101 protein-coding genes and 1 riboswitch (2 of these 102 cut by a window edge) are annotated in these 115343 nt (G+C 50.4%); of the genes, 52 read left to right on the top strand and 49 right to left on the bottom strand.

Annotated elements, in window-relative coordinates; translation table 11 throughout:
* The 5 genes from rapA to araB all read right to left on the bottom strand — a co-directional run.
* A protein-coding gene (rapA, locus tag K0335_RS10815) for an RNA polymerase-associated protein RapA (protein WP_001117011.1) crosses the window boundary here: on the bottom strand, positions 1–412 show its beginning. Its footprint begins 2495 nt before the window's first position; only the first 412 of its 2907 coding nucleotides appear in the window; the start codon lies at positions 410–412; its stop codon lies off the left edge, out of view.
* A 163-nt stretch (positions 413–575) separates the two neighbouring features.
* A complete protein-coding gene (polB, locus tag K0335_RS10810) occupies positions 576–2927 on the bottom strand; it encodes a DNA polymerase II (RefSeq protein ID WP_104919959.1) in 2352 nt (783 codons plus the stop codon).
* Positions 2928–3001: 74 nt separating this feature from the next.
* Positions 3002–3697 (bottom strand): L-ribulose-5-phosphate 4-epimerase, encoded by a 696-nt coding sequence (gene araD / locus K0335_RS10805; RefSeq protein WP_104919960.1) that lies wholly within the window; start codon positions 3695–3697, stop codon positions 3002–3004.
* Positions 3698–3799: 102 nt separating this feature from the next.
* A complete protein-coding gene (gene araA / locus K0335_RS10800) occupies positions 3800–5302 on the bottom strand; it encodes an L-arabinose isomerase (RefSeq protein WP_104919961.1) in 1503 nt (500 codons plus the stop codon).
* Between the two features lie 10 nt (positions 5303–5312).
* Positions 5313–7013: a ribulokinase gene (gene araB, locus K0335_RS10795; RefSeq protein WP_104919962.1), complete on the bottom strand. Its 1701-nt coding sequence runs from the start codon at positions 7011–7013 to the stop codon at positions 5313–5315.
* A gap of 337 nt (positions 7014–7350) precedes the next feature.
* On the opposite strand from araB, the gene araC reads away from it, so the two are divergent.
* From araC to K0335_RS10760, 7 genes are all read left to right on the top strand, one after another.
* On the top strand, positions 7351–8196 hold the full coding sequence (gene araC / locus K0335_RS10790; RefSeq protein ID WP_219393818.1) for an arabinose operon transcriptional regulator AraC: 846 nt from the start codon (positions 7351–7353) through the stop codon (positions 8194–8196).
* A gap of 221 nt (positions 8197–8417) precedes the next feature.
* Positions 8418–9650 carry a ribokinase gene (rbsK, locus tag K0335_RS10785; RefSeq protein WP_000285498.1) on the top strand — a complete coding sequence of 411 codons (1233 nt, stop codon included), beginning with the start codon at positions 8418–8420 and terminating at the stop codon, positions 9648–9650.
* A 25-nt stretch (positions 9651–9675) separates the two neighbouring features.
* Positions 9676–10599, top strand: coding sequence for a dihydrodipicolinate synthase family protein (locus K0335_RS10780; protein ID WP_000848329.1), 924 nt, complete (start codon positions 9676–9678; stop codon positions 10597–10599).
* A gap of 54 nt (positions 10600–10653) precedes the next feature.
* On the top strand, positions 10654–11607 hold the full coding sequence (locus K0335_RS10775; protein WP_000831651.1) for a tripartite tricarboxylate transporter substrate binding protein: 954 nt from the start codon (positions 10654–10656) through the stop codon (positions 11605–11607).
* Between the two features lie 48 nt (positions 11608–11655).
* The gene (locus K0335_RS10770; protein WP_001220300.1) at positions 11656–12093 is read left to right on the top strand and encodes a tripartite tricarboxylate transporter TctB family protein; all 438 of its coding nucleotides are present in this window, start codon (positions 11656–11658) and stop codon (positions 12091–12093) included.
* A gap of 9 nt (positions 12094–12102) precedes the next feature.
* Positions 12103–13590: a tripartite tricarboxylate transporter permease gene (locus K0335_RS10765; protein ID WP_104919963.1), complete on the top strand. Its 1488-nt coding sequence runs from the start codon at positions 12103–12105 to the stop codon at positions 13588–13590.
* A 183-nt stretch (positions 13591–13773) separates the two neighbouring features.
* The gene (locus tag K0335_RS10760; RefSeq protein WP_001148362.1) at positions 13774–14538 is read left to right on the top strand and encodes a DedA family protein; all 765 of its coding nucleotides are present in this window, start codon (positions 13774–13776) and stop codon (positions 14536–14538) included.
* 80 nt (positions 14539–14618) lie between these two features.
* Here the strand turns inward: K0335_RS10760 and thiQ are convergent, their stop codons facing one another.
* The 4 genes from thiQ to sgrR all read right to left on the bottom strand — a co-directional run bounded on the left by thiQ (position 14619) and on the right by sgrR (position 19689).
* Positions 14619–15317, bottom strand: coding sequence for a thiamine ABC transporter ATP-binding protein ThiQ (thiQ, locus tag K0335_RS10755; RefSeq protein ID WP_000916293.1), 699 nt, complete (start codon positions 15315–15317; stop codon positions 14619–14621).
* On the bottom strand, positions 15301–16911 hold the full coding sequence (thiP, locus tag K0335_RS10750; RefSeq protein WP_046082475.1) for a thiamine/thiamine pyrophosphate ABC transporter permease ThiP: 1611 nt from the start codon (positions 16909–16911) through the stop codon (positions 15301–15303). The genes thiQ and thiP overlap by 17 nt, the downstream gene beginning before the upstream one ends.
* The gene (gene thiB / locus K0335_RS10745) at positions 16887–17870 is read right to left on the bottom strand and encodes a thiamine ABC transporter substrate binding subunit (RefSeq protein WP_046076777.1); all 984 of its coding nucleotides are present in this window, start codon (positions 17868–17870) and stop codon (positions 16887–16889) included. Before thiB ends, thiP begins: the two co-directional genes overlap by 25 nt.
* Positions 17871–17900: 30 nt before the next feature.
* Positions 17901–18000: riboswitch (TPP riboswitch) on the bottom strand.
* A gap of 33 nt (positions 18001–18033) precedes the next feature.
* A complete protein-coding gene (gene sgrR / locus K0335_RS10740) occupies positions 18034–19689 on the bottom strand; it encodes a DNA-binding transcriptional regulator SgrR (protein ID WP_219393817.1) in 1656 nt (551 codons plus the stop codon).
* Positions 19690–19777: 88 nt separating this feature from the next.
* Between sgrR and sgrT the strand changes: the two genes are divergently transcribed.
* Positions 19778–19903, top strand: a complete 126-nt coding sequence (gene sgrT, locus K0335_RS10735; protein WP_000553887.1) for a glucose uptake inhibitor SgrT — start codon at positions 19778–19780, stop codon at positions 19901–19903.
* 105 nt (positions 19904–20008) lie between these two features.
* Positions 20009–21187 (top strand): MFS transporter, encoded by a 1179-nt coding sequence (locus K0335_RS10730; protein WP_000262118.1) that lies wholly within the window; start codon positions 20009–20011, stop codon positions 21185–21187.
* Between the two features lie 60 nt (positions 21188–21247).
* Here K0335_RS10730 and K0335_RS10725 read toward each other — a convergent pair whose 3' ends face one another.
* Positions 21248–22558, bottom strand: a complete 1311-nt coding sequence (locus K0335_RS10725; protein WP_104919965.1) for an MFS transporter — start codon at positions 22556–22558, stop codon at positions 21248–21250.
* Between the two features lie 231 nt (positions 22559–22789).
* On the opposite strand from K0335_RS10725, the gene K0335_RS10720 reads away from it, so the two are divergent.
* The gene (locus tag K0335_RS10720; RefSeq protein WP_001050010.1) at positions 22790–23686 is read left to right on the top strand and encodes a LysR family transcriptional regulator; all 897 of its coding nucleotides are present in this window, start codon (positions 22790–22792) and stop codon (positions 23684–23686) included.
* A gap of 36 nt (positions 23687–23722) precedes the next feature.
* Here K0335_RS10720 and aroD read toward each other — a convergent pair whose 3' ends face one another.
* The 9 genes from aroD to leuL form a co-directional block, all read right to left on the bottom strand.
* On the bottom strand, positions 23723–24478 hold the full coding sequence (gene aroD, locus K0335_RS10715; protein WP_000180227.1) for a type I 3-dehydroquinate dehydratase: 756 nt from the start codon (positions 24476–24478) through the stop codon (positions 23723–23725).
* Positions 24479–24507: 29 nt separating this feature from the next.
* The gene (locus K0335_RS10710) at positions 24508–25719 is read right to left on the bottom strand and encodes an MFS transporter (RefSeq protein WP_000792607.1); all 1212 of its coding nucleotides are present in this window, start codon (positions 25717–25719) and stop codon (positions 24508–24510) included.
* A 10-nt stretch (positions 25720–25729) separates the two neighbouring features.
* Positions 25730–26593, bottom strand: a complete 864-nt coding sequence (locus tag K0335_RS10705) for a shikimate dehydrogenase (RefSeq protein WP_046076773.1) — start codon at positions 26591–26593, stop codon at positions 25730–25732.
* 18 nt (positions 26594–26611) lie between these two features.
* Entirely contained in the window at positions 26612–28624 is a 2013-nt protein-coding gene (locus K0335_RS10700; protein ID WP_219393816.1) for an FAD-dependent oxidoreductase, read from the bottom strand.
* A gap of 265 nt (positions 28625–28889) precedes the next feature.
* Positions 28890–29495: a 3-isopropylmalate dehydratase small subunit gene (gene leuD, locus K0335_RS10695; RefSeq protein WP_104919966.1), complete on the bottom strand. Its 606-nt coding sequence runs from the start codon at positions 29493–29495 to the stop codon at positions 28890–28892.
* Between the two features lie 10 nt (positions 29496–29505).
* A complete protein-coding gene (gene leuC, locus K0335_RS10690; protein ID WP_104919967.1) occupies positions 29506–30906 on the bottom strand; it encodes a 3-isopropylmalate dehydratase large subunit in 1401 nt (466 codons plus the stop codon).
* 2 nt (positions 30907–30908) lie between these two features.
* Positions 30909–32000 (bottom strand): 3-isopropylmalate dehydrogenase, encoded by a 1092-nt coding sequence (gene leuB / locus K0335_RS10685; RefSeq protein WP_219393815.1) that lies wholly within the window; start codon positions 31998–32000, stop codon positions 30909–30911.
* Complete coding sequence (gene leuA / locus K0335_RS10680) at positions 32000–33571, bottom strand: 2-isopropylmalate synthase (RefSeq protein ID WP_000082807.1); 1572 nt, start codon at positions 33569–33571, stop codon at positions 32000–32002. The genes leuB and leuA overlap by 1 nt, the downstream gene beginning before the upstream one ends.
* 89 nt (positions 33572–33660) lie before the next feature.
* The gene (gene leuL / locus K0335_RS10675) at positions 33661–33747 is read right to left on the bottom strand and encodes a leu operon leader peptide (protein WP_012599863.1); all 87 of its coding nucleotides are present in this window, start codon (positions 33745–33747) and stop codon (positions 33661–33663) included.
* A 657-nt stretch (positions 33748–34404) separates the two neighbouring features.
* Here leuL and leuO point away from each other — a divergent pair.
* The 23 genes from leuO to mutT all read left to right on the top strand — a co-directional run bounded on the left by leuO (position 34405) and on the right by mutT (position 61470).
* Positions 34405–35349 (top strand): transcriptional regulator LeuO, encoded by a 945-nt coding sequence (gene leuO, locus K0335_RS10670; RefSeq protein ID WP_001115404.1) that lies wholly within the window; start codon positions 34405–34407, stop codon positions 35347–35349.
* 316 nt (positions 35350–35665) lie between these two features.
* Entirely contained in the window at positions 35666–37390 is a 1725-nt protein-coding gene (gene ilvI, locus K0335_RS10665; protein ID WP_000425680.1) for an acetolactate synthase 3 large subunit, read from the top strand.
* A 2-nt stretch (positions 37391–37392) separates the two neighbouring features.
* The gene (gene ilvN / locus K0335_RS10660; protein WP_001353460.1) at positions 37393–37884 is read left to right on the top strand and encodes an acetolactate synthase small subunit; all 492 of its coding nucleotides are present in this window, start codon (positions 37393–37395) and stop codon (positions 37882–37884) included.
* A 180-nt stretch (positions 37885–38064) separates the two neighbouring features.
* Positions 38065–39069 (top strand): catabolite repressor/activator, encoded by a 1005-nt coding sequence (cra, locus tag K0335_RS10655; protein ID WP_000762414.1) that lies wholly within the window; start codon positions 38065–38067, stop codon positions 39067–39069.
* Positions 39070–39662: 593 nt separating this feature from the next.
* On the top strand, positions 39663–40121 hold the full coding sequence (gene mraZ / locus K0335_RS10650) for a division/cell wall cluster transcriptional repressor MraZ (RefSeq protein ID WP_000488287.1): 459 nt from the start codon (positions 39663–39665) through the stop codon (positions 40119–40121).
* A gap of 1 nt (position 40122) precedes the next feature.
* Complete coding sequence (gene rsmH, locus K0335_RS10645; RefSeq protein ID WP_000970479.1) at positions 40123–41064, top strand: 16S rRNA (cytosine(1402)-N(4))-methyltransferase RsmH; 942 nt, start codon at positions 40123–40125, stop codon at positions 41062–41064.
* Positions 41061–41426, top strand: coding sequence for a cell division protein FtsL (gene ftsL / locus K0335_RS10640; RefSeq protein WP_063121445.1), 366 nt, complete (start codon positions 41061–41063; stop codon positions 41424–41426). The genes rsmH and ftsL overlap by 4 nt, the downstream gene beginning before the upstream one ends.
* 15 nt (positions 41427–41441) lie before the next feature.
* Positions 41442–43208 carry a peptidoglycan glycosyltransferase FtsI gene (ftsI, locus tag K0335_RS10635; protein ID WP_000642222.1) on the top strand — a complete coding sequence of 589 codons (1767 nt, stop codon included), beginning with the start codon at positions 41442–41444 and terminating at the stop codon, positions 43206–43208.
* A complete protein-coding gene (gene murE / locus K0335_RS10630; protein WP_104919970.1) occupies positions 43195–44682 on the top strand; it encodes a UDP-N-acetylmuramoyl-L-alanyl-D-glutamate--2,6-diaminopimelate ligase in 1488 nt (495 codons plus the stop codon). Before ftsI ends, murE begins: the two co-directional genes overlap by 14 nt.
* The gene (gene murF / locus K0335_RS10625) at positions 44679–46037 is read left to right on the top strand and encodes a UDP-N-acetylmuramoyl-tripeptide--D-alanyl-D-alanine ligase (protein ID WP_104919971.1); all 1359 of its coding nucleotides are present in this window, start codon (positions 44679–44681) and stop codon (positions 46035–46037) included. Before murE ends, murF begins: the two co-directional genes overlap by 4 nt.
* On the top strand, positions 46031–47113 hold the full coding sequence (mraY, locus tag K0335_RS10620; RefSeq protein ID WP_000964122.1) for a phospho-N-acetylmuramoyl-pentapeptide-transferase: 1083 nt from the start codon (positions 46031–46033) through the stop codon (positions 47111–47113). Before murF ends, mraY begins: the two co-directional genes overlap by 7 nt.
* A 2-nt stretch (positions 47114–47115) precedes the next feature.
* Positions 47116–48432 carry a UDP-N-acetylmuramoyl-L-alanine--D-glutamate ligase gene (murD, locus tag K0335_RS10615; protein ID WP_000796452.1) on the top strand — a complete coding sequence of 439 codons (1317 nt, stop codon included), beginning with the start codon at positions 47116–47118 and terminating at the stop codon, positions 48430–48432.
* Entirely contained in the window at positions 48432–49676 is a 1245-nt protein-coding gene (gene ftsW / locus K0335_RS10610) for a cell division protein FtsW (RefSeq protein WP_002431685.1), read from the top strand. The genes murD and ftsW overlap by 1 nt, the downstream gene beginning before the upstream one ends.
* A complete protein-coding gene (gene murG, locus K0335_RS10605) occupies positions 49673–50740 on the top strand; it encodes an undecaprenyldiphospho-muramoylpentapeptide beta-N-acetylglucosaminyltransferase (RefSeq protein WP_104919972.1) in 1068 nt (355 codons plus the stop codon). Before ftsW ends, murG begins: the two co-directional genes overlap by 4 nt.
* Before the next feature lie 53 nt (positions 50741–50793).
* Positions 50794–52269 carry a UDP-N-acetylmuramate--L-alanine ligase gene (gene murC / locus K0335_RS10600; protein ID WP_001096084.1) on the top strand — a complete coding sequence of 492 codons (1476 nt, stop codon included), beginning with the start codon at positions 50794–50796 and terminating at the stop codon, positions 52267–52269.
* Entirely contained in the window at positions 52262–53182 is a 921-nt protein-coding gene (locus tag K0335_RS10595; protein ID WP_000130078.1) for a D-alanine--D-alanine ligase, read from the top strand. The genes murC and K0335_RS10595 overlap by 8 nt, the downstream gene beginning before the upstream one ends.
* A 1-nt stretch (position 53183) precedes the next feature.
* A complete protein-coding gene (ftsQ, locus tag K0335_RS10590; protein WP_000075730.1) occupies positions 53184–54014 on the top strand; it encodes a cell division protein FtsQ in 831 nt (276 codons plus the stop codon).
* The gene (ftsA, locus tag K0335_RS10585) at positions 54011–55273 is read left to right on the top strand and encodes a cell division protein FtsA (RefSeq protein ID WP_000588466.1); all 1263 of its coding nucleotides are present in this window, start codon (positions 54011–54013) and stop codon (positions 55271–55273) included. The genes ftsQ and ftsA overlap by 4 nt, the downstream gene beginning before the upstream one ends.
* 61 nt (positions 55274–55334) lie before the next feature.
* The gene (gene ftsZ, locus K0335_RS10580) at positions 55335–56486 is read left to right on the top strand and encodes a cell division protein FtsZ (protein ID WP_104919973.1); all 1152 of its coding nucleotides are present in this window, start codon (positions 55335–55337) and stop codon (positions 56484–56486) included.
* 100 nt (positions 56487–56586) lie between these two features.
* Positions 56587–57504, top strand: a complete 918-nt coding sequence (gene lpxC, locus K0335_RS10575; RefSeq protein ID WP_000595473.1) for a UDP-3-O-acyl-N-acetylglucosamine deacetylase — start codon at positions 56587–56589, stop codon at positions 57502–57504.
* A 231-nt stretch (positions 57505–57735) separates the two neighbouring features.
* Positions 57736–58242, top strand: a complete 507-nt coding sequence (gene secM, locus K0335_RS10570) for a secA translation cis-regulator SecM (protein WP_104919974.1) — start codon at positions 57736–57738, stop codon at positions 58240–58242.
* A 61-nt stretch (positions 58243–58303) separates the two neighbouring features.
* Complete coding sequence (secA, locus tag K0335_RS10565) at positions 58304–61009, top strand: preprotein translocase subunit SecA (protein WP_000905746.1); 2706 nt, start codon at positions 58304–58306, stop codon at positions 61007–61009.
* Positions 61010–61071: 62 nt separating this feature from the next.
* The gene (gene mutT, locus K0335_RS10560; protein ID WP_104919975.1) at positions 61072–61470 is read left to right on the top strand and encodes an 8-oxo-dGTP diphosphatase MutT; all 399 of its coding nucleotides are present in this window, start codon (positions 61072–61074) and stop codon (positions 61468–61470) included.
* 95 nt (positions 61471–61565) lie between these two features.
* On the opposite strand, the gene yacG is transcribed toward mutT, so the two are convergent.
* From yacG to coaE, 3 genes are read right to left on the bottom strand one after another with little or no spacing between them, the layout of a single operon-like run.
* Positions 61566–61760, bottom strand: coding sequence for a DNA gyrase inhibitor YacG (yacG, locus tag K0335_RS10555; RefSeq protein WP_000005041.1), 195 nt, complete (start codon positions 61758–61760; stop codon positions 61566–61568).
* 9 nt (positions 61761–61769) lie between these two features.
* Positions 61770–62513, bottom strand: a complete 744-nt coding sequence (zapD, locus tag K0335_RS10550; RefSeq protein ID WP_000557448.1) for a cell division protein ZapD — start codon at positions 62511–62513, stop codon at positions 61770–61772.
* A complete protein-coding gene (gene coaE / locus K0335_RS10545; protein ID WP_104919976.1) occupies positions 62513–63133 on the bottom strand; it encodes a dephospho-CoA kinase in 621 nt (206 codons plus the stop codon). The genes zapD and coaE overlap by 1 nt, the downstream gene beginning before the upstream one ends.
* Before the next feature lie 225 nt (positions 63134–63358).
* Here coaE and guaC point away from each other — a divergent pair, with 225 nt between their 5' ends.
* Positions 63359–64402: a GMP reductase gene (guaC, locus tag K0335_RS10540; protein WP_001217353.1), complete on the top strand. Its 1044-nt coding sequence runs from the start codon at positions 63359–63361 to the stop codon at positions 64400–64402.
* 34 nt (positions 64403–64436) lie between these two features.
* On the opposite strand, the gene hofC is transcribed toward guaC, so the two are convergent.
* The 4 genes from hofC to nadC form a co-directional block, all read right to left on the bottom strand.
* On the bottom strand, positions 64437–65639 hold the full coding sequence (hofC, locus tag K0335_RS10535; protein WP_000201911.1) for a protein transport protein HofC: 1203 nt from the start codon (positions 65637–65639) through the stop codon (positions 64437–64439).
* The gene (gene gspE / locus K0335_RS10530; RefSeq protein ID WP_001057870.1) at positions 65629–67014 is read right to left on the bottom strand and encodes a type II secretion system protein GspE; all 1386 of its coding nucleotides are present in this window, start codon (positions 67012–67014) and stop codon (positions 65629–65631) included. Before gspE ends, hofC begins: the two co-directional genes overlap by 11 nt.
* 9 nt (positions 67015–67023) lie before the next feature.
* The gene (gene ppdD, locus K0335_RS10525; protein WP_104919977.1) at positions 67024–67461 is read right to left on the bottom strand and encodes a prepilin peptidase-dependent pilin; all 438 of its coding nucleotides are present in this window, start codon (positions 67459–67461) and stop codon (positions 67024–67026) included.
* 213 nt (positions 67462–67674) lie between these two features.
* The gene (gene nadC / locus K0335_RS10520; RefSeq protein WP_001135144.1) at positions 67675–68568 is read right to left on the bottom strand and encodes a carboxylating nicotinate-nucleotide diphosphorylase; all 894 of its coding nucleotides are present in this window, start codon (positions 68566–68568) and stop codon (positions 67675–67677) included.
* 87 nt (positions 68569–68655) lie between these two features.
* Here nadC and ampD point away from each other — a divergent pair, with 87 nt between their 5' ends.
* Together ampD and ampE are read left to right on the top strand one after the other, a co-directional pair.
* On the top strand, positions 68656–69207 hold the full coding sequence (gene ampD / locus K0335_RS10515; RefSeq protein WP_000923695.1) for a 1,6-anhydro-N-acetylmuramyl-L-alanine amidase AmpD: 552 nt from the start codon (positions 68656–68658) through the stop codon (positions 69205–69207).
* Positions 69204–70058: a beta-lactamase regulator AmpE gene (gene ampE, locus K0335_RS10510; protein WP_000171974.1), complete on the top strand. Its 855-nt coding sequence runs from the start codon at positions 69204–69206 to the stop codon at positions 70056–70058. The genes ampD and ampE overlap by 4 nt, the downstream gene beginning before the upstream one ends.
* Positions 70059–70097: 39 nt before the next feature.
* Here the strand turns inward: ampE and aroP are convergent, their stop codons facing one another.
* Complete coding sequence (aroP, locus tag K0335_RS10505) at positions 70098–71471, bottom strand: aromatic amino acid transporter AroP (RefSeq protein ID WP_000969915.1); 1374 nt, start codon at positions 71469–71471, stop codon at positions 70098–70100.
* A gap of 589 nt (positions 71472–72060) precedes the next feature.
* On the opposite strand from aroP, the gene pdhR reads away from it, so the two are divergent.
* The 4 genes from pdhR to lpdA all read left to right on the top strand — a co-directional run bounded on the left by pdhR (position 72061) and on the right by lpdA (position 79188).
* Entirely contained in the window at positions 72061–72825 is a 765-nt protein-coding gene (gene pdhR, locus K0335_RS10500; protein WP_000331776.1) for a pyruvate dehydrogenase complex transcriptional repressor PdhR, read from the top strand.
* A gap of 160 nt (positions 72826–72985) precedes the next feature.
* Positions 72986–75649 (top strand): pyruvate dehydrogenase (acetyl-transferring), homodimeric type, encoded by a 2664-nt coding sequence (gene aceE / locus K0335_RS10495; protein WP_000003821.1) that lies wholly within the window; start codon positions 72986–72988, stop codon positions 75647–75649.
* A 14-nt stretch (positions 75650–75663) separates the two neighbouring features.
* Positions 75664–77556, top strand: coding sequence for a pyruvate dehydrogenase complex dihydrolipoyllysine-residue acetyltransferase (aceF, locus tag K0335_RS10490; RefSeq protein WP_000963518.1), 1893 nt, complete (start codon positions 75664–75666; stop codon positions 77554–77556).
* 207 nt (positions 77557–77763) lie between these two features.
* A complete protein-coding gene (lpdA, locus tag K0335_RS10485) occupies positions 77764–79188 on the top strand; it encodes a dihydrolipoyl dehydrogenase (RefSeq protein ID WP_000102485.1) in 1425 nt (474 codons plus the stop codon).
* A gap of 70 nt (positions 79189–79258) precedes the next feature.
* Here lpdA and K0335_RS10480 read toward each other — a convergent pair whose 3' ends face one another.
* On the bottom strand, positions 79259–81115 hold the full coding sequence (locus K0335_RS10480; protein ID WP_160193847.1) for a DUF3300 domain-containing protein: 1857 nt from the start codon (positions 81113–81115) through the stop codon (positions 79259–79261).
* A gap of 354 nt (positions 81116–81469) precedes the next feature.
* On the opposite strand from K0335_RS10480, the gene acnB reads away from it, so the two are divergent.
* Entirely contained in the window at positions 81470–84067 is a 2598-nt protein-coding gene (acnB, locus tag K0335_RS10475) for a bifunctional aconitate hydratase 2/2-methylisocitrate dehydratase (RefSeq protein ID WP_012599867.1), read from the top strand.
* 196 nt (positions 84068–84263) lie between these two features.
* Entirely contained in the window at positions 84264–84626 is a 363-nt protein-coding gene (gene yacL, locus K0335_RS10470) for a protein YacL (RefSeq protein ID WP_219393814.1), read from the top strand.
* Between the two features lie 37 nt (positions 84627–84663).
* Here yacL and speD read toward each other — a convergent pair whose 3' ends face one another.
* From speD to K0335_RS10455, 3 genes are all read right to left on the bottom strand, one after another.
* A complete protein-coding gene (speD, locus tag K0335_RS10465; protein ID WP_000734288.1) occupies positions 84664–85458 on the bottom strand; it encodes an adenosylmethionine decarboxylase in 795 nt (264 codons plus the stop codon).
* Between the two features lie 15 nt (positions 85459–85473).
* Complete coding sequence (speE, locus tag K0335_RS10460; RefSeq protein ID WP_046081948.1) at positions 85474–86340, bottom strand: polyamine aminopropyltransferase; 867 nt, start codon at positions 86338–86340, stop codon at positions 85474–85476.
* A gap of 105 nt (positions 86341–86445) precedes the next feature.
* Positions 86446–86793 (bottom strand): YacC family pilotin-like protein, encoded by a 348-nt coding sequence (locus K0335_RS10455; protein ID WP_001295568.1) that lies wholly within the window; start codon positions 86791–86793, stop codon positions 86446–86448.
* Between the two features lie 164 nt (positions 86794–86957).
* On the opposite strand from K0335_RS10455, the gene cueO reads away from it, so the two are divergent.
* Complete coding sequence (cueO, locus tag K0335_RS10450) at positions 86958–88508, top strand: multicopper oxidase CueO (protein ID WP_001189665.1); 1551 nt, start codon at positions 86958–86960, stop codon at positions 88506–88508.
* Between the two features lie 46 nt (positions 88509–88554).
* Here cueO and gcd read toward each other — a convergent pair whose 3' ends face one another.
* The gene (gcd, locus tag K0335_RS10445) at positions 88555–90945 is read right to left on the bottom strand and encodes a quinoprotein glucose dehydrogenase (RefSeq protein ID WP_104919979.1); all 2391 of its coding nucleotides are present in this window, start codon (positions 90943–90945) and stop codon (positions 88555–88557) included.
* Positions 90946–91150: 205 nt separating this feature from the next.
* Here gcd and hpt point away from each other — a divergent pair, with 205 nt between their 5' ends.
* Positions 91151–91687, top strand: a complete 537-nt coding sequence (gene hpt, locus K0335_RS10440) for a hypoxanthine phosphoribosyltransferase (protein WP_000683336.1) — start codon at positions 91151–91153, stop codon at positions 91685–91687.
* A gap of 40 nt (positions 91688–91727) precedes the next feature.
* Here hpt and can read toward each other — a convergent pair whose 3' ends face one another.
* Positions 91728–92390: a carbonate dehydratase gene (gene can / locus K0335_RS10435; RefSeq protein ID WP_000651599.1), complete on the bottom strand. Its 663-nt coding sequence runs from the start codon at positions 92388–92390 to the stop codon at positions 91728–91730.
* A 108-nt stretch (positions 92391–92498) separates the two neighbouring features.
* Between can and K0335_RS10430 the strand changes: the two genes are divergently transcribed.
* The 4 genes from K0335_RS10430 (at position 92499) to K0335_RS10415 (ending at position 96020) form a co-directional block, all read left to right on the top strand.
* Complete coding sequence (locus K0335_RS10430) at positions 92499–93425, top strand: ABC transporter ATP-binding protein (protein WP_000150637.1); 927 nt, start codon at positions 92499–92501, stop codon at positions 93423–93425.
* Entirely contained in the window at positions 93422–94192 is a 771-nt protein-coding gene (locus tag K0335_RS10425) for an ABC transporter permease (protein ID WP_000972203.1), read from the top strand. The genes K0335_RS10430 and K0335_RS10425 overlap by 4 nt, the downstream gene beginning before the upstream one ends.
* A gap of 104 nt (positions 94193–94296) precedes the next feature.
* Positions 94297–94737, top strand: a complete 441-nt coding sequence (locus K0335_RS10420) for a PTS sugar transporter subunit IIA (protein ID WP_000901979.1) — start codon at positions 94297–94299, stop codon at positions 94735–94737.
* 56 nt (positions 94738–94793) lie between these two features.
* Positions 94794–96020, top strand: coding sequence for a polysaccharide deacetylase family protein (locus tag K0335_RS10415; protein ID WP_104919980.1), 1227 nt, complete (start codon positions 94794–94796; stop codon positions 96018–96020).
* 3 nt (positions 96021–96023) lie between these two features.
* Here the strand turns inward: K0335_RS10415 and panD are convergent, their stop codons facing one another.
* Positions 96024–96404 (bottom strand): aspartate 1-decarboxylase, encoded by a 381-nt coding sequence (gene panD, locus K0335_RS10410; protein WP_000621515.1) that lies wholly within the window; start codon positions 96402–96404, stop codon positions 96024–96026.
* A 273-nt stretch (positions 96405–96677) separates the two neighbouring features.
* Between panD and K0335_RS10405 the strand changes: the two genes are divergently transcribed.
* Both K0335_RS10405 and K0335_RS22480 read left to right on the top strand, forming a co-directional pair.
* Positions 96678–97622 (top strand): Rpn family recombination-promoting nuclease/putative transposase, encoded by a 945-nt coding sequence (locus K0335_RS10405; protein WP_104919981.1) that lies wholly within the window; start codon positions 96678–96680, stop codon positions 97620–97622.
* 68 nt (positions 97623–97690) lie between these two features.
* Positions 97691–97906, top strand: coding sequence for a hypothetical protein (locus tag K0335_RS22480; RefSeq protein WP_000351998.1), 216 nt, complete (start codon positions 97691–97693; stop codon positions 97904–97906).
* Positions 97907–97987: 81 nt separating this feature from the next.
* Here K0335_RS22480 and panC read toward each other — a convergent pair whose 3' ends face one another.
* From panC to thpR, 15 genes are all read right to left on the bottom strand, one after another.
* Complete coding sequence (gene panC / locus K0335_RS10400; RefSeq protein ID WP_000905377.1) at positions 97988–98839, bottom strand: pantoate--beta-alanine ligase; 852 nt, start codon at positions 98837–98839, stop codon at positions 97988–97990.
* Between the two features lie 11 nt (positions 98840–98850).
* Complete coding sequence (panB, locus tag K0335_RS10395) at positions 98851–99645, bottom strand: 3-methyl-2-oxobutanoate hydroxymethyltransferase (protein ID WP_000805466.1); 795 nt, start codon at positions 99643–99645, stop codon at positions 98851–98853.
* A 131-nt stretch (positions 99646–99776) separates the two neighbouring features.
* The gene (locus tag K0335_RS10390; RefSeq protein ID WP_104919982.1) at positions 99777–100883 is read right to left on the bottom strand and encodes a fimbrial protein; all 1107 of its coding nucleotides are present in this window, start codon (positions 100881–100883) and stop codon (positions 99777–99779) included.
* A gap of 11 nt (positions 100884–100894) precedes the next feature.
* Complete coding sequence (locus K0335_RS10385; RefSeq protein ID WP_104918240.1) at positions 100895–101485, bottom strand: fimbrial-like protein; 591 nt, start codon at positions 101483–101485, stop codon at positions 100895–100897.
* Between the two features lie 20 nt (positions 101486–101505).
* On the bottom strand, positions 101506–102099 hold the full coding sequence (locus K0335_RS10380; protein ID WP_046076752.1) for a fimbrial protein: 594 nt from the start codon (positions 102097–102099) through the stop codon (positions 101506–101508).
* 14 nt (positions 102100–102113) lie between these two features.
* Positions 102114–102668 carry a fimbrial protein gene (locus K0335_RS10375; protein ID WP_104920514.1) on the bottom strand — a complete coding sequence of 185 codons (555 nt, stop codon included), beginning with the start codon at positions 102666–102668 and terminating at the stop codon, positions 102114–102116.
* A 13-nt stretch (positions 102669–102681) separates the two neighbouring features.
* A complete protein-coding gene (locus tag K0335_RS10370) occupies positions 102682–105282 on the bottom strand; it encodes an outer membrane usher protein (protein WP_160193852.1) in 2601 nt (866 codons plus the stop codon).
* A gap of 41 nt (positions 105283–105323) precedes the next feature.
* On the bottom strand, positions 105324–106082 hold the full coding sequence (locus K0335_RS10365) for a fimbrial chaperone (RefSeq protein ID WP_219393813.1): 759 nt from the start codon (positions 106080–106082) through the stop codon (positions 105324–105326).
* Positions 106083–106130: 48 nt separating this feature from the next.
* Positions 106131–106724: a fimbrial protein gene (locus K0335_RS10360; protein ID WP_104918244.1), complete on the bottom strand. Its 594-nt coding sequence runs from the start codon at positions 106722–106724 to the stop codon at positions 106131–106133.
* A 348-nt stretch (positions 106725–107072) separates the two neighbouring features.
* Positions 107073–107552 carry a 2-amino-4-hydroxy-6-hydroxymethyldihydropteridine diphosphokinase gene (gene folK / locus K0335_RS10355; protein ID WP_104920512.1) on the bottom strand — a complete coding sequence of 160 codons (480 nt, stop codon included), beginning with the start codon at positions 107550–107552 and terminating at the stop codon, positions 107073–107075.
* A complete protein-coding gene (pcnB, locus tag K0335_RS10350; RefSeq protein ID WP_206748349.1) occupies positions 107549–108946 on the bottom strand; it encodes a polynucleotide adenylyltransferase PcnB in 1398 nt (465 codons plus the stop codon). The genes folK and pcnB overlap by 4 nt, the downstream gene beginning before the upstream one ends.
* A gap of 59 nt (positions 108947–109005) precedes the next feature.
* Positions 109006–109902 carry a tRNA glutamyl-Q(34) synthetase GluQRS gene (gene gluQRS / locus K0335_RS10345; protein WP_176912999.1) on the bottom strand — a complete coding sequence of 299 codons (897 nt, stop codon included), beginning with the start codon at positions 109900–109902 and terminating at the stop codon, positions 109006–109008.
* 65 nt (positions 109903–109967) lie between these two features.
* Positions 109968–110423 (bottom strand): RNA polymerase-binding protein DksA, encoded by a 456-nt coding sequence (dksA, locus tag K0335_RS10340; RefSeq protein WP_001155227.1) that lies wholly within the window; start codon positions 110421–110423, stop codon positions 109968–109970.
* Between the two features lie 178 nt (positions 110424–110601).
* Entirely contained in the window at positions 110602–111306 is a 705-nt protein-coding gene (sfsA, locus tag K0335_RS10335; RefSeq protein ID WP_104920510.1) for a DNA/RNA nuclease SfsA, read from the bottom strand.
* A gap of 14 nt (positions 111307–111320) precedes the next feature.
* A complete protein-coding gene (gene thpR / locus K0335_RS10330; RefSeq protein WP_104920509.1) occupies positions 111321–111851 on the bottom strand; it encodes an RNA 2',3'-cyclic phosphodiesterase in 531 nt (176 codons plus the stop codon).
* A 73-nt stretch (positions 111852–111924) separates the two neighbouring features.
* On the opposite strand from thpR, the gene hrpB reads away from it, so the two are divergent.
* Both hrpB and mrcB read left to right on the top strand, forming a co-directional pair.
* A complete protein-coding gene (gene hrpB / locus K0335_RS10325; RefSeq protein ID WP_104920508.1) occupies positions 111925–114354 on the top strand; it encodes an ATP-dependent helicase HrpB in 2430 nt (809 codons plus the stop codon).
* 93 nt (positions 114355–114447) lie between these two features.
* Positions 114448–115343 carry the beginning of a bifunctional glycosyl transferase/transpeptidase gene (gene mrcB, locus K0335_RS10320; RefSeq protein ID WP_046082496.1) on the top strand. It continues 1639 nt past the right edge of the window, so 896 of the gene's 2535 nt are visible here — the first part of the coding sequence; its start codon is at positions 114448–114450; its stop codon lies off the right edge, out of view.

Below are 115343 nucleotides of genomic sequence, written 5' to 3'. Positions count from 1 at the left end.
CGCTGGAATATTTACGTGCGCGATAACGCAGCGCAAAGCGGTCCATACGGTCAATCTGCCCGGCAAACAGACGGTCCTGCGGTTTGCTGAACACCAGTTTGCTATCAAGGAAAACTTCACGCAGGGCTACGCCGGACTCTTCAGTATCCAGGCGAGTACCGATATAGGTCAGCAAGCCATTTTCTTCTTTTACTTCTTCGACTTGCATCTGCCAACCGTCGTGGCTGGTAATGGTATCACCAGGGTTGAACATCACGCGGGTCACGGGGGAATCACTGCGTGCGTACAGACGGTTTTCACCAGTAGATGGGAAAAGTAAAGTGACAGTTCGCGCATCCACCGCGACAACGGTTCCAAGTCCCAATTCGCTTTCTGTATCGCTGATCCAGCGTTGACCAAGTGTAAAAGGCATATGTGTTCGGCTCTATATCTTTAATTGCAGGCAATAACTACCCGCTACCTTGCTTATGAGGTAGTGGCGTTATTCAGGTCCAGGAATGGAAAGGGCGCTATGGTACTGGATGGCAAAGCATTCGTCACGCATCAAAATGGTATCTGGCGAACTCTTTTTTTGCTCAAAATAGCCCAAGTTGCCCGGTCATAAGTGTAGCAAAATTATCCTCAATAAAAGGGAGTATTCCCTCCGCCACCGGTTGCAGCTGGCGGGTCAGATAGTGTTCGTAATCCAGTGGTGAACGTTGGTAGTCCAGCGGCTCCGGGCCGTTGGTGGTCCATACATACTTAATGGTGCCGCGGTTCTGATATTGCAAGGGGCGACCACGCTTTTGGTTTTCTTCATCGGCAAGGCGTGCGGCGCGTACATGAGGCGGCACATTACGCTGATATTCGCTCAGTGGACGGCGAAGGCGTTTACGGTAAACCAGCCGTGCATCCAGTTCGCCTGCCATCAGTTTGTCGATGGTTTCGCGAACGTATTCCTGATATGGCTCGTTGCGGAAGATACGTAGATATAGCTCCTGCTGAAACTGCTGGGCCAGCGGTGTCCAGTCGGTGCGTACGGTTTCCAGCCCTTTAAACACCATCCGTTGTTTATCGCCTTCCTGAATCAGCCCGGCATAGCGCTTTTTGCTGCCCGTATCGGCTCCACGAATGGTTGGCATCAGAAAACGGCAGAAATGGGTTTCATACTCCAATTCCAGTGCGCTAGTCAGCCGTTGCTGTTGCAACGTTTCTGCCCACCAGGCGTTAACGTGCTGCACCAGTGCACGACCGATTTTCGCCGCTTCTTCTTCCGAATGTGCGCCTTTCAGCCAGACAAACGTTGAGTCGGTATCGCCGTAGATCACGTCGTAGCCCTGCGCTTCAATCAACGCTTTGGTTTGCCGCATGATCTGATGACCTCGCATGGTGATCGACGATGCCAGGCGCGGATCGAAGAAGCGACAGGCGGTAGTACCGAGCACGCCATAAAAGGCATTCATGATGATCTTCAGCGCCTGTGACAGCGGTTTATTGCCCTGGCGTTTGGCTTCATCGCGCCCGTGCCAGATGTTAGTCACAATCTCCGGCAGGCAATGTTTCTCCCGCGAGAACCAGGCATCGAGAAAACCTTCGGTGCTGTGCTCTGGATCAGGTTGCGCCATGCCTTCAACCAGCCCGACGGGATCAATCAGATAGGTGCGGATGATCGAGGGGTACAGGCTTTTGTAGTCCAGCACCAGTACCGAATCATAAAGCCCAGGCCGCGAATCCATCACATAGCCGCCAGGGCTGGCGTGCGGCGGCACTTCGCCGAGATTAGGCGCGACATAACCAGCGCGATGCATTCGCGGAAAATAGAGATGACCAAACGCTGCCACCGACCCCCCGTGCCGATCTACCGGCAGGCCGTTAACCGTTGCTCGTTCGAGTAAAAACGGCATGATTTCAGTTTTGTGGAAGATCTGCGTCACCAGCTCGCAATCTTTCAGGTTATAAGTCGCCAGCGCAGGTTTATCTTTGGCGAAACGGCGGTCAATTTCGTCCATTCGATCCCACGGGTTATCGATAGATTTTCCTTCGCCTAATAGCTCCTGAGCGACAGTTTCCAGCGAGAATGAAGAGAAATTCCAGAACGCGGATTTCAGCGCCTCGATACCGTCGATAATTAGCCGCCCTTTGGCCTGGGCAAAAAAGATGCCGTTTTTAAAGCCGTGCTCGCGCCACTCCAGCTCACTGTTATCGCGCCCCAGCCGCAGTGGAATACGATAACGCTCGGCATGTTTTTGCAGCATTCGTAGATCGAATTGCACCACGTTCCAACCGATGATCACATCAGGATCGTAGTTGGCAAACCAGGCGTTAAGTTTTTCCAGTAGCTGCGGGCGACTGGCGACGTATTCCAGTTCAAAATCGAGCGCGGAGGCGTCGCCATTCTCTGGCCCCAGCATATAAACGATGCGCTGCCCGCAACCTTCCAGGCCGATGCAGTACAGCTCACCGTGACGAGTGGTTTCAATATCAATAGAAACCCACCTGAGCGGCGGACGATAGTCGGGATGCGGTTTCAGACGGGCATTAACGATAGCGCCATTGCGCATATCACCCTCGACCCACACCGGAGAGGTGATAAACCGCTCCATCAGATAGCGTTCTGGCGGGCGCACATCGGCCTCGTAGACGGTAACGCCACCTTCACGCAGGCGCTTTTCGTAATTCATTAACTGGCGATGGGCGCGACAGTAAAGGCCATACACCGGCTGGCGATGAAAATCCTTTAACGCCAGCGGCGTCAGGCGAAAGCCTTGTTCACCCTGCAAAATATGCTGGGCGCGGGGAACCTGATCGGCGGGAATAAACGCCACGGACTCTTGCGGTGCAAGCATAACCTGTAACGGCCCGTTGTCCGTCGCTAACCAGAAAGAGACCTCTGTCCCTTGCGGGGTGTCCCGCCAGTGTCGGGTTAAGATAAAACCTGCCTGCGCCACGCTGAAATTCCATCAAAAAACCAGGCTTGATTATAGCCTGGTTTCGTTTGATTGGCTGTGGTTTTATACAGTCATTACTGCCCGTAATATGCCTTCGCACCATGCTTACGCAGATAGTGTTTATCCAGCAATGTTTGCTGCATATCCGGTAACTGCGGAGCAAGCTGGCGGCAGAAAATCCCCATATAAGCGACTTCTTCCAGCACGATGGCGTTATGCACTGCGTCTTCAGCGTTTTTACCCCATGCAAACGGGCCGTGAGAATGGACCAGAACGCCAGGCATTTGCGCTGCGTCGATACCCTGTTTTTCGAAAGTTTCAACGATGACGTTACCGGTTTCCCACTCATATTCGCCGTTGATTTCTGCGTCGGTCATTTTACGGGTACAGGGAATGGCGCCGTAGAAATAGTCGGCGTGGGTGGTGCCGGTTGCCGGGATTGACTGACCCGCCTGCGCCCAGATGGTGGCGTGGCGCGAGTGTGTATGCACAATGCCGCCAATGGACGGGAATGCCTGATAGAGCAATCGGTGAGTTGGCGTATCGGAGGAGGGCTTTTTCGTTCCTTCAACCACTTCACCGGTTGCGATGCTGACCACGACCATATCGTCGGCGGTCATGATGCTGTAATCGACGCCAGAAGGTTTGATCACCAAGACGCCGCGCTCGCGATTAACAGCGCTGACGTTGCCCCATGTGAGCGTGACCAGGTTGTGTTTTGGCAGTGCCAGGTTGGCTTCTAAAACCTGACGTTTGAGATCTTCTAACATGTTGACTCCTTCGTGCCGGATGCGCTTTGCTTATCCGGCCTACAAAATCGGAACGTGTAGGCCAGACAAGACGCGTCAGCGTCGCATCAGGGATGCGGCTACTTAGCGACGAAATCCGTAATACACTTCGTTCCAGCGCAGTGCATCTTTAAACGCTGGCAGGCGGGTGTCGTTATCAATCACCGTGATTTCAATGTCGTGCATCTCGGCAAACTGGCGCATATCGTTGAGGTTCAGCGCATGGCTGAAGACGGTATGATGTGCGCCACCGGCAAGGATCCACGCTTCGGAAGCGGTTGGCAGATCCGGTTGTGCTTTCCACAGCGCATTCGCCACTGGCAGTTTCGGCAAGGAGTGCGGAGTTTTCACCGTGTCGATGCAGTTAACCAGCAGGCGATAACGATCGCCGAGATCAATCAGGCTGGCGACAATGGCCGGACCGGTTTGGGTGTTGAAGATTAGGCGGGCCGGGTCGTCTTTACCACCAATACCGAGGTGCTGAACATCGAGGATCGGTTTCTCTTCCACAGCGATCGACGGGCAGACTTCAAGCATGTGGGAGCCGAGCACCAGGTCATTACCTTTCTCGAAGTGGTAGGTGTAGTCCTCCATAAAGGAGGTGCCGCCTTGCAAACCGGTTGACATCACCTTCATGATGCGAAGCAGGGCGGCGGTTTTCCAGTCGCCTTCGCCCGCAAAGCCGTAGCCCTGCTGCATCAGACGCTGCACGGCCAGGCCAGGAAGCTGTTTCAGACCGTGTAAATCTTCAAAGGTCGTGGTGAACGCATGGAAGCCACCTTGTTCCAGGAAACGCTTCATCCCCAGCTCAATACGCGCCGCTTCCAGCACATTCTGCCGTTTCTCGCCGTGGATTTGAGTGGCAGGCGTCATGGTGTAGCTGCTTTCGTACTCATCGACCAGCGCGTTAACATCGCCATCGCTGATGGAGTTCACCACCTGCACCAGATCGCCAACCGCCCAGGTATTGACGGAGAAACCGAACTTGATCTGTGCGGCAACTTTATCGCCGTCAGTGACCGCCACTTCACGCATGTTATCGCCAAAGCGGCAAACTTTCAGATGACGGGTATCTTGTTTAGATACCGCCTGACGCATCCAGGAGCCGATACGCTCATGTGCTTGTTTATCCTGCCAGTGACCGGTAACGACGGCATGTTGCTGACGCATACGCGCGCCAATGAAGCCGAACTCGCGACCGCCATGTGCAGTCTGGTTCAGGTTCATAAAGTCCATATCGATACTGTCCCACGGCAGCGCCGCGTTGAACTGGGTGTGGAATTGCAGCAACGGTTTGTTGAGCATGGTCAGGCCGTTGATCCACATTTTTGCCGGGGAGAAGGTGTGCAGCCACACCACCAGACCTGCACAACGATCGTCGTAATTGGCGTCGCGGCAAATTGCGGTGATTTCGTCCGGCGTAGTGCCCAGCGGTTTCAGCACCAGTTTGCAGGGCAGTTTCGCTTCCGTATTCAGCGCATTAACGACGTGCTCGGCATGTTGGGTGACCTGATGCAGGGTTTCCGGGCCATACAGATGCTGGCTACCAATGACAAACCACACTTCATAATTATCAAAAATCGTCATCGTCGAGTCCTTATAGAGTCGGAACGGCCTGGTCAGCCAGTGCCGGGGCGGAAGTTGGAAGATAATGTTGTTCGGCGCTCATCGCCCATTGTTGATAGCGGCGATAAAGCTGTTCAAAGCGTTGTGCCTGTTCGCTGCGTGGTTGCAGAGTTTTCTCTACCGCACTGGCCATTTTTTGCTGTGCTGATGGGATGTCTGCGTGCACTTTCGCGGCGACGGCAGCAAAAATCGCCGCACCGAGCGCGCAACACTGATCAGAGGCGACAATTTGTAGCGGGCGATTCAGCACGTCGCAGCAGGCCTGCATAATGACCTGGTTTTTCCGCGCGATGCCGCCCAGCGCCATCACGTTATTGACGGCGATCCCCTGATCGGTGAAGCACTCCATAATTGCGCGTGCGCCAAAGGCGGTAGCGGCAATTAAACCGCCGAACAGTAGCGGAGCGTCGGTAGCGAGGTTCAGGTCGGTAATCACCCCTTTCAGGCGTTGGTTAGCGTTTGGCGTGCGACGGCCGTTAAACCAGTCGAGTACTACCGGCAGGTGATCCAGAGACGGATTTTTGGCCCATGCTTCGGTCAGCGCCGGGAGCAGTTGTTTCTGGCTGGCTTTGATTTGCTCTTTCAGTTCTGGATGCTGGGCGGCAAGCTGTTCCAGCGGCCAGCCAAGAACGCGACCAAACCAGGCGTAGATATCACCAAACGCCGATTGGCCTGCTTCCAGACCGATAAATCCAGGAACCACGCTGCCATCAACCTGACCGCAAATGCCTTTAACTGCACGCTCGCCAACACTCTGTTTGTCGGCAATCAGAATGTCGCAGGTGGAAGTACCGATAACTTTTACCAGCGCGTTAGGTTGTGCGCCCGCACCGACTGCGCCCATATGGCAGTCAAACGCGCCGCCGGAAATCACTATGCTTTCAGGCAGGCCGAGACGCTGCGCCCATTCCGGGCATAAAGTGCCAACCGGAATATCGGCAGTCCAGGTGTCAGTGAACAGCGGGGAAGGCAAATGGCGATTGAGGATTGGGTCCAGTTCGTCAAAGAAACTGGCTGGCGGCAGGCCGCCCCAGCTTTCGTGCCACAGCGATTTATGCCCGGCGCTACAGCGTCCGCGGCGAATATCCTGCGGGCGTGTGGTACCGGAAAGCAGGGCGGGTACCCAGTCGCACAGTTCAATCCACGATGCGGCAGATTGCGCCACGGCGCTATCCTGGCGAGTCACATGCAGGATTTTTGCCCAGAACCATTCGCTGGAATAAATACCGCCAATATAGCGGGAGTAGTCAACTTTGCCCGGTGTATGACACAAGCGGGTGATCTCTTCCGCTTCTTCAACCGCCGTGTGGTCTTTCCACAAAACGAACATCGCGTTCGGGTTTTCGGCAAACTCCGGGCGCAGCGCCAGTACGTTACCGTCTGCATCAATCGGTGCGGGCGTTGAGCCGGTTGTGTCTACGCCAATCCCGACCACGGTTGCGCGCTGTTCGGCACTAAGCGCTGCCAGCACGGTTTTCAGCGCCGCTTCCATTGACTCAATGTAGTCACGCGGATGATGACGGAACTGGTTATTCGGGGCATCACAAAATTGCCCTTTCTGCCAACGGGGATACCACTCTACGCTGGTTGCGATCTCTTCACCGGTGGCGCAGTCCACCGCCAAAGCTCGCACAGAATCACTGCCAAAATCGAGGCCAATCGCAATTGCCATTGTCTCACTCCATGCCAAAAAACGGGTATGGAGAAACAGTAGATATCGGTGCAAAAAACCGTCAGGCAGGATCCGCTAATCTTATGGACTAAAATGCTATGGCATCACAAAGTGTGACGCTGAGCAAAGTTCCTGTGTGGACAAGATGGCTGTACTTATAGACACTTCTGTTACACGTTTTCGTTATCGCTGCGGGCGCGTTTGTGAGCCAGTGCTTTTTACCTGCGGGTTTGCCGGGCTGATGGTCAGACGAGTGATTCCAGTCGAAGCTTAAATGCACATGTTTGTCTTGATATGGACAATTTGTTTCTTCTCTCCGTACCGGGAGTTATGAAATATGGCTGAACCACAAAACGATCCACTGCTGCCAGGTTACTCTTTTAATGCCCATCTGGTTGCTGGATTAACACCGATTGAGGCAAATGGTTATCTCGATTTTTATATCGACAGGCCGTTGGGCATGAAAGGATATATCCTCAATCTCACGTTGCGTGGCGAAGGGATAATCAATAATAGAGATCAGCAATTTATTTGCCGACCGGGCGATATTCTACTTTTCCCACCTGGAGAAATTCATCACTACGGACGCCATCCGGGAGCCTGTGAATGGTATCACCAGTGGGTCTATTTTCGCCCCCGCGCGTACTGGCAGGAGTGGCTAAACTGGCCGACGATATTTGCCCATACCGGCTTTTATCGCCCGGAAGAAGCGCACCAGCCGCACTTTAACGAACTGTTTGGACAGATTATCAGTGCCGGGCAAGGGGAAGGGCGTTACTCGGAGCTGCTGGCGATTAATCTGCTGGAGCAACTGCTATTACGACGCATGGCAGCCATTAATGAATCTTTGCATCCACCGATGGATAACCGGGTACGTGACGCCTGCCAGTATATTAGCGACCATCTGGCAGATAGCCATTTTGATATTGCCAGTGTGGCTAAGCACGTTTGTCTTTCGCCATCGCGTCTTTCACATCTGTTTCGCCAGCAATTAGGGATCAGCGTATTAAGCTGGCGTGAAGATCAGCGTATCAGTCAGGCGAAACTGTTGCTTAGCACGACACGTATGCCTATAGCTACTGTGGGACGTAATGTTGGCTTTGACGATCAGCTTTATTTTTCCAGAGTATTTAAAAAATGTACTGGTGCAAGCCCGAGCGAGTTTAGAGCAGGATGTGAATAATAAGAAAGAAGGAGACCTCCTTCTTTCATCACCCGACGTTATTTATATATATTTCGCATAATAAATTTTCTTTTATTTATCAACCAAATATTAATTATTTTTAGGTGAATCGTTTCGCCTGAATAATATTTTTGTTTGTTTTTGTTTGTCTGTTTTTTTCTTGATAAAACTCCCGTTAACAATTTGTTTTTTAGTGATAATAAAATCAAAAAGGAAGACTTATGTATCGGGATACCCGTCGTGAACATATTGTCCGGCTACTTCGCAACAAGGAGGAGTGCACTGTCAGCGATTTAGCTCATTATTTTTCCGTTACCAAAGAGACTATTCGGACAGATTTAGCATGGTTGCAAAAGCGTGGCATGGTTATTCGCCATCATGGTGGCGTCTCATTAAAAAAACATTTAATGCAAAACGCGCTTTCGCAACAAGAGTATGTCGATATGAGTTTGCTTATCAAGCAACAACAGCAGGGAATTGGCTTTTTAACCTCCCTTGATGATAAAGGACACCGAATGGCAGGAAAAGTGTGTGTGTTAGGATCATTTAACGTCGATATCGTGGCGAAAGTGTATCGTTTTCCGCATGAAGGTGAAACGTTGGTGGCCAAAGAAACCACCATGGGGCCGGGAGGGAAAGGTGCGAATCAGGCACTTGCTGCTCATCGGGCTGGGGCGCAAATACACTTCGCCTGTAAGATTGGTCGCGACCAGTTTAATCATTTTGCCCGCAATCATATTGAATCGATTGGTATTGGCTCATTTACTTTTTACGAATCTGAACGATCTACCACGGGTTGTGCAGTTATTTATGTAAATAATGAAGGTGAAAACATGATTGCCATGTCTCCAGGGGCTAATCATGAATTAAGTGATAACGATATTATTCAACTTTCTCACTTTATTGCTGAATCCAATGTCTTCATTGTGCAGATGGAGAATAATCTTGCCGCCACTCACCTGGCATTAAAATGTGCCAAACAAATGCAGGTGACAACGATTTTAAATCCTGCGCCGTGGTCCATTGATGTTGCCACACTATTACCTTATGTTGATATTGTGACACCCAATGAAACTGAAGCATCGGCGATGTCAGGTATGGTAATTAATGATATTTCTGATGCTATGAAGGCGGCGAAGCATATTCATAATGCCGGGCAGTGCTCAGTAATTATCACGATGGGAAAACAAGGCGCATTAATTTATGACGGGCAACAATGTGCGCATATTCCGGCATTTTCGGCAGTCGCTGTAGATACAACAGGTGCGGGGGATGCGTTTAATGGCGCGCTCGCCGCCGCACTGGCGAAGGGTGAATCACTTGTTAAAGCTGCCTGGTATGCCAGCGCTTTCGCTTCGCTGGCAGTAGAAAAAGAAGGGGCAGCCAATATGCCAGATATCTCTCTGGTGGATGCCAGAATTCAGCAGCAGAACGTCGCCATTCAAACTTTCTGATGTTTCACTGAACGAAGGATGAAATATGAAAACAATTGAAGGGATTATTCCGGTAATGCTAACGCCTTTTACGGCGGATAATAAAATTGATTACTCTGGTCTTAAACGGCTAATTGACTGGTATATCGAAAACGGTGCCGACGCGTTATTTGCCGTGTGTCAGTCCAGTGAAATGCAGTATTTAACCTTAGAAGAGCGCGTGGAACTGGCGAGCTTTGTGGTTGAATATAGCCAACAACGAATACCTGTTATCGCTTCTGGTCATATTTCTGATGATGTGCAATTGCAAATTCAGGAACTTAATGCAATGGCAGCAACGGGTATTGATGCGCTGGTGTTAGTGACTAACCATCTCGACCCACATAACGAAGGCACTGCGGTATTCCGTCGCACACTTGATACGCTTTTGGCGTCACTACCAGAAAGCATGGCACTGGGCCTGTATGAATGCCCGGCCCCGTATCGCCGCTTATTAACCGATGAGGAACTGCTTTACTGCGCACAAAGCGGGCGTTTTCAAATCTTAAAAGATGTCAGTTGTGATCTGCCTACAGTGACGCGCCGGGTGCAATTAACCCAGCAGACGCCAATGACGATTGTTAATGCCAATGCTGCCATTGCCTGGGAGGCGATGCTTGCAGGTTCGAAAGGTTTTTGTGGCGTCTTTACCAACTTTCATCCTGACTTGTATCACTGGCTTTGGCTTGAAGGAAAACAACACCCTGAAGAGGCAAAACAACTCGCCTGGTTTTTATCGCTGAGTGCCGTCAGTGAAAATATTGGCTATCCGAAAAATGCCAAAATATTTCATCAGCAGCGAGGAACATTTGACTGTGTTCACTGCCGGGTAACGGCTGACGATGTGCTGAAAAAATATTGGGGGCTGGAGGTGGTGCTAAAACAAATTGCTGATGCCGCAGATTTCCAGCGTCAACAACTCAAATATTAATATCCGACAGCACTTGCTGTTATTAAAAAATAATTAAGACAGGAGTCTACAAATATGAAACGTACCCTGATGAGTTGTGCCGTTGCTTCACTGCTGGTTTCAGGTTCCGCGCTGGCTGCATGGCCAGAAAAACCAATCCAAATCATTGTGCCCTGGGGCGCGGGAGGAAATACCGATACTGTTGCACGCCTGGTGGCAGAAGGGCTGCAAAAAGAGTTGAAAGTGAATGTCAACGTGGTGAATCGCACGGGAGGTGCTGGGGTGGTTGGCCATGATGCCATTGCGAAAGCTAAAGCGGATGGCTATACCCTGGGAATTGCGACGGTAGAAATCACCATGATGCACCATCAGGGGATGACGGCGTTAACGTATCAGAACTACACGCCAATTACACGGCTGGCAGTGAATCTGGGAGGCGTACAAGTCGCAGCAAATTCGCAGTTCGAAAATATCGTCCAGATGACCGACTACATCAAGGCGAATCCAGGTAAGTTAAAAGCATCGGGTAGCGGGTTAAATTCCGGCTGGCATCTGAACTTGATAGGTATGCTCGACAGTATGGGGCTTCCGCCTTCTGCCGTGACCTGGGTGCCTTCTGAAGGTTCCAGTTCTGCACTGATGGAACTGGTTTCCGGTGGTATAGATTTTACAACGTCATCACCGGGCGAAGCGAAAAGTATGGTCGATGCCAAAATGGTACGTAATTTAGCGACCATGGCAGAAAAATCGGCAGGGCTTTATAAAGATCTTCCAGTATTCCAACAAGCAACTGGCTATAAATATCATTTGGCGACATGGAATGCCTTAGTGGTTCCGGCGGGTACTCCTGAAGAGGTCTCACAAAAATTAACTGCCGCTATGCAGGCAGTGTTTGCGCAGGGGAAATTACAAGAATTCGCTACCAAACAGGGTTTTGAAGTTTACCCGCTGTATGGCAAAGAGATGACGACATTTATGGCAGATGAAGATGCCAGATACGGAAAATTAATAACCAAAATCAAAGGTTAATCAGACAGGGTGGTGAATATATCGCCGCCCAATTACAGGGATAGCATTATGCGCATAATACCGGTAACGCCGTTATTTCTGCTGATTTTTGCCATGTTTATTTTTGGCTGGAGCATAACGCAATATGGAGGCATATCGCAGTATGGCGCTGGATTTATGCCTTGCATCATCAGTGGATTGTTGTTGTTTTTAGCGGCTATTGATGTAGCGATAGATATTAAACACCGGCACCGTAACAAAGTTTCTTTAACGCTTGATGAAGTGAAAGCACTTTTACTGGTTATTACAGTGGTACTGCTGTTTGTATTATTGTTAGATATTCTCGGTTTTGTAATTTGCTCATTTTTGTTGCTTTTTATTTTAATGAAAATACGAGGTGTCAGACTTTTGCATTCCGTTATCGTTTCGATATCGGCATCTCTTATTATCTGGTTTATTTTTGCCAGAGTGTTGTTGGTCGCCTTTCCTGAAGGAATCTTGTTTTAAGGATGCAATATGGATATTTTGATTCAGGCACTAACGTATATTAATTTGAATGCCATTCTGGCCATTATTGCTGCTACGGCCTTTGGGTTATTTGTGGGGGCCATTCCAGGATTGACCGCAACGATGGCGGTTGCGCTAATGGTACCTTTTACCTTCTTTCTTGATCCGATTCCCGCTCTGGCATTAATGATTGCCGTTGGTGCGTCATCCATTTATGCCGGAGATATCCCCGGCGCACTTTTGCGTATACCAGGGACACCTGCTTCGGCGGCTTATGTTGCTGATTCAAATGAACTGGTAAAGCAAGGTAAGGTGAATCGCGTATTGGGACTTGGGCTGGTGAGTTCGGTCATTGGTGGCGTGATTGGATCACTTATTTTGATGTTGGCTGCGCCTGTACTGGCGAAATTTGCCCTTAAATTTAGTTCTTATGAATACACATGGCTTTCTCTTTTAGGCTTAACCTGCGCGACTCTGGTTGTGGGTAATCAACCACTGAAAGGCATGGTGACCTTATGTTTGGGATTATTACTGGCGTGTATCGGTTATGATCAAATATCCGGGGTCCCACGTTTTACGTTTGGGCAAATCAGCCTGTTACAAGGGGTGAACTTTATTCCGGCGATGATCGGTCTGTTCGCAATATCCGGCGCAATTGAATATTATCGTGACAAAATTAGCCAGGTAAGTGGTGCTGTGCCACAAACGCAAACGGGGATTAATTTATTCAAGGGAATGAGGCAGGTGATTTGGTCACGAAAATTAAATCTTGGTCGAAGTAGTATTATCGGTACGCTTATCGGAGCATTACCCGGCGCTGGAGCGGATATTGCTGCGTGGATAAGTTACGCCATTTCAAAAAAATTCTCTCGCCAGCAGGAGTTATATGGGCATGGATCTGAGGAGGCAATTGTTGATTCCTCGAGCAGTAACAACGCCAGTCTGGCGGGGAGTTGGATCCCTTCATTAGTTTTTGGTATTCCGGGCGATTCTGCCGCTGCAATTATCATCGGCGTGCTCTATATGAAGGATATGAATCCAGGGCCGACATTATTTCTGTTCCAGGCAGATAAACTCTATGCCGTATTTATCTTGTTTCTGATCGCCAATATTGCATTACTACCGTTAGCCACAATTGCTGTCAGTTTTATCAAACGCATCATCTGGATTGATAAAGCGATTCTGTACCCGATTATTCTGATTTTCAGTATTGTCGGTGCATTTGCTATCGATAACTCGGGTGCCTCTGTCGTTGTCATGTTGGTCATGGGGGTTCTTGGATACTGGTTACAACGTAAGGAATACCCGGTTTCGCCCATTATTTTGGGGATGATTCTTGGGCCAATGTTGGAAAAAAACTTATTATCTTCAATGATTAAGTCTAATGGCGAATGGCTGGCGTTTGTTGAGCGCCCGGTATCTATGGCACTGGCTGCCTGTTTCTTTTTGGTTGTCGCGTTGCAAGGACGCAATATCTACCGTTCATTTAGCCGTTAATCCGCTGTTTTCAGACCATCCATGTTGTGGATGGTCTGCCTTCCCCTAAGTAAAATCCTGCGTGACTGCTAAATTTATACTCTAAATGATTCGCGTTGCAGGAGTATATTCATACAAAGAATAGATTGACCTGAATACCACCACTTCGCACAATCCACGACGAATTCATCAACCGGGCGCATTATGCAAGCATTGCTGGAACACTTTATTACTCAATCGACCGCGTATTCTCTGATGGCTGTTGTGCTGGTGGCTTTTCTGGAGTCGCTGGCGCTGGTCGGTCTGATTCTGCCAGGTACGGTACTGATGGCAGGACTGGGGGCACTGATTGGCAGCGGCGAGTTGAATTTTTGGTATGCCTGGCTGGCCGGTATTGTCGGTTGCCTGCTGGGGGACTGGATCTCCTTCTGGCTGGGCTGGCGTTTTAAAAAGCCGTTGCATCGCTGGTCTTTTATGAAGAAGAACAAAGCGTTGCTCGATAAGACCGAACATGCGCTACATCAGCACAGCATGTTTACCATTCTGGTCGGACGTTTTGTCGGGCCGACGCGTCCGCTGGTACCGATGGTGGCAGGGATGCTGGATCTGCCAGTGCGTAAGTTTCTTTTACCGAATATTGTAGGTTGCCTGTTGTGGCCGCCGTTTTACTTCCTGCCGGGGATTCTGGCGGGCGCGGCGATCGATATTCCTGCCGGAATGCAGAGTGGCGAGTTTAAATGGTTGCTGCTGGCAACAGCGGTGTTTTTGTGGGTTGGTGGCTGGCTGTGCTGGCGGTCATGGCGCAGTGGTAAAGCGACTGACCGTTTAAGTCATTATTTGTCGCGCGGTCGTTTGTTGTGGCTGACGCCGTTGATTTCTGCCATCGGCGTGGTAGCGCTGGTGGTGTTAATTCGCCACCCGTTGATGCCGGTGTATATCGATATTTTGCGTAAAGTGGTTGGGGTTTAGGCCTGCATGGCAGTGTAACTGTTTGATATTTAAATTTTTATTGTCGGATGCGGCATTCACACCGCATCCGATATGACAGATTAACCTTTAATCCCCAATAGTGCCGAAGCACTCGCCTTACCGCTCAACAACTCATCGGTCATACCCTGCCAGGCGATGCGCCCGTCGGCGACCACCACCGAGCGTGTGGCGATCCGGGCAGCATCTTCCACACTGTGCGACACCATCAATAGCGTCATTTTTTGCTGCTGGCAGCTCGTGCTCACCAGCGTCAGCATCTCCTGACGTAACGCCGGATCGAGCGCAGAGAACGGTTCATCGAGCAATAAAATCGGCTGTTCGCGTACCAGACAACGCGCTAACGCCACGCGTTGTCGCTGACCGCCGGAAAGCTCGCCCGGTAACCGCGCCATTAAATTATCAATCCCCATCTGACGGGCAATAGCGTGCATTTTCTCCTGCTGCGCCGCGTTCAGTTTCAAGCCCGGATTTAGCCCCAGCCCGATGTTCTGCGCGACCGTCAGGTGGCTGAACAGGTTGTTTTCCTGAAACAGCATCGACACCGGACGGCGTGACGGCGGCGTCGTGGTGTGATCAACGCCGTCGATAGTCAGCGAACCGCTGGCTGGCGTCAGAAAACCGGCGATCAAATTCAGCAGGGTACTTTTACCCGCGCCGCTTGGCCCGAGGATCGCCACCTGCTCGCCGCGTTCCACCGTTAAGCTAAAACGCATCGGCAAATGGTGATAAAGCCAGGTGATATCAGTCAGTTTTAACATTTCGCCCCGGTAGTTTTTCAATCACGGTAAACAGCAGAAAACAGAGCAGCAGCAGAATTAACGCGGTGACCGCGCCGTCCTGGCTGCGATAGGAGCCAATTTGCTGGTAGAGATAAAACGGTAGGGTTCGGAAATCATCGTTACCGAACAACGCCACCACGCCAAAATCACCAATCGACAGTACACAGGCAAAGGCCAGCGCCTGCGCCAGTGGGCGTTTCAGGGCGCGCAGCTCCACTACTTTTAATCGTGACCAGCCTTCAATGCCCAGCGACTGACACAACATACTGTAACGCGCGGTGATATCGCGCATCGGGTTTTCCAGCACTTTCAGCGCATAAGGGATGGCCATTAACGCATTGGTGAAAATCACGATGCCGTCAGCAGATTGTGGCAGGCCGATGGTGTTGTTGAGCAGTAAAAAGAAGCCCGTTGCCAGCACAATCCCCGGCATAGCGAGGATCAACATGCCGCTCATCTCCAGCGCCTGGCCCGCCAGCATTTTTTGCCGTGCCCGCAATTCGCGACTGCTCCATAGCAGCATCATGGTCAGCACCACGCACAATACGCCTGCCGCCAGCGCAATACGCAACGAGGTCCACAGCGCCTGCCACAGCACCGGTTGTGCCAGCACTTCTGGCAACTGGCGATTTACCCCATCGACAATCACCGCCAGTAACGGTGGCAGCAACAGCAGCAGCGCCAGCACAATTAACACCGTGTCGCAAATGCGGCTATGCAGACGGTCGTCCGGGTCGTGCCAGCCTTGCAGCAGCGTGGTGCCGGGCGCAATGGCTTTACTTAGTCGCTGACTCAACAGCACCAGCCCAAGGCAACATATCATCTGGATCAGCGCCAGCATCGCCGCGCGGGCAGGATCGTAGTCGTAACTCAGCGCCTGATAAATAGCCAGCTCGATAGTGGTCGCCTGCGGACCACCGCCCAGCGACAGCACGGTGGCGAAGCTGGCGAAACAGAGCATAAAGATCAGCGCAGCAACCGGCGGGATTTGGCGCCGTAACCACGGCCATTCAACGAAGCGGAAAAAATGCCAGCCGCGCATGCCAAGCTGGGCAGCAAGCTGACGCTGTTCGCCGGGAATGTTTTCCAGTGCCTGGAGCAATAAGCGGCTCGCCATCGGCAGATTAAAAAATACGTGCGCCAGCAAAATGCCTTGCAGGCCGTAGGGCGAAAAGGTCCACTCCAGACCAAGTGATTGCCAGAGCGAGGCCAGCCAACCCTGGCGACCATAGACGCTAAGAATGCCGAAAACAGCAACCAGCACCGGGAGGATCAGGGTCATTGCGCACAGACGCAACAGCGCCAGCCGTCCCGGAAAGCGCCTGCGGTAGAGGGCGCGGGCGAGGAATATTGCCGGTACGACAGAGATCAGCGCCGAGAGAAACGCCTGCCAGAAGGAAAAGCGCACCACATGCCACAGGTAGCTGTCCTGCCAGATTGCCATCCAGTCACCCTGCGGCGCGTTCCACCACAGGGCGAGAAACGCCGCCAGTGCGACCGCCACCACAAGCGTAGCGGCGCTTACACCTGGAATTAACCAGCCGGGAATTAACGGCTGACGGCGCGTTGCCATTCGCTAATCCATGCCTGACGTTGTGCCGCCACTTCGGCTGGCGTGAACTCTAGCGTGGTTGCTGGTTTGGTCAGTTGTTCAAACCCGGCAGGCAGCGTGACGTTTGCCACCGGATACATCCAGTTGCCGGTTGGGATCGCATTCTGAAAAGCCGGAGAAACCATAAACTGGAGGAATTTCTGCGCCAGCTCCGGCTGCTTGCTGGCAGCGGTGCGGGCAGCAACTTCCACTTGCAGATAGTGACCTTCGCTGAAATTCGCGGCGGCGTAGTTATCTTTCTTCTCTTCGAGAATGTGATAAGCCGGAGAGGTGGTGTAACTCAGTACCAGATCGCTTTCGCCTTTTAAAAACAGGCCGTAGGCTTCGCTCCAGCCTTTGGTGACCGTGACCGTTTTCTTCGCCAGCTTCTGCCAGGCTTGTGGGGCGTCATCGCCATAGACTTTTTGCATCCACAACAACAGGCCCAGGCCCGGCGTACTGGTACGCGGATCCTGATAAATCACCCGCCAGTTCTGATCGCTTTCAACCAGCTCTTTCAGGCTTTGCGGCGGATTTTTCAGTTTGTTCTTGTCATAGACGAAGGCGAAGTAGCCGTAATCAAATGGGACAAAAGTGTCATTATTCCAGCCACCGGGAACGTTAACGGCATCCGCTGCCACACCGCTTTTAGCAAACAGCCCGGTTTTGCTGGCGGCGTCTAACAGATTGTTATCCAGCCCCAGCACCACATCGGCTTTACTGTTTTTGCCTTCCATCCGCAGACGGTTGAGAAGCGAAACGCCATCTTCCAGCGCCACCAGTTTGAGTTCGCAATTACAGTCGGCTTCAAAGGCTTTTTTCACCACCGGACCTGGCCCCCAGTCGGCGGCGAAGGAATCGTAGGTATAAACAGTCAGAACGGGTTTAGCGAAAACAGGTGCTGTACAGAGCAACAGCAGGGGAAGATATTTTTTTAACACTTTGCACCTCAAAGAAGAGTGGCAAAGGACTTGAGAAGGAGCCTCAAATCCCTTCGCCGGCGTTATCCGGATCAGGTTCGACGGGTATTTTCTCAGCGCACGCGGCAGCGTGGCACCCCGTTGAGAACGGCGTTAGTGTAGTGATTTTGTTATCAACCAGCAATCATGGATCCGGCGGCGCAAACCACGCGGATTTAAAATCGAACCAGCCGAGGGTGTTCATACGCAGGCCGCGCATACTGCGCTGCCCCTGAATGATAAGCCAGTGGTGGATGAGCGGCACCATTGCTTTACTGGCGACCAGTTGCTGGCACCAGTTCGCCAGGTTCATTTCGCCATTGCGCCAGCGGGCGGCGTCGGCTTGCCAGTCGATCGGAATACAGTGTTGTAGCAGCGGCACTTCGCACAAATGCGCGAACAGCGAAAAATCCAGCGGCAGCGTAAAGTTGGCGCTGTTAAGCCAGATGTCGCTTTCGATCTCTCCTTCGTGCCACTGATCGTAGCTGATCTCTTTGATTTCCAGCGTGACCTGGTGACTTGCCAGAATCTGCTGCATGATCCTGGCAATCACCCGATGCTCACTATGATCCTGATAAAAGGTCAGGGTGAGACTTTCCAGTCCGGCAGGTTTTTCGCTCTGTAGGATATGGGCATGGTGCCAGCGCGGCAGCAGACCGTAGGCCGGAAACCACAGTTGCTGGTACTGCTCTTCGGCAAAATAGACCAGGTTGGTGGGGGAGAGAACATAGCTTACCCAGTCTCTTACCGCCTGATTCGCCCCACGATGGGTGCGGCTGTCGAACAGTAAATAATAGCAACCTTCCTCCTGGCGGCTTTCAATCTCTTTTTCCTCGCCCTGAGGCCCTTCAAGCATCAGTCCACAGGCTGGCTCGTCGGCACTTTCCGGCAGAACCCAGACGTTTACTTCGTCGATTAATGCGCGATAACCGAAGAAGTTATCGAATGCCTGAATTTTCAGTTGATTGCTGCTGTTGCGGAGCACCGCATACGGACCGGTGCCGATGGGATGGCTGGCAAAGTTACTGAGGGTTTCCCATTCGCGCGGCAGGATCATCGCCGGAACTTGCCCCAGCAGTAACGGCAACCAGCGGTCTGGCTGCGTGAGATGGATGTCCAGCGTCCAGGGCGTCGGCGACACAATTTCAGCAATATGCGAATAGAGCGGCAGCGTATTGATCCGTTTCAAAGAGGCTATCACGTCGTCCATTTCCAGTTCACGACCATGATGAAAATGGACTCCTGGACGTAAAAAGAAGCGCCAGTGAAGCGGTGAAATTTGCTGCCAGTGGTGGGCGATGTCCGCCTCCAGTTCCCCATTTTCCTCATTTACGCGCGTTAGCGAACTGAAAATTTGCCGGGCAATATGCGTTTCGGAACGGCGCAATGCGCTGCCGGGCAGCAGATTACGCAACGGACGATAGTAGAGCACGCGCAGGATATGTCGCCCCTGGCGGAAGCTACGCCCCAGATGAGAAACCAGCATTTTCCGCACAGCTGCTTTGTCGCCAACCAACTGCACCAGTTGGTCTATATGGTCCTGCTCAAGTAAATCTTCCGCACGTTGTTGCTGGAGCGCCAGCCCGGTATAGAGGAATGTCAGGCGTGAACGCTTACCGCGACCGACTTCCGCTTCCCACGTCAACCAGCCTCGCTCCTGCATGGTATTCAGGAGCGTGCGCATATGGCGACGGGAACAGTTGAGCAACTCCGCCAGTTCGTTCAGCGTGGTCTCCTGAGATTTACCGTCGCAGCATTGCCACAAACGGATGAACTGCTGTTGCAAACGAGAGGAAGGCATAAAAGGGGAACTCCTGGGGAAAATCCAGCAATTTAATAATCCCTATATTAGGCCAATAATCACTGTCGATGAAGCGAGGAGGTGGGATATGCATCAGTTTTATCAGCGGTATTTTACCGCAACTGAAAAGTTGTCCTGGTTATATTGGTTAAGCGCCTCCCGGCGTTTAGCAATGCTGGAAGAACTGATGCAGTGGGAGTTGAGTGCTCCGTAACTGAATTGCCGACATCATGTGTGACTGAGTATTGGTGTAAAATCACCCGCCAGCAGATAATACCTGCTGGCTTTTTTTATTCTCGCCGCGCTAAAAAGGAAACTTATGGTCTGGATTATGACGATGGCTCGCCGTATGAATGGTGTCTACGCGGCTTTTATGCTGGTCGCCTTTATGATGGGAGTCGCAGGGGCGCTACAGGCTCCTACATTGAGTTTATTTCTCAGTCGTGAGGTTGGCGCCCAGCCATTCTGGGTCGGACTCTTTTATACGGTGAATGCTATCGCCGGGATTGGCGTAAGTCTGTGGCTGGCAAAGCGTTCTGACAGCCAGGGCGACAGGCGTAAACTGATCATGTTTTGCTGCCTGATGGCGATTGGCAATGCGCTACTGTTTGCATTTAATCGTCATTATCTGACATTGATCACCTGTGGTGTGTTTCTGGCCTCACTGGCTAATACAGCAATGCCACAGCTGTTTGCCCTGGCGCGGGAATATGCGGATAACTCTGCGCGTGAAGTCGTGATGTTTAGCTCAGTTATGCGTGCGCAGCTTTCTCTGGCATGGGTTATCGGTCCACCGCTGGCTTTTATGCTGGCGTTGAATTACGGCTTCACGGTGATGTTTTCGATTGCTGCCGGGATATTCGTCATCAGCCTGATATTGATTGCGTTTATGCTTCCGTCTGTAACCCGGGTGGAGTTGCCGCCAGAAAATGCTCCAGCAATACAAGGTGGCTGGCAGGATAATAATGTTCGGATGTTGTTTGTTGCCTCAACGCTAATGTGGACCTGCAACACGATGTACATTATTGATATGCCATTGTGGATCAGCAGCGATCTTGGATTACCTGACAAACTGGCGGGTCTACTGATGGGCACGGCAGCAGGGTTGGAAATCCCGGCAATGATTCTGGCGGGTTACTTTGTAAAACATTTTGGCAAACGGCGCATGATGCTCGTGGCAGTAGCCGCTGGTGTGCTGTTTTATATCGGGCTAATTTTCTTTCATAGTCGTATGGCGCTGATCACACTACAGCTGTTTAACGCAGTGTTTATCGGCATTGTTGCAGGTATTGGGATGCTATGGTTTCAGGATTTGATGCCAGGCAGAGCGGGATCAGCTACAACATTATTTACTAATAGCATTTCTACCGGGGTGATTCTGGCAGGTGTTATTCAGGGAGCAATAGCGCAAAGTTGGGGGCATTTTGCAGTCTATTGGGCAATTGCTGCCATTTCGATCGTGACGTTATTTTTAACCGCGAAGGTAAAAGACATTTGATGAATGTAGGATGAGTATAAAAAGGGGGAGAAAATGCTTCCCCCTTTTATCGTATACCGATTATTTCAGGACAATACGCTTAATGTCGCCAATGATAAAGACATAAGCAATGACGCCGATTAATGCTGTCACCCCGATATAGATCAACGCATAAAAGAAATTACCGCTTAACGAGATAATAAAACCGATAATCAGCGGGGTAATAATTGATGCGAGATTAGCACAGAAATTAAAAATCCCCCCGGTAAGTCCCGCCATATTATCTGGGGCGATATCAGAAATTAAGGTCCAGCCGAGCCCTACCATTCCCTGGCCAAAAAAAGCAATCGACATAATAACAATAACCGTGGTGTTATCATTAACCCAGTTGGCTGCAATAATACAGCTTGATAACAGTAATCCAGAAATAATTGGCAGTTTCCGACTGATATTTACCGAACCTGTTTTATTTAACAGACGATCAGATATCCAGCCGCCAAAAATAATACCAATCGCCGCAGCAAGAAACGGCCAGGTAGCAAAGAATCCAACATGGAGCCACGACATCTGGCGCTCGTTTGCCAGATAAGTAGGGAACCAGGTCAGAAAGAAAACCAGTGTAGTATTCCCGGCAAATTGCCCAAGACTGGCCCCGATAATTTGCCGACAGGAGAGAAGTCTTTCGGCATCATTCCAGTTAAACGGAATATTACTGTTAGCTACGGTGTTATTGTTTACGCCAATGTACGCCAGTTCTTCTTTATTTGCTGATTTTGATTCATGTGGCTCATGATAAAAACGCCACCATACGAAGGTAAACAGAATACCTATCGCACCGGTAGCAAAAAATAATATTCGCCAACCATAATGTTCCAGCACAAAAAACAACAAAGGAGAAAACGCGGCAAGGCCAATATATTCTCCAACGGTGTAAGTTGCCGTTGCCCGTGCTCGTTCATGTTGTGGAAACCATTTGCTCACCACCCGACTGTTTACCGGAAAACAAGGCGCTTCGCTAATACCTAAACCTAATCGCAGAAGTAATAATGATTTTAACCCAAGAGCAAAGCTTTGCAGAAGAGTGAATGTTGACCAGAAAAAAATTGAAAGTGCGTAGGTTAATTTATTCCCAAAACGGTCTAAAAATATGCCACCTGGAATTTGTGCCAGGGCATAGGTCCAGGCAAAAGCAGAGAAAACAATGCCCATCATTGCTGGATCTATTGCCAGTTCCCTGGTGAGTTGCGGAGCGACTATCCCCAGAATGGTGCGATCAAGGTAATTGATCATCGTACCAATGGATAATAGCAATAATATGACAATTCGAGCTCGACTTCTTTTTTGTACCATAGGTGGTGATGCCAGACCATCCTGGGAAGTTTGTGTCCTCATGGAAATATCCTTTAAAAGTTTAAAATATTTTTGCATGTATCTTTACAGGCAAAAATACTCTTTCTTCTTATTCATGAGATTTATGTTTTAGTATGCTTTGTTACAGATAAAAATTATCAGTCGAGAATAATTGATATGACTCCAGAAAATGACGTTTAGTCCGCAGCAATATTAAACGCTATGGTATATTGGCTACAGTGATTTTATTCTTATATTATACGGTCAAAAATAATGAATCTAAAGCAACTTTATTATTTTAAGCGTCTTGCTGAAACAGAACATTACACTGAAGCAGCATCCGCACTTTGTATTACTCAACCCGCCCTAAGCCACGCAATCTCTGAACTGGAGAAAGAGTTAGGTGTGGCACTCTTTGCCCGCCGTGGGCGTAACATTCAGATCACGCCAAACGGTAAACGTTTTTTACCCTATGTTGAAGATGCTCTGACGTCATTAGAGAATGGTCGTATGACGTTACAAAAAAGTTGCGATAAAAACAAAGAAAATATTCGTATTGCCTTTATTTATACCATGGGGGAATATGTCGTCCCACAGTTAATCAATAAATTCTCATTATCACCTGCATATTCAGATGTGACATTTTCTTTTACCCAGGGAACATCGTTAACGTTATTACAGGATTTAAAAGCAGGAAAAACGGATTTAGCAATATGTTCTTATATTGCCGATGAGCCTGATATTAATTTTATTCCTGTTATTCAACAGGAATTGGTTGTGGTTACCGCCAGGGAACACCCACTCGCCAGTTTATATAAAAATGAGGTCGATTTAGGCGAGACGATCCATTATCCCTATGTATATTTTTCTGAAAACAGCGGCTTACGTCCATTTATTGATAACGTATTTATGCAGCAAAAACTGGTGCCAGATATTGCCTGCTATGTGGAAGAAGATACAGCAATGGCGGGTCTGGTGAGTATCAATTACGGTATTGCTATTATGCCAAGAATTACTGCTCTCTCTTATTACCCTGTACATATTTTGAACATTAAAAATGCGATTCCTCCACGTTATATCTACCTGGCGACTATGAAAGATCGTGTGCTCTCCCCGGCATTACAGACATTTAAAGATGTCATCATCAACGATTGCCAGAGTTTTCGGTAATAATGCGCCCGGCATTAAATTCCGGGCGCAAAGTCATCAGGAAAGAATATCCATTACTTCACGCAACTGAGCAATGGCCATCTGCCCAGGCGCTGAAGCCTGGCCCACCGTACCAAATGTCATTGCAGAACCAAACAGGCGACCCGTAACCCGGCTGACGCCACCGATTTTACCCATCGACATGGTGATCAACGGTTGAGTGGCGTATTTCTCTTTCATCGTCAGTGTCGCCGAAAGCAGCGTCAATACGTCTTGCGGACTTTGTGGCATGACTGCGATTTTGGGCAGGTCGGCTCCCAGATCCTGCATGCGGCGCAGGCGATAAATAATATCTTCTTGTGCAGGTGTTTTATGGAAATCATGATTACTCATGATCACCTTAACCCCTGCGGCATGGGCGTCATTCACCAGAGCACGAACTTTGTTTTCATCGTTGAATAATTCAACGTCAATCAGGTCAGTAAGACCGCTTAATGCCGCCTGGCGATTCAGCTCAAAATAGGCGTCGTCACTGATTTCTGTTTCGCCGCCTTCTTTTTTACTGCGAAAAGTAAACAGCAGCGCGGTTTCGGCAAGCAGTTGGCGAATTTCCCCCAGTGCCTGTAAAACTTTCGCTACGTTATGCACTTCTGCGAAGTGATCGACCCGCCATTCGATGATATCTGCTCCACAACTGGCCAACGCACGGGCATTGTTTTGCAACTCGTCGAGTGATTTACCCAGCAGCGGCACGCAAATCAGCGTTTCGCCTTCCCGAAAAGTGATGTTTTTAACCGTTACTGCATTCGTCATAGTGTTATCCATTTTTTGTCAGTAAATCTTCAGGCGGCAGCCGGAACGCGGGCTGTTTTTTGCGCGGCACGTGCCTGAAATTGACGATAACCGATATAAAGGGCTATCACAAAGCCGATGACGGCGATTAAGAGATCGAACCACATGATGCTGGCAATGCTAATTTTTGACAGTTTCGCCGTGATCAATGGGATCGTGAAACTGGCAAGACTACCCGCAGTGTAAAAGATCCCCGTCGCTTTGCCTTTACCGTTTGGTAAGCTCATCGCCATGATCGTGGCACCAAGTTGCAGGACACCACCGGCTGCCGCAAAACCAATGACAAAGGCGAATCCGGTGACAACCATCGGCGTCGGGAACAGGCAGACGATCAACAACGCCACCATCGACAAAGTAGTGTAGATGATCATTGCGATAGCTGAACTCATCACATCTTTGACAAACGCCGCAGTGACGAACACGCAGGTCAGTGATCCTACGGTATAAATGCTCAGCAATTTAATGGCAGAAGCGTATGGGATCCCGGCAACAAACTGGCCATACTGCGCTAACCACTGGCTGACCAGATAAAAAGTCGCCATGCCGATATAGCCATATAAAGTAAAGATCAGCATATCCATGGTATTGGCGTTTGTCTGAGGTGCAGTAACTGTTGCGGTTTTTGCGACAGTTTCTTTTTTTGCCCGATGATCCGGGAAGGGCATTTTCACCAGATAGATGCCGCTAATCACAAATAGCCCGGCTGCGATGAGGAATGACCAGCCAAACCACAAGTTTGCCCAAATCAGGAAGCTGATAATAAACGGCAACAGGAACTGCCCGGCAGAAACAAATGCTTTGATCAGCACATTCGCACGACTGGCAGAATTAGGGAAAGATTCCATTAACGCCGGATAAGTACCGGAATCGAGGAAACTGTTCGCCAGGCCCGCCAGAATACCGAAGACATAGGCGGCATAGATATTTTTGGTCAGCAAAATCCCGACTAAAAACAGCAGATAACTGAGAATGCCGAGATAAATAAACGGCTTACGACCAAAGCGATCAGAGAGGAAGCCGGTTAATAGTGTTGCCAGCTTACCAATCCCCAGCGAGGAGATCACAATAGAAACACCTGCGGCATCGGTGCTCCATTGTTGCTGCAAATGCGCCATGTTGAGGGTGATTAACAGCACCCCCATGCCGTGAAGCATATAGTTGAGATAAAGCCCCGCCGCAGTTGGGACGTATTTATTTTTCATTACGCCGACCTTAGAACAGAATGCTTTTAATATAATCAACGGGCATTTCTTTACCCGTCCAGATTTCAAAAGCTGCAGCACCTTGCCAGAGCATCATTCCCAGGCCGTTAATAGTGCGACAACCGCTGTTCTCTGCGACTTCCAACAGATGGGTTTTGCGTGGGTTGTACACCACATCAGAGACGATCAGATCCGGGCGCAGGAAACTGGCATCGGGCAGCAACATTTGCCCTTCGAACGGCTTCATACCTACGCCAGTGGCATTGGTGAGCAGCACACTGCTGTCGATCTCTGCACGCAACTTGTCATGATCGTCGAGGTCAAACAGATGGATCTCGCAGTCGGTGTCGTTGCGGATCTTCGCCACAGTTTGCTCGGCATTCGGGAAAAATTTATCCCGTTTGTTGAAGATAGAAATTTCTTTCACGCCGTCCAGTGCTGCCTGTACGCAAATTGCGGTGGCAGCTCCTCCTGCACCCAGGACAGTCATTTTTTTGCCGATAACATCAATATTGGCTTCTTTCAGCGCACGCATATAGCCCGTGCCATCGGTGATGTGGCCAGTTAATATGCCGTCATCGTTAACGACAGTGTTGACCGCACCAACCAGTTGCGCAGCCGGAGAGAGGTTGTCCAGATACTGACAAATCTCGGTTTTATTTGGCATTGAGACATTAAAGCCGCGCAGTTTCAGGGCCCGGAATCCCTGAACAACATCTTTCAGTTCCTGGTTATCGACTTCAAAAGCAAGGTAAACATAGTCCAGCCCCAGATGTGCAAAGGCTTCATTGTGCATTGTTGGAGACATGCTATGACGAATAGGTGTCGCAATAAGCCCAATCAGTTCAGTATGCCCGGTAATACGTTCTGCCATGATAACGTCCTCAAGTTGTTAGAAATGAAATTCTTTTCCCAGGGCACCCATATCTTCCAGGGTATCCAGTACGCTGCGGCCTTCCCGCACACCATCAATAATCCGGCGCGCCATTACACTATCGCCTATATTCATCATTTTGATGTTGTTTTCTCTGGCCCAGCGGTCGATGTCGTCAAATCCGGCCCGATTGGCTCGCATCCCTAAACAGATAAAGCCGTAATCAAAGGGGATATCGAAGGTGCTTTGTGCGTTTTTAACGGTGAAATGATCAGCGGAAACAGCCATTAGCTGTGTTTGCATATGCTGCTCTACGCGATGTTCTTCCAGCAGATTTAACATGGCGTTTTTGGTGATGATATCGAGGTCACGTGCCGGGGCGTCCAGCATCTCAATAAGTGTTACGTTCGCGCCACGGGTAGCAAAATATTCGACCACGTCCAGACCTACAGCACCGCCGCCAACAACGGCGATACGCTTGCCTTGCGTCTTCGTAAATCGGTCGAGATTGTTGATCATGCCGGTAATGGAAAATACGTTACCGTCTGCGAGATCAATGTGTTCCTGTAAACTGTCGATAGGCGGTAACAGAGGAACCGAACCGGTGGCGTTAACAATTAAGTCAGGATGCAATGCGGCCACACTGGTGACATCCGCACGTTTACCGACCTGTAACATCAGGTTGTTGAGTGACGCGAGGCGGTTTTTCATAAACAGTGGAAAGTCAGCAATACGTGTTTTTTCCGGCAGACGGGATATTTCGCAGGAAAGACCACCGAGGTGTGTTTTCTCTTCCAGAAGCCAGGTCATGCAACCGACTTCAGCTGCTGTACAGGCGGCTTCCATTCCCGCCGTACCGCCGCCAATAACAACCACGTTGGTAGTACGAGTAACGTTACGCAGCTTGTAGGCGTCGCCATGGATAATATCCGGGTTAATAGAACAACGCAGAGGGCGCGAGCGGGCAATACGGTGATCGGCACAACCGATATTGCAGGAGATGCATTTACGCATCAGCCGTTCATTGCCACTTTGTACTTTTTGTACCCACTCCGGTTCAGCAATCAGCCCACGACCAATGGCGATAAGGTCTGCATCACCGCTGGCCACAATATCTTCAGCCACTTTGGGAGAACGAATATTACCCGCGATAACGGTAGGTTTATGGAATTTGTCACGCACGGCACGAGAAAGGTAGCGCTTCCAGCCATCTTCCAGTGACATCTGGTCGATTTGCAGATTCAGGCTGTCATTTTGCGCTGCCGATACGTTGATGATATCCACTTTATCCTGACAGAGTTCAAGAATACGCAGTGAGTCCTCCAGCGTGTTGCCACCTGCGAGGAAATCATCGGCACTGATACGTAAGCTGACAGGGAAGCTTGGGCCTACGCTGGCGCGTACTTTATCAACCACCAGGGTTAAAAAGCGGGCTCGGTTTTCCAGGCTGCCACCAAATTCATCGTCACGTTTATTAAAGAGCGGCGATAAAAACTGGCTGATTAAATAGGAGTGACCACCGTGGATCTCCACACAATCAAAATTAGCGCGACGCACACGTTCAGCGGCTTCACCAAATTTATCTATTGCGTGATAGATCTCCTCATGAGTCATCGGGCGCGGCGTGTTGCCGTTTTTCTTCGATGGCGTACTGGAGGAGGAGAGCGGCGTTTCACCATTCAGACGATAGGCATAAGCGGAAGCACCAGCGTGATTTAATTGTATGGCGACACACGCGCCGTGGCGGTGCAGGGTTTCGGTAAGTTTAAACAGACCGGGGATATATTGATCGTTATCGATACGTAATTGCGTGGTGCCGTTGGAGGCAAAAGGGAAATCGATGCAGATATTCTCAATGGTAATCAGGCCCGTGCCACCACGCGCACGAAGTTCATAGTAATCAAGCTGCTCTTGCGATACTTCACCGTTCAGACTCGCCAGATTAGTGCCCATTGGCGGCATGATTATCCGGTTTTTGATGGTCATTCCGTTGATGGTCAGCGGGCTAAACAGATGGGGGTAGTGGCTCATGTCATCTCTCCACTGGATGCCCAGGGACAGACATACGCCTGCAGTGGGTCCAAAGTTAATATTTCACTGCAGGCAAGATAACGAGGCGGTTGCCAGAAAAATAATGCTTTTTTTTGTCGGGAGTTATAGGAAAATTCTATGGGATTAACTAAATATTCACGGTGAGTTTTGAATAATTTAAAGAGTTGCGTGATTTGTTTACTTATTCGTACGCCAGGATACATAAACGCGGGGAAAGGCCCGGTCATACGACCGGGCAAGGGGATTAATTCATAAACGCAGGTTGTTTTGCTTCATAAGACGCAATAGCGCCGTCGTGCTGCAGGGTCAGGCCGATGCTGTCCAGGCCATTCATCATGCAGTGGCGGCGGAAGGCATCAATGGTAAAGCGATAAGTTTTCTCTCCCGCTTTCACCTCTTGCGCTTCCAGGTCTACGTCGAAATGAATCCCCGGATTAGCTTTCACCAGCGCAAACAACTCATCTACTTCTGCATCACTTAATTTCACCGGCAGCAGCTGGTTGTTAAAGCTATTGCCGTAGAAGATGTCAGCAAAACTCGGCGCAATCACCACTTTAAAACCGTAGTCTGTCAATGCCCACGGCGCGTGCTCACGCGAGGAACCGCAGCCGAAGTTTTCTCGTGCCAGCAAAATGGAAGCGCCCTGATATTGCGGGAAGTTCAGTACGAAGTCCGGGTTTGGCTGTTGGCCTTTTTCATCCAGAAAACGCCAGTCATTAAACAGATGCGCGCCAAAACCTGTACGCGTCACTTTCTGCAAAAACTGTTTCGGGATGATTGCGTCAGTATCGACATTGGCGGCATCCAGCGGAACCACCAGGCCTGTGTGTTTGATAAATTTCTCTGCCATGGTGTGCTCCTTATTTAATGTTGCGAATGTCGGCGAAATGTCCGGTCACAGCAGCGGCTGCAGCCATTGCCGGGCTGACCAGATGCGTGCGCCCGCCGCGCCCCTGGCGGCCTTCAAAGTTACGGTTGCTGGTGGAGGCACAACGCTCGCCCGGATTCAGGCGGTCGTTATTCATCGCCAGACACATTGAGCAACCGGGCAAGCGCCATTCAAAACCGGCTTCAATAAAGATTTTGTCCAGACCTTCCGCTTCTGCCTGGGCTTTTACCGGACCAGAGCCGGGAACTACTAGCGCCTGTACGCCAGGTGCGACTTTCCGCCCTTTGGCGATTTCTGCCGCTGCGCGTAAATCTTCAATGCGCGAGTTGGTGCAGGAACCGATAAACACTTTGTCGATAGCCACTTCGGTCAGCGGAATACCCGGTTTCAGCCCCATATAGGCCAGCGCTTTTTCTGCCGACGCGCGTTCAACCGGATCGGCAAACGAAGCCGGATCGGGAATGTTATCGCTCACGGAAATCACCTGACCGGGATTAGTTCCCCATGTTACCTGCGGGGCGATCTCTTCTGCTTGCAGAGTGACAACGGTATCGAAAGTTGCGCCTTCGTCGGTTTGCAGAGTTTTCCAGTAGGCAACGGCGTCGTCGAAATCTTTGCCTTTCGGCGCATGCAGACGGCCTTTGACATAGTTAAAGGTGGTTTCGTCCGGTGCAACCAGACCGGCTTTCGCGCCCATTTCGATTGCCATATTGCACAGGGTCATGCGACCTTCCATGCTTAAATCACGGATTGCTTCGCCGCAAAACTCCACCACATGTCCGGTGCCGCCTGCGCTGCCGGTTTTACCGATGATCGCCAGCACGATATCTTTCGCGGTAATGCCCGGCGCAGCTTTGCCCTGGACTTCAATTTTCATAGTCTTCGCACGGCCCTGTTTCAGGGTTTGCGTTGCCAGTACGTGTTCAACTTCAGAAGTGCCGATACCAAAGGCCAGTGCGCCAAACGCGCCGTGGGTGGCGGTATGTGAGTCGCCGCAGACAATGGTCATTCCTGGTAAGGTGACGCCCTGTTCCGGCCCCATTACGTGGACGATCCCCTGATACGGGTGATTCAGGTCATACAGTTCGACGCCAAACTCTTTGCAGTTTTTGATCAGTTCCTGCATCTGGATGCGCGCCATTTCACCGCAGGCATTAATGTCTTTAGTCTGAGTCGAGACGTTGTGATCCATGGTGGCGAAGGTTTTGCCCGGCTGACGTACCGGGCGACCGTGGGCGCGCAGACCATCGAACGCCTGCGGTGAGGTCACTTCATGCACCAGATGGCGGTCGATATATAACAGCGGGGTTTCATTTTCGGCTTCATACACTACGTGAGCGTCGAATAATTTTTCGTATAACGTCTTAGCCATGATTACACCCCTTCTGCCACATAGCGGGCAATGATATCGCCCATTTCATCGGTACTAACGGCGGCAGCGCCACGGGCTAAATCCCCGGTGCGAATACCTTCTTCTAACGCGCGGTTAATGGCGCGTTCAATGGCGGAAGCCGCATCATCGGCATCCAGGCTGTAACGCAGCAGCAGCGCCAGCGACAGAATTTGTGCAATCGGGTTGGCGATGTTTTTGCCTGCGATATCGGGTGCCGAGCCGCCCGCCGGTTCATACAGACCAAAACCTTGCTCGTTCAGGCTGGCGGAAGGCAACATGCCCATGGAGCCTGTGATCATCGCACACTCATCAGACAGAATGTCGCCAAACAAGTTGGAGCACAGCAGAACGTCAAACTGTGATGGATCTTTAATCAACTGCATGGTGGCGTTGTCGATGTACATATGCGCCAGTTCGATGTCCGGATATTCCGTGGCGATCTCGTTAACAATCTCCCGCCATAAAATAGAGGATTGCAGCACATTGGCTTTGTCGATTGAGGTGACTTTTCGACGGCGCTTGCGGGCAGATTCAAACGCGATACGGGCAATGCGCTCGATCTCAAAACGGTGATACACCTCGGTATCAAACGCTTTTTCATATTGTCCACTACCTTCGCGGCCTTTTGGTTGACCGAAATAGATGCCGCCGGTCAGTTCGCGCACACACAGGATGTCGAAGTCGTTAGCGGCAATGTCAGCACGCAGCGGACAGAATGCTTCCAGCCCCTGATACAGTTTTGCCGGACGCAGGTTGCTGAATAATTTGAAGTGCTTACGCAAAGGCAACAGCGCGCCGCGTTCTGGTTGCTGGTCTGGCGGCAAATGTTCCCATTTCGGGCCGCCCACCGAGCCAAACAGCACGGCATCGGCTTGCTCACAACCTTCAACCGTCGCAGGCGGCAGCGGCTGCCCGTGGTTATCAATGGCTGCGCCGCCTACATCGTAATGGCTGGTGGTGATACGCATCGCAAAGCGGTTACGCACGGCATCCAGCACTTTCAGTGCCTGGATCATCACTTCCGGCCCGATCCCATCTCCGGGTAAAACGGCAATATGGTAATTCTTCGACATCACACGGTTTCCTTGTTGTTTTCGTTGTGTTGAGCTTTGCGTTGCAACTCTTTTTCGACTTCTGCGGCGCGCCAGATATTGTTCAGTACGTGCACCATGGCTTTGGCGGAGGACTCGACAATATCGGTGGCCAGGCCGACGCCGTGGAAGCGGCGACCGTTGTAGTTGGCGACAATATCCACCTGACCCAGCGCATCTTTACCGTGACCTTTGGCCGTCAGGCTGTATTTCACCAGTTCGACGTTATAGTCAGTGATGCGATTAATCGCCTGATAGACGGCATCAACCGGACCATTACCGTTGGCAGCTTCCGCTTTAACTTCCTCGCCACAGGCCAGTTTGACGGCGGCAGTGGCAATATCGTTAGAACCAGACTGCACGCTGAAGTAATCCAGACGGAAATGCTCCGGCTCTTCTTGCTGCTTACCGATGAAGGCCAGCGCCTCCAGATCGTAATCAAACACCTGACCTTTTTTGTCCGCCAGCTTCAGGAAGGCATCGTACAAATTGTCTAAATTATATTCACTTTCTTTATACCCCATCTCATCCATGCGGTGTTTTACTGCCGCACGTCCCGAACGAGAGGTCAGATTCAGCTGGATTTGGTTCAGACCAATAGATTCTGGTGTCATGATTTCGTAGTTTTCGCGGTTTTTCAGCACGCCATCCTGGTGGATACCGGAGGAGTGTGCGAATGCGCCGCTGCCAACAATGGCTTTGTTTGCCGGGATCGGCATATTACAAATCTGGCTAACTAACTGGCTGGTGCGCCATATTTCCTGGTGATTAATGGCGGTATGAACGTTGAGAATATCCTTACGAACTTTGATCGCCATGATTACTTCTTCCAGCGAACAGTTACCGGCTCGCTCGCCGATCCCATTCATTGCACCTTCCACCTGGCGTGCTCCGGCATGTACCGCCGCCAGTGAGTTGCCAACTGCCAGGCCTAAATCGTCGTGGGTATGTACGGAGATAATGGCTTTGTCGATGTTAGGCACGCGTTCATACAGGCCGCTGATGATTCCGGCGAACTCAAACGGCATGGTGTAGCCCACGGTGTCAGGAATGTTGATGGTGGTGGCACCGGCGTTAATCGCCGCTTCAACCACGCGCGCCAGATCGGCAATGGGTGTACGCCCGGCGTCTTCGCAAGAAAATTCAACATCATCGGTGTAATTACGTGCGCGTTTCACCATATAGATAGCGCGTTCGATCACTTCGTCCAGCGTGCTACGCAGCTTGGTGGCAATGTGCATTGGTGAAGTGGCAATAAAGGTATGGATACGGAAGGCTTCGGCAACTTTCAGAGATTCAGCTGCCACGTCGATATCCTTTTCCACGCAGCGAGCTAACGCACATACGCGGCTGTTTTTGACCTGGCGGGCGATTGTCTGCACCGATTCAAAATCGCCCGGCGAAGAGACGGGGAAACCGACTTCCATCACGTCAACACCCATACGCTCAAGGGCCAGCGCAATTTGCAGTTTTTCTTTCGCACTCAGGCTTGCCTGTAACGCCTGTTCACCGTCGCGCAATGTGGTATCGAAAATAATAACTTGCTGGCTCATCATTTATTCCTTGTCTCTTAGAGCGCCTCGCTTCGGGCATAAAAAAACCCGCGCAATGGCGCGGGTTTTTTGTTTGACTGAGTGCTGACTTAATTCTGAATGCCGCTCACCAGTCTACCGCGCAAAGAAGATGCGTTTAGTAGTAGTAGACCGTTAAAACGAACGATGTGAGTCATTAAGTCAGCTCCAGGCGAATGCGATATGCTTTTAGTGGTACTGGATAGCCAGGCTGATGTCAACCCCAGCCATTAGAAAGCTCGCTGTTTTCAAGGTCGAATACAGCACCTGATTTAGCTAAATGTGCTGATATTTTTGCATAATGCAAAATTAATACATAGGTCAGATGGCCAGTTTTTATTATTTGACATATCTAAGAATATTTCTTCGCATTTTCTCACTAAAAAGACACAGAGATAGATAACGTAAGTGAATAATTCAGGGCCCTGATTTCGTTGTATTTATCGGTTTGCTGAATCACTTCAGTGTCATTAATTGTTAATTAATGATAAATTAATGTTAACCATTAACAGAAAAGTACTATAAACATTTAATTAAACCACTAATTATCATTCACCCGGTGCATGATTGTTTATTTGCATGGCTTATGATTAGATCAAATACGTAATTCAAACTTTATGATTTGGACAATTGTGATAGGGATCAACCAGCACTGGCGTGGGTTTTTTCTTTATCTAAGCCCATACCTTTATGTTTTCCTAATTTTCGTGTTTGCCCTTTTTCTTATTTTATATGCATGGTAAATCATATTTTCCGAGATTATTTCTCAGCATTCCGGCAAGAAAAGGGAGCTAAGCGTGACAGTGGAGTTTAATATGCCAGAGGTAAAATTTGATCAGCCAAGTCTTTCTGAGATAGGCAGACCACAGCTTCGCATGGTCGATCTGAATCTGTTAACCGTTTTTGATGCGGTGATGCAAGAGCAAAATATCACACGTGCCGCACAAACTCTGGGGATGTCACAGCCTGCGGTGAGTAACGCCGTGGCGCGCCTGAAAGTGATGTTTAATGATGAGTTGTTTGTCCGGTATGGTCGGGGGATCCAACCGACTGCTCGTGCGTATCAGTTGTTTGGTTCGGTAAGACAGGCTTTGCAATTAGTGCAGAATGAATTGCCCGGGTCTGGTTTCGAACCAGCCAGTAGCGAACGGATATTTAATCTTTGTGTTTGCAGTCCGCTGGACAATCTGCTGACCTCATTGGTTTATAATCGCATCAATGATATTGCCCCAAATATTCACGTTGTTTTTAAATCTTCTCTTAATCAAAACACTGAACACCAATTGCGTTATCAGGAAATCGAATTTGTTATTGGTTATGAAGAATTCCGCCGTCCTGAGTTTTCCAGCGTACCGTTATTTAATGATGAAATGGTGCTGGTTGCCAGCAAGAAACATCCGACGATTAATGGCCCGCTGTTGGAAAACGATGTTTATCAATTGCAGCACGCGGTTGTATCTCTGGAGCGTTTTGCTTCGTTCAGTCAACCCTGGTATGACACGACTGAAAAACAGGGCTGTATTGCTTATCAGGGAATGGCATTGATCAGTGTGTTGAATGTGGTTTCGCAAACCCATCTGGTTTCCATTGCGCCGCGATGGTTAGCCGAGGAGTTTGCTGAATCACTGGAATTACAAGTGCTTCCACTGCCTTTAAAACTGAATAGTAGAACATGTTATCTTTCGTGGCATGAAGCTGCCGGACGTGACAAAGGCCATCAATGGATGGAAGAGTTATTGGTCTCCGTCTGCCGCCATTAATCTTATCGCAATAAACCAGATCGAATGGTCTGGTTTATTCTGCTTTTTTAAAAAAATATGAAATTTTATGCTGTATTGCTGATGGGGCTTTCTCAACAGAAAGTGAAAAATAGAGTAATCGCTGTAACTATCTATTTTTAAGAGATTATTTATTATTCCCAGCCTTATAGTCAGAGTTATTCTCCAGTTATTTCCGACTTTCATTCTGATTATACTTTTCTTTACATCGATATGGGATTTTCCCCTAATTGCCTGAGTCAAAACGAGCAGTTAATGTATTTTGGAATTTATTGTTCGTTTAACAGTGAGGCAAGCCATGGAGATGTTGTCTGGAGCCGAGATGGTCGTCCGATCGCTTATCGATCAGGGCGTAAAGCAAGTATTCGGCTATCCCGGGGGCGCAGTCCTCGATATTTATGATGCATTACATACCGTAGGCGGTATTGAGCATGTTCTCGTTCGCCATGAACAGGCGGCGGTGCATATGGCTGATGGCCAGGCACGTGCGACGGGGGAAGTGGGCGTCGTGCTGGTGACATCAGGCCCAGGGGCGACTAACGCCATCACGGGGATCGCTACAGCGTATATGGATTCGATTCCACTGGTGGTTCTTTCCGGTCAAGTGGCGACGTCATTGATTGGTTACGATGCCTTTCAGGAGTGTGACATGGTGGGGATTTCCCGCCCGGTGGTGAAGCACAGTTTTCTGGTCAAACAGACAGAAGATATTCCTCAGGTGTTGAAAAAAGCCTTCTGGCTGGCGGCAAGTGGTCGTCCAGGACCTGTGGTGGTCGATCTACCAAAAGATATCCTGAATCCGGCAAAAAAATTACCGTATGCCTGGCCGGAAGCAGTCAGTATGCGTTCTTACAATCCCACAACCACTGGGCATAAAGGGCAAATTAAGCGCGCTCTGCAAACGCTGGTTGCGGCAAAAAAACCGGTTGTCTACGTAGGCGGTGGGGCAATCACGGCGGGCTGCCATCAGCAGCTGAAAGAAACGGTGGAGGCGTTAAATCTGCCCGTTGTTTCCTCATTGATGGGGCTGGGGGCGTTTCCGGCAACGCATCGTCAGGCTCTGGGCATGCTGGGAATGCACGGCACCTACGAAGCCAATATGACGATGCATAACGCGGATGTGATTTTCGCCGTCGGGGTACGTTTTGATGACCGAACGACGAACAATCTGGCAAAGTACTGCCCAAATGCCACTGTTCTGCATATCGATATTGATCCAACTTCAATTTCTAAAACCGTGACTGCTGATATCCCGATTGTGGGGGATGCTCGCCAGGTCCTCGAACAAATGCTTGAACTCCTGTCGCAAGAATCCGCCCATCAACCGCTGGATGAGATCCGCGACTGGTGGCAGCAGATTGAACAGTGGCGCGCTCGTCAGTGCCTGAAATATGACACTCACAGTGAAAAGATTAAACCACAGGCGGTGATCGAGACTCTTTGGCGGTTGACGAAGGGGGACGCTTACGTGACGTCCGATGTCGGGCAGCACCAGATGTTTGCTGCGCTTTATTATCCATTCGACAAACCGCGTCGCTGGATCAACTCTGGCGGTCTCGGCACGATGGGGTTTGGTTTACCTGCGGCACTGGGCGTCAAAATGGCGTTGCCAGAAGAAACCGTGGTTTGCGTCACTGGCGACGGCAGTATTCAGATGAACATTCAGGAACTGTCTACCGCCTTGCAATACGAGCTGCCCGTACTGGTGGTGAATCTCAATAATCGCTATCTGGGGATGGTGAAGCAGTGGCAGGACATGATCTATTCCGGCCGTCATTCACAATCTTATATGCAATCGCTACCCGATTTCGTCCGTCTGGCGGAAGCCTATGGGCATGTCGGGATTCAGATTTCTCATCCGCAAGAGCTGGAAAGCAAACTTAGCGAGGCGCTGGAACAGGTGCGCAATAATCGCCTGGTGTTTGTTGATGTCACCGTCGATGGCAGTGAGCACGTCTACCCGATGCAGATTCGCGGGGGCGGAATGGATGAAATGTGGTTAAGCAAAACGGAGAGAACCTGATTATGCGCCGGATATTATCAGTCTTACTCGAAAACGAATCAGGCGCGTTATCCCGCGTGATTGGCCTTTTTTCCCAGCGTGGCTACAACATTGAAAGCCTGACAGTTGCGCCAACTGACGATCCGACATTATCGCGTATGACCATCCAGACCGTGGGCGATGAAAAAGTGCTTGAGCAGATCGAAAAGCAATTACACAAACTGGTCGATGTATTGCGCGTGAGCGAGCTGGGGCAGGGGGCGCACGTTGAGCGGGAAATCATGCTGGTGAAAATTCAGGCCAGCGGCTACGGACGTGACGAAGTGAAGCGCAATACGGAAATATTTCGAGGGCAAATCATCGATGTCACGCCATCGCTTTACACCGTCCAACTGGCAGGCACCAGCGATAAGCTTGATGCATTTTTAGCATCGATTCGCGATGTGGCGAAAATTGTGGAAGTTGCTCGCTCTGGCGTGGTCGGACTTTCGCGCGGTGAAAAAATAATGCGTTGAGAATGATCTGAAACCATAAATTGAGGCCCAATATCTCGTGTTGGGCTTTTTTTTGCGAAATCAGTGGAAACACAGAATAAAAGCGGTTGCCGCAGTTAATTTTCTGCGCTTAGATGTTAATGAATTTAACCCATACCAGTACAATGGATATGGTTTTTACATTATACGCAAGGGGCAATTGTGAAACTGGATGAAATCGCTCGGCTGGCGGGAGTGTCGCGGACCACTGCAAGCTATGTTATTAACGGCAAAGCGAAGCAATACCGTGTGAGCGACAAAACCGTTGAAAAAGTCATGGCTGTGGTGCGTGAGCACAATTACCACCCGAACGCCGTGGCAGCTGGGCTTCGTGCTGGACGCACACGATCGATCGGGCTGGTAATCCCTGATCTGGAAAACACGAGCTATACCCGTATAGCAAATTACCTGGAGCGCCAGGCACGCCAACGGGGTTATCAACTGCTGATTGCCTGCTCAGAAGATCAACCAGACAACGAAATGCGCTGTATCGAGCATCTTTTACAGCGTCAGGTAGATGCCATTATTGTTTCCACTTCGTTGCCACCGGAGCATCCGTTCTATCAACGTTGGGCTAACGACACCTTCCCGATTGTTGCGCTGGACCGCGCTCTTGATCGTGAGCATTTTACCAGTGTGGTTGGTGCGGATCAGGACGATGCCGAAATGCTGGCGGAGGAGCTACGTAAATTCCCCGCAGAAACCGTGCTTTATCTTGGTGCGCTGCCGGAGCTTTCTGTCAGCTTCCTGCGTGAGCAAGGGTTTCGTACTGCGTGGAAAGATGATCCGCGTGAAGTCCATTTCCTCTACGCCAACAGTTATGAGCGTGAAGCTGCCGGACAGCTGTTTGAGAAATGGCTGGAAACGCACCCAATGCCACAAGCATTATTCACCACCTCGTTTGCTTTGTTGCAAGGGGTAATGGATGTCACACTGCGTCGTGACGGTAAGTTACCTTCCGATCTGGCTATTGCTACTTTTGGTGATAACGAACTGCTGGATTTCCTGCAATGCCCGGTACTGGCGGTGGCGCAGCGTCATCGTGATGTTGCCGAACGTGTCCTTGAAATCGTGCTGGCGAGCCTTGATGAACCACGTAAACCTAAACCTGGTTTAACGCGCATTAAGCGTAATCTCTATCGCCGTGGAGTATTGAGCCGCAGCTAAGCGTTTTATGAAAATTGGCGCCGGAGAAAAAACTCTGGCGCTTTTCGGGATAAAATCTTATTTCCTTACCATAATTAAGATTATTCCTGAGCTTTGGCATTAACTCTTCGTAATTAATCTCTCTTTCTTATTAATTGCCCTGGTTTTGGTAATTGACACGTAACGAATAGTTACCATTGTATTGCTTTGTTACAGGCGAGAGAGCAATTGCCGAATTAACAAACACTTTTCTGTCTCCCCTTACCCAACCCCTTGCCGTGCCCCGTGCCTGGCGGTAAACAAGGACTGTTATCCTTATGCATATTGTCTTAAAATGCCGCCCGCGTCGCAAACTGACACTTTATATTTTCATTAAAGAAATTGGAGTCGTTTTTAAAACGGTAATGATGAGTGGGATTTTTTCTTGCAACTATTCATGACGTTAATTTGCTTCGTTCGTTGGGCGATTTTTAAACAATGCAGATATTAGTCGTAAACATTGGGTTTTTTGCTTCGGTAAGGAATGTTCCTGGCTTGACAAGCTTTTCCTCCGCTCCGTAAACTCCTTTTAGTGGGAATTTGTGGGATAAAGTGGTAATCGGGGGGAGACTGGCATGTTCCGGGGAGCAACGTTAGTCAATCTCGACAGTAAAGGGCGCTTATCGGTGCCTACCCGTTATCGGGAAGAACTGCTCGGGAACGCTGCCGGTCAAATGGTATGTACCATTGACATTCATCACCCGTGCCTGCTGCTTTACCCCCTTCCTGAATGGGAAATTATCGAGCACAAATTATCGCGTCTTTCGAGCATGAACCCCGTTGAGCGCCGTGTTCAGCGCCTTCTGTTGGGGCATGCCAGTGAGTGCCAGTTGGATAACGCAGGTCGACTATTGATCGCTCCTGTGTTGCGGCAACATGCCGGGCTGACAAAAGAAGTGATGCTGGTCGGGCAGTTCAATAAGTTCGAGCTGTGGGATGAAACGACCTGGCATCAACAGGTCAGGGAAGATATCGACGCTGAACAGTCTATTACCGAAAACTTATCGGAACGACTGCAGGACTTGTCTCTATAAAATGATGGAAAACTATAAACATACCACGGTACTGCTGGACGAAGCCGTAAATGGCCTCAATATCCGTCCTGACGGTATCTACATTGATGGAACTTTTGGTCGCGGTGGTCACTCACGTCTGATCCTCTCGCAGCTTGGCGAAGAGGGGCGTTTGTTGGCAATTGATCGCGACCCGCAGGCTATCGCCGTTGCGAAGACTATTGATGATCCGCGCTTCTCCATCATCCACGGACCTTTCTCCGCGCTGGGCGAATACGTTGCCGAGCGCGATCTTATCGGCAAGATCGACGGTATTCTCCTCGATCTTGGCGTATCTTCACCGCAACTTGATGATGCTGAACGTGGCTTTTCCTTTATGCGCGATGGTCCGCTGGACATGCGTATGGACCCAACCCGTGGGCAATCAGCCGCTGAATGGCTACAAACCGCAGAAGAAGCTGATATCGCCTGGGTATTGAAAACCTACGGTGAAGAGCGTTTTGCCAAACGCATTGCCCGCGCCATTGTCGAGCGTAACCGCGAACAGCCGATGACCCGCACTAAAGAACTGGCGGAAGTCGTGGCTGCCGCAACGCCGGTGAAAGACAAATTCAAACATCCCGCGACCCGTACCTTCCAGGCGGTGCGCATTTGGGTAAACAGTGAACTGGAGGAGATAGAGCAGGCGCTAAAAAGCTCGCTCAACGTGCTGGCCCCGGGGGGGCGGCTTTCAATCATCAGCTTCCACTCGCTGGAAGACCGCATTGTGAAGCGCTTTATGCGTGAAAACAGCCGCGGCCCGCAAGTTCCGGCAGGGTTACCGATGACTGAAGAGCAGCTCAAAAAACTGGGTGGACGTCAGCTGCGAGCACTAGGCAAGTTGATGCCGGGCGAAGAAGAGGTGGCTGAGAACCCTCGTGCCCGTAGTTCAGTTCTGCGTATTGCAGAGAGGACGAACGCATGATCAGCAGAGTGACAGAAGCTCTAAGCAAAGTTAAAGGATCGATGGGAAGCCACGAGCGCCATGCATTGCCTGGTGTTATCTGTGACGATCTTTTGCGATTTGGGAAGCTGCCACTCTGCCTGTTCATTTGCATTATTTTGACGGCGGTGACCGTGGTAACCACGGCGCACCATACCCGTTTACTAACCGCTCAGCGCGAACAACTGGTGCTGGAGCGAGACGCTTTAGACATTGAATGGCGCAACCTGATCCTTGAAGAGAATGCGCTCGGCGACCATAGCCGGGTAGAAAGGATCGCCACGGAGAAGCTGCAAATGCAGCATGTTGATCCGTCACAAGAAAATATCGTAGTGCAAAAATAAGGATAAACGCGACGCATGAAAGCAGCGGCGAAAACGCAGAAACCAAAACGTCAGGAAGAACATGCCAACTTTATCAGTTGGCGTTTTGCGTTGTTATGCGGCTGTATTTTATTGGCACTGGCTTTCCTGCTGGGGCGCGTTGCCTGGTTGCAGGTAATCTCCCCGGATATGCTGGTGAAAGAGGGCGACATGCGCTCTCTTCGCGTTCAGCAAGTATCCACCTCCCGCGGCATGATTACCGATCGTTCTGGTCGCCCGTTAGCAGTGAGTGTGCCAGTAAAAGCGATCTGGGCCGACCCGAAAGAAGTGCATGAAGCTGGCGGCATCAGCGTCGGTGACCGCTGGAAGGCGCTGGCTAACGCGCTCAATATTCCGCTGGATCAACTTTCCGCCCGCATTAATGCCAACCCGAAAGGGCGCTTTATCTATCTGGCGCGTCAGGTTAACCCTGACATGGCTGAGTACATCAAAAAACTGAAGCTGCCGGGGATTCATCTACGTGAAGAATCTCGCCGTTACTATCCGTCTGGCGAAGTGACCGCTCACCTCATCGGCTTTACTAACGTCGATAGTCAGGGGATTGAGGGCGTCGAGAAGAGTTTCGATAAATGGCTTACCGGGCAGCCTGGCGAGCGCATTGTGCGTAAAGACCGCTATGGTCGCGTAATTGAAGATATCTCTTCCACCGACAGTCAGGCGGCACACAACCTGGCGCTGAGTATTGATGAACGCCTGCAGGCGCTGGTTTATCGCGAACTGAATAACGCGGTGGCCTTTAACAAGGCTGAATCCGGTAGTGCCGTGCTGGTGGATGTCAACACCGGTGAAGTGCTGGCGATGGCTAACAGCCCGTCATACAACCCAAACAATCTGAGTGGCACGCCGAAAGAGGCGATGCGTAACCGTACCATCACCGACGTGTTTGAACCTGGCTCAACGGTCAAACCGATGGTGGTGATGACCGCGTTGCAACGTGGCGTGGTGCGAGAAAACTCGGTACTGAATACCGTTCCTTATCGAATTAACGGCCACGAAATCAAAGACGTGGCACGCTACAGCGAATTAACCCTGACCGGGGTATTACAGAAGTCGAGTAACGTCGGTGTTTCCAAACTGGCGTTAGCGATGCCGTCCTCAGCGTTAGTAGATACTTACTCACGTTTTGGACTGGGAAAAGCGACCAATTTGGGGTTGGTCGGAGAACGCAGTGGCTTATATCCTCAAAAACAACGGTGGTCTGACATAGAGAGGGCCACCTTCTCTTTCGGCTATGGGCTAATGGTAACACCGTTACAGTTAGCGCGAGTCTACGCAACTATCGGCAGCTATGGCATTTATCGCCCGCTGTCGATTACCAAAGTTGATCCCCCGGTTCCCGGTGAACGTGTCTTCCCGGAGTCCATTGTTCGCACCGTGGTGCATATGATGGAAAGCGTGGCGCTACCGGGTGGCGGCGGCGTGAAGGCGGCGATTAAAGGCTATCGTATCGCCATTAAAACCGGTACTGCGAAAAAGGTCGGGCCGGACGGTCGCTACATCAATAAATATATTGCTTATACCGCAGGCGTTGCGCCTGCGAGTCAGCCGCGCTTCGCGCTGGTTGTTGTTATCAACGATCCGCAGGCGGGTAAATACTACGGCGGCGCCGTTTCCGCGCCGGTCTTTGGTGCCATCATGGGCGGCGTATTGCGTACCATGAACATCGAGCCGGATGCGCTGACAACGGGCGATAAAAATGAATTTGTGATTAATCAAGGCGAGGGGACAGGTGGCAGATCGTAATTTGCGCGACCTTCTTGCTCCGTGGGTGCCAGACGCACCTTCGCGAGCACTACGAGAGATGACACTCGACAGCCGTGTGGCTGCGGCGGGCGATCTCTTTGTAGCTGTAGTAGGTCATCAGGCGGACGGGCGTCGATATATCCCGCAGGCGATAGCGCAAGGTGTGGCTGCCATTATTGCAGAGGCGAAAGATGAGGCGACCGACGGTGAAATCCGTGAAATGCACGGCGTACCGGTCATCTATCTCAGCCAGCTCAATGAGCGTTTATCTGCACTGGCGGGCCGCTTTTACCATGAACCCTCTGACAATTTACGTCTCGTGGGCGTAACGGGCACCAACGGCAAAACTACGACTACTCAGCTTCTGGCGCAGTGGAGCCAACTGCTTGGCGAAACAAGCGCGGTAATGGGTACTGTTGGTAATGGCCTGCTGGGAAAAGTGATCCCAACAGAAAATACCACCGGTTCGGCAGTCGACGTTCAGCATGAGCTGGCGGGGCTGGTGGATCAGGGCGCGACTTTTTGCGCAATGGAAGTTTCCTCCCACGGGCTGGTACAGCACCGTGTGGCGGCATTAAAATTTGCGGCGTCAGTCTTTACCAACTTGAGTCGCGATCACCTTGATTACCATGGTGATATGGAACACTACGAAGCGGCGAAATGGCTGCTTTATTCTGAGCATCATTGCGGTCAGGCGATTATTAACGCCGACGATGAAGTGGGCCGCCGCTGGCTGGCAAAACTGCCGGACGCGGTTGCGGTATCAATGGAAGATCATATCAATCCGAACTGTCACGGACGCTGGTTGAAAGCGTCCGACGTGAACTATCACGACAGCGGTGCGACTATTCGCTTTAGCTCAAGCTGGGGTGATGGCGAAATTGAAAGCCATCTGATGGGCGCTTTTAATGTCAGCAACCTGCTGCTCGCGCTGGCGACGCTGCTGGCACTTGGCTACCCGCTGGCTGATCTGTTAAAAACCGCCGCGCGTCTGCAACCGGTTTGCGGACGTATGGAAGTGTTCACTGCACCGGGCAAACCGACGGTGGTGGTGGATTACGCGCATACGCCGGATGCATTGGAAAAAGCCTTGCAGGCTGCACGTCTTCACTGTGCAGGCAAGCTGTGGTGCGTCTTTGGCTGTGGTGGCGATCGCGATAAAGGTAAGCGTCCACTGATGGGAGCAATTGCTGAAGAGTTTGCTGACGTGGCGGTGGTGACGGACGATAACCCGCGTACCGAAGAGCCGCGTGCCATCATCAACGATATTCTGGCGGGAATGTTAGATGCCGGACATGCCAAAGTGATGGAAGGCCGCGCTGAAGCGGTGACTTGCGCCGTTATGCAGGCTAAAGAGAACGATGTGGTACTGGTCGCGGGCAAAGGCCATGAAGATTACCAGATTGTTGGCAATCAGCGTCTCGACTATTCCGATCGCGTCACGGTAGCGCGTCTGCTGGGGGTAATTGCATGATTAGCGTAACCCTTAGCCAACTTACCGATATTCTCAACGGTGAACTAAAAGGGGCAGATATCACCCTTGATGCTGTAACCACTGACACACGAAAACTGACGCCGGGTTGCCTGTTTGTTGCCCTGAAAGGCGAACGTTTCGATGCCCATGATTTTGCTGACCAGGCGAAAGCTGGCGGTGCGGGTGCACTACTGGTTAGCCGTCCGCTGGATATCTATCTGCCGCAGTTAATCGTCAAGGATACTCGTCTGGCGTTTGGTGAACTGGCTGCATGGGTTCGCCAGCAAGTTCCGGCGCGCGTGGTTGCTCTGACCGGTTCCTCCGGCAAAACCTCCGTTAAAGAGATGACGGCGGCGATTTTAAGCCAGTGTGGCAACACGCTTTATACGGCAGGCAATCTCAACAACGACATCGGTGTACCGATGACGCTGTTGCGCTTAACGCCAGAGTACGATTACGCAGTTATTGAGCTTGGTGCAAACCATCAGGGTGAAATTGCCTGGACTGTTAGCCTTACTCGCCCGGAAGCGGCGCTGGTCAACAACCTGGCAGCGGCGCATCTGGAAGGTTTTGGCTCGCTTGCGGGTGTCGCGAAAGCGAAAGGTGAAATCTTTAGCGGCCTGCCGGAAAACGGTATCGCCATTATGAATGCCGACAACAACGACTGGCTGAACTGGCAGAGTGTGATTGGCTCACGCAAAGTGTGGCGCTTCTCACCGAATGCTAACAACAGCGATTTCACCGCCACCAATATCCACGTGACCTCGCACGGTACGGAATTTACGCTGCAAACCCCAACGGGTAGCGTCGATGTTCTGCTGCCGTTGCCGGGGCGTCACAATATTGCGAATGCGCTGGCAGCCGCTGCGCTCTCCATGTCCGTGGGCGCAACGCTTGATGCTATTAAAGCGGGGCTGGCAAATCTGAAAGCTGTTCCTGGCCGTCTGTTCCCCATTCAACTGGCGGAAAATCAGTTGCTGCTCGACGACTCCTACAACGCTAACGTCGGCTCCATGACCGCCGCTGTTCAGGTACTGGCTGAAATGCCGGGCTACCGTGTGCTGGTGGTGGGCGATATGGCGGAACTGGGCGCTGAAAGCGAGGCCTGCCATGTACAGGTGGGCGAAGCGGCGAAGGCGGCGGGTATTGACCGCGTGTTAAGTGTGGGTAAACAAAGCCATGCTATCAGCACCGCCAGCGGCGTTGGCGAACATTTTTCCGATAAAACTGCGCTTATCGCGCGTCTTAAATCACTGATTGCTGAGCAACAGGTAATTACGATTTTAGTTAAGGGTTCACGTAGTGCTGCCATGGAAGAGGTAGTACGCGCTTTACAGGAGAATGGGACATGTTAGTTTGGCTGGCCGAACATTTGGTCAAATATTATTCCGGCTTTAACGTCTTTTCCTATCTGACGTTTCGCGCCATCGTCAGCCTGCTGACTGCGCTGTTCATCTCATTGTGGATGGGCCCGCGCATGATTGCTCATTTGCAAAAACTTTCCTTTGGTCAGGTAGTGCGTAACGACGGTCCTGAATCACACTTCAGCAAGCGCGGTACGCCGACCATGGGCGGGATTATGATCCTGACAGCGATTGTGATCTCCGTGCTGCTGTGGGCTTATCCATCCAATCCGTACGTCTGGTGCGTACTGGTGGTGCTGGTAGGTTACGGCATCATTGGCTTTGTTGATGACTATCGCAAAGTGGTGCGTAAAGACACCAAAGGGTTGATCGCTCGTTGGAAGTATTTCTGGATGTCGGTCATTGCGCTGGGTGTTGCTTTCGCTTTGTACCTTGCCGGCAAAGATACGCCCGCAACGCAACTGGTGGTCCCGTTCTTTAAAGATGTGATGCCGCAACTGGGACTGTTCTACATTCTGCTGGCTTACTTCGTCATTGTGGGTACTGGCAACGCGGTAAACCTGACCGATGGTCTCGACGGTCTGGCAATTATGCCGACCGTATTTGTCGCCGGTGGTTTTGCGCTGGTGGCGTGGGCGACCGGCAATATGAACTTTGCCAGCTATTTACACATACCGTATCTGCGACACGCCGGGGAACTGGTCATTGTCTGTACCGCGATAGTCGGGGCAGGGCTGGGATTCCTGTGGTTTAACACCTATCCGGCGCAAGTCTTTATGGGCGATGTCGGTTCGCTGGCGTTAGGTGGCGCGCTGGGCATTATCGCCGTACTGCTGCGTCAGGAATTCCTGCTGGTGATTATGGGCGGTGTTTTTGTGGTTGAAACCCTGTCGGTTATTTTGCAGGTCGGCTCCTTTAAACTGCGCGGACAACGTATTTTCCGCATGGCGCCGATTCACCACCACTATGAACTGAAAGGTTGGCCGGAACCGCGCGTCATTGTGCGTTTCTGGATTATTTCGCTGATGCTGGTCCTGATTGGTCTGGCAACGCTGAAGGTACGTTAATCATGGCTGATTACCAGGGTAAAAATGTCGTCATTATCGGCCTGGGCCTTACCGGGCTTTCTTGCGTGGACTTTTTCCTCGCTCGCGGTGTGACGCCGCGCGTCATGGATACGCGGATGACACCGCCTGGCCTGGATAAATTACCCGAAGCCGTAGAACGCCACACGGGCGGTCTTAACGACGAATGGCTGATGGCGGCTGATCTGATCGTCGCCAGTCCCGGCATTGCATTGGCGCATCCTTCCTTAAGCGCTGCCGCCGATGCCGGAATCGAAATCGTTGGCGATATCGAGCTATTCTGCCGCGAAGCACAAGCACCGATTGTGGCGATCACCGGTTCTAATGGCAAAAGCACTGTCACCACACTAGTGGGTGAAATGGCGAAAGCGGCGGGCGTTAACGTTGGCGTGGGTGGCAACATTGGCCTGCCCGCGTTGATGCTGTTGGATGCTGAGTGCGAACTGTACGTGCTCGAGCTGTCGAGCTTCCAGCTGGAAACTACCTCCAGTTTACAGGCGGTGGCAGCGACCATTCTGAACGTGACAGAAGATCATATGGATCGCTATCCATTTGGTTTACAGCAGTATCGTGCGGCAAAACTGCGCATTTATGAAAATGCGAAAGTTTGCGTGGTTAATGCTGACGATGCCTTAACAATGCCGATTCGTGGTGCGGATGAACGTTGCGTTAGCTTTGGTATCAATATGGGCGACTATCACCTGAATCATCAGCAGGGTGAAACCTGGCTGCGGGTGAAAGGCGAGAAAGTGTTGAACGTGAAAGAGATGAAACTTTCCGGTCAGCATAACTACACCAATGCGCTGGCGGCACTGGCGCTGGCAGACGCAGCTGGATTACCACGTGCCAGTAGCCTGAAAGCGTTAACTACGTTCACTGGTCTACCGCATCGCTTTGAAGTGGTGCTGGAACATAACGGTGTGCGCTGGATTAACGATTCGAAAGCCACTAACGTCGGCAGTACGGAAGCAGCGCTGAATGGCTTGCACGTAGACGGCACGCTGCATTTGTTGCTGGGCGGCGATGGTAAATCGGCGGACTTCAGCCCACTGGCGCATTACCTGAATGGTGATAACGTGCGTCTGTATTGTTTTGGTCGTGACGGTGCGCAGCTGGCGGCGCTACGCCCGGAAGTGGCAGAACAAACTGAAACCATGGAACAGGCGATGCGCTTGCTGGCTCCGCGTGTTCAACCAGGAGATATGGTTCTGCTCTCCCCGGCCTGTGCCAGCCTTGATCAGTTCAAGAACTTTGAACAACGAGGCAATGAATTTGCCCGTCTGGCGAAGGAGTTAGGTTGATGCGTTTATCTCTCCCTCGCCTGAAAATGCCACGTCTGCCGGGATTCAGTATCCTTGCATGGCTCTTTACGGCAGTAAAAGGCTGGGTGATGGGCTCGCGGGAAAAAGATACCGACAGCCTGATCATGTACGATCGTACTCTGCTGTGGCTGACCTTCGGCCTTGCGGCGATCGGTTTTATCATGGTGACGTCGGCATCAATGCCGATCGGGCAACGCTTGACTAACGATCCCTTTTTCTTCGCTAAGCGTGATGGCGTCTACCTGATCCTGGCGTTCATTCTGGCGATTATTACACTGCGCCTGCCGATGGAGTTCTGGCAGCGCTATAGCACTACGATGCTGTTAGGTTCGATCATTTTGCTGATGATCGTACTGGTGGTAGGTAGCTCGGTAAAAGGGGCATCGCGTTGGATCGATCTTGGTTTGCTGCGTATTCAGCCAGCGGAGCTGACTAAGTTATCGCTGTTTTGCTACATCGCCAACTATCTGGTGCGTAAAGGCGACGAAGTACGTAATAACCTGCGTGGCTTCCTGAAACCGATGGGCGTGATTCTGGTGTTGGCGATCTTGCTGCTGGCACAACCTGACCTCGGTACGGTGGTGGTGCTGTTTGTGACGACGCTGGCGATGCTGTTTTTGGCGGGGGCGAAGCTGTGGCAGTTTATCGCCATTATCGGCATGGGAATCTCGGCTGTTATTCTGCTGATCCTCGCTGAACCGTACCGTATTCGCCGTGTAACTTCATTCTGGAATCCCTGGGATGATCCGTTTGGCAGCGGTTACCAACTGACACAATCGCTGATGGCGTTTGGTCGTGGCGAATTATGGGGACAAGGGCTGGGTAATTCGGTGCAGAAACTGGAGTATCTGCCGGAGGCGCATACTGACTTTATTTTCGCCATTATCGGTGAAGAACTGGGGTATGTCGGTGTGGTACTGGCACTTTTAATGGTATTCTTCGTCGCTTTTCGCGCGATGTCTATCGGTCGTAAAGCGCTGGAAATTGATCACCGTTTTTCAGGCTTTTTGGCCTGTTCTATCGGTATCTGGTTCAGCTTCCAGGCACTGGTGAACGTTGGCGCAGCCGCGGGGATGTTACCGACCAAAGGCCTGACATTGCCTCTCATCAGTTACGGAGGTTCGAGTTTATTGATTATGTCGACAGCGATCATGCTGTTGTTGCGCATTGATTATGAAACACGTCTGGAAAAAGCCCAGGCGTTTGCACGAGGTTCACGATGAGCGGTCAAGGGAAGCGGTTAATGGTGATGGCTGGTGGTACTGGTGGTCATGTGTTCCCAGGACTGGCGGTTGCGCACCATTTAATAGCCCAGGGGTGGGAAGTGCGCTGGTTGGGTACTGCCGATCGTATGGAAGCGGACTTAGTGCCAAAACATGGCATTGAAATTGATTTCATTCGTATCACTGGTCTGCGTGGCAAAGGTATAAAAGCGCTGTTAGCTGCGCCTCTGCGTATTTTTAACGCCTGGCGTCAGGCGCGGGCGATTATGAAAGCGTTCAAACCTGATGTTGTATTAGGTATGGGCGGATATGTTTCCGGGCCTGGCGGTCTGGCGGCGTGGTCGCTTGGCATCCCGGTTGTGCTTCACGAACAAAACGGTATCGCGGGCTTAACCAATAAATGGCTGGCGAAGATTGCCACTAAAGTGATGCAGGCATTTCCGGGGGCTTTCCCCAATGCGGAAGTTGTTGGTAACCCGGTGCGCACAGATGTGCTGGCACTACCGTTGCCGCAGCAGCGTTTGGCTGGACGTGAAGGTCCGATTCGCGTACTGGTGGTAGGTGGTTCCCAGGGAGCGCGGATATTAAACCAGACAATGCCGCTGGTCGCAGCAAAACTTGGCGATACAGTAACCATCTGGCATCAGAGCGGTAAAGGTGCGCAACAAATCGTTGAGCAGGCTTATGCGGATGCGGGGCAACCGCAGCATAAAGTGACAGAGTTTATTGATGATATGGCGGCTGCCTATGCCTGGGCAGATGTGGTTGTGTGTCGCTCTGGCGCGTTGACAGTCAGTGAAATAGCTGCCGCCGGATTGCCCGCGATTTTTGTGCCATTTCAGCATAAAGACAGGCAACAGTACTGGAATGCGTTACCGCTGGAGAAAGCGGGAGCAGCGAAAATTTTTGAGCAGCCACAGTTTACCGTGGATGCCGTTGCCAGCACGCTTGCTGGCTGGTCACGTGAAACTTTATTAACTATGGCAGAACGCGCCCGTGCGGCATCAGTACCTGATGCCACTGAGCGGGTTGCAAACGAAGTGAGCCGGGCTGCCCGGTCTTAATTGTAGTGATGCCTTTTGCATCGCATGGATTTCAGAAGTTAATGGCGTAAAGAATGAATACACAACAATTGGCAAAACTGCGTTACATCGTGCCCGAAATGCGTCGCGTTCGGCACATTCACTTTGTCGGCATCGGTGGTGCCGGTATGGGCGGTATTGCCGAAGTTCTGGCCAATGAAGGTTATCAGATCAGTGGTTCAGATTTAGCGCCAAACCCGGTCACTCAGCAGTTAACAAACCTGGGCGCGACGATTTACTTTAACCATCGCCCGGAAAATGTGCGTGATGCCAGCGTGGTGGTCGTCTCCAGTGCTATTTCTGCCGATAACCCGGAAATTGTTGCTGCCCATGAAGCGCGTATTCCGGTGATCCGTCGTGCTGAAATGCTGGCCGAATTAATGCGTTTTCGTCACGGTATCGCCATTGCCGGGACACATGGTAAAACCACCACCACCGCAATGGTGTCCAGCATTTATGCAGAAGCGGGCCTTGATCCGACATTTGTTAACGGTGGTCTGGTGAAGGCAGCAGGTGTTCATGCACGTTTAGGTCATGGCCGTTACCTGATTGCTGAAGCGGATGAGAGTGACGCGTCTTTCCTCCATCTGCAACCGATGGTGGCGATTGTCACCAATATCGAAGCCGACCATATGGATACTTATCAGGGCGACTTCGAGAATTTAAAACAAACCTTTATTAATTTTCTGCACAACTTACCGTTTTACGGTCGTGCAGTAATGTGTGTTGACGATCCGGTGATCCGCGAATTGTTACCACGTGTGGGCCGTCAAATTACCACTTACGGTTTCAGTGAAGATGCTGACGTGCGTGTGGAAGATTACCAGCAGATTGGTCCGCAGGGGCACTTTACGTTACTGCGTCAGGACAAAGAACCTTTGCGTGTAACACTCAATGCGCCTGGCCGTCATAACGCGCTGAATGCCGCAGCTGCGGTTGCAGTTGCCACGGAAGAGGGGATTGAAGATGACGTTATTCTGCGTGCGCTGGAGAGCTTCCAGGGAACCGGCCGTCGCTTCGATTTCCTCGGTGAGTTCCCGTTGAATCCAGTGAATGGTAAAAGCGGTACGGCAATGCTGGTCGATGATTACGGTCACCACCCGACCGAAGTGGACGCGACGATTAAAGCAGCACGTGCAGGCTGGCCGGAGAAAAATCTGGTGATGTTGTTCCAGCCGCATCGTTTTACCCGTACCCGCGATCTGTATGATGACTTCGCCAATGTTCTGACGCAGGTTGATACCCTGCTGATGCTGGAAGTCTATCCGGCAGGCGAATCCCCGATTCCAGGCGCAGATAGCCGTTCGCTTTGCCGCACAATTCGCGGTCGCGGTAAAATCGATCCAATACTGGTGTCTGATCCCGCTAAAGTTGCAGAGATGCTGGCGCCGGTCCTTACCGGTAACGATCTCATCCTCGTACAAGGGGCCGGGAATATCGGCAAGATTGCGCGTTATTTAGCAGAAATCAAACTCAAGCCGCAAACTTCTGAGGATGGACAGCATGACTGATAAAATTGCTGTTCTGCTGGGTGGCACTTCCGCAGAGCGGGAAGTTTCACTGAATTCAGGTGCGGCTGTGTTGGCGGGTCTGCGTGAAGGCGGTGTAGATGCATATCCTGTCGACCCGAAAGACGTCGATGTGGCACAGCTGAAATCCATGGGATTTCAAAAGGTGTTTATTGCCCTGCATGGCCGTGGCGGTGAGGACGGTACCCTACAAGGTATGCTTGAGCTTCTGGGCTTACCTTATACCGGTAGTGGTGTGATGGCTTCAGCTATTTCAATGGACAAGCTGCGTAGCAAATTATTATGGCAAGGGGCAGGGCTGCCCGTTGCTCCATGGGTAGCAATCACGCGTACTGAGTTTGAAAAAGGGCTTAGTGATGAAGTGGTTAAACAAATTTCTGCGTTAGGTTTACCATTAATAGTGAAACCAAGCCGCGAAGGCTCAAGCGTTGGAATGTCGAAAGTAGTAGCAGAAAATTCTGTTGAAAATGCATTAAAATTGGCATTTCAGCATGATGACGAAGTTCTGGTTGAAAAATGGCTAAGTGGGCCGGAGTTCACGGTTGCGATACTCGGAGAAGAAATTTTACCATCGATTCGTATCCAACCTGCTGGAACCTTCTATGATTATGAGGCGAAATATCTCTCTGATGAGACACAATATTTCTGTCCATCTGGTCTGGAAGCAGAACAAGAGTCGATTTTAAAGTCGTTAGTGCAAAAAGCATGGACAACTTTAGGCTGCAAAGGATGGGGACGCATTGACGTCATGTTGGATGATGATGGGCAGTTTTATCTGCTGGAAGCGAATACCTCGCCGGGGATGACCAGCCATAGTCTGGTGCCAATGGCTGCGCGTCAGGCAGGAATGAGTTTTTCGCAGTTGGTAGTACGAATTCTGGAATTGGCGGACTGATATGTCGCAGGCTGCGCTGAACACACGAAACAGTGAGGAAGAAATCTCTTCTCACCGCAATAATGGCACTCGTCTGGCGGGGATACTTTTCCTGCTGACCGTACTATGTACCGTGTTAGTCAGCGGCTGGGTTGTGCTGGGATGGATGGAAGATGCGCAGCGTTTACCATTGTCCAAACTGGTGTTAACGGGTGAGCGTCATTACACGCGTAACGATGATATCCGACAGTCGATTCTGGCGCTGGGTGAACCGGGCACCTTTATGACTCAGGATGTCAACATTATCCAGAGTCAGATTGAACAACGTTTGCCATGGATTAAGCAGGTGAGCGTCAGAAAGCAGTGGCCCGATGAATTGAAGATTCATCTGGTTGAATATGTGCCGATTGCGCGTTGGAATGATCAGCATATGGTAGATGCCGAAGGAAATACCTTCAGTGTACCAACCGATCGCACCAGCAAGCAGGTTTTGCCCATGTTATACGGCCCGGAAGGTAGCGCAAATGAAGTCTTGCAGGGCTACCGGGAGATGGGCCAGGTGCTGGCAAAAAACAGGTTTACTCTGAAGGAAGCGGCAATGACCGCTCGCCGCTCCTGGCAGTTGACGCTGAATAACGATATTAAGCTCAATCTTGGCAGGGGCGATACGATGAAACGTTTGGCTCGCTTTGTAGAACTTTATCCAGTTTTACAGCAGCAGGCGCAAACCGATGGCAAACGGATTAGCTACGTTGATTTGCGTTATGACTCTGGTGCGGCAGTAGGCTGGGCGCCTTTACCGCCAGAGGAATCTAATCAGCAACAAAATCAGGCACAGGCAGAACAACAATGATCAAGGCGACGGACAGAAAACTGGTAGTAGGACTGGAGATTGGTACCGCGAAGGTTGCCGCTTTAGTAGGGGAAGTTCTGCCCGACGGTATGGTCAATATCATTGGCGTGGGCAGCTGCCCGTCACGTGGTATGGATAAAGGCGGGGTGAACGACCTCGAATCCGTGGTTAAGTGCGTACAACGCGCTATTGACCAGGCAGAATTAATGGCAGATTGCCAGATCTCCTCGGTGTATCTGGCGCTTTCTGGTAAGCATATCAGCTGCCAGAATGAAATCGGTATGGTACCGATTTCCGAAGAAGAAGTGACGCAGGAAGACGTTGAGAACGTTGTACATACCGCGAAGTCGGTACGTGTCCGCGACGAACATCGTGTTCTGCATGTTATCCCGCAGGAATACGCCATTGACTACCAGGAGGGCATCAAGAATCCTGTAGGGCTTTCCGGTGTACGGATGCAGGCTAAAGTGCATTTGATCACCTGTCACAACGATATGGCAAAAAACATTGTTAAAGCTGTTGAACGTTGTGGCCTGAAAGTTGACCAACTGATATTTGCCGGACTCGCAGCCAGTTATTCCGTATTGACGGAAGATGAACGTGAACTGGGGGTCTGCGTAGTGGATATCGGTGGTGGTACAATGGATATCGCCGTTTATACTGGCGGTGCCTTGCGCCATACCAAAGTTATTCCTTACGCCGGGAATGTGGTGACCAGCGACATCGCTTATGCCTTCGGTACACCACCAAGTGATGCCGAAGCGATTAAGGTACGACATGGTTGTGCGTTGGGGTCGCTGGTAGGCAAAGATGAGAGCGTTGAAGTGCCAAGTGTGGGGGGGCGTCCACCACGCAGCCTGCAACGGCAGACTCTGGCAGAAGTGATTGAGCCGCGTTATACCGAGTTGCTAAATCTGGTCAACGAAGAGATATTGCAGTTACAGGAACAACTTCGTCAGCAAGGCGTGAAACATCACCTCGCGGCGGGGATTGTATTAACCGGTGGCGCTGCGCAAATTGAAGGCCTGGCGGCCTGTGCCCAGCGTGTGTTTCATACTCAGGTGCGTATTGGCGCACCGCTGAATATCACCGGGTTAACAGATTATGCTCAGGAGCCGTATTACTCGACGGCGGTTGGGTTGCTTCACTACGGAAAAGAGACTCATCTTAGTGGTGAGGCTGAAGTGGAAAAACGGGTTACAGCATCAGTTGGGTCGTGGATCAAACGACTGAATAGCTGGTTGCGCAAAGAGTTTTAATTTTTTAAGAGGTCGGCAATTATTACGGCCTCAGGCGACAGGCACAAAACGGAGAGAAACTATGTTTGAACCTATGGAACTTACCAACGACGCGGTGATTAAGGTCATCGGCGTCGGTGGCGGCGGTGGCAATGCCGTTGAACACATGGTGCGCGAGCGCATTGAGGGTGTTGAATTCTTCGCGGTGAATACCGACGCTCAGGCGTTGCGTAAAACAGCGGTTGGCCAGACTATTCAGATCGGTAGTGGTATTACCAAAGGTCTGGGTGCGGGGGCAAACCCGGAAGTCGGTCGCAATGCAGCTGACGAAGATCGCGAAGCATTGCGAGCAGCACTTGAAGGGGCAGACATGGTCTTTATCGCCGCCGGTATGGGTGGTGGTACGGGGACTGGTGCTGCACCCGTAGTGGCTGAAGTTGCAAAAGATTTAGGAATCCTGACCGTTGCTGTCGTCACTAAGCCGTTCAACTTCGAAGGCAAGAAGCGTATGGCATTTGCGGAGCAGGGGATCACTGAGCTGTCCAAGCATGTGGACTCGCTGATCACCATCCCGAACGACAAACTACTGAAAGTTCTGGGCCGTGGTATCTCCCTGCTGGATGCGTTTGGCGCAGCGAACGATGTACTCAAAGGCGCTGTTCAGGGTATCGCTGAACTGATTACTCGTCCGGGCCTGATGAACGTGGACTTTGCAGACGTACGCACCGTAATGTCTGAAATGGGCTACGCAATGATGGGATCTGGCGTGGCGAGCGGTGAAGACCGTGCGGAAGAAGCGGCTGAAATGGCTATTTCTTCTCCGCTGTTGGAAGATATCGACCTGTCTGGTGCACGCGGTGTACTGGTTAACATTACAGCGGGCTTCGACCTGCGTCTGGATGAGTTCGAAACTGTGGGTAATACCATCCGTGCATTTGCGTCGGATAACGCCACCGTGGTTATCGGTACTTCTCTTGACCCGGATATGAACGATGAACTGCGCGTAACCGTAGTTGCAACGGGTATCGGTATGGACAAGCGTCCAGAAATTACTCTGGTGACCAGTAAACAGGTACAGCAGCCGGTAATGGATCGCTATCAGCAGCACGGTATGGCGCCGTTAACACAAGAGCAGAAACCGGTAGCGAAAGTGGTAAATGACAATACGCCACAAAGCGCAAAAGAGCCGGATTATCTGGATATCCCAGCATTCCTGCGTAAGCAAGCTGATTAAGAATTAGCTGGAATTTGGGTTTCGAGGCTCTTTGTGCTAAACTGGCCCGCCAAATGTATAGTACACTTCGGTTGGATAGGTAATTTGGCGAGATAATACGATGATCAAACAAAGGACACTTAAACGTATCGTTCAGGCGACGGGTGTCGGTTTACATACCGGCAAGAAAGTCACCCTGACGTTACGCCCTGCGCCGGCCAACACCGGGGTCATCTATCGTCGCACCGACTTGAATCCACCGGTAGATTTCCCGGCCGATGCCAAATCTGTGCGTGATACCATGCTCTGCACGTGTCTGGTCAACGAGCATGATGTACGGATTTCGACCGTAGAGCACCTTAACGCTGCTCTGGCGGGTTTAGGCATCGATAACATCGTTATTGAGGTTGATGCTCCGGAAATCCCGATCATGGACGGCAGTGCTGCCCCGTTTGTCTACCTGCTGCTTGATGCAGGCATTGAGGAACTGAACAGCGCGAAAAAATTTGTACGTATCAAAGAGACTGTTCGTGTTGAAGATGGCGACAAGTGGGCTGAATTCAGACCGTACAATGGTTTTACGTTGGATTTCACCATCGACTTTAACCACCCGGCGATCGATTCCAGCACTCAGCGCTACGCGATGAACTTCTCTGCTGATGCATTTATGCGCCAGATTAGCCGGGCGCGTACCTTCGGTTTCATGCGTGATATCGAATATCTGCAGTCTCGAGGCTTGTGCCTGGGCGGCAGCTTCGATTGTGCCATCGTTGTTGACGATTATCGCGTGCTGAACGAAGACGGTCTGCGTTTTGAAGACGAGTTTGTACGTCACAAAATGCTCGACGCGATCGGTGATTTGTTCATGTGCGGTCACAACATTATTGGTGCATTTACCGCTTATAAATCCGGTCATGCACTGAATAACAAATTGTTGCAGGCAGTCCTGGCAAAACAGGAAGCTTGGGAATATGTGACCTTCCAGGACGACGCAGAACTGCCGCTGGCGTTTAAAGCGCCTTCGACTGTACTGGCATAACGACAAGTTTTTGTCGTATAAAATTCGACTGGTTAACCTGGCACTCTCTCCGGCCAGGTAAGCCAGTCGTTTTTTTTTGTATTTTATCTATCGCAGCAAAACAGTGTTGTGCGAACGCTGCTTTATTAATCACTTTTACCCCTGAGTACTCGTCATTACTGCTGTGGAATACGGGCTTTAATGATAAGATTTGTTTGTAAAAAGTGTGCATATGATCAGGATGGCAATGACGTGAGTGGAATACTGACGCGCTGGCGACAGTTAGGTAGACGCTACTTCTGGCCGCATCTCTTGTTAGGGATGGTCGCGGCGAGTTTAGGGTTGCCTGCGCTCAGCAATGCTGCCGAGCCTAACGCACCTGCGAAAGCCACCTCCAGTAATCATGAACCTTCTGCGAAGGTTAACTTTAGCCAGCTAGCTTTGCTTGAGGCTAACACTCGTCGGCCAAATTATTCCGTTGATTACTGGCATCAGCACGCAATTCGTACCGTTATTCGTCATCTCTCTTTTGCCATGGCACCGCAAGTCTTGCCTGTTGCAGAAGAGTCGTCCCCGCTGCAGGCTCAGCACCTTGCTCTGCTGAATACGCTCAGTGCGATGCTGACGCAAGAAGGTACACCTGCCACCATTGTGCACTGCGTGGACTATGCCCATTTCTCTCCTCTGGCTGCATTTAGCACATCCGTCTGGATTAGCCAGGCGCAGGGTATCCGCGCCGGCCCTCAACGCCTTAGCTAAAAATATAAAACCATTAATTCCTTGTATTGACTCCGCTGAGCGGGGCGTTTGAGATTTTATTATGCTTATCAAATTATTAACAAAAGTATTCGGTAGCCGTAACGATCGTACGTTGCGTCGTATGCGTAAAGCAGTCAATGTCATCAATGCGATGGAACCGGAGATGGAAAAACTCTCCGATGACGAGCTGAAAGCGAAAACTGCGGAATTCCGCGCCCGTCTGGAAAAAGGTGAAACAGTTGAAAGTCTGATCCCGGAAGCTTTCGCTGTGGTACGTGAAGCCAGTAAACGTGTATTTGGTATGCGTCACTTCGATGTGCAGCTGCTCGGCGGTATGGTTCTAAACGATCGCTGTATCGCAGAAATGCGTACTGGTGAAGGTAAAACACTGACCGCAACACTGCCTGCCTATCTTAATGCGTTGAGTGGTAAAGGTGTTCACGTAGTTACCGTCAACGACTATCTGGCCCAGCGTGACGCCGAAAATAACCGTCCGTTGTTTGAGTTCCTTGGCATGACCGTGGGGATCAACCTGCCAGGTATGCCTGCACCAGCGAAACGTGCGGCGTATGCAGCCGACATTACCTACGGTACAAACAACGAATTCGGCTTCGACTATCTGCGTGACAATATGGCATTTAGTCCGGAAGAGCGCGTACAGCGTAAACTGCATTATGCGCTGGTGGACGAAGTTGACTCCATTCTCATTGATGAAGCACGTACCCCACTGATCATTTCCGGCCCGGCAGAAGACAGTTCGGAAATGTACAAGAAAGTGAACAAAATCATCCCGCACCTGATTCGTCAGGAGAAGGAAGATTCGGATACGTTCCAGGGCGAAGGCCACTTCTCGGTTGATGAAAAATCGCGCCAGGTAAACCTGACCGAAAGAGGTCTGGTGTTGATCGAAGAATTACTGGTGAAAGAAGGCATTATGGATGAAGGTGAGTCGTTGTACTCCCCGGCTAACATTATGCTGATGCACCACGTAACAGCGGCACTGCGTGCACATGCCTTGTTTACCCGTGATGTTGATTACATCGTAAAAGACGGTGAAGTTATCATCGTTGATGAGCATACTGGCCGTACCATGCAAGGGCGTCGTTGGTCTGATGGTTTGCATCAGGCAGTGGAAGCGAAAGAAGGGGTGGAAATCCAGAACGAAAACCAGACGCTGGCTTCGATCACCTTCCAGAACTACTTCCGCTTGTATGAAAAACTGGCAGGTATGACCGGTACAGCGGATACCGAGGCATTCGAATTCCGTTCTATCTATCGACTGGATACCGTGGTTGTACCGACCAACCGTCCGATGATCCGCAAGGATATGCCGGATCTGGTGTATATGTCGGAAGCCGAGAAAATTCAGGCAATTATCGAAGATATCAAAGAGTGTACAGCGAGAAACCAGCCGGTACTGGTAGGTACTATCTCCATCGAAAAATCGGAGTTGGTGTCTAACGAGCTGACCAAAGCGGGTATCAAACATAACGTTCTGAACGCCAAATTCCACGCTAACGAAGCTGCTATCGTCGCCCAGGCGGGTTATCCTGGTGCGGTGACCATTGCAACTAACATGGCAGGCCGCGGTACGGATATCGTGCTGGGTGGTAGCTGGCAGGCAGAAGTTGCTGCTCTGGAAAACCCAACACCAGAGCAAATTGAAGAAATTAAAGCTGCATGGCAGGTTCGCCACGACCAGGTTCTGGCGGCGGGCGGTTTACACATCATTGGTACAGAACGTCACGAATCACGTCGTATTGATAACCAGTTACGTGGTCGTTCCGGTCGTCAGGGGGATGCGGGTTCTTCGCGTTTCTACCTGTCGATGGAAGATGCACTGATGCGTATTTTTGCCTCTGATCGCGTTTCCGGCATGATGCGCAAACTGGGTATGAAACCAGGCGAAGCCATTGAACACCCGTGGGTGACCAAAGCGATTGCTAACGCCCAACGTAAAGTTGAAAGCCGTAACTTCGATATTCGTAAGCAGTTGCTGGAATATGATGATGTGGCTAACGATCAGCGTCGCGCAATTTATGCACAGCGTAACGAACTGCTGGATGTCAGCGATGTAAGCGAAACCATCAATAGCATCCGTGAAGATGTCTTTAAAGTCACAATCGACGCTTATATTCCGCCACAATCTCTGGAAGAAATGTGGGATATTCCAGGTTTGCAAGAACGCCTGAAAAACGACTTCGATTTGGATATGCCGATTGCAGAATGGCTGGATAAAGAGCCGGAGTTGCATGAAGAGACGCTGCGCGAACGTATTCTGACTCACGCCATCGAAGTTTATAAGCGTAAAGAAGAGATTGTTGGTGCTGAGATGATGCGCCACTTTGAAAAAGGCGTGATGCTGCAAACACTCGACTCCCTTTGGAAAGAGCACCTGGCAGCAATGGATTATCTGCGTCAGGGTATCCACCTGCGTGGTTACGCACAAAAAGATCCGAAGCAGGAATACAAGCGTGAGTCTTTCTCAATGTTTGCTGCAATGCTGGAATCACTGAAATATGAAGTGGTCAGTACGCTGAGTAAAGTTCAGGTACGTATGCCGGAAGAAGTTGAAGAGCTGGAGCAGCAGCGTCGTATGGAAGCCGAGCGTTTAGCACAAATGCAGCAGCTGAGCCATCAGGATGACGACACTGCTGCAGCTGCGGCACTTGCTGCCCAAACGGGGGATCGTAAAGTGGGTCGTAATGATCCTTGCCCGTGTGGTTCTGGTAAAAAATACAAGCAGTGCCATGGCCGCCTGCAGTAATTAAATATTCACACATAAGGTAAAAGGCGCAGGATTCTGCGCCTTTTTTACAGGTTTAAAGCATGAAAAAACTGCAAATTGCGGTAGGGATAATCCGTAACCAAAAGCATGAAATCTTTATAACGCAGCGTGCAGCAGATGCGCATATGGCGAATAAACTTGAGTTTCCTGGTGGCAAAATTGAGGCGGGAGAAACACCCGATCAGGCAGTAATTCGCGAGCTGCAGGAAGAGGTTGGTATCACCCCAGAACGATTCTCACTGTTTGAAAAACTTGAGTATCAGTTCCCTGACAGACATATCACGCTTTGGTTTTGGTTGGTTGAAGGCTGGAAAGGTGAGCCATGGGGTAAAGAAGGGCAACCGGGTCAATGGATTGCACTTGACAATCTGAATGCGGAAGATTTTCCTCCGGCTAATGAACCAGTAATTGCAAAGCTCAAGCGTTTACAGGTCGGATAAGACGTTACGCCGTATTCTACATTTACACCAGATGCCTGATGCGACGCTGGCGCGTCAGGCCTGGTATCCGACAATGTTACAAACATAACGTCCGGTTATTTTGGTTCTTCGCTCCAGTCATCGCTTTCGGACAGATCGCCACTGCTGGGAATGCGTTTTTCCTCTGCGGCCCATTCTCCCAGGTCAATTAGCTGACAACGTTTAGAGCAAAATGGACGAAAGGGGCTTATTTCTCCCCAGACAACAGTTTTCCCGCAGGTTGGACAATTAACGGTAATCGTTTCTGACATTTTTACCCCTTAGCAGCAGGCCAGTTCAAAGTCCAGGCGTTCTGGCACCAGACCATTTTCACTGTCCAGCGGCATGAATCGAATCGCAAAACGGCTCTTATGACCGGAAATTTGCGGATAGAGCTGTGAATCCAGTGGCAATTGCAGACGCAGCAGATCGGCATCTTCGCCATTATCCTGATAAAAACCATTCAGGCTGGTTTGTTTGCGGAATGGAACAGAATTACGAATTAAATCCAGAACCAATGTGAGCGCATGGTTAAGCGGGCTGAGGCTGGCGAGCCATGTTTCGATTTGTGCATCACGCATTGCCTGTGGCATATGCAGCCAAATATGCAGTGTCGGTAAATCAAAACTACAGCAGCCGCCAGGGATACTCAGACGCTGACGAACCAGAGCAATCAGGCGATCTTCACGTAAAAATTGCCCGATACGCGGTGCAGAAATCAAAATACTTCCTGCGTTTTTTAACTCTGTTCGTAGCGCTTCAATACGGTCCTGGTCAACGCCCGGAACTTCAATCCACGCCTGAAGTTTCCGTTGTTGGCGTTCCAGTTCTTTGAGGAGTTCAGTACGCACTTCACCACGTTCAAACACATCCAGCAGGTCGGCAACATTGCGGAAGAAATGCAAAGCGCCAGCATGATCGGCAACAGGCAGATTGACGGAGAGTTGTTGAATCAGAAATTCAATACGCAACCATGTGCGCATTTTTTCATTAAGAGGATGTTCAAAAAGAACCTGGGTGTGCATTATGGTTTTTCCTGTGAGACAAACTGCGCCGCGAGTTGTAAATACTTCGCGTGCAGGTGGGCGACATCCGATGCAATCGCATCCGCTGTGCCGTTATTATCAATAACGTCGTCTGCCACGGCAAGGCGCGCGTCACGCGTGGCCTGGGCAGCAAGAATTTGTTCAACATGCTCGCGCGTAACATCATCACGCCGCATAGTTCGTTTGAGCTGTGTTTCTGGCGTGACATCGATAACGAGGACACGATTCGCTTTTTTATATAATGCGTTTTCCACCAGCAATGGCACAACCCATAACACGTAAGGGGAAGTTGCACGTTGAATCTGACACTGGGTTTCCTGCTGAATCAAAGGATGAAGCAGGGCATTTAGCCAGGCTTTCTCCTCCGGGTGAGAAAATATTCGTTCTCGTAAAACCCGCCGTTTCAATGACCCATCTTCAGCAATAATTTCACGACCAAAATGTTCTTCGATTTCCTTAAGCGCGGGTTTTCCAGGTTCAACTACCTGACGTGCAATAATATCAGCGTCAATGATATTTATACCGAGACGGGCAAACGCATTTGCAACAGTGCTTTTACCACTACCAATACCGCCCGTTAAGGCTACCGTATACCTCATATATGTATATTCCTGGAATTAAACATATTAATCAGTTTGTTAAAAAATAAACGGTGGAAATGGCCGTTAAAGCGGATGGTACTTACCATTCGTCAGGTAAATTTATGGGATTGTAGCGTAAAAAAAGAGAATTTCGCAGTCTTGCACGGTACTGATTAGTGCGTATGATAGCGTCACTGGAGTTGTGCTTTAACCCTTACTGCCATTAACCCCAGGAATCCGCACATGCGTATCGAAGAAGATCTGAAATTAGGTTTCAAAGACGTTCTCATCCGCCCTAAACGCTCCACTCTCAAAAGTCGCTCCGATGTTGAACTGGAACGCCAATTCACCTTTAAACACTCAGGCCAAAGCTGGTCAGGTGTACCTATTATTGCCGCAAACATGGATACCGTTGGAACATTTTCCATGGCATCTGCACTGGCCTCTTTCGACATTTTGACTGCTGTTCATAAACATTATTCTGTTGAAGAATGGCAGGCGTTTGTGAACAGCTCTTCTGTCGACGTGCTGAAACATGTCATGGTTTCCACCGGAACTTCTGACGCTGATTTCGAAAAAACCAAACAAATTTTGGCGCTTAATCCGGCATTAAACTTCGTTTGTATTGATGTAGCGAATGGCTACTCCGAACATTTCGTCCAGTTTGTGGCGAAAGCGCGTGAAGCATGGCCGACCAAAACCATTTGTGCAGGCAATGTGGTAACTGGCGAAATGTGCGAAGAGCTGATCCTGTCTGGCGCTGATATCGTTAAAGTCGGCATTGGTCCAGGCTCTGTTTGTACAACTCGCGTGAAAACGGGGGTCGGTTATCCGCAACTTTCTGCGGTAATCGAATGTGCCGATGCGGCACACGGTTTGGGCGGTATGATTGTCAGCGATGGCGGTTGCACCACGCCGGGCGATGTCGCTAAAGCCTTTGGCGGCGGCGCCGATTTCGTGATGCTGGGCGGTATGCTGGCGGGTCACGAAGAAAGTGGCGGACGTATTGTCGAAGAGAACGGCGAGAAATTTATGCTGTTCTACGGTATGAGCTCCGAGTCTGCCATGAAACGCCACGTTGGCGGCGTTGCGGAGTATCGCGCGGCAGAAGGTAAAACGGTTAAGTTGCCGCTGCGTGGGCCGGTAGAAAATACCGCTCGCGATATTCTCGGTGGTCTGCGTTCCGCTTGCACTTATGTTGGTGCTTCTCGTTTGAAAGAGTTGACCAAACGCACAACGTTTATTCGCGTTCAGGAACAAGAAAACCGTATTTTCAATAGCCTGTAACCACGCAACGCTGGCGTGCAAACTCACGCCAGCGTTATCCCATTCCACTCATTGCATCTCCAAGATGGAATATTGGTAAATACATTGCCACTACCAACGTTCCGATAATGATCCCTGTCACCACCAGTAATGCTGGCTCCAGAAGAGCAGCCAGGCTGTCTGCAAGACTGAATGTATTTTCGCTGTGGTGCTGAGCAAGATTGTGCAACATGGAGTCCAGCGAACCAGACGCTTCACCTGTTCTCACCAGTTGCATACATAGTGGACTGAACTCTTCGGCGTTTTTTAATGCCAGCCAGATGGGATGCCCCGTGCTGATTTCCTGCTGCATTTGCCTTAACCGTTGTGACCAGTATGGGCAACTGATGGTTTCTCTGACACTCTCCAACCCCTGCAAAAACGAGATCCCAACACTTTGTGTTAACGCGAGAATAGTAAAAATCTGTGTGAGCTTTTGCCCGCGTATCAGCGCACCAACGACAGGACAGCGAAGCAGCAAACGCTGGCGAATAATAAGCCACTCTGTGTTGCGACTGATTAACCGATTTGCGATAGCCAGCAGGACGATTAAGGCCATTATTAACCCTCCCCACTGACTGATAAAATCAGCTGTAGCCATGACACCTTGTGTCAGTGCAGGCAAGGGCGTGTTGAAGGTTTTATAAATAGCGGCAAATTCAGGCAACACAAAATGCAGCATTGCTACAACCACAACAATAGCCAGCGTTAAAATGATCAGCGGATAGCGCAATGCTTTTTTCACTTTCTCTGCCAGTAAATGCTGTGCTTTTTGCTGGCGGGCCAGTTCAAAACAACATTCATCCAGCTTTCCGGTTAATTCACCTGTACGGATCATCGCCTGGTAAAGTGGGGGAAATACCTCTGACCATTGCGTTAATGCACGGGAAAGCGCATTGCCTTGCTCCAGTTCATGGGCCAGTGTCTGTAACAGTGCCTGCCATTGTTTACTGGGATGCTGCCCGGCAAGTAGCGCTAACCCTTCAGAAAGTGTTAGTCCAGCTTTTAGCAGCGTTGCTAACTGATGGATAACTTCTGCGCTTCTTCGTGAACTCCAGTGGGCCTTCTGCACGTTTATCTTTCTCATGCTTAGGGGCGTGATCCGCAACTGCTGCAAATTAAGTAGCAGTCCGGCACGGTTTTGTGCCCACAATACGCCTTCTTGTGCGTGGCCATCGCTGTCAATCCCTTGCCAGCACCAGAGTTGCTTAGTGGCCATGAGGTATTCCCAACACGCGAATGAGCTCTTCAAACGTGGTTAACCCTTGCTCAACAGCCTGGCAGCCATTAGCAAAAAGCGGCTGGATACCTTCCTGTTGTGCGTGTGTTTCCAGTTCTGCCACACCACTACCGTTAGCGATCAACTGGCGTAACGATGGTGTGATGGGAAGAACTTCAAACAGCGCAACTCGACCGTAGAATCCCTGATTGCAGTGTTTGCAACCCAGAGCCTGCCAACGAGGAAGTGGTGTTGACCATAAATTCTCAGGAAGTGTGATTGACTCGCCATGAATATGACGGCAATGCGGACAAAGTTTTCTGACCAGGCGTTGGGCCACAACCAGTGTCAGTGCTGAAGACAACATCCAGTGGGCTACGCCCATTTGTTGCAACCGCACCAAAGTTTCACTGGTGGAGTTGGTATGCAGTGTTGAAAGCACCAGATGCCCGGTTTGCGCAGCTTTAATGGCTATTTCTGCTGTTTCACCATCACGAATTTCGCCCACCATGATGACATCAGGATCCTGGCGAAGAAGTGCCCGTAATACTCCCTGAAAGGTTAGCCCGGCGCGTGGGTGAATTTGTGTCTGATTTAATCCGTCAATGGGGATCTCAACAGGATCTTCCACGCTACAGAGATTGCTTTGTGGCGTATTTCGCGTTTGCAGTGCGCTATACAACGTGACAGTTTTACCGCTACCCGTTGGGCCGGTCACCAGTATCAGCCCCTGTGGTTGTTGCAGTGCCTGAATAAAGGGCTCCAGCTGGTTTTGTTGCATCCCCAGTTGGTGAATATCCAGTGCTTGTTCGACCTGATGCAGAAGGCGTAACACCACTTTTTCACCGCCACGACAAGGCAGAGTAGCAATTCGAAAAGAGACAGCATTCCCCGCCAAATCAACAGTAAATTGGCCATCTTGCGGCAGGCGGTGTTCCGCGATATCGAGATTACCCAGAACTTTCAGTCTTGCTGTCAATGCGGTTCCCGTCTCTTTTGCGACATCAGGAAGCGCGTGAAGAACGCCATCTATACGTAGTCGAATACGGTAACAACTTTCCGCTGGTTCGACATGAATGTCAGAAGCTCGTTTAGCCAGTGCCGAATGCAATGTTTGATTGAGTAGCTCTGCCGCCGTCAGATGACCAGGCGAAACAACGGCAGGAAGTGTTTGCTGCGGTTGATGCTGGTGGCTTTCCATTTGTTGGCGTGTCCAACAGACAATGTTGATCCGTTTTTGTGTTGCAAAATGCAGAGCGTCCAGCAACTCATGGGAAGGGGCATCCACAACGGCAACGTTAATCACTTCTTGATCACTATCTAACAAGATGCCCTGGTAACGTTGGCAGAGCGCAGTAAGTTGTGCGTTATTCATAGCCGCTCCTTAATTGCCGTTAAAACGGAAAACATCTTCACACGCCTGTTGTAAGGTGCTATCGCTTTGGATATTGCAGTTACGTGTCCAGCCAGTGATGCCGTTACCGTTACTCCAGTTTGGCGTCATAACAACGTTTAGGCCGTTGAGACTTTCCTGGCCGGTAAGCGTCACTACGCCTTGCGCGATACTCATACCCGAGACATAGCGTGTGGTGGTAGCAGAAGGAATACCATTGCTGCCCGCATCGCAGGTGGTGACTCCGCCATGTTCAAGTGCGCACAACTCGACTGCGGTTCGGTAAGGAACAAAAGTTTGCAGCATATCGGTCAGTGCTGCTTTGCGAAGGTAGTTTTGATAAGCAGGAATGCCAATGGCACTCAGGATGGCAATAATACCGATGACCACCATCAGCTCGATAAGAGTAAAACCGCGTTGTTTGTCCATTTTTTCACTCCATGATTACGTTGGCGCTACTTTGACAAACACAATTCAGGCTGGCGAGGATGAAAAATCAAAACGGGAAAGCCGCTCCAGAGGTTTTTAATCGGATTGCATAAAGGCACAGGCGAGATGCGAGGCGGCTCGAAAAACAGGGAGAGAAATTTATGACGGGCAGGACAATGTTATCCCGCCCGTTAAGGCATCTTCAGGAAAGGGTTAGCGAAAACGCATGGAGAGATCGAGTGCTCTGACATGTTTGGTCAATGCACCTACCGAGATAAAATCTACCCCAGTCTGCGCAAATTCACGCAGTGTTTTTTCCGTGACGTTACCAGAGACCTCCAGCTGCGCCTTACCATTTGTACGTTTTACGGCTTCGCGCATCTGCTCTGTTTCAAAGTTATCCAGCATGATGATATCTGCACCTGCTTTTAAAGCTTCATCCAGTTCTTCCAGGTTTTCGACTTCCACTTCTACCGGCACATCGGGGTGTAACCAAAATGCTTTTTCCACAGCCTGTCGCACTGAACCGGAGGCAATAATATGGTTTTCTTTGATCAGAAAGGCATCGGAAAGTCCCAGTCGATGATTCGCCCCTCCACCACAAAGTACGGCATATTTTAATGCGGAGCGCAGACCTGGCAGGGTTTTACGTGTATCCAGCAGTTGGGTATTGGTGCCCGCGAGAAGATCAACATACTGGCGAACTTTACTCGCTACACCAGAAAGTGTTTGTACAAAATTCAGTGCGGTACGTTCACCCGTTAGCAGCACTCGAGACGGGCCTTCCAGTTCGAAAAGCGGCTGATTTTCTTTTATGGTATCGCCATCATCCACATGCCAGGTAATGGTGACATCGTCGCCCGCCAGTTGAATAAATACCTCTTCAACCCAGCGTTTACCGCAAAAAACACCATTTTCGCGGGTGATAACAGTGGCATGAGAGCGAGAATTTTCCGGTAAAAGCTGTGCCGTAATATCATTGTTGGCATCTACTTTTCCGCCTAAATCTTCCCGTAGTGCCTGTGCTACAGCATTGGGAATATCGAGATTTATGCGTTCCAGCAACTCGTCACGTCGGAAGTCAGGGTTGTAGCGGCGAGGCGGCATGATAAAACTCCAGTTAGCTAACGAATCATAAGATAGAAACATGCTACTCTGAAGCGGGTATCAGCACCACATATAAGGAGATCCTGAATGTTGTTAGAAAATGGGTGGTTAGCAGAGGCACGTCGAGTTCCTTCTCCGCATTACGATTGCCGCCCGGATGACGAGGCCCCGTCACTTTTGGTGGTGCACAATATCAGTTTGCCGCCAGGGGAATTTGGTGGTCCGTGGATAGACGCATTATTCACCGGAACTATTGATCCTGATGCCCATCCTTTCTTTGCTGAAATTGCTCATTTGCGTGTATCAGCGCATTGCTTAATTCGTCGCGACGGCGAAATTGTCCAGTATGTTCCTTTTGATAAGCGCGCCTGGCATGCAGGTGTGTCAAATTACCAGGGGCGTGAACGTTGCAATGATTTTTCGATAGGTATTGAGCTGGAAGGTACCGATACGCTTGCTTATACCGATGCTCAGTACTTACAACTGGCGGCAGTGACACGGGCACTGATCACGCTTTATCCGTTGATTGCTAACAATATGACAGGGCATTGCGATATTGCTCCAGAACGTAAAACCGACCCCGGTCAGGCATTTGACTGGGCACGGTTTCGCGCTCTGGTGAATAAGGAGGCAATATGACGTTGTTTACAACCTTACTGGTGCTAATTTTTGAGCGCCTGTTTAAGTTGGGCGAGCACTGGCAATTTGATCACCGTCTTGAGGCTTTATTCCGGCGAGTTAAACATTTTTCCGCTGGGCGCACTTTAGGGATGATGCTCATTACAATGGCTATCACCTTCTTGCTACTGCGTGGTTTACAAGGACTTCTGTTCAATGTTCCCACACTGTTGGTCTGGATCCTGATCTCCTTGCTGTGTATTGGTGCAGGTCGTGCCAGAGTGCATTATCACGCTTACCTGAAAGCGGCATCCCAGGATGATGCCCATGCACGTAAAACAATGGCTAATGAGTTAACGTTGATTCATGGCGTGCCACCCGATTGTGATGAACGTGAGTATTTGCGTGAACTGCAAAATGCGCTGCTATGGATTAACTTCCGCTATTATCTGGCTCCATTATTCTGGTTGGTGGTGGGCGGTTCCTGGGGGCCTGTGACACTTGTTGGTTATGCATTTTTACGTGCCTGGCAATCCTGGCTGGCTCGTTATCAAACACCGCAGCAGCGTCAGCAGTCAGGAGTAGATGCCATTTTACATGTTCTGGATTGGTTGCCAGTTCGCCTTGCGGGGGTTGTTTATGCTTTAACCGGACATGGTGAAAAAGCGCTCCCAGCCTGGTTTGCCTCATTAACTGATCTACATAGCTCCCAATATCATGTACTTACCCGGCTGGCCCAGTTCTCACTGGCGCGCGATCCACATCTCGATAAAGTCGAAAAGCCAAAAGCAGCGGTTGCTATGGCGAAGAAAACGTCTGTTGTGGTGGTTGTGGTGATTGCCGTTTTAACGATTTACGGTGCGCTGGTCTGAGTTAAATGCCCTCACTGGGGAGGTGAGGGCGAAAAGAAATTAGTGGGCTTTTACTGCTTTTGCCGTTTTTTCTTTAAACAGATAGCCGATACCTAACACGATCAGCCATACCGGGATCAGGTATACCGAAATCGCCATTCCTGGGGTCATCAGCATAATCACCAGTACCGCCGCCATAAACAGCAGGCAGATCCAGTTACCCAGCGGATAAAGCAGAGCAGGGAAGCGAGTTACCACGCCTTGTTCCTGCTTGGCGCGACGGAATTTCATATGCGCCAGGCTAATCATCGCCCAGTTGATTACCAGTGCAGATACCACCAGCGCCATTAACAGTCCGAATGCGGATTCCGGTGCAAGGTAGTTAATCAGCACGCACAATGCCGTAACCAGCGCAGACACCAGAATAGTGTTAACCGGTACACCGCGTTTGTCGACAGACGCCAGCGCTTTTGGCGCGTTGCCCTGTTGTGCCAGACCAAACAGCATACGGCTGTTGCAATATACGCAGCTGTTGTACACGGAGAGCGCAGCAGTCAGTACCACGATGTTCAGTGCATTCGCCACAAAGGTATCGCCTAACTCGTGGAAGATCAGCACAAACGGACTGGTATCGGCGGTAACGCGGGTCCACGGCATCAGCGAGAGCAGTACGGCTAACGAACCAATGTAGAAAATCAGGATGCGGTAGATAACCTGATTAGTTGCTTTCGGGATACTTTGCTCCGGGTTATCAGCTTCTGCTGCGGTGATCCCCACCAGTTCCAGACCACCAAACGAGAACATGATAATCGCCATCATCATCACCAGCCCGGTAAAGCCGTGCGGCAGGAAACCACCCTGATCCCACAGGTTGCTAACGGTCGCCTGCGGGCCGCCGTTGCCACTGAACAGTAGCCAGCCGCCGAAGATGATCATCGCTACCACCGCAATAACTTTGATAATGGCAAACCAGAACTCCATCTCACCAAACACTTTAACGTTAGTCAGGTTGATGGCGTTGATCACCACAAAGAATACGGCGGCAGAAACCCAGGTTGGGATTTCTGGATACCAGAACTGAATGTATTTACCCACAGCAGTCAGCTCTGCCATGGCAACTAAAACGTACAGTACCCAGTAGTTCCAGCCAGAGGCGAAACCAGCAAAGCTGCCCCAGTATTTATAAGCAAAGTGGCTAAAGGAGCCTGCGACAGGTTCTTCTACCACCATTTCACCCAGCTGACGCATGATCAGAAAGGCGATAAAACCAGCAATGGCGTAACCCAGGATAATCCCTGGCCCTGCGGACTGTATTACGGAGGCGCTACCCAGGAATAGCCCTGTTCCTATCGCGCCACCCAGCGCGATAAGCTGAATATGGCGGTTTTTAAGGCCGCGCTTTAGCTGCTCGCCGTGCTGTTGACCTTCCATCATGAAACCTCGTGTTGTGTTTACTCTTTATATTTCATGCCGCCTGAATGCACTGAACTATTTTGAGTAAATATTGTTCTGAACTCGCAGTGATGCGTGTGTAATTGTGTACTTCCGATTTTTGTATTTTTTTCTTTACGGTTTCCAATGGTGAATTGTTACCGAAAGTCTTCCGTCAGTTCAAGAATAATGGTAGGCGGCAGTGAATGCACCTGATTTGTGCAGGAATAAATGTGGAGTGCGTAAAAAGTCACCAATTGTCAATTTCCTAATAATTGCACCACTAAATTAAAATGATTATTAATTCAATCAGTATGAATAAAAATACATGATATTGGTGAGTGAATCGCTTCAGGTTGCATGATTTTTCGTTTCATTGAAGTTAAATTTTCTTCAGGCTGAGTAAATTTAACATTTGTGCATAGTTACAACTTTGAAACGTTATATATGTCAACTTGTTAAAATGTGCACGGTTTCATGATTTCAATCAAAACCTGTATGGACATAAGGTGAATACTTTGTTACTTTAGCGTCACAGACATGAAATTGGTAAGACCAATTGACTTCGGCAAGTGGCTTAAGACAGGAATTCATGGCCTACAGCAAAATCCGCCAACCAAAACTCTCCGATGTGATTGAGCAGCAACTGGAGTTTTTGATCCTCGAAGGCACACTCCGCCCGGGCGAAAAACTCCCACCGGAACGCGAACTGGCGAAACAGTTCGACGTCTCCCGTCCCTCCTTGCGTGAGGCGATTCAACGTCTCGAAGCAAAGGGCTTGTTGCTTCGTCGCCAGGGTGGCGGCACTTTTGTCCAGAGCAGCCTCTGGCAAAGCTTCAGCGATCCGCTGGTGGAGCTGCTCTCCGACCATCCTGAATCACAGTATGACTTGCTCGAAACACGACACGCCCTGGAAGGTATCGCCGCTTATTACGCCGCGCTGCGTAGTACCGATGAAGACAAGGAACGCATCCGTGAACTCCACCACGCCATAGAGCTGGCGCAGCAGTCTGGCGATCTGGACGCGGAATCAAACGCCGTCCTCCAGTATCAGATTGCCGTCACCGAAGCAGCCCACAATGTAGTTCTGCTTCATCTGCTAAGGTGTATGGAGCCGATGTTGGCTCAGAATGTCCGTCAGAACTTCGAATTGCTCTATTCGCGTCGCGAGATGCTGCCGCTGGTGAGTAGTCACCGCACTCGCATATTCGAAGCGATTATGGCCGGTAAGCCGGAAGAAGCGCGCGAAGCATCGCATCGCCATCTGGCCTTTATCGAAGAAATTTTGCTCGACAGAAGCCGTGAAGAGAGCCGCCGTGAGCGTTCTCTGCGTCGTCTGGAACAACGAAAGAATTAGTGATTTTTCTGGTAAAAATTATCCAGAAGATGTTGTAAATCAAGCGCATATAAAAGCGCGGCAACTAAACGTAGAACCTGTCTTATTGAGCTTTCCGGCGAGAGTTCAATGGGACAGGTTCCAGAAAACTCAACGTTATTAGATAGATAAGGAATAACCCATGTCAGAACGTTTCCCAAATGACGTGGATCCGATCGAAACTCGCGACTGGCTCCAGGCGATCGAATCGGTCATCCGTGAAGAAGGTGTTGAGCGTGCTCAGTATCTGATCGACCAACTGCTTGCTGAAGCCCGCAAAGGCGGTGTCAACGTAGCCGCAGGCACCGGTATCAGCAACTACATCAACACCATCCCCGTTGAAGAACAACCGGAGTATCCGGGTAATCTGGAACTGGAACGCCGTATTCGTTCAGCTATCCGCTGGAACGCCATCATGACGGTTCTGCGTGCGTCGAAAAAAGACCTCGAACTGGGCGGCCACATGGCGTCCTTCCAGTCGTCCGCAACCATTTATGATGTGTGCTTTAACCACTTCTTCCGTGCGCGCAACGAGCAAGATGGCGGCGACCTGGTTTACTTCCAGGGCCACATCTCCCCGGGCGTTTACGCACGTGCTTTCCTGGAAGGTCGTCTGACTCAGGAGCAGCTGGATAACTTCCGTCAGGAAGTTCACGGCAATGGCCTCTCTTCCTATCCGCACCCGAAACTGATGCCGGAATTCTGGCAGTTCCCGACCGTATCTATGGGGCTGGGTCCGATTGGTGCTATTTACCAAGCTAAATTCCTGAAATATCTGGAACACCGTGGCCTGAAAGATACTTCTAAACAAACCGTTTACGCTTTCCTCGGCGACGGTGAAATGGACGAACCGGAATCCAAAGGTGCGATCACCATCGCTACCCGTGAAAAACTGGATAACCTGGTCTTCGTTATCAACTGTAACCTGCAGCGTCTTGACGGCCCGGTCACCGGTAACGGCAAGATCATCAACGAACTGGAAGGCATCTTCGAAGGTGCTGGCTGGAACGTGATCAAAGTGATGTGGGGTAGCCGTTGGGATGAACTGCTGCGTAAAGATACCAGCGGTAAACTGATCCAGCTGATGAACGAAACCGTTGACGGCGACTACCAGACCTTCAAATCGAAAGATGGTGCGTACGTTCGTGAACACTTCTTCGGTAAATATCCTGAAACCGCAGCACTGGTTGCAGACTGGACTGACGAGCAGATCTGGGCACTGAACCGTGGTGGTCACGATCCGAAGAAAATCTACGCTGCATTTAAGAAAGCGCAGGAAACCAAAGGCAAAGCGACAGTAATCCTTGCTCATACCATTAAAGGTTACGGCATGGGCGACGCGGCTGAAGGTAAAAACATCGCGCACCAGGTTAAGAAAATGAACATGGACGGCGTGCGTCATATTCGCGACCGTTTCAATGTGCCGGTGTCTGATGCTGATATCGAAAAACTGCCGTACATCACCTTCCCGGAAGGTTCAGAAGAGCATACCTATCTGCACGCTCAGCGTCAGAAACTGCACGGTTATCTGCCAAGCCGCCAGCCGAACTTCACCGAGAAGCTGGAGCTGCCGAGCCTGCAAGACTTCGGCGCGCTGCTGGAAGAGCAGAGCAAAGAGATCTCTACCACTATCGCTTTCGTTCGCGCCCTGAACGTGATGCTGAAGAACAAGTCGATCAAAGATCGTCTGGTGCCGATCATCGCCGACGAAGCGCGTACTTTCGGTATGGAAGGTCTGTTCCGTCAGATTGGTATTTACAGCCCGAACGGTCAGCAGTACACCCCGCAGGACCGCGAGCAGGTTGCTTACTATAAAGAAGACGAGAAAGGTCAGATTCTGCAAGAAGGGATCAACGAACTGGGTGCAGGTTGTTCCTGGCTGGCAGCGGCGACTTCTTACAGCACCAACAATCTGCCGATGATTCCGTTCTACATCTATTACTCGATGTTCGGCTTCCAGCGTATCGGCGATCTGTGCTGGGCTGCTGGCGACCAGCAGGCACGTGGCTTCCTGATCGGCGGTACTTCCGGTCGTACCACCCTGAACGGCGAAGGTCTGCAGCACGAAGATGGTCACAGCCACATTCAGTCGCTGACTATCCCGAACTGTATTTCTTACGACCCGGCTTACGCTTACGAAGTTGCTGTCATCATGCATGACGGTCTGGAGCGTATGTACGGTGAGAAACAAGAGAACGTTTACTACTACATCACCACGCTGAACGAAAACTACCACATGCCGGCAATGCCGGAAGGTGCTGAGGAAGGTATCCGTAAAGGTATCTACAAACTCGAAACTATTGAAGGTAGCAAAGGTAAAGTTCAGCTGCTCGGCTCCGGTTCTATCCTGCGTCACGTCCGTGAAGCAGCAGAGATCCTGGCGAAAGATTACGGTGTAGGTTCTGACGTTTATAGCGTGACCTCCTTCACCGAACTGGCGCGTGATGGTCAGGATTGTGAACGCTGGAATATGCTGCACCCGCTGGAAACTCCGCGCGTTCCGTACATCGCACAGGTGATGAACGACGCTCCGGCAGTGGCATCTACCGACTATATGAAACTGTTCGCTGAGCAGGTCCGTACTTATGTACCGGCTGACGACTACCGCGTACTGGGTACTGATGGCTTCGGTCGTTCCGACAGCCGTGAGAACCTGCGTCACCACTTCGAAGTTGATGCTTCCTACGTGGTTGTAGCGGCGCTGGGCGAACTGGCTAAACGTGGCGAAATCGATAAGAAAGTGGTTGCTGACGCAATCGCCAAATTCAACATCGATGCAGAAAAAGTTAACCCGCGTCTGGCGTAAGAGGTAAAAGAATAATGGCTATCGAAATCAAAGTACCGGACATCGGGGCTGATGAAGTTGAAATCACCGAGATCCTGGTCAAAGTGGGCGACAAAGTTGAAGCCGAACAGTCGCTGATCACCGTAGAAGGCGACAAAGCCTCTATGGAAGTACCGTCTCCGCAGGCGGGTATCGTTAAAGAGATCAAAGTCTCTGTTGGCGATAAAACCCAGACCGGCGCACTGATTATGATTTTCGATTCCGCCGACGGTGCAGCAGACGCTGCACCTGCTCAGGCAGAAGAGAAGAAAGAAGCCGCTCCGGCAGCAGCACCCGCGGCTGCAGCGGCAAAAGACGTTAACGTTCCGGATATCGGCAGCGACGAAGTTGAAGTGACCGAAATCCTGGTGAAAGTGGGCGACAAAGTTGAAGCTGAACAGTCGCTGATCACCGTAGAAGGCGACAAGGCTTCTATGGAAGTTCCTGCTCCGTTTGCAGGCACCGTGAAAGAGATCAAAGTGAACGTGGGTGACAAAGTGTCTACCGGCTCGCTGATTATGGTCTTCGAAGTCGCGGGTGAAGCAGGCGCGGCAGCTCCGGCGGCTAAACAGGAAGCGGCTCCGGCAGCGGCCCCTGCACCAGCGGCTGGCGTGAAAGAAGTTAACGTTCCGGATATCGGTGGTGACGAAGTTGAAGTGACCGAAGTGATGGTGAAAGTGGGCGACAAAGTTGCCGCTGAACAGTCACTGATCACCGTAGAAGGCGATAAAGCTTCTATGGAAGTTCCGGCTCCGTTTGCTGGCGTCGTGAAGGAACTGAAAGTCAACGTTGGCGATAAAGTGAAAACTGGCTCGCTGATTATGATCTTCGAAGTTGAAGGCGCAGCACCTGCGGCAGCTCCTGCGAAACAGGAAGCGGCAGCGCCGGCTCCGGCAGCAAAAGCTGAAGCTCCGGCAGCAGCACCGGCTGCAAAAGCAGAAGGCAAATCTGAATTTGCTGAAAACGACGCTTACGTTCACGCGACTCCGCTGATCCGCCGTCTGGCACGCGAGTTTGGCGTTAACCTGGCAAAAGTGAAGGGCACTGGCCGTAAAGGTCGTATCCTGCGCGAAGACGTTCAGGCTTACGTGAAAGAAGCTATCAAACGTGCAGAAGCGGCTCCGGCGGCGACTGGCGGCGGTATCCCTGGCATGTTGCCGTGGCCGAAGGTGGACTTCAGCAAGTTTGGTGAAATCGAAGAAGTGGAACTGGGCCGCATCCAGAAAATCTCTGGTGCGAACCTGAGCCGTAACTGGGTGATGATCCCGCACGTTACCCACTTCGACAAAACTGATATCACCGAGCTGGAAGCGTTCCGTAAACAGCAGAACGAAGAAGCAGCGAAACGTAAGCTGGATGTGAAGATAACCCCAGTTGTCTTCATCATGAAAGCCGTTGCTGCGGCACTTGAGCAGATGCCTCGCTTCAACAGTTCTCTGTCGGAAGACGGTCAGCGTCTGACCCTGAAGAAATACATCAACATCGGTGTGGCGGTGGATACCCCGAACGGCCTGGTTGTTCCGGTATTCAAAGACGTCAACAAGAAAGGCATCATCGAGCTGTCTCGCGAGCTGATGACTATTTCTAAGAAAGCGCGTGACGGTAAGCTGACTGCGGGCGAAATGCAGGGCGGTTGCTTCACCATCTCCAGCATCGGCGGCCTGGGTACTACCCACTTCGCGCCGATTGTGAACGCGCCGGAAGTGGCTATCCTCGGTGTTTCCAAGTCCGCGATGGAGCCGGTGTGGAATGGTAAAGAGTTCGTGCCGCGTCTGATGCTGCCGATTTCTCTCTCCTTCGACCACCGCGTGATCGACGGTGCTGATGGTGCCCGTTTCATTACCATCATTAACAACACGCTGTCTGACATTCGCCGTCTGGTGATGTAAGTAAAAGAGCCGGCCCAACGGCCGGCTTTTTTCTGGTAATCTCATGAATGTATTGAGGTTATTAGCGAATAGACAAATCGGTTGCCGTTTGTTGTTTAAAAATTGTTAACAATTTTGTAAAATACCGACGGATAGAACGACCCGGTGGATGATGGGCGTCATAAAAAAAACGTCAGACCCGCCGGAGATAAATATATAGAGGTCATGATGAGTACTGAAATCAAAACTCAGGTCGTGGTACTTGGGGCAGGCCCCGCAGGTTACTCCGCTGCCTTCCGTTGCGCTGATTTAGGTCTGGAAACCGTAATCGTAGAACGTTACAACACCCTTGGCGGTGTTTGCCTGAACGTCGGCTGTATCCCTTCTAAAGCACTGCTGCACGTAGCAAAAGTTATCGAAGAAGCCAAAGCGCTGGCTGAACACGGTATCGTCTTCGGCGAACCGAAAACCGATATCGACAAGATTCGTACCTGGAAAGAGAAAGTGATCAATCAGCTGACCGGTGGTCTGGCTGGTATGGCGAAAGGCCGCAAAGTCAAAGTGGTCAACGGTCTGGGTAAATTCACCGGGGCTAACACCCTGGAAGTGGAAGGTGAGAACGGCAAAACCGTGATCAACTTCGACAACGCGATCATTGCAGCGGGTTCTCGCCCGATCCAACTGCCGTTTATTCCGCATGAAGATCCGCGTATTTGGGACTCCACAGATGCGCTGGAACTGAAAGAAGTACCAGAACGCCTGCTGGTAATGGGTGGTGGTATCATCGGTCTGGAAATGGGGACCGTATACCACGCGCTGGGTTCACAGATTGACGTGGTTGAAATGTTCGACCAGGTTATCCCGGCAGCTGACAAAGACATCGTTAAAGTCTTCACCAAGCGTATTAGCAAGAAATTCAACCTGATGCTGGAAACCAAAGTTACCGCCGTTGAAGCGAAAGAAGACGGTATCTATGTGACGATGGAAGGTAAAAAAGCACCGGCTGAACCGCAGCGTTACGACGCCGTACTGGTAGCGATTGGTCGTGTGCCGAACGGTAAAAACCTCGACGCAGGCAAAGCGGGCGTGGAAGTGGACGACCGTGGTTTCATCCGCGTTGATAAACAGCTGCGTACCAACGTACCGCACATCTTTGCTATCGGCGATATCGTCGGTCAGCCGATGCTGGCACACAAAGGTGTTCACGAAGGTCACGTTGCCGCTGAAGTTATTGCCGGTAAGAAACACTACTTCGATCCGAAAGTTATCCCGTCTATCGCCTATACCGAACCAGAAGTTGCATGGGTGGGTCTGACTGAGAAAGAAGCGAAAGAGAAAGGCATCAGCTATGAAACCGCCACCTTCCCGTGGGCTGCTTCTGGTCGTGCTATCGCTTCTGACTGCGCAGACGGTATGACCAAGCTGATTTTCGACAAAGAATCTCACCGTGTGATCGGTGGTGCGATTGTCGGTACTAACGGCGGCGAGCTGCTGGGTGAAATCGGTCTGGCAATCGAAATGGGTTGTGATGCTGAAGACATCGCACTGACCATCCACGCGCACCCGACTCTGCACGAGTCTGTGGGCCTGGCGGCAGAAGTGTTCGAAGGTAGCATCACCGACCTGCCGAACCCGAAAGCGAAGAAGAAGTAATTCTTCGAGTGCCGGGACATCCGGTAATTAAAAAAGCGGCTAACCACGCCGCTTTTTTTACGTCTGTAATTTACCTTTCCAGTCGCCTTGCTCCGCGCTCAGAGAGACGTTCCCGTACTGCTGAGCGTTGCTCACTACTAAGTCTGGAGACGCGGCTGGTGTCATTCAAGCGATTCTCGCGAAAGACCTGACGTTGTTCAGGTGTTGCTGACTGAATTCGCTGGCGAGCGCTATCCCTTTGCTGTTGGCTCAGCGGTCGTTGCTGATTCTGAACTTTCTCCCGAAAAGCCTGACGCTGCTCAGGCGAGGCCGATTGAATTCGCTGGCGGGCGCTATCCCTTTGCTGCTGACTCAGCGGTCGTTGCTGGTTCTGAACTTTCTCACGAAACGCCTGGCGCTGCTCAGGTGTCGCAGAATCATAACGCTTACGGGCGTTCTCCCGCTGTTGTTGAGTTAACTGGCGTTGCGGTGGGCGAACATTCCCGTCTTCACGGTTGTGGTATTCGCCATTAAAACGTGAAGTGTTGCTGTTACGGCGGGGCAGAGCATAATCACGAAAATCATCCTGTTGCTCCCGCTGATAAAATTGCTGTGAAGCAGCCTGACGTTGTGTATCACGCATGGTCACTGGTGCAGAGTGCGTCCGCTGTTGAAATTGACTCGCTGCCGCCTGGCGCTGGATATCGCGAGACTGTGCTGGCAGCTGTGTGGTGCTCATACCACCATTGACGTTTGTTTGATGAAAACGTTTTGCCATATCCTGATCATGGTAAGGCACGCCGTCACGGTAATTTGGATTATGCTGCCACCTCATATTCTTGTCAGTAAGATGCTCACCCGTGATACGGTTGAAATTATTGACGTTGATATTGATGTTATCGCCGTTATGCTGCCAGCCGTTCCCGTCCCGATAGTCGTCGTTGTGGTTATGGTGATTGTCGTCATCATGATGATGATCGTGATGATCATCATCCCAGTCGATATTGCTGAATAAGGCATACGTTGTGGCAACACCCATGCTGTAACCGAAGCCGCGCACGAAGCTATCAACAAACGGTTCGCCTGCTGGTGGTGGCAAATAAACGGGTGGATAAGCCGTATTTTCCCAGCTTCCGTAAACTACGGTGGGGTTATAGTTTGGAATATAAATTACGTCCGGTTTCGTTGGCTCAATGGTGATAATAGTCGGTTCGGGATCTGGCTGGGTAATAATGGTTGTTGTACTGGCGACAGACGTCGTGTCCTGGTTTTCCGATTCATGAGATTTTACCGGCGCAGCTTTCCGGGTTGTGGTCACAACTTTCTGTTCCACGGTTGATTTTAACGATCCGGTCTGCTGTGCCAGGCGACGTAATTTCTGTACTGAGTCCATGACGTCCTGCGGTTGTGCCAGGAATGCATCACCAAGATTTTTCACCCACTCCGGGTTTTCGCCCATTAATGCCATCAGTTGCGGAAAAGCCACCAGCGATTTTACGCTGGCATCCCAGGGTTGGTCAGAAACGGCCTGAATAGCATTATCACCCTGTTTTGTCGGATTATCTCGTGACCACTGAACTGCCTGTGCCACATTGGTTGGATAAGTGGCTGCCATCAATACTTGTGATAGCAAAGCATCAGGATAAAGCGCAATTGGCGCGACCCACTGGTCAATTTGCGCAGTGGTAAAAGTCGATTTCACTTCAGCGGTACTGGCAGGCGTAAGGGGTAGGGTTGCCGTTACTTCTGGTGCAAGCGTTGCTGGAGGAACTGGTGTCGGTTGCTCCCCGATTTGTGGGGCTGTTGCCACGGTGGCAACAACTGGCACTGGTTGGACGGGGGCATCTGGCGTGCGGCTTTTTATATACAGCCCGGCAGAGGCGGCACAAATCCCGGCACTGCAAATAAGCACCAGCACATTGGGTTTAAACGGCGAAGTTATTATCATGATCCTGATCTCAAGGAAATCGTAATGGTCGGCGAACTGCCACCCGCAGGTGCTGAATGCGAAAGTATAAAGAGGCTGTAGTTTAAATTTTGACGAATATTGGGATTTGTTGAGATGGGTGATTATAACCGTGCGAATTAACAGGTGGTTTCAGACTGGTAACATTCTCTAGACTATCCTTAACGATTCAGCCACTTTTTTGTGTTGCTTTTTTGTAAACGAATTAACACATCGCTAAAATCCTGCTATTCTGCCCGTTGCGGTACTGGGCATTTACCCTACAAACTGCTGTCTCACAGGAGCGTGAAGAGAATCGCCTGCCGCACTATGACAATGAGAGCGAGGAGAACCGTCGTGCTAGAAGAATACCGTAAGCACGTAGCTGAGCGTGCCGCTGAGGGGATTGCGCCCAAACCCCTGGATGCAAACCAAATGGCCGCACTTGTAGAGCTGCTGAAAAACCCGCCCGCGGGCGAAGAAGAATTCCTGTTAGATCTGTTAACCAACCGTGTTCCCCCTGGCGTCGATGAAGCCGCCTATGTCAAAGCAGGCTTCCTGGCTGCTGTCGCCAAAGGCGAAGCTAAATCCCCGCTGCTGACTCCGGAAAAAGCTATCGAACTGCTGGGCACTATGCAGGGTGGTTACAACATTCATCCGCTGATCGACGCGCTGGACGATGCCAAACTGGCACCGATTGCTGCCAAAGCACTGTCCCACACGCTGTTGATGTTCGATAACTTCTATGACGTAGAAGAGAAAGCCAAAGCAGGCAACGAATATGCGAAGCAGGTAATGCAGTCCTGGGCAGATGCCGAATGGTTCCTGAATCGCCCGGCGCTGGCTGAAAAACTGACCGTTACTGTCTTCAAAGTAACTGGCGAAACCAACACCGATGACCTTTCTCCGGCACCGGATGCGTGGTCACGCCCGGATATCCCACTGCACGCGTTGGCGATGCTGAAAAACGCGCGTGAAGGCATCGAGCCAGACCAGCCGGGTGTTGTTGGTCCGATCAAGCAAATCGAAGCTCTGCAACAGAAAGGTTTCCCGCTGGCGTACGTCGGTGACGTTGTGGGTACGGGGTCATCGCGTAAATCCGCCACGAACTCCGTGCTGTGGTTTATGGGTGAAGATATTCCTCATGTACCGAACAAACGCGGCGGTGGTTTGTGTCTCGGCGGTAAAATTGCGCCAATCTTCTTTAACACAATGGAAGACGCCGGCGCACTGCCAATCGAAGTCGACGTCTCTAACCTGAACATGGGCGACGTGATTGACGTTTACCCGTACAAAGGTGAAGTGCGTAACCACGAAACCGGCGAACTGCTGGCGACCTTCGAACTGAAAACCGACGTGCTGATTGATGAAGTGCGTGCTGGCGGCCGTATTCCGCTGATTATCGGGCGTGGCCTGACCACCAAAGCGCGTGAAGCACTCGGCCTGCCGCAGAGCGATGTGTTCCGTCAGGCGAAAGATGTCGCTGAGAGCGATCGCGGCTTCTCGCTGGCGCAGAAAATGGTCGGTCGTGCCTGCGGCGTGAAAGGCATTCGTCCGGGCGCGTACTGCGAACCGAAAATGACCTCAGTCGGTTCTCAGGACACCACCGGTCCAATGACCCGTGATGAACTGAAAGACCTGGCGTGCCTGGGCTTCTCGGCTGACCTGGTGATGCAGTCTTTCTGTCACACAGCAGCTTATCCGAAACCAGTTGACGTTAACACTCACCACACGCTGCCGGACTTCATCATGAACCGTGGCGGTGTGTCGCTGCGTCCGGGTGACGGCGTAATTCACTCCTGGCTGAACCGTATGCTGCTGCCGGATACCGTCGGTACTGGCGGTGACTCCCATACCCGTTTCCCGATCGGTATCTCTTTCCCGGCGGGCTCTGGTCTGGTGGCATTTGCAGCTGCAACAGGCGTAATGCCGCTGGATATGCCGGAATCCGTTCTGGTTCGCTTCAAAGGCAAAATGCAGCCGGGCATCACCCTGCGCGATCTGGTACATGCCATTCCGCTGTATGCGATCAAACAAGGTCTGCTGACCGTTGAGAAGAAAGGCAAGAAAAACATCTTCTCTGGTCGCATTCTGGAAATTGAAGGTCTGCCGGATCTGAAAGTTGAGCAGGCCTTTGAGCTGACCGATGCGTCCGCCGAGCGTTCTGCTGCCGGTTGTACCATCAAGCTGAACAAAGAGCCGATCATTGAATACCTGAACTCTAACATCGTCCTGCTGAAGTGGATGATTGCGGAAGGTTATGGCGATCGTCGTACCCTGGAACGTCGTATTCAGGGCATGGAAAAATGGCTGGCGAATCCTGAGTTGCTGGAAGCCGATGCAGATGCGGAATACGCGGCAGTGATCGACATCGATCTGGCGGATATCAAAGAGCCAATCCTCTGTGCACCGAACGACCCGGACGACGCACGTCCGCTGTCTGCGGTACAGGGCGAGAAAATCGACGAAGTGTTTATCGGTTCTTGCATGACCAACATCGGTCACTTCCGTGCCGCCGGTAAACTGCTGGATGCGCATAAAGGTCAGCTACCGACCCGCCTGTGGGTGGCACCGCCAACCCGTATGGACGCTGCGCAGCTTACCGAGGAAGGCTATTACAGCGTCTTCGGTAAGAGCGGTGCGCGTATCGAGATACCTGGCTGTTCCCTGTGTATGGGTAACCAGGCGCGTGTAGCAGACGGTGCGACGGTGGTTTCCACCTCTACCCGTAACTTCCCGAACCGTCTGGGTACTGGCGCGAACGTCTTCCTGGCTTCTGCTGAACTGGCTGCTGTTGCGGCGCTGATTGGCAAACTGCCGACACCGGAAGAGTACCAGACCTACGTGGCGCAGGTAGATAAAACAGCCGTTGATACTTACCGTTATCTGAACTTCAACCAGCTTTCTCAGTACACCGAAAAAGCGGATGGGGTGATTTTCCAGACTGCGGTGTAACAGCCTGAAAATAGCTCAGGTGTTATCCTGAATACCTGACAAGCAACACTTCTTTAAACCCCCTTTTTGCTCAAGGAAAGGGGGTTTATTTTTATTCCTTATCCTTTTCCACCTTTTATTCTTGCATAGTACTGCGATAATTAAACCTAAGGTGCAATGCAGTATTGGCGCATTGCCAGGAGCAGAGGAACATACTATGGATTACGAATTTCTGCGTGATGTAACCGGAGTGGTAAAGGTGCGCATGTCCATGGGGCATGAAGTCATCGGGCACTGGTTTAATGAAGAGGTGAAAGAAAACCTGGCCTTGCTTGACGAAGTGGAAGACGCAGCGCGCACGCTCAAAGGCAGCGAACGTTCCTGGCAACGGGCAGGGCATGAATACACCCTGTGGATGGAGGGCGAAGAGGTGATGGTTCGCGCCAATCAACTGGAATTCGCTGGCGATGAAATGGAAGAGGGGATGAACTACTACGACGAGGAAAGCCTGTCGCTGTGCGGCGTTGAGGACTTCTTGCAGGTAGTAGCGGCTTACCGCGATTTTGTGCAGCAGAAGTAGATTAATCAGGCGGAGCCTCTGTGCTCCGCCTGAGTCGTTAAACAGCTGGCATATTGCGCCCGTAATAAATCTCGCGCATCTCTTTCCACAGCGCCGCGGTAATTTCCTCACGCTCGCTGTCGGTTAAATCTTCTGGCCTTGTGTGGAACATATAGTGCTTAAGGTCGAACTCTTTAAGCAACATCTTGGTATGGAAGATATTTTCCTGATAGACGTTCACATCCACCATGTCATACAGCGCCTTCATATCGTCAGACATAAAGTTCTGAATCGAATTAATCTCATGGTCAATAAAGTGCTTCATACCGTTAATGTCGCGGGTAAAACCGCGCACGCGATAATCAATGGTTACGATATCGGACTCAAGCTGGTGGATCAGGTAATTCAGCGCCTTCAGCGGAGAAATCACGCCGCAGGTAGAGACTTCAATATCGGCGCGGAAGGTACATAAACCACCTTCAGGATGGCTTTCCGGGTAGGTATGTACGCAAATATGACTTTTATCGAGATGGGCAACGACCGTTTCTGGCAGTGGGCCGGGGTGTTCTGTTTTGTCGATAAGTTTCGGGTCGACCGGTTCTTCACTCACCAGAATAGTGACGCTGGCACCTTGTGGTTCGTAATCCTGGCGGGCGATGTTAAGAATATTGGCTCCGATAATGGAACAGGTTTCTGACAGAATTTCGGTCAGGCGGTTGGCATTATAGAGTTCATCGATATAAGCGATATAACCGTCGCGCTCTTCGGCTGTTTTGGCATAGCAGATATCGTAAATACAAAAACTCAGACTTTTGGTCAGATTATTAAAGCCATGCAGTTTCAGTTTTTTCAATTTCTTATCTTCTCCTTAGGACGGCTGTGAGGCCAGTGCGTCTTGCAGATACTGAGGTAAGGCAAAAGCTGCCGTATGGACTGCCGGATTGTAATAACGGCATTTCAGGCCAGAAGCGAGAAAACGCGCCTGAATAATTTCGCTTGAGAGATGGCGTAAGGCGTCGTTATCTGTCGCCCATGCAAAGGTCATGATGCCGCCGTAATAGGTCGGGATTGCCGCCTGATAAAAGCCGACATCGCTAAAATAATTGCTGAGTTTGCGATGACTGTCGATAGCCTCTTCCTGCTGTAAAAAGCAGACGCCGTTTTGTGCGACGAAGATACCGCCAGGATTCAGGCAACGTTTGCAGCCTTCATAAAATGCTGAGGTGAACAGACTTTCGCCGGGACCGATAGGATCGGTGCAGTCGGAGATAATAACATCAAAGGTCTGGCTGGTTTGATTAACGAAATTGACGCCATCGTCGATTACCAGTTTAAAGCGCGGATCGTCGTAGCTACCGGCGTTATGGTTGGGCAGATACTGACGGCAGAACGATACGACACCCGCATCGATTTCCACCATCGTGATTGACTCAACGTTTTTATGTCGGGTCACTTCACGCAGCATGGCACCGTCGCCGCCGCCGATAATCAGCACATGTTTCGCGTGACCGTGGGCTAATAGCGGAACGTGGGTCATCATCTCATGATAGATAAACTCGTCGCGCTCGGTGGTTTGTACTACGCCATCCAGCGCCATTACGCGACCAAATGCAGTGTTCTCAAAAATGATCAGATCCTGGTGATCGGTCTTTTCATGATACAGAACGTTATCTACAGCAAAGTACTGCCCAAACTGGTCGTGTAGCGTTTCATGCCACAGTTTATTTTCGGCCATGGGTTGATACCTCCTTTGTTAACACTCGTAAAAAAAGAGCGCAACATAATAGCTAACATTGACCGTGGTTGCACGGTCAATATTTCTACAAAAAGGTATCGGGGATTATTTGACGTAGGCAAGCAGGCTTAAGGAATCGCGGGCCAGGGCTTTGCACTTTTTAGCGACGGGAATGCCGATGCCGCTGAGATCGCGGTAGCTGTCTTCACCGAGGGCTTTCATATCGAAGGTGTCGTAGTTGCTGAGATCCCACTGGTTTTGCTGGGCGAAAAAGACCAGTGCGCGACGAATTTGCCCGTTAGGTAAGTTCTGGTAACCACAATCATTCTTCAGAAAAACAAAAACTGCCGTTAAATCGGCCATATCTTCGGCTTCAGACTCGCTGAGCGCGTAACTGTTTGCGCAAACGGCCATCAGGCTGCCGAATAACACTGTTCTGAAAAACGTCTTCATTGCTTTTACCAGAATTTAAAGAAGATAAACGTTAGCACACTGCGAGCGAGGCGACGACCATTATTGTCGATTAAATTGTGTCTGCGGCTTGACCTTCCCGTAAGGGTAAGGACTATGCTCAACGTTTGGTTTTGTTTCGCCTGCTTTAGAATAAGGAAATACCTATGCAACGCCGTGATTTCTTAAAATATTCCGTCGCGCTGGGCGTGGTTTCGGCTTTGCCGCTGTGGAGCCGAACAGTTTTTGCCGCCGAACGTCCAACACTGCCGATCCCCGATCTCCTCACCTCTGATGTTCGTGGCCGCATAAGATTATCAATCATGCAAGGCCAGTCCACCTTTGCCGGAAAAACCGCGACCACCTGGGGCTATAACGGCAATCTGCTGGGGCCGGCGGTGAAATTACAGCGTGGCAAAGTGGTAACGGTTGATATCTATAACCAACTGACGGAAGAGACGACGTTGCACTGGCACGGGCTGGAAATACCGGGTGAAGTCGACGGCGGCCCGCAGGGAATTATTCCGCCAGGTGGCAAGCGCTCGGTGACGTTGAACGTTGATCAACCTGCCGCTACCTGCTGGTTCCATCCACATCAACATGGCAAGACCGGGCGACAGGTGGCGATGGGGCTGGCTGGGCTGGTGGTAATTGAAGATGACGAGATCCTGAAGTTAATGCTGCCAAAACAGTGGGGTATCGATGATGTCCCGGTGATCGTGCAGGATAAAAAATTTAACGCTGACGGGCAGATTGATTATCAACTGGATGTGATGACCGCTGCCGTGGGTTGGTTTGGCGATACGCTGCTGACCAATGGTGCTATCTACCCGCAACACGCAGCCCCGCGCGGCTGGCTGCGCCTGCGTTTGCTCAATGGCTGTAACGCCCGCTCGCTCAATTTCGCTACCAGCGACAATCGTCCATTGTATGTGATTGCCAGTGACGGTGGTCTGCTACCTGAACCGGTGAAGGTGAGCGAGCTGCCGGTGCTGATGGGCGAACGTTTCGAAGTGCTGGTGGAGGTTAACGACAACAAACCCTTTGATCTGGTGACGCTACCGGTCAGCCAGATGGGGATGGCGATTGCGCCGTTTGACAAGCCGCATCCGGTAATGCGGATTCAGCCGATTGCCATTAGTGCCTCTGGTGCTTTGCCAGACACATTAAGTAGCCTGCCAGCATTACCTTCGCTGGAAGGGCTGACGGTACGTAAGCTGCAACTCTCTATGGACCCGATGCTCGATATGATGGGTATGCAGATGCTGATGGAGAAATATGGCGATCAGGCGATGGCCGGGATGGACCACAGCCAGATGATGGGCCATATGGGGCACGGCAATATGAATCATATGAACCACGGCGGGAAGTTCGATTTCCACCATGCCAATAAAATCAACGGTCAGGCGTTTGATATGAATAAGCCGATGTTTGCGGCGGCGAAAGGGCAGTACGAGCGTTGGGTTATCTCTGGCGTGGGCGACATGATGCTGCATCCGTTCCATATTCACGGCACGCAGTTCCGTATCTTGTCAGAAAATGGCAAACCGCCAGCGGCTCATCGCGCAGGCTGGAAAGATACCGTTAAGGTAGAAGGTAATGTCAGCGAAGTACTGGTGAAGTTTAATCACGACGCACCGAAAGAACATGCATATATGGCGCACTGCCATCTGCTGGAGCATGAAGATACGGGGATGATGTTAGGGTTTACGGTATAAAAAGACCGTATTTGGAAATATGCCCGGATCTCTCCGGGCATTATGGTTATTTCACATCATCCGGCAACGCATAAGCCACAATATAGTCGCCCATCTTCGTACCAAATGAACCGTGACCGCCTGCGGATATCACCACATATTGCTTGCCATTCACTTCATAGGTCATCGGTGTTGCCTGACCACCCGCCGGTAAACGGCCCTGCCACAGTTTTTCACCGTTGCTCATGTTGTAAGCGCGCAGGTAGTTATCTGCCGTAGCGGCGATAAACAGCACGTTACCCGCCGTGGAGATTGGCCCGCCCAGCATCGGCATACCCATATTGAACGGCACCGGAATGGGCATCGGGAACGGCATGCTGTCCTGCGGCGTACCAATGCGTTTCTTCCACACTACTTCGTTGGTTTTCAGATCCAAGGCCGAGATATAGCCCCATGCTGGCTGTTTACACGGCAGACCAAACGGCGAAAGGAACGGGTTGAGCGTAACGCCATACGGTACGCCGTACTGCGGCTGAATGCCGGATTCCGTACCCGTGCCTTTGGCATCTTTCGGCTGTTCCATCGGGTTGCCTGGACCGCGAGGGATCAGTTTTGAAACAAACGGCAGCGCCATTGGGTTGGCAATTGCCACTTCACGATTCGGATCAACGGAAATCCCGCCCCATTCGAACATCCCCAGGTTACCCGGGAAGACCAGCGTACCCTGTTCAGATGGCGGGGTGAAAATACCTTCATAACGCATCTGGTGGAACATTACGCGGCACACCAGTTGGTCAAACATGGTGGCGCCCCACATATCCGCACCGCTTAAATCTTTCGTCGGACGGAAGCTCAGGTCAGAAAACGGTTGAGTAGGGGTAACGTAATCACCTTTCGCTGCGCCTTGCGGCACCGGTTTTTCCGGGGCCGGAACCACCAGTTCACCATTGCGGCGATCAAGCACAAAAATGTTGCCGGTTTTCGCTGGAGCGTAAATAACCGGAACTTTTTGACCATTAACGGTGATATCTGCCAGCGTTGGCTGTGCCGGAAGATCCATATCCCACAGGTCGTGGTGAACGGTCTGATAGCTCCACGCCAGTTTCCCGGTAGTGGCATTCAGCGCCAGAATTGAGCTGGCATAACGTTCCTGTTCTGGGGTGCGGTTACCGCCCCAGATATCTGGCGTGGTAACGCCCATCGGCAGATACACCAGATCCAGCTTCGCGTCATAGGCCGCAGGTGCCCACGAGTTTGGCGAGTTAAAGGTAAAGGTGTGTTCGTCAGACGGGATCGCGTTCGGATCTTTCGCGCCCGGATCAAAGGCCCACAACAGCTCCCCGGTATTGACATCAAAACCACGGATCACGCCAGACGTTTCGCGGGTTGAGAAGTTATCAGTGACGGAACCCGCCATCACGATGGTTTTATCAGTGATAATCGGTGGTGAAGTCGGCTCATACAGACCCGGTTTGGTGTCCGGCATATTGCTTTGCAGATTGAGTACGCCTTTATTGGCAAAGGTTTCGCACAGCTTGCCGTTTTCAGCGTTAATCGCAATCAGGCGGCCATCATTGACCGGGAGAATGATACGACGCGGGCAATCCGCCATCACTTCCGGCGAAGCAGTTTCTGCTTTGGCTTCATGATAAGAGACACCACGGCAGGTTACATGCTGGAAAGACTCGTTGGTTTTCAGCTCAGGATCGTAATGCCATTTCTCTTTGCCGCTGGCGGCATCGAGCGCAAACAAACGCTGGTGAGCGGTACACAGATAAAGCGTGTCGCCTACTTTAATCGGCGTCACTTCATTGGTGATTTCGCCCGGATCGTTCGGCTGTTTCACATCGCCTGTACGGAACACCCAGGCTTCTTTCAGCTTGTGGACGTTATCAGCGTTAATTTGTTTCAGTGGTGAAAAGCGTTGACCTTCCTGATTGCGACCATAGGCGGGCCAGTCTTGATCGGCAACGGGGGAGATTGCTTCGGCAGGTGTGGCATCAGCGCTTAAGGTGCCGTTGATTTCCTGCGGATCGTTAAATCCGGCCCAGGTGAGGATACCACCGCTAATCAACAGCGCGACCACCAGTGCGGCAACTGCGCCGCTGGCAGGAATGACCAGGCGACGCCAGACAAACGGAAGGATCAGCCAGATGCCAAAGAAGACCAGAATGTCGCTACGCGGCGTCAGCGCCCAGAAATCGAAACCCACTTCCCAGACGCCCCAAATCATGGTGCCAAGCAGCAATGCCGCGTAAAGCCAAAGTGCGGCGCGTTTGCTGCGCCACAGCATCCAGGCGACGCCGAGCATCATAAGGCCAGCGATAGGGTAGTACCAGGAGCCGCCGATCGCGACCAACCAGCCTCCGCCAATGAGAAGATACAGCCCGCAAAGCACTGCAAATAGGGCTGTTAGCGTGACGAGTAATCGTCGCGAGCCGGTATTGTTAATTGCCATAAAGAGACACCATTTCAATTCATTAATATTTTAGTAGCAATTAATTATAGGTTTTAACATGTGTGATCGTCATCACAATTCGAGCTTTATTAACAGATTCCGCCAATGAATAGTTTTACTGGTATACTGCGTGTCTTGCGCTTTGTTGCGGTGCCAAAACCTGCCCGTACGAAGTGATTTGTTTTTAAATCATATGGTTAGAGATATGAAACATACTGTAGAAGTAATGATCCCCGAAGCGGAGATTAAAGCGCGTATCGCCGAACTGGGTCGTCAGATTACTGAGCGTTACAAAGACAGCGGCAGCGATATGGTGCTGGTAGGCCTGCTGCGTGGCTCATTTATGTTTATGGCGGACCTGTGCCGTGAAGTTCAGGTATCTCATGAAGTCGATTTTATGACCGCCTCCAGCTACGGTAGCGGCATGTCCACCACCCGCGATGTGAAAATCCTCAAAGATCTGGATGAAGATATCCGTGGCAAGGACGTGCTGATTGTTGAAGATATCATCGACTCGGGTAATACACTGTCGAAAGTGCGTGAAATCTTAAGCCTGCGCGAACCGAAGTCGCTGGCGATTTGTACGCTGCTGGATAAACCGTCCCGTCGTGAAGTGAACGTCCCGGTAGAATTTATCGGTTTCTCGATCCCGGATGAGTTTGTGGTGGGTTACGGCATTGATTACGCTCAGCGTTACCGCCATCTGCCGTACATCGGCAAAGTAGTGCTGCTGGACGAGTAAGTGCGGATGTGCCGGATGTGTTGCATCCGGCATGGTGTTTTTATTTGTGGTTGGCGTGTTTCAGCTTGAGATTGGAAATCCCGTGACGGTAACGTTGTTCAAGGGTTTCGCGGTTGGTGGCGGTAACATCCAGATCACGCAGCAAACCGTCGTGAATGCCGTAGGCCCAGCCGTGAATGGTAACTTTCTGCCCGCGTTTCCACGCTGATTGCATAATGGTGGAGTGGCCCAGGTTATATACCTGTTCCATGACGTTCAGTTCACACAAGGTATCCAGACGGCGCTCTTGCGGCATTTCGCCAAGCAATGAGCTATGTTTGAACCAGATATCGCGAATGTGCAGCAGCCAGTTGTTGATAAGCCCCAGTTCCGGGTTTTCAACTGCGGCTTGTACGCCGCCGCAACCGTAGTGGCCACAGATAATAATGTGTTCAACTTCGAGAACATCCACTGCATACTGAACCACGGAAAGGCAGTTCAGGTCGGTGTGAATGACCAGGTTAGCAACATTACGGTGAACAAAGAGTTCGCCCGGCTCAAGACCGGTTAAACGTTCTGCAGGAACGCGACTGTCGGAACATCCAATCCATAGAAAGCGCGGTTTTTGCGCTTGCGCCAGTTTCTCAAAAAACCCGGGATCCTCTTCCACCAGCATTTTTGACCATAGTGCATTGTTGCTGATGAGTGTATCTATGTCTTTCATGGAGGTTAACGACCTGTAACCAAATAATTACGTTTGGCTAATATAGGGCAACTCCGGGACGATTTAAACCACAGATAAAGTGTAAGAACGTAAGGTAAGTAAAAATTTATGACCATTGCACTGGAACTTCAACAGCTTAAAAAAACCTATCCAGGCGGCGTTCAGGCGCTTCGTGGAATCGATTTGCAGGTCGAAGCGGGTGATTTTTATGCGCTTCTCGGGCCGAACGGGGCCGGGAAATCAACCACTATCGGTATTATCAGCTCTCTGGTAAATAAAACCTCCGGGCGGGTCAGCGTATTTGGTTACGATCTCGAGAAAGATGTCGTGAACGCTAAACGTCAGTTGGGACTGGTGCCGCAGGAATTTAACTTCAACCCGTTTGAAACCGTGCAACAAATTGTGGTGAACCAGGCGGGGTACTACGGTGTAGAGCGAAAAGAAGCGTACATCCGCAGCGAAAAGTATCTTAAACAGCTCGATTTATGGGGAAAGCGTAACGAACGTGCGCGTATGTTATCGGGCGGGATGAAGCGCCGTTTAATGATTGCTCGTGCGTTAATGCATGAACCTAAGCTGCTGATTCTTGACGAACCGACTGCAGGCGTGGACATCGAACTTCGCCGCTCGATGTGGGGATTTTTGAAGGATTTAAACGACAAAGGCACCACCATCATTCTTACCACGCATTACCTGGAAGAAGCAGAAATGCTGTGTCGCAATATCGGCATTATTCAACACGGTGAGCTGGTGGAAAATACCTCGATGAAGGCGCTGCTGGCGAAGCTGAAATCGGAAACTTTTATTCTCGATCTCGCACCGAAAAGCCCGTTACCGAAGCTCGATGGCTATCAGTATCGACTGGTCGATACCGCTACGCTGGAAGTTGAAGTGCTGCGTGAGCAGGGGATCAACAGCGTGTTCACGCAGTTAAGTGAGCAGGGCATTCAGGTATTAAGTATGCGTAACAAAGCTAACCGTCTGGAAGAGCTGTTTGTTTCACTGGTTAATGAAAAACAAGGAGATCGCGCATGATGCATCTTTACTGGGTGGCACTAAAAAGCATCTGGGCGAAAGAGATCCATCGCTTTATGCGTATCTGGGTACAGACGCTGGTGCCACCGGTCATCACCATGACCCTTTATTTTATTATCTTCGGTAACCTGATTGGTTCGCGCATCGGCGATATGCATGGCTTCAGCTATATGCAGTTCATCGTGCCGGGGCTGATCATGATGTCGGTAATCACCAATGCCTACGCCAACGTCGCTTCATCATTTTTTGGTGCCAAGTTTCAGCGTAATATTGAAGAGCTGCTGGTTGCACCCGTACCGACTCACGTGATTATTGCCGGATATGTTGGCGGTGGCGTGGCGCGCGGACTGTTTGTTGGCATTCTGGTGACGGCAATTTCACTGTTTTTTGTGCCTTTTCAGGTACATTCGTGGGTATTTGTCGCTTTAACGCTGGTGCTCACGGCGGTGTTATTCTCCCTTGCTGGATTGCTGAACGGCGTGTTTGCCAAAACGTTCGATGACATCAGCCTGGTGCCAACCTTTGTGCTAACGCCACTCACGTATTTGGGCGGGGTCTTTTACTCCCTGACTTTGCTGCCGCCGTTCTGGCAGGGACTGTCGCACCTGAACCCGATCGTTTATATGATCAGTGGTTTCCGCTACGGCTTCCTCGGTATCAATGATGTGCCTCTGGTCACTACCTTTGGCGTACTGGTGGTCTTTATTGTGGCGTTTTATTTGATTTGCTGGTCGCTGATCCAACGTGGGCGTGGTTTGCGTAGCTAAGGCTATTTCCTCTCCTCTGGATTCGGGGGAGAGGAGTTTTGAAGGCTATCACCCTTTATCAACAATGGTCAGGGTAGACTGATTTTCGGCTAAGGAGGAAGGTGATGTTAGGTTGGGTAATTACCTGTCACGATGATCGGGCGCAAGAGATACTGGATGCGCTGGAGAAAAAACACGGGGCGCTTCTTCAGTGCCGGGCCGTGAATTTCTGGCGAGGATTAAGTTCTAATATGCTCAGCCGTATGATGTGCGATGCTCTGCATGAAGCAGACTCTGGCGATGGGGTGATCTTTTTAACTGATGTTGCCGGAGCGCCGCCGTACCGCGTGGCTTCGCTATTAAGCCACAAACACTCCCGCTGCGAAGTGATTTCTGGGGTAACGTTACCGTTAGTTGAACAGATGCTGGCCTACCGTGAAACGTTATCCAGTGCGGAGTTTCGCGAGCGAATTGTCGAACTGGGTGGGCCTGAAGTTAGTAGTCTCTGGCACCAACAACAAAAAAATCCCCCCTTTGTCCTCAAGCATAATTGGTTCGAGTATTAAATCGCATTCCGATTTTGTTACACTAACGGCGCTGTTTCTCGCCTGGTAGTTTTCTCATGATTAAAAAGATTATTTTTTTACTGCTGCTGGTTTCATCTGGTGTCAGTGCAGCACTTCCCGCGCGTTATATGCAAACGACTCAGGATGCGGCTATCTGGGGAAAAATTGGCGACAAAACGGTTACCGTTGGCAACATTCGTGCCGGGCAGATTATTTCGGTCATCCCAACTGCAGCTGATTATTATGAATTCAATTTTGGTTTTGCTACGGGATATATTGATAAGGGGCATCTGGAACCTGTACAAGGGCGGCAAAAAGTTGAAGATGGCCTGGGGGATCTGAATAAGCCACTGAGTAACCAAAATATTATTACATGGAAAGATACTCCGATATACAACGCGCCTGATGCGGGTAGTGCGTCATTTGGCGTGCTAGCCGATAATTTGCGATACCCCATTATTAATAAATTAAAAGATCGTCTGAATCAAACCTGGTACCAAATTCGTATTGGCGAACGACTGGCCTATATCAGTGCACTGGATGCGCAGCAGGATAACGGTATTCCTGTATTGACCTACCATCATATTTTACGCGATGAAGAGAACACCCGTTTTCGTCATACGTCGACCACGACGTCGGTGCGAGCTTTCAATAACCAAATGACCTGGTTGCGCGATCGTGGATATACCACGTTAACCTTGTATCAACTGGAAGGGTATCTGCGTAATTCAATGAATCTTCCGGCTCGCGCGGTGGTACTGACGTTTGATGATGGCTTGAAATCAGTGAGTCGTTATGCATATCCCATTCTGAAAAAATACGGTATGAAGGCGACGGCATTTATTATTACTTCGCGTATTAAACGTCATCCACAAAAATGGAATCCTCAGTCATTACAGTTTATGAGTATTTCTGAACTGCGAGATGTCCGTGATGTTTTTGATTTCCAGTCACATACTCATTTTTTGCATCGGGTAGATGGCTATCGCCGCCCCATATTACTCAGCCGCAGTGAGCATAATATTCTGTTTGATTTCGAACGTTCTCGCCGGGCGTTAAACCAATTTAATCCACATGTTTTGTATCTTTCTTATCCGTTTGGTGGATTTAATGACAAAGCCGTGAAGGCTGCAAACGATGCCGGATTTCACCTGGCGGTGACGACCATGAAAGGCAAAGTAAAACCGGGGGATAATCCGTTGTTACTAAAACGGCTTTATATCTTGAGAACGGATTCGCTGGAGACGATGTCGCGGCTGGTGAGTAACCAGCCGCAGGGGTGATTATCAGGCAACCTGTACCGGAATCGCTTTCGCGGTACGTTTCATTTCGTTGTCGCCTTCAAAGTAGGCAACGTTGGGCCGCCATGTACGGGCTTCTTCATCCGGCATGGTGACGAAGCTGGCGATGATGACAATATCGCCGACGCTGGCGCAGTGGGCCGCCGCACCGTTAACGGAAATAATTCTCGAACCGCGTTCTGCCGCGATGGCATAGGTGGAGAAACGCTTGCCGTTGGTGACATTCCAGATATCAATGGCTTCGTTTTCGAGAATACCAGCTGCGTCAAGAAAATCCTGGTCAATGGCGCAAGAACCTTCATAGTGCAGGTCCGCATGAGTCACTTTCACGCGGTGGAGTTTGCCCTGCAGCATCGTGCGAATCATAACTTCTACCTTTCTACCCTGTCGTTAACGAAGCAGGCGATGCCTGCTTTGAGGAAATTCTCACGCAGTATTGCCCGATTTTTGTTTAGTGTCTACTCATCTGACGGCATTTGCATCAGCAGTTTGCGTACCGTGCCGAAGCGTGCCATGTAACGCCTGTAACCAATTGAAATTTCTCTGAACGCTGCTCGGTAAACACTAAAGAGGCGGCTGACGACGGCGCGCCTTGACTGGATACTGCCTTCACGCAAGACAACACGGAAGGCAGGGAAGATGGATGTACCGAGTACCACACCGCATGACGCGGTATTTAAACAATTTTTAATGCATGCGGAGACGGCTCGCGACTTTCTGGATATCCATTTGCCAGCGGAGCTACGCGAACTGTGTGACCTCGACACGCTGCATCTTGAGTCGGGGAGTTTTATTGAAGAAAGCCTGAAAGGGCACAGCACTGATGTGCTCTATTCCGTGCAAATGCAGGGTAATACGGGCTATCTACATGTTGTGATTGAACACCAAAGCAAGCCGGACAAAAAAATGGCGTTTCGTATGATGCGTTATTCTATTGCCGCCATGCACCGGCATCTGGAGGCTGACCACGATAAGCTGCCGCTGGTGGTGCCGATTCTGTTTTATCAGGGCGAGGCCACACCTTATCCACTCTCAATGTGCTGGTTTGATATGTTTTACTCGCCGGAGCTGGCGCGACGCGTCTATAACAGTCCTTTCCCGCTGGTGGATATCACTATCACACCGGATGACGAAATCATGCAACATCGGCGGATTGCGATTCTCGAACTGCTGCAAAAACATATTCGCCAGCGCGACTTAATGTTATTGCTGGAGCAACTGGTCACGCTGATTGACGAAGGGTACACTAGCGGAAGTCAGTTAGTTGCCATGCAAAACTATATGCTGCAACGCGGTCATACTGAACAAGCGGATTTGTTTTATGGTGTGGTGAGAGACAGGGAAACGGGAGGGGAGTCTATGATGACGCTGGCGCAGTGGTTTGAAGAGAAAGGGATTGAGAAGGGAATGGAGAAAGGAATGGAGAAAGGAATGGAGAAAGGAATTGAGAAGGGGATTCAGCAGGGAAGACAGGAAGTAAGTCAGGAATTCGCCCTGCGTCTTCTGAGTAAAGGAATGTCTCGGGAAGACGTTGCAGAGATGGCAAATTTACCTCTTGCTGAGATTGATAAAATGATTAACTAAGTTGTCTGTATTATCAGTTATAGCCAGATAATTGTTATTGTTAACTGACCAGATAATTAAGGGAACCTATGGACATAAAGACACGGAGAGAAACCAGGCAGACGTTGGCGCAGTGGTTTGAAGAGAAGGGATTTCAGAAGGGATTTCAGAAGGGATATAAAGAGGGACTCCAGAAGGTAAGGCTGGCCCAGCGTCTTCTGAGTAAAGGAATGTCTCGGGAAGACGTTGCAGAGGTGACAACTTTACCTCTTACAGAGGTTGATAAGCTAATTAACTCTAACTAAGTTGTCTGCGTTATGAATAATCGCTTACAGATAACGTGGCAATGAATAACTGGCGCCATCAGCCGTAGCGCCAGTTAAATATTACGCCAGTTCGACGATTTTGTTGTCGATCAGGCGAGCATCGCCAAGCCAGGCGGCTACCAGAATCACCGCTCGTTTGCTGTTTTCAGAGATTTCCAGCAAGGTGTCGGCATCGCGAATCTGAATATCATCGGAACGGAAACCTTTTTCATTCAGTTCTTGCCCGGCAATAGCAATAATTTCATCGAGATCCCGTTCGCCAGCCTGCAATTTGTCGGCAATTGAACTTAAGACTTTGTAGAGACCCGGCGCAATTTTACGTTGTTCCGCCGTCAGATAGCCGTTACGGGAACTGAGCGCCAGACCGTCTTTCGCGCGCATAATCGGCACTCCGACAATCTCAATATCAAAGCCCATGTCGGCAACCATTTTGCGGATCAGCGCCAGTTGCTGAAAATCCTTTTCACCGAAGCAGGCGATGTCCGGCTGGACCAGGTTGAACAGTTTGCTGACGATGGTCGATACGCCGCGAAAATGTCCTGGACGGCTGGCACCTTCCAGCATGGTGGAAAGGCCTGGAACATCGACATAGGTGTGGGTTTCAGTACCGTTCGGGTAGATCTCTTTTACCGAGGGAGCGAAAACCAGATCCACTTTACGTTTGTTTAGCTTCTCGCAGTCTTCCTGCAAGGTGCGTGGGTAGCGAGCCAGATCTTCCGGGCGGTCAAACTGCATCGGGTTAACGAAAATACTGACGACGACCACATCGGCGCGGGCTTTGGCTTCGTCAACCAGCTTCATATGACCATCGTGCAGGTTACCCATAGTAGGCACCAGTGCCACGCGTTTGCCTTCCATTCGCAGGCGGCGAATTTGCTGACGCAGCAACGGCAGGGTTTCGATAATTAACACAACGTGACTCCTCAATGGAAACTGTGTTCTTCGCCCGGATAAACACCGGACTCCACTTCAGCTATATACTGACGCACTGCTGCGCGGATGTCGCCCGTTTCGGCAAGGAAATTTTTTGCAAATTTAGGGATATGGCCGCCGGTAATACCGAACGCGTCGTGCATTACGAGGATTTGCCCGTCGGTGACGTTGCCCGCGCCAATGCCGATTACCGGAATCGCCAGCGCTTCGGTAATGCGTTTCGCCAGTTCAACCGGTACGCATTCCAGTACCAGCAACTGTGCACCAGCGGCTTCTAAGGCTAACGCATCGCTGAGCAGTTGATCGCCCGCTTCATCGCCTCGCCCTTGTACTTTGTAGCCGCCAAAAATATTCACTGACTGCGGGGTTAAACCTAAATGACCACACACCGGAACTGCGCGTTCAGTCAGCATGCGTACTGTCTCAACCAACCATGCGCCGCCTTCAATTTTGACCATATTGGCTCCGGCACGCATTACTGTGGCGGCATTTTCAAAGGCCTGTTCCGGGGTGGAATACGCCATAAACGGCAGGTCGGCCAGCAGCAGGCAATTCGGTGCGCCACGACGTACGGCAGCAGTGTGGTAGGCGATATCTTGAACGGTTACCGGGAGTGTGGAGTCGTGCCCCTGAACAGTCATGCCCAGCGAATCGCCAACCAACATCACGTTAAGTCCTTCTTCGGCAAACAATTTAGCGAAGCTGTAGTCGTAAGCGGTTATTGTCGCGAAGCGTTTTTTGTCCTGTTTGCATTTCTGCAATGAAGCAATGGTGGTCGGTTTCATAACGTATCCTGATGGCTAAAGTCAGATTGATCGCATTCTAACAGTCGAAATCAGGGGGGCAATGGTTTTTAGTGTGAAGAAAGTTTCGCACCAGAGTTTGAATCTGGTGCGTTGAGTTGGAGTAAACTTACTTATTCATAGGAAAAAGAGAATGTCGCGTTACCAGTAAAATCCCCTGGGCTTATTGTGCCATTGCCACCATCTTTTACCAGTTGTGCAGTAAAGGGAAAATAAAGAATGTGGTTTGACCAGTTGGCGTAGTTAAAAATAATCTCGTTGCTGTTGTCTGCGTATAACTGAACATTATTCGTGGTTGAGTAGATTTTTACGCCAACTCCAGTTGCTGAACCGGATGATTTCCCAATTAATTTTTTATTTGGTGCTGCAGTTGTGGCTTTCAACTTTACTGTAATTTTATTTGCGTAGCAGTAATCGCCTCGAATAGAAAATGGAACTACTCGGGAGGCGTCCTGCTTAACCTGGGAAACATAATGGTCTCCCAAATTTATTTTATTACCGCTGATATTTTGGTTGGTTGAATCCAGAGCAATGGTAGCACATGTAGGTTGATCTACAGTAAAATTAAATGTCTCTGTGTTAACGAAAAAATTTATCCAGGGTTGGGTGTTGATACCAAGATACCAGGAGGCAATTTTTCCAGGTAATAATGTTCCGCTGGAAACGCCATTTGTAGGTTTGAACTCTGGAGTATAGTAAAAACGAAAACGTAGCACCCATTTGTTACTTGTTGGAGCCCACACCCACCATGTATTAGAGTTGGGAGTGAAGTTATCGTCACCAGCAGTCGGAAGTTTTAAGTTTATTTCTGGGTCACAACCACTACAAATTAATTCTACGGTATACACAATACCTGGAACAGTAGTTTTTAATAATGTACCACCTCGCTCTGACTCATATCCTGATATCAGGCCGGCATCAGCAGTATTAAGAAAGTGTACAGTTTCATCACCATCTGGTATAGCTTTACATCCAATACCATCCCCCCGAAGTACGATCGGTACATCCTTTACTGCATCAGCCATTTCCTGAGGGCTAGTAACCTGACGAGTTACTACAGTATAGGTGGGAGCATTAATTAACATAGTGTAATCCCCGGCTGAATTGCTTTCTATATAGCATTCAGAACCCGTGCTAGCAAACACACACCAGGACGATGTCAAAAATAACAGCATTGCGCTGCATATATGAAAAAACAGTTTATTGACTTTCCCTTGCATATTGATCCTTATTATTCGTAATAAACGTTAACAATAACCTGACTTCTCACAATACCAGCTACAGGTGCTAGAGAGTTATTGACTCTTTGCATTCGGGAATAGAATGTCCAGGTAGAGGGTGTGACTTGGTTGGAGGGCACGGAATAAATGGCTTTTGATGTTCCGTCAGTTCCCCGAACGTTAAATTTTTGCTCATTAGGCTGTGCCGAAAAAATCACTATCCCCACATTTTTTGCACCAGTGGGTTGCAATTCATACTGATTGCTGAAAATTTGAGAGTTTCCCTGAGTAAGCGTCCCCGATTGTGGTTGAAAATCTAATTTAATCTGCGACTGTGTGGTTTGTAAGTTGTCGCAGGAAACTACATTAACGGTAAAATTCTTGCCACCAGCATAGTCAGTTTCTGGAGTGATATTGTCAGAGAAATAATCCAGCGTCACGGTACCGAGATCAACAACCCCATTATTATTCACTGTCACCTGACAGGTGCTCGACACAATATTTGCAGTGAGATCCACATCCTGATTAGCATAACCAACAGGTGAGCAGAGGGCTGTTACCAGCCCTAATAAGAGCGCGAAATTATGATGCCTAAAAAGCATTATAATGTCCTTATCTGTTGTTACTGATAAGTGATAGTAAAGGTGGCAGGAGAAAGAAAATCTCCTGGTGTTACAGAAGACACTGTTCCACCGTTAGCAATGATCATCTGAGCACTTAGATTGTAGTCATAAGGTCTTGTTACGGTTACGGTTGAAAGATCTACTGTTTGGGTATTTACTGTGGAACAATTGAATTGAACACTTTCGTTTTCCCCTGGTGTAATGGTTGTCCATACTTCAACTGCTGCGTTGGTCGCTGGGCCATTACTTGACTTATTGGCAAAGGCTGCATTATTCGTTGCACAGCCTGGTGTCCTGGGGCTTAATTTCACTTTGGCCTTTTTACCCGGAATTCCCGCACAATCGCTAAACCGAATCTTAAATGCCTTTTTCTTACTTTTATTGACAAGTTCTGAAATATACACATCACCAAACGCAACAGTTGATATTTGGGTATCATTGGTATCGAGCAGTGTGGAGGTACAGGTGCCCATCGTAACGATACTATCAACTGTCAAGGTTGCTGATGTTGTTCCTGCCAGGGCATTATTCGCCAGGAAACCGCTTCCTGCGACAACAGTAACAATCATTGTAGCTATAGCTTTTATTTTCATGGTTGTTGTTCCTGTTATTCGTATGTGAAGTGAAAGGTAGCTTTAGCGCGGAAATTTCCCGTATTTCCTGTTCCCGCAGTTGTTTCACGTAGGGCGACAGTTAGGGGTAAACCAGAGGCCTTTTCGGTGGTTGACCATTCAATGCTCATAACATTATTAGGTGTGATAAATGCCGAGTCTGCCTGGTTCCTCCGTTTGATACCCATACCAATGTTGGCGGCTGGTGTGGTCGTTGCTTCATTTTTTATTAAATTACCTGAAGTTGATGCACCTGAAAGTTTGGTGAAGATTTTGGTATAACCCTCACTACATCCGGTGGCAACTAATTTAAAATTAGCTTGTGCAGCAGCATCCGCTTTAGCAATTTTATCCAGACCCACGGTTGGGATAGTCAGGCTATAGTCGTTGTTACCATTATCGACAACCACAGGACCATCATCTGTTTTTATGGTTATTGTACAGGTTGTCGCTAATAACCTTGCAGTGAAATCGACATTAATATCCGTCGCAGAGCTAATTGTAGGTACTCCCAGACATATTAGCGCGGATGTTATTATGAGCCTTTTCATAGAGTGTTCCATTTTAGTGGTTAACCAACTTACAGGTAAGGTTGTTTAATAATAAAGTATTTGTACTTCCTAATGTTTCTGGTTGTGCCGGAAGTTGATAATGCAATTTACAATTCATTGTTTGACTGTTTTCGAACCAGCGAACAATTAATTCTCCGTTATCATTAATACCGCGCACAAATGCCTGACCACCTTGTCCCATGCTACCAATCATAATTTCATCCTGATAAACCTCAGCGGCAAAAGGAATAGATTTGCCGTTACTGGCACTGATATTCAGGACTGCAGAACGCCCCTGGTCAGTTTCAAAACTGGCAAGAATAATGGAGCCACTACGAGGTACAGTGGTGGCACTGGTACTTTTTAGTTCGACATCGTTTTCCAATGTTTCAATATTTAACCCCACACGGTTTTCACGATATGGACTTAAGGATGAGGAAACGGCATAACCCCAGCGATCGATTTCATCAGTACCGTTATTGACTCGTGCACCCTTCGCGCCAGGTGCTTTAATTACGACTAAAGTGTCATTGCTACCGAAACTGTTATTGGTGAAGGTCAGGCCGCCACTGTGAAGTACAAAACCACCATCGGTAGAGACAGAGTATTGTTGTCTGTTATCGGTGCTGGCAGAAGCAGAAGCGGAAAAACCTCCCCATATGGAGTCATAGCTAAGATATCCACCAACGGAAGCGACATCTTCGGAGTCTTTATCAAGGTTATAGCCCGTATTCACGCTGTAACCGATGAGATTATCTTCACTGTTACCCGAACTACTGACGTTTAACTGATGTGAGCCGTTGAAATCGGTATTGAATTGAGTATTTAGGTTACGGAACCCTGATGATTTACGTTTACCGCCGAAAATATTTTCCAGTGGAACGCTAACGTTCAAATACATTGCATCATCTTTATCGCCGTCTTCATTCCAGCTACGTTGCAAGTTGACGCTGAAACTCCCCCAAAAAACACTTTTACTGTAGCCAACGTTGTATTCAGTACGGTTATTATTGCCAGCCCAGTAGTCCGTCCAGCTACCAGATAAAAAGAGTGAACCGTAGTCCTCATAAGCAAAATTCAACGGTTGATTTACACTAACGGTAAATTGGTTTTTCATACGCGAATAGGTACGCATGGTGTCTTTGCTTTCGTCGGACGACAAATGATTGGCGTCATCGATGAGGGCTAACGCATCATGTAGACCGAGGTAATTCTCGGTGGAATAACGATAGGCAGCAAGGTTAAATGAGGTGCTTGTAGCTTCGAACAATTTGTTCCAGGTAATACGATAACTTTGCCCCTGATATGTTTTATCGTCAGGAATTTCGGTGCGGGCATGTGTGACATCCACCGCAAAGGCACCGATACTGGTATTGATGCCAAGCCCCAAAAGGCCAGACATATAGTCGTTATCTGTAATTTGTACGCCGGTATAACCGGTGAACAAATTATTGAATCCGTAGTAAAACGAGGCCTGAGCCATATTTGGCTCATGACGCAAGCTGTCATCGATAATTTGTCCGGCACTAATATCCCAACGGCCAACGCCAGGGCGTTGCAACTGCACGACAGAAGAGAACGGCTGGGTAAATGAGCGTTTAGAGCCATCTGCTTCTTCAATCGTAATGACCAATTCGCTACCAAACCCTGAAGGGCTGAGATCGTCAATTACGAATTCACCCGGTGGAACGGTGGACTCATATATTTTATAGCCGTTCTGGGTCACCGTCACTTTGGCGTTAGAGTTTGCTACGCCACGAATGGTTGGCGCATAGCTGGCCAGTACGGATGGTAGCATACGGCTGTCACTATAAAGACGCATACCACGCACATTAACTGAGTCGAAGGTTTCACCGGTGGTATAGGCATCACCCACGATCACTTGTGAGCGTATAGCCGGGATATCACGCTGTAAGTAACGATCCTGAAAGTCGAAACTGTTACCGTTATCTTGTGACCAGTTATAGTTGCCGCGAGCACGCAGGTGCCAGACTCCAAAATTGAGGCCAGTGTTGAAGGCGCCGTAGATACTGTCCCGGTTGTCATTATAAGAGTCTGAGTGGTAGGCGTTTAATGAGTAAGAAAGCGTGGCGGCATTAATACCCGACTCCCAAAGTGAAGGGTCAACATAACCGCCATAGGTTTTATAGACGTACGCCTGCGGAACTGAGATCTCCAGATACTGCTCACCGCCGTCATAGCGGACTTCCGCCTGCTCAATCGATTTTTTGATATCCAGGCAATCGCCTTCTTCGCCTTTTCTGGCAATCAGCGTAATGGGGGATTCTGGCTGCTTAATATGCAATTGTGCCAGATTCTTACGTGTTATACAGGCCGCGGCGCTGTTTTCCCCTATATCAACAAAAGGGAGTTCTAAACTAGCAACGGGTTGCTCATTGACAAATACGCGGACGTTATAAACACCAGGAGGCGTTGGGTTACCCTGTGAATAACGTTTAATATCAATGGTCGATGCCCCAGCCCCCATCAAAAAGGAACTGTCATATTCCACGCTTTCTGTTGCCGCTCCGTTGGCGCTATAGAAAAAAGCACAACATACAGCCAGAAGTGTTTTTTTCGGTAGACGACTTTTCTGATGAGTTAACGTATACAAGGTTGCGTTCCTGGCGATTTAAAGGTGAATCCGTTTAGTGATTAAAGTGACGCGCTGCCATCAATGTTGCCGCCATAATCATTAATGGCTTTGTAAATAACTTTTCCTGATGACACACTGCCCGGCAGACCGGTAACGTCGAAACTCGCTTGAGCAAAAGGCGCAACCATGCTGGAGTCGACTTTGTAACTCCTGGTACCGCTTTCCAGAGTGACATCATTGAATGAAACGTAGTAAGGGGTTGGGTTTTGTACCTGAAGCTGCGAGTTGTTTAACTTCCACGTCAGTTTGGCTGGTGCTTCAGCGGGTTCACCTTGTAATCCACTTGGGCGATAAAAAAGTTTGATACGGGTACGGAAAGCCAGTTGTAATAAATTTTTGTCTGATTCGGCATTTTTCGGCTTGGGCGGGACTTCCAGCACGTTAAACCAGAAAACACTTTCCCGGTCCGCAGAAAGTTGTGTTGTACCAGTAAACATCACTTTTACCGTTTGCCCACGCTTAGGTTCAATGCGCGATACAGGTGGCGTAGAGGTAAACGGAACTTTGATCTGACTGGGATCAGCATTGTCATCACCTGTATCCAACCAGTTTTGAATTAACAAGGGCCGATTGCCTTTGTTTTCCAGTCGAACGTTAACATCTTTTTTATCTGCGAAATAAATGATACGTGTGCCGGAAATTATGATATCGGCAAATGCAGGGGCACTGGTCAGTAATGTACTAATAAATAATACGCTAACGTTTTTTTTACAAAGGAAAACATAAGCACTCCTTGCTATAGTGTAATTATGTGACATTAGTAAAATAAGGCTTACCCGCAGGCAAACCTTATGCTCATTACGCCATTAGTTATAAGTAATGGTGTACAGTGCGTTAGTGGTAACGTGACCAGAAGTAACGTCCTGGCTGTTCGGAGCTTTTACATAGGAAGCATTGAACACATATTGACCGTCACCATCAGCATCTAAAGTCAACAGATGTTTTTCTGCAGAGTTGTTCATGTGTACCTGTTTAATCTCAGCCGCGCCAGATTTGTTGGTCATGTTGTGAACTGCAATATTCACATTCTCTGCTGGCTGGATGCCATTTACAGTGATGTTCATATTGTTATTCAAAGTACCACTGGTGTTTGCGTAGCTTGCAGAACCCATAGTTAAAGATGCTTCTGACTTACCTGGTTCACAATTTACAGAAATCATAAATTCTTTCGGCAGCAGACCAACAGCAGTTGCGCTAACTTCGGCAAAATTATCAGTAACATTTGCGGTATCCAGTGTTACTACGCCATCGGTAGTGATGCTGTGCATACCCGCGTCTACTACGCCGACTTTACAGGTACCGGACTGAACCAGACCGTTAAAATCGATATGACCACCATCTACAGCCAGAGCGGAACCAGAAACCATCACTAGCGCGGCTGCGAGTAGTGTTTTTTTCATTACATGTATCCTTACAAAAAAGTTATTAGTTAATGTAGCGGGCGGATAATACTGAATATGTGGTTGTAATGTAAGGTGGGGGTAATTATCATTTTGTTGAATGTATTTGTGTGGTTTATTGATTTATTTATGATGATTCAATTTTATAGTGAAATATAAGTGAATTTATTTGCTGTGCGTATGAATTTAAATGTCAAGTTAAATAATTTACAAAGTGATTGTAGAATATTTAATGTGTATAAATTCAAACTTATGTTTATGCTAGGAAATAATTTCCTTCTGAAGGGGTAGAGTATCTACTATAATCAAGAAGTTTTTGAGTTGATTTGTAAATGTAATTAACTCGAATTACCAGATCGCAGGTTGTGCAGTATTCAGAATATTAAGTATATCTTGCAGCGATGCGCCATCAGGAAAAACCAGCTCCGGCGCAATCTCAAACAGCGGCCACAACATAAAGCCACGATTTTTCATATCGTAGTGCGGAACGGTCAGACGTTCGGTATTTATCACTTCATTACCAAACAGCATGATGTCGAGATCCAGCGTGCGTGGTCCCCAGCGTTCAGCTTTACGAACACGACCCTGTTGCAGCTCTATGCGCTGTGTATGGTTGAGTAACTCTTCCGGGGCGAGGGAGGTTTCAAGTGCCACGGCGGCGTTGAGGTAATCAGGTTGATCTTGTGGCCCCAGCGGCGGGGTGCGGTAAAAAGAGGAAACAGCAAGAATTTTGCTTTGAGGAATTTCTCTAAGTGCTTTGACGGCAGCATTGACCTGCTCCAGCGGAGAGGCCAGATTGCTGCCGATGGCGATATAGGCGATGGTCACGCCGTACCCTCACGACGCGGGGCACGTCGGCGTGGACGACGATGACGGCGGCGCGGTGCCGGATCTTCGTCAAGCTCATTAAGCATGCCTTTTTGTTCTGGTGGCGCAGAAACCTGAAATTCACCCCACCATTTTGCCAGGCGTTGCAATTCAGAATTGCGCTCAACTTCGGCACGAAGTGCCAGAAGATCATAAGCCGCACGGAATTTTGGATGCTCCAGCAGCTTCCATGCGCGTTTACCCTGGCGGCGCGACATGCGTAACTGCAATTGCCAGATATCGCGGGTTAACGTAGTGAGACGTTTAGGGATCGCCAGCGAACGGCAGGCTTCGTCCAGTACATCATTCATTGCCAGTGCAAAGGCATCTGACCAGGTCAGACCGCTCTCCTGGGCAATGCGTTGTGCTGTCTCCATTAACGGATACCAGAACATCGCTGCAAAAAGGAACGCAGGATTCACGCGCAGACCGTTGTGAATACGGTTATCGGTGTTCTTCAACACCTGAATAATCATCCGTTCCATTGCGCTATCACCGTTTTCGGTGAAGTAACGAGTAATGGTCGGGAACAACGGCTGGAACAGATGGTATTCGCGCAGCAGCTTGTAGGTTTCGTAACCGTAACCTGCCTGCAACAGTTTAAGAGATTCTTCAAACAGGCGAGCTGGCGGTACATCGTTGAGCAATGCGGCCAGGCGCGGGATTGGCTCGGCGGTTTCCGGGCTGATTTGCATGTTTAGTTTCGCGGCAAAACGCACGGCACGTAGCATACGTACCGGATCTTCACGGTAGCGCGTTTCCGGGTTACCAATCAGCCGAATAATGCCTTCTTTCAGGTCTTGCATCCCACCAACGTAATCGCGTACGGTGAAATCCGCCACGCTGTAATACAGGCTATTGATGGTGAAATCGCGGCGCTGGGCGTCTTCTTCGATGGAACCGAAAATGTTGTCGCGCAGCAACATGCCGTTTTGCCCGCGTTGGGATGTCGTGCGGTCGCTGACATTACCTTCGTGGTGTCCACGGAAGGTTGCGACTTCGATAATCTCTGGACCAAACATGACATGAGCAAGACGGAAACGGCGACCTACCAGGCGGCAGTTACGGAACAGTTTGCGAACCTGCTCCGGCGTGGCGTTGGTGGTGACATCAAAATCTTTTGGTTTTTTGCCAAGTAACAGGTCGCGTACACCACCGCCAACCAACCAGGCTTCGTATCCCGCTTTATTGAGCCTGTACATTACCTTCAGAGCGTTTTCACTGATATCTTTGCGAGAGATAGCATGTTGCTCACGCGGGATCACCGTCACCTGTGGACGGGCGGCAGCCTGTTCAGCCTCGCTTTCCTCGCGGCTTAGCACCTTGCGGCAAAAATTAGCGACTCGGGTAAAAATAGTACACCTCGGTAGTGTCAAACATCATTCAGGACAAAAAAATAGCGGCTAATCATAGCTCAGCATGACGCATTTGAGAATGTTGAATTTACAATTGCTGACCCTGGCACTGTGGTGAGCCGCCAGTTGTTCACTGCACTTTGTAATAATTCATTAACACTGAGATCTTGCCACGACGGAAGCTCAGGTTGCCCAAGGAAACGTAACGCCGCGATTAGTACCGGGCGTGGATCACCTTTCGGCAACGCAGGCGCATGATTCTGCTTGGAAAGTTTAGCGCCTTGTTGATTTAGCGCCAGCGGTAAATGGATGTAATCCGGTACTTGCCAGCCAAAGAGTTGGTACAGCGAAATTTGCCTTACTGTCGGTTCAATCAGATCAGCCCCACGCACTATTTCTGTAACGCCCTGGAAATGATCATCAACCACAACAGCCAGGTTGTAGGCGAACAACCCATCACGGCGATGAATTATAAAATCTTCCCGGGCCAGTTTTTCGTCAGCGTGAATAACACCACGCAGGCGATCGGTAAATTGTGTCACTGGGTGCGTCTGTTTTATTCGCACAGCTGCATGTTCAGGTCCATGATGCAGCTCACGACAATGCCCGTCGTAAATTCCGCCGACGCTCTGCACCCGTGCACGGGTACAGGTGCAATAGTAGCTCAGCCCTTGTTGCTGTAACCAGGCTAGCGCTTCACGGTAGGCATCGTGACGTTGTGATTGCCAAAGAACTTCGCCATCCCAGTGCAGCCCGTAATGTTCCAGTTGGCGCAGAATGGTATCAGCGGCACCGGGAACTTCACGCGGTGGATCAATATCTTCAATGCGTACTAACCAATGACCGTGTTGGGCACGAGCCTGAAGAAAACTGCCGAGCGCGGCAATCAGAGAACCAAAATGGAGCTCGCCGGAAGGTGAGGGGGCGAAGCGGCCAATATAATGTGTGTCAGTCATCTCTTTGAACAAAAAATAAGGCGGGAGTAATTCCCGCCTGTGGTAAACGTGATGAAACGGTTGGCTTAGCCCGCCATCTGTTTTTCGCGAATTTCAGCCAGCGTTTTGCAGTCGATGCACAAATCAGCTGTTGGGCGCGCTTCCAGACGACGAATACCGATTTCCACACCGCAGGATTCGCAGTAGCCGAAATCTTCGTCTTCAACCTTCTTCAGCGTTTTTTCGATCTTTTTGATCAGTTTGCGCTCGCGGTCACGGTTACGCAGTTCGAGGCTGAACTCTTCTTCCTGGGCTGCACGGTCTACCGGGTCCGGGAAGTTAGCTGCTTCATCCTGCATATGTGTAACGGTGCGATCGACTTCATCCCTGAGTTGATTACGCCATGCTTCCAGAATACGACGGAAGTGCGCCAGCTGGGCTTCGTTCATATACTCTTCGCCCGGCTTCTCCTGGTATGGCTCCACCCCAGCGATGGCGAGAATACTCAGGGACGATGTTTTACGGTTTTGCCCTTCTTGCATGTTGCTTCTCCTTAACACGCACTATCGATCCCCATGTGCGGGGGAAAAAATGAGGCCGCTATAAATAGCAGATGCTTTTCCGGATAGCAATTATCTAAACGTAACACTTGACAAGCTTGTGAGGAAAAGCGTATTTGCGCACGCGACCAGAATGTAAAATAACCAGTTACTTACTCCACTATAACGTAATGGGTAATAATTTTTTAAGCGACATGCCTTCGGCAGAAATTTCAGCTTTATAGGCCAGAATTTCTACCCCCCTTTGCTGAGCTTCAGTCAAAAGTTGCGCGTATTTCATATCTATGTGCCGCGCGGGTGAAAACCGTGTAATGGCTGAATGCAACACGGCAAACAAAATTACCGCTCGTTGCCCCTCAGCCGCTACGCTCATCAATTCCCGAAGATGTTTCTGCCCACGTTGGGTGATTGCATCGGGAAAGTAGCCTTGTGCGTGATCCGCTAACGTAACCGATTTCACTTCAATATAGCAGTCAGGTTGAAACCCTGCCTGTAACATGAAATCGATACGGCTGCGTTCGGCCCCGTATTTTACTTCGCTCCTTAACTCGCTATAGCCTGACAATTCTGAAAGCCAGTCATTCTCAAGGGCTTCTTTCGTCAGACGATTGGCCCAAAGCGTATTCACACAAATCAATGCGCCAGCTTGCGTTTCAGTCAGTTCCCACGTGTGAGGATACTTACGCTTTGTATTCTCTGACGTTGAATACCAGACCGTATCGCCAGGCGTGGCGCAGCCAGTCATTGCACCTGTATTGGGACAGTGTAGCGTCAATTCACGACCATCAGGTGTGATCACATCGGCTAAAAAGCGTTTATAGCGCTGGATTAATGTGGCACGCTGTAAAGGTGGGAAAAACTGCATCGATCAATTCCTTGTTATGGCGTTAATGTCCAGCGTTGCAATGCTGTATAGCGGGTAGAGCCACGGGTAAACGTGGAGGCATACAGAACAAATTCACTCACCGGAAATGACCAGCAAAATCCTGGTGCGGGAATCGCCACCGCATGGCTTACGTCGCGCAATAGCGTAATGTGCGGATGAAAAGGTTTCGGGCTTTGATAGCAGCCGCTACGTGCGGCCTGTGAGCGCAATAAATTGGCCAGTTGTAGCAGCTCGCGCGGCGGCTGACGTGTTCCCAGCCATATTACACGAGCCCCAGACCATTGCCCGGCATCGTCGAGTCTTAGGGTGAAACCTGGCTGACGAATTCGCCCGGCAAGCTGGCTGAGGATCTGCTGTTTCTCGCTACTTACGTCACCCAAAAATGCCAACGTCAGATGGAGATTCCCGGCGGCAACCGGGCGGCCCGCTTCCTGGGGAAACTGCTCTGCCCGCCAGTGAACGATTTGTTTGCGGATTTGTGCAGGTAATTCGATAGCAAAGAACAGCCTTTGTGGCCCGGACATGTGAGGTACTCGGTTATGCATTACCGCGATGCTACAATGTGGCGCGAAGATTGTTAACCCTCTGGAGCGTTTTGTGTCGTCGTTGCCCGTTGCTGCCGTCTTACCTGAATTACTTACCGCTCTTGATTGTGCGCCGCAGGTGTTATTAAGTGCGCCAACCGGGGCCGGGAAATCAACCTGGTTGCCGCTGCAACTGCTGGCGCATCCCGGCATTAACGGAAACATTATCCTGCTGGAGCCGCGTCGTCTGGCGGCGCGTAACGTTGCGCAACGACTGGCGGAGCTGCTTAACGAAAAGCCAGGTGATACCGTTGGCTACCGGATGCGCTCGCAAAACTGTGTCGGGCCAAATACTCGCCTGGAAGTAGTTACCGAAGGCGTGTTGACGCGCATGATCCAGCGTGACCCTGAACTGAGCGGCGTTGGATTGGTGATCCTCGATGAGTTTCATGAGCGCAGCTTGCAGGCGGATCTGGCGTTGGCGCTGTTACTCGATGTGCAACAAGGTCTGCGTGATGACCTTAAACTACTGATTATGTCGGCTACGCTGGACAATGACCGCTTGCAGCAGATGCTGCCAGAAGCGCCCGTCGTCATCTCAGAAGGGCGCTCGTTTCCGGTTGAACGCCGTTATTTATCGCTGCCCGCTCATCAGCGTTTTGATGAAGCCGTGGCGGTTGCCACCGCCGAATTGCTGCGTCAGGAACGCGGATCATTACTGTTATTTTTACCTGGTGTCGGAGAAATTCATCGCGTTCAGGAACAACTGGCTTCGCGCATCGGTAGTGATGTGTTGCTCTGCCCGCTGTATGGCGCGTTGTCGCTGAACGATCAGCGAAAAGCGATCCTTCCGGCACCAGAAGGGATGCGCAAAGTGGTGCTGGCAACCAATATTGCTGAAACCAGTTTAACCATCGAAGGTATTCGTCTGGTGGTGGATTGTGCTCAGGAACGTGTGGCGCGCTTTGATCCGCGCACGGGGCTTACGCGGCTGATTACTCAACGCGTTAGTCAGGCATCTATGACGCAGCGTGCGGGGCGTGCCGGACGTCTGGAGCCGGGGATCTGTCTACATTTAATCGCCAAAGAACAAGCAGAACGCGCCTCCGCGCAAAGTGAACCGGAAATCTTACAAAGCGATCTCTCCGGTTTGCTGATGGAATTACTGCAATGGGGATGCAGCGATCCGACGCAGATGAGCTGGCTGGATCAACCGCCAGCCGTGAATTTACAGGCCGCGAAACGCCTGTTACGGATGCTGGGGGCGATGGACGGTGAACGGCTAAGCACGAAAGGGCAGAAAATGGCGACGCTGGGTAACGATCCGCGTTTAGCGGCAATGCTGGTGAGCGCAAAGAGCGACGACGAAGCTGCTACCGCTGCAAAAATTGCCGCTATTCTCGAAGAGCCACCACGGATGGGCAATATCGATCTGGATGTGGCGTTTTCGCGTAATCAACCAGCCTGGCAGCAACGTAGCCAGCAACTGTTAAAGCGCTTAAACGTATGCGGCGGTGAGGCAGACAGTTCGCTTATCGCACCGTTACTTGCCGGAGCGTTTGCCGATCGCATTGCTCGCCGCCGTGGGCAAGATGGACGCTATCAACTGGCAAACGGCATGGGGGCGATGCTCGATGCCGACGATGCGCTAAGCCGCCACGAATGGCTGATCGCACCGTTATTATTGCAGGGCACCGCCTCGCCGGATGCGCGGATTTTACTGGCGCTACTGGTCGATATCGATGAATTAGTACAACGCTGTCCGCAGCTGGTGCAGCAATCGGACACCGTGGAGTGGGATGATGCGCAAGGTACGCTGAAAGCATGGCGTCGGCTGCAAATTGGCCAACTGACGGTAAAAATGCAGCCGCTGGCGAAGCCTTCAGAAGACGAGTTGCATCAGGCGATGCTTAACGGCATTCGTGATAAAGGTTTAAGCGTGCTCAACTGGACGGCGGAAGCGGAACAGCTACGCTTGCGTTTGTTATGCGCCGCCAGGTGGTTGCCAGAATATGACTGGCCAGCGGTTGATGATGAAAGTTTGTTGGCGACGCTGGAAACGTGGCTACTGCCGCATATGACAGGGGTACATTCGCTACGCGGCCTGAAATCACTCGATATTTATCAGGCGCTACGCGGATTACTTGATTGGGGGATGCAGCAACGTCTGGATAGTGAATTGCCTGCGCATTACACTGTGCCGACGGGAAGCCGGATCGCCATTCGTTACCATGAAGATAACCCGCCCGTGCTGGCGGTGAGAATGCAGGAGATGTTTGGCGAGGCCACCAATCCGACGATCGCCCAGGGGCGCGTGCCGCTGGTGCTGGAGTTGCTTTCTCCTGCCCAAAGGCCGCTGCAAATCACACGAGATTTGAGCGCCTTCTGGAAAGGTGCGTATCGCGAGGTGCAAAAAGAGATGAAAGGGCGTTATCCCAAACACGTCTGGCCGGATGATCCGGCAAATACCGCACCGACGCGACGGACGAAAAAGTATTCATGAAGACCAAAGTAAATTTGAGAGATATCTTCTTCTGTCTTGTTACAGAAGAACAGAAAATCGGGCTTTTGCGCCTGAATATAGCGGAGAAAAAGCATGGCCGGGAATGACCGCGAGCCAATTGGACGCAAAGGGAAACCGACGCGTCCGGTCAAACAAAAGGTAAGCCGTCGTCGTTACGAAGATGACGATGATTACGACGATTATGATGACTATGAGGATGAAGAACCGATGCCGCGCAAAGGTAAGGGCAAAGGCAAAGGGCGTAAGCCTCGTGGCAAACGCGGCTGGCTATGGCTGCTGCTAAAACTGGCTATCGTTTTTGCCGTGCTGATCGCCATTTACGGCGTTTATCTCGATCAAAAAATTCGCAGCCGTATTGATGGCAAGGTCTGGCAACTGCCCGCGGCAGTTTATGGCCGGATGGTCAACCTTGAGCCAGACATGACCATCAGCAAGAACGAGATGGTGAAGCTGCTGGAGGCGACCCAGTATCGTCAGGTGTCAAAAATGACCCGTCCTGGCGAATTTACCGTGCAGGCCAACAGCATTGAGATGATCCGCCGTCCGTTTGATTTCCCGGACAGTAAAGAAGGGCAGGTGCGTGCGCGTCTGACCTTTGATGGCGATCACCTGTCGACGATCGTCAATATGGAGAACAACCGACAGTTTGGTTTCTTCCGTCTTGATCCGCGTCTGATCACCATGATCTCTTCGCCAAACGGTGAGCAGCGTCTGTTTGTGCCGCGCAGTGGTTTCCCGGATTTGCTGGTGGATACTTTGCTGGCGACAGAAGACCGTCATTTCTACGAGCATGATGGGATCAGTCTCTACTCCATCGGACGTGCGGTGCTGGCAAACCTGACCGCCGGACGCACGGTACAGGGGGCGAGTACGCTGACGCAACAGTTGGTGAAAAACCTGTTCCTCTCCAGCGAACGTTCTTACTGGCGTAAAGCGAACGAAGCCTACATGGCGCTGATCATGGATGC

The sequence above is a fragment of the Escherichia sp. GZ89 genome (assembly GCF_019366485.1).
Taxonomy (GTDB): Bacteria; Pseudomonadota; Gammaproteobacteria; order Enterobacterales; family Enterobacteriaceae; genus Escherichia; species Escherichia fergusonii.
Note: the sequence above shows the minus strand (reverse complement) of the source record. Positions and strands in the feature narration are given on the sequence as shown.

What these genes read in the sequence shown, in the direction of transcription:
- leuL (WP_012599863.1), bottom strand. Translation starts at nt 33,747, where the DNA reads ATGACTCACATCGTTCGTTTTAACGGTCTACTACTACTAAACGCATCT.
- ilvI (WP_000425680.1), top strand. Translation starts at nt 35,666, where the DNA reads ATGGAGATGTTGTCTGGAGCCGAGATGGTCGTCCGATCGCTTATCGAT.
- mraY (WP_000964122.1), top strand. Translation starts at nt 46,031, where the DNA reads ATGTTAGTTTGGCTGGCCGAACATTTGGTCAAATATTATTCCGGCTTT.
- ampE (WP_000171974.1), top strand. Translation starts at nt 69,204, where the DNA reads ATGACGTTGTTTACAACCTTACTGGTGCTAATTTTTGAGCGCCTGTTT.
- panB (WP_000805466.1), bottom strand. Translation starts at nt 99,645, where the DNA reads ATGAAACCGACCACCATTGCTTCATTGCAGAAATGCAAACAGGACAAA.
- K0335_RS10780 (WP_000848329.1), top strand. Translation starts at nt 9,676, where the DNA reads ATGAAAACAATTGAAGGGATTATTCCGGTAATGCTAACGCCTTTTACG.
- sgrR (WP_219393817.1), bottom strand. Translation starts at nt 19,689, where the DNA reads ATGCCTTCCTCTCGTTTGCAACAGCAGTTCATCCGTTTGTGGCAATGC.
- zapD (WP_000557448.1), bottom strand. Translation starts at nt 62,513, where the DNA reads ATGCACACCCAGGTTCTTTTTGAACATCCTCTTAATGAAAAAATGCGC.
- araA (WP_104919961.1), bottom strand. Translation starts at nt 5,302, where the DNA reads ATGACGATTTTTGATAATTATGAAGTGTGGTTTGTCATTGGTAGCCAG.
- yacG (WP_000005041.1), bottom strand. Translation starts at nt 61,760, where the DNA reads ATGTCAGAAACGATTACCGTTAATTGTCCAACCTGCGGGAAAACTGTT.
- sfsA (WP_104920510.1), bottom strand. Translation starts at nt 111,306, where the DNA reads ATGCAGTTTTTCCCACCTTTACAGCGTGCCACATTAATCCAGCGCTAT.
- murC (WP_001096084.1), top strand. Translation starts at nt 50,794, where the DNA reads ATGAATACACAACAATTGGCAAAACTGCGTTACATCGTGCCCGAAATG.
- araD (WP_104919960.1), bottom strand. Translation starts at nt 3,697, where the DNA reads ATGTTAGAAGATCTCAAACGTCAGGTTTTAGAAGCCAACCTGGCACTG.
- K0335_RS10455 (WP_001295568.1), bottom strand. Translation starts at nt 86,793, where the DNA reads ATGAAGACGTTTTTCAGAACAGTGTTATTCGGCAGCCTGATGGCCGTT.
- ilvN (WP_001353460.1), top strand. Translation starts at nt 37,393, where the DNA reads ATGCGCCGGATATTATCAGTCTTACTCGAAAACGAATCAGGCGCGTTA.
- lpdA (WP_000102485.1), top strand. Translation starts at nt 77,764, where the DNA reads ATGAGTACTGAAATCAAAACTCAGGTCGTGGTACTTGGGGCAGGCCCC.
- mutT (WP_104919975.1), top strand. Translation starts at nt 61,072, where the DNA reads ATGAAAAAACTGCAAATTGCGGTAGGGATAATCCGTAACCAAAAGCAT.
- aceF (WP_000963518.1), top strand. Translation starts at nt 75,664, where the DNA reads ATGGCTATCGAAATCAAAGTACCGGACATCGGGGCTGATGAAGTTGAA.
- K0335_RS10385 (WP_104918240.1), bottom strand. Translation starts at nt 101,485, where the DNA reads ATGCTTTTTAGGCATCATAATTTCGCGCTCTTATTAGGGCTGGTAACA.
- K0335_RS10415 (WP_104919980.1), top strand. Translation starts at nt 94,794, where the DNA reads ATGATTAAAAAGATTATTTTTTTACTGCTGCTGGTTTCATCTGGTGTC.
- gluQRS (WP_176912999.1), bottom strand. Translation starts at nt 109,902, where the DNA reads ATGACTGACACACATTATATTGGCCGCTTCGCCCCCTCACCTTCCGGC.
- araB (WP_104919962.1), bottom strand. Translation starts at nt 7,013, where the DNA reads ATGGCAATTGCGATTGGCCTCGATTTTGGCAGTGATTCTGTGCGAGCT.
- speE (WP_046081948.1), bottom strand. Translation starts at nt 86,340, where the DNA reads ATGGCCGAAAATAAACTGTGGCATGAAACGCTACACGACCAGTTTGGG.
- thiP (WP_046082475.1), bottom strand. Translation starts at nt 16,911, where the DNA reads ATGGCAACGCGCCGTCAGCCGTTAATTCCCGGCTGGTTAATTCCAGGT.
- pdhR (WP_000331776.1), top strand. Translation starts at nt 72,061, where the DNA reads ATGGCCTACAGCAAAATCCGCCAACCAAAACTCTCCGATGTGATTGAG.
- K0335_RS10430 (WP_000150637.1), top strand. Translation starts at nt 92,499, where the DNA reads ATGACCATTGCACTGGAACTTCAACAGCTTAAAAAAACCTATCCAGGC.
- leuO (WP_001115404.1), top strand. Translation starts at nt 34,405, where the DNA reads ATGCCAGAGGTAAAATTTGATCAGCCAAGTCTTTCTGAGATAGGCAGA.
- K0335_RS10595 (WP_000130078.1), top strand. Translation starts at nt 52,262, where the DNA reads ATGACTGATAAAATTGCTGTTCTGCTGGGTGGCACTTCCGCAGAGCGG.
- leuA (WP_000082807.1), bottom strand. Translation starts at nt 33,571, where the DNA reads ATGAGCCAGCAAGTTATTATTTTCGATACCACATTGCGCGACGGTGAA.
- ampD (WP_000923695.1), top strand. Translation starts at nt 68,656, where the DNA reads ATGTTGTTAGAAAATGGGTGGTTAGCAGAGGCACGTCGAGTTCCTTCT.
- sgrT (WP_000553887.1), top strand. Translation starts at nt 19,778, where the DNA reads ATGCATCAGTTTTATCAGCGGTATTTTACCGCAACTGAAAAGTTGTCC.
- K0335_RS10405 (WP_104919981.1), top strand. Translation starts at nt 96,678, where the DNA reads ATGGATGTACCGAGTACCACACCGCATGACGCGGTATTTAAACAATTT.
- ftsA (WP_000588466.1), top strand. Translation starts at nt 54,011, where the DNA reads ATGATCAAGGCGACGGACAGAAAACTGGTAGTAGGACTGGAGATTGGT.
- K0335_RS10765 (WP_104919963.1), top strand. Translation starts at nt 12,103, where the DNA reads ATGGATATTTTGATTCAGGCACTAACGTATATTAATTTGAATGCCATT.
- K0335_RS10710 (WP_000792607.1), bottom strand. Translation starts at nt 25,719, where the DNA reads ATGAAAAATAAATACGTCCCAACTGCGGCGGGGCTTTATCTCAACTAT.
- murG (WP_104919972.1), top strand. Translation starts at nt 49,673, where the DNA reads ATGAGCGGTCAAGGGAAGCGGTTAATGGTGATGGCTGGTGGTACTGGT.
- ftsQ (WP_000075730.1), top strand. Translation starts at nt 53,184, where the DNA reads ATGTCGCAGGCTGCGCTGAACACACGAAACAGTGAGGAAGAAATCTCT.
- coaE (WP_104919976.1), bottom strand. Translation starts at nt 63,133, where the DNA reads ATGAGGTATACGGTAGCCTTAACGGGCGGTATTGGTAGTGGTAAAAGC.
- K0335_RS10775 (WP_000831651.1), top strand. Translation starts at nt 10,654, where the DNA reads ATGAAACGTACCCTGATGAGTTGTGCCGTTGCTTCACTGCTGGTTTCA.
- secA (WP_000905746.1), top strand. Translation starts at nt 58,304, where the DNA reads ATGCTTATCAAATTATTAACAAAAGTATTCGGTAGCCGTAACGATCGT.
- K0335_RS10720 (WP_001050010.1), top strand. Translation starts at nt 22,790, where the DNA reads ATGAATCTAAAGCAACTTTATTATTTTAAGCGTCTTGCTGAAACAGAA.
- yacL (WP_219393814.1), top strand. Translation starts at nt 84,264, where the DNA reads ATGGATTACGAATTTCTGCGTGATGTAACCGGAGTGGTAAAGGTGCGC.
- leuD (WP_104919966.1), bottom strand. Translation starts at nt 29,495, where the DNA reads ATGGCAGAGAAATTTATCAAACACACAGGCCTGGTGGTTCCGCTGGAT.
- K0335_RS10480 (WP_160193847.1), bottom strand. Translation starts at nt 81,115, where the DNA reads ATGATAATAACTTCGCCGTTTAAACCCAATGTGCTGGTGCTTATTTGC.
- gcd (WP_104919979.1), bottom strand. Translation starts at nt 90,945, where the DNA reads ATGGCAATTAACAATACCGGCTCGCGACGATTACTCGTCACGCTAACA.
- dksA (WP_001155227.1), bottom strand. Translation starts at nt 110,423, where the DNA reads ATGCAAGAAGGGCAAAACCGTAAAACATCGTCCCTGAGTATTCTCGCC.
- aceE (WP_000003821.1), top strand. Translation starts at nt 72,986, where the DNA reads ATGTCAGAACGTTTCCCAAATGACGTGGATCCGATCGAAACTCGCGAC.
- lpxC (WP_000595473.1), top strand. Translation starts at nt 56,587, where the DNA reads ATGATCAAACAAAGGACACTTAAACGTATCGTTCAGGCGACGGGTGTC.
- K0335_RS10390 (WP_104919982.1), bottom strand. Translation starts at nt 100,883, where the DNA reads ATGCAAGGGAAAGTCAATAAACTGTTTTTTCATATATGCAGCGCAATG.
- K0335_RS10375 (WP_104920514.1), bottom strand. Translation starts at nt 102,668, where the DNA reads ATGAAAAGGCTCATAATAACATCCGCGCTAATATGTCTGGGAGTACCT.
- leuC (WP_104919967.1), bottom strand. Translation starts at nt 30,906, where the DNA reads ATGGCTAAGACGTTATACGAAAAATTATTCGACGCTCACGTAGTGTAT.
- murD (WP_000796452.1), top strand. Translation starts at nt 47,116, where the DNA reads ATGGCTGATTACCAGGGTAAAAATGTCGTCATTATCGGCCTGGGCCTT.
- K0335_RS10730 (WP_000262118.1), top strand. Translation starts at nt 20,009, where the DNA reads ATGGTCTGGATTATGACGATGGCTCGCCGTATGAATGGTGTCTACGCG.
- K0335_RS22480 (WP_000351998.1), top strand. Translation starts at nt 97,691, where the DNA reads ATGGACATAAAGACACGGAGAGAAACCAGGCAGACGTTGGCGCAGTGG.
- K0335_RS10420 (WP_000901979.1), top strand. Translation starts at nt 94,297, where the DNA reads ATGTTAGGTTGGGTAATTACCTGTCACGATGATCGGGCGCAAGAGATA.
- cueO (WP_001189665.1), top strand. Translation starts at nt 86,958, where the DNA reads ATGCAACGCCGTGATTTCTTAAAATATTCCGTCGCGCTGGGCGTGGTT.
- mraZ (WP_000488287.1), top strand. Translation starts at nt 39,663, where the DNA reads ATGTTCCGGGGAGCAACGTTAGTCAATCTCGACAGTAAAGGGCGCTTA.
- rbsK (WP_000285498.1), top strand. Translation starts at nt 8,418, where the DNA reads ATGTATCGGGATACCCGTCGTGAACATATTGTCCGGCTACTTCGCAAC.
- K0335_RS10380 (WP_046076752.1), bottom strand. Translation starts at nt 102,099, where the DNA reads ATGAAAATAAAAGCTATAGCTACAATGATTGTTACTGTTGTCGCAGGA.
- aroD (WP_000180227.1), bottom strand. Translation starts at nt 24,478, where the DNA reads ATGACGAATGCAGTAACGGTTAAAAACATCACTTTTCGGGAAGGCGAA.
- ppdD (WP_104919977.1), bottom strand. Translation starts at nt 67,461, where the DNA reads ATGGACAAACAACGCGGTTTTACTCTTATCGAGCTGATGGTGGTCATC.
- rsmH (WP_000970479.1), top strand. Translation starts at nt 40,123, where the DNA reads ATGATGGAAAACTATAAACATACCACGGTACTGCTGGACGAAGCCGTA.
- murF (WP_104919971.1), top strand. Translation starts at nt 44,679, where the DNA reads ATGATTAGCGTAACCCTTAGCCAACTTACCGATATTCTCAACGGTGAA.
- K0335_RS10425 (WP_000972203.1), top strand. Translation starts at nt 93,422, where the DNA reads ATGATGCATCTTTACTGGGTGGCACTAAAAAGCATCTGGGCGAAAGAG.
- K0335_RS10760 (WP_001148362.1), top strand. Translation starts at nt 13,774, where the DNA reads ATGCAAGCATTGCTGGAACACTTTATTACTCAATCGACCGCGTATTCT.
- guaC (WP_001217353.1), top strand. Translation starts at nt 63,359, where the DNA reads ATGCGTATCGAAGAAGATCTGAAATTAGGTTTCAAAGACGTTCTCATC.
- nadC (WP_001135144.1), bottom strand. Translation starts at nt 68,568, where the DNA reads ATGCCGCCTCGCCGCTACAACCCTGACTTCCGACGTGACGAGTTGCTG.
- panD (WP_000621515.1), bottom strand. Translation starts at nt 96,404, where the DNA reads ATGATTCGCACGATGCTGCAGGGCAAACTCCACCGCGTGAAAGTGACT.
- K0335_RS10705 (WP_046076773.1), bottom strand. Translation starts at nt 26,593, where the DNA reads ATGGCAGAACGTATTACCGGGCATACTGAACTGATTGGGCTTATTGCG.
- K0335_RS10725 (WP_104919965.1), bottom strand. Translation starts at nt 22,558, where the DNA reads ATGAGGACACAAACTTCCCAGGATGGTCTGGCATCACCACCTATGGTA.
- ftsI (WP_000642222.1), top strand. Translation starts at nt 41,442, where the DNA reads ATGAAAGCAGCGGCGAAAACGCAGAAACCAAAACGTCAGGAAGAACAT.
- ftsW (WP_002431685.1), top strand. Translation starts at nt 48,432, where the DNA reads ATGCGTTTATCTCTCCCTCGCCTGAAAATGCCACGTCTGCCGGGATTC.
- gspE (WP_001057870.1), bottom strand. Translation starts at nt 67,014, where the DNA reads ATGAATAACGCACAACTTACTGCGCTCTGCCAACGTTACCAGGGCATC.
- aroP (WP_000969915.1), bottom strand. Translation starts at nt 71,471, where the DNA reads ATGATGGAAGGTCAACAGCACGGCGAGCAGCTAAAGCGCGGCCTTAAA.
- can (WP_000651599.1), bottom strand. Translation starts at nt 92,390, where the DNA reads ATGAAAGACATAGATACACTCATCAGCAACAATGCACTATGGTCAAAA.
- K0335_RS10360 (WP_104918244.1), bottom strand. Translation starts at nt 106,724, where the DNA reads ATGAAAAAAACACTACTCGCAGCCGCGCTAGTGATGGTTTCTGGTTCC.
- leuB (WP_219393815.1), bottom strand. Translation starts at nt 32,000, where the DNA reads ATGTCGAAGAATTACCATATTGCCGTTTTACCCGGAGATGGGATCGGG.
- ftsZ (WP_104919973.1), top strand. Translation starts at nt 55,335, where the DNA reads ATGTTTGAACCTATGGAACTTACCAACGACGCGGTGATTAAGGTCATC.
- K0335_RS10700 (WP_219393816.1), bottom strand. Translation starts at nt 28,624, where the DNA reads ATGAGCCACTACCCCCATCTGTTTAGCCCGCTGACCATCAACGGAATG.
- K0335_RS10365 (WP_219393813.1), bottom strand. Translation starts at nt 106,082, where the DNA reads ATGTCACATAATTACACTATAGCAAGGAGTGCTTATGTTTTCCTTTGT.
- hpt (WP_000683336.1), top strand. Translation starts at nt 91,151, where the DNA reads ATGAAACATACTGTAGAAGTAATGATCCCCGAAGCGGAGATTAAAGCG.
- ftsL (WP_063121445.1), top strand. Translation starts at nt 41,061, where the DNA reads ATGATCAGCAGAGTGACAGAAGCTCTAAGCAAAGTTAAAGGATCGATG.
- thiQ (WP_000916293.1), bottom strand. Translation starts at nt 15,317, where the DNA reads ATGTTAAAACTGACTGATATCACCTGGCTTTATCACCATTTGCCGATG.
- K0335_RS10770 (WP_001220300.1), top strand. Translation starts at nt 11,656, where the DNA reads ATGCGCATAATACCGGTAACGCCGTTATTTCTGCTGATTTTTGCCATG.
- hofC (WP_000201911.1), bottom strand. Translation starts at nt 65,639, where the DNA reads ATGGCCACTAAGCAACTCTGGTGCTGGCAAGGGATTGACAGCGATGGC.
- araC (WP_219393818.1), top strand. Translation starts at nt 7,351, where the DNA reads ATGGCTGAACCACAAAACGATCCACTGCTGCCAGGTTACTCTTTTAAT.
- thpR (WP_104920509.1), bottom strand. Translation starts at nt 111,851, where the DNA reads ATGTCCGGGCCACAAAGGCTGTTCTTTGCTATCGAATTACCTGCACAA.